The organism is Bacillus sp. GW823-FHT06B01 (genome assembly GCF_058952315.1).
Genome location: NZ_JBXAHR010000003.1, coordinates 778,325 through 893,667, shown reverse-complemented (window position 1 = coordinate 893,667; position 115,343 = coordinate 778,325). Strand labels below are relative to the sequence as shown.

Sequence of the window (115,343 nt, the reverse complement as noted above, 5' to 3'; positions counted from 1 at the left end):
AAGTCGCTACTGAGCTTAGTCTCTCTCATAACACAGCATCAGAACACGTAAAGCGCCTTATTCAAAAAGGATTTATCATGAAAGAAAGAAACAAACAAGATGAAAGGGTCGTAAACCTTACTTTAACGAAAGAAGGCATTGAAGGATTAGAAAAGCATACTTTACTAGATAAAGAAAAGATAAAAATATTAGAATCACAGTTATCAAAAGAAGAACAACAATTAATTGAAAAAGCCTTTTCGTTATTAGCGAAGGAGGCAAAATATGCATTTCCTCGTTAAAGTAATCGTTTCTGCACTTATTATTGGCGTTATTACTGAAGTCGCTAAACATTATAGTACGATAGGCGGCTTTATTGCTGCCCTTCCTCTCGTTAGTTTACTGAGCCTATTTTGGATTTCTTTAGAAGGCGGGAACAAACAAGAATTAAGTCAATTTGCTATAGGCGTATTATATGGATTTCCTGCATCCGCACTACTACTATTTATCGTCTATATTGGTCTAAAAAACTCATTTTCACTTAGTACATCTGTCCTGTTTGGTATAGGTGTTTGGTGTATCGTTTTTGCTTGTCAAAAATTATTTCAAGCTTAGTTAGGAGGGTTTATTATTTATAAATTTGTAGAGGTATTGGAGCAAACTATAGAAGTATATACAAAAGGAAGTAGTAAACAAACGGTAGTTATTCAGACCGGAATGAGTTGCTCATTTTATGATTGGCTCCCTATTATAGAAAAACTTTCACAATATTTTACAGTCATTTCATACCATCGCCCAGGTTACGGAAAAAGTGAACTAGGAAATTATTCGCGTACTACAAGACAAGCGACAAACGAACTTCATATGTTACTACATGAACTTGCTATTCACGAGCCTATCATTTTAATCGGTCATTCCTATGGAGGCTTATGTGCACAACATTTTGCTATGTTACATGAAGATAAGCTGCAAGCACTTATTTTAGTTGATTCTACTTCTATGAACTTACACCGATTAGATGAACTGCATTTACCAATTTCTGATCAAACGGATTCGGATGATATGTGGCTTCAAAAATATATTACATACTCCAAAATGGATATAGACATGCTTAATAATGAACTAAAACCTATACTCGTTGATCAATCAAGACAGTACATTGAATTTTCTACCTCCCCTCTATTATATAAAGCGACAGCTTCTGAACTATGTGAGTGGAAAAATTGTGCCCGCTCAATAAAAGAGCTACATAAAACATTAAAAACACCTTTAATCGTTATCGGTAGAGACCCTCAATATTCTATTACTCAGTTGACTGAGGATGGCATGCCAAAAGAGGAAGCAACACAACTAGAAACAATGTGGCAAGAACTGATTCATGAACAATTACAACTCTCAATAAATAGCCAATATATACTTGCCGAACATGCTGGTCACGGAATTGAAAATACTCGACCAGATATTATTATTGAAGCAATTCACTCCTTGCAAATAAAAAAAGGAAGCAACTAACGCTGCTTCCTTACTTATCTATTCATAATCTTCTTCATCATCGATTTCTTCATAATACGAATTCCCATTACTTACATATATAGGGCCATTCGCAACGTCAATACGTAATACCCATGCCCATGGCACAGCTAAACGCTTATGTATTGCTCGCCAAAAGCTCATTGATTTTCTCTCGTACTCCTGGAACTCCTGAAGTAACTCTTTGTAGGAGGAACCGTCTAACTGAATATTTGCTTCTAACAAACGAGAATGGGCATAGTACTGCAGCTCTAGTTCAGCAGCAATTTCCATTTCTTCTTCCGTTGCCATACCAATAATTGTTCCATCTGCTGGTGCAATTTCATATACGTTGTGAACTTCAATAAGCCCTTCTTTCTCTTTCTCAAACATGTAAACAGCCTCCTTTAACACATAATTTTTATGTTACAAAGTCATACTTCTACAATAACTTCTCCCTTTCCTCTTTTTTTGATAAACTTTTACAAATTATTTATCTGATAATCTGTAGACTGTATTCTTTCAGCAGAACTAAAACAATTATTATCAAAAGTTAATTTATACACGTCAGGCATATGAAGGGTTTTCCAAAACTGAAAATCATATTTCGAGTCAAAATAATTCATTAGTAACACCATAATATTTCCATGAGTACCTATTACAATATTCTTATTTTCATATTTTTTTAATATATTTTGCATACATATTACAGCACGCCTTTGCGCTACATCATTCGATTCTCCGCCTTCGTGTGCAAAATCCCAATCTTCCCACACTTTTTGGACCGCATCATTAAAATCTGTTACTGGCTCTTTACTTAATAACCTTTCTCGTAAATCTTCTTCTATTTGTATCGATACATTATATGTATTTGCAATTCCTTGTACCGTTTGAATCGCTCTTTTATACGGACTAGAAATCACAACATCAATATGCTTATCTTTTAATAAGCGTGTTACATTCTCTACATCTAAGTGCCCTTTTTCAGATAAGGGACGTACCCTTTCGTCTTTTGTATATATAGAGTGAGCATGGCGAACAAAATATATTGTCGTCATTCATTCCCCCTTTTCTGTTTCTATCCAAATTCAATACATTACCATCAAATCCCTTTACCTTTATAATAAGTGCTGTCAAATTTGAATGTTGATTTTCATATTAATAAAAGGGAAACACCTCTATGGTATTTCCCTCATTTAAAATAGATTACATTCAATTAAATACTTTATCAATTTTATTTCTGTCGTATTCTAATATCCAATCATTATATGTATGATAAATATCTCTAATTGTATTAGGAGAGGTAGCTAATACATCACAACCCCTATCATCATAAACGTGAAATATAGTATTCTTGTTAATATTTATGAAATACACCCTATGAAAAATACGCGGTTTTATTCCCATATCTTGATTACAAATTGCTTTTAGCATAGGAATGTATTTCAAGTCTGAAACTTTACATTTCAAAGTATATCTATGAGTTTTATATACCCCGTCTCCATCGTCTTCTGGAAAAATATAAGGGATTGTATTTTTCTGTAACTTAAACAAAACGGACTTCTCTTTTACATACTTAGAAAAGATATTCAATTTGTGTTTGAAAATTTCACCGTCTGCATAGTCATTTACATCCACTACGATATAAATATCATCTTCTGTTGCATGTAAAGACTGAAATAAAGTAATCGCTCTATTATAAACGCCTTCTAAATATGGGCAGTTTTCATAAATGTTATTGCAATCATAGTTCACACCTAATCTAAAGCGAATACCAATATCCCCATTATAAAATAGAGGTGGTCTAAGTTCTAAATTTGGAAACGTTTCAAGCATATACTCATTCAACCTCATCTCAACACCTACCTTTAATAGCACCTTGTTTACATAATAAAATTATTCTATTATAATTTATTTTTGAATTCCTCACTTGTTATAATGTCTCGAATAAAATAATCTACATTATTTCTCAGCTTTTGATATGCAACTTGATCTTCTATATCGTTAAACATAATGACAACTTCTACTTTATTCCCTTTCTTATTTGTAGTATACAAGCTTTTTGTCAATACGAATGCGGTAGAACCACCTTTTTGACCAGCATATTCGAACTTACTATTTTTAACTGTTCCTTTGAAAATGTTCTCGATTTCTTCTTGCATTGATTTTGGAAAATAATTTCTACTATTTATTTTTTCCATTATACTCATATAATCTTTAGCGTTTGCACTCACTAATCGATCTGACCAAATTCGCTGAAATTCCATATCTACCTTTAATGGAATATCCCGTTTTTTCCATTCTTCTTCATCTTTCATCCATTCATGAATTTGTAATACATGTTTATTATACTCATCCTTTGACATGTTACGTATCATTTCTAATGATCGATTTTCTGGCTCATGAATCTCTTTTTCTACATACCCTCTCATATATAGTGAAGCAGTATACGAAGAGAATTTGTCATGACTAGTAAGCTCTAATTCTTTTATACTTTCATTTACCCTTTCTATTCCAAGCTTATCTAACAAATATGTTGTATTTGCATTAGAACTATAATGAATCATCCCTTTAGCGACTTCTTCTAAAGCGATCTGTCCATTTTTCACTAACTCTCTCGCTTTGGCATCTTCTAACCAGTCAGGATGCGCTCCACCATCAGTGTTTTTAACGTAATATTTTTCTAACTCCTGCAATGAAATTTGTTCATCCCGACTTATTTTTCCTTCTGACACTTGCTTAGCAAATTCAACTGCTATTACAATTTTGGCCATACTCGCTAATGGCAATTTTACATCTTCATTTATAGATGTTACTACTTCCCCATTTTTTCTAATTAGTAATGAACATGTTTTATCACCTTTATGCTCTTTTATGTACTGTAATACGTAATTAGGATCTTCTTTTGACAAATAGTACTTCATAATAAAAAAGAAAGCTATAGCGGCTACTATAATAATTCCTGCAACAATTCCTATAATCTTTAATATGTTCACAATATGCCCCCCTTTACTAAGTTCCCTACTATATAATTATAACGAATCTAATTACAAAATTATACAAAATAGAGTAACTCTTCCTAAAAAAAGAAAGAGTTACTCTATTTCACATGATGTTATTTGTCCATTTAACGTAACAACTATATTTGAGTCGTCACTTTCTTTAATGCTATTTAGTCGATTTGAGTTAGGAGGACCAATTACAACTGACTCCTTAATTGGCGAAAGATCCTTTCCCAATTTTTCTGCACTTACACCGTATGCAGATTGAAATACTTCTGGCGGTGTTAATCTAAGTATGTCTGATCCTTCTGCTGTTTCAAACTGATCGTTATTGAAGAACAAATGTAATTGTACTTCTTCTGTTATCGCTGTAATCCAATGCCACCATCCCATTGGAATAAAGACGGTTTGCCCCGCTTTTACATGATAATTTTGCAATTGATTCGTTTCCGGATTTAAGATAGATGTAATTGCTTCTCCTGATACAACAACATCTAATTCCCACGCATTCGGATGCCAATGTGGTTCCCGCATGTGCCCTTTTGTCATAAATAAATCGACAAACGCTTCACCGATCATTGCTGGTAACTGCGTTGACGTAATTTCATAGGCAACGTTTTTCTCATCTCTTTTAAAAAAGATGTTTTTTCTCGAATCAAAGAAAAGGTTTGGAGTTCCTGAACTTTTCTTTAAATTTTTATTATCTGGAACATAACCTGAACTACTCATTTTATCCCTCTTTTCCACTCCGAACATTTCCATCTTCACACTGTATCGTATGGAAAAAATGTATGAATGTGCCTAATCATTCACATAACAAAAAAACATGCCTTCATGATGAGAGCATGTTTTGTGATATTATTCACATTGTTTAGTTAAAAAATAAACTTTTTACTTACCATGATGTAACATTAAATCACTAAGTTCTTCTTCAATGTGATTTAATTTCGCAACGCCTTCTTTCCATTTATGAATATAACGTGAAACCCCAACAAAAAACAAAACAATAATTGTGGAAAGAATAATACCATATACGATTGCTACAGTACTCATAGTTACACTTCCTTATAATTAGTAATGTGGTTATTAGTTATATTTTTATTATAAACCTTTTTCTTTTAAAATACTTCGATTTCAACTTTTTGTAACAAAATTGACTTTTCTAATATTTCGTTCGTAAAAATGGCATATTTTTCACAAATTATACAAAACTTCACCATATGTACTATTACCATATGAGTTATATTATTTAATAGGAAAAAGGGGATGATATACTATGACGACTTGGTTTATTGTTATGTTAGTTGTATTTGGGGCATTTAAAATTATCGTTTCTAGCCTTCCCAACTCTGTTATTGAATCCATTATTAGTAAGTACGAAACACATCCACAACTTGAAGAAGAGAATTCGACTGTTACAATCAATGGAAATAACTTAGAAGGCGAACAAAAATCCAAAATTATTCATGATTTTAACGAAGGTTTATTTTTAGATCGCTATTATGCACCACCTCACAATGAGGGCACGCCTTTAATTATCAATGCAAAACGTGGTAAAAAAGATTTTACATTTTATATTTATAGTCATGAAGAGCATGTTGATGTTGTAAAGCAACATAAAAAGAAAGTAGTTGCTTATAGTTTACGCTCTAAAAACCTTCAAAATAATGATATGTTCGTGTCAGCTGATTTAGCTTAATACCCATATATAAAAGGAATCCATGACATATGGATTCCTTTTTACTATTCACTGAAAAATAAGTTCTGTCTTCAAACTATCTTTCGGTAACAACCATCCTTTTTGTTCTAAACTCTTCATTAATAATTCTCTTTGTTTTGTTGCAATACTTTCCTCTTTTGTTTTAAACGATACTTCTATTACGAAATCATCTTCTATTTTCCCTGTATTACTTAGTGGCCAAACTTCAATATTCGTTTTAATATTTTCAAATTCAGCTGCATACCTTTTCATTAATACAGGGCCATAAATACGAGAATTTTTGAGCATTTCTTCTCCCCAATTCGTATACAACCATTTGTTCATTTTCCCTGGCAACTTTTCTATTAACATGTTTTGAGCAGCTCGTTCGTTTGGTAAATCAAGTACGCCATACCCTTTTGCGCTGTAACTTTTCTTATTTGAAATACTTAACGTTTTTTTCTCAAATCCCCAATCTATTTCTGCCTCATAGTTATCAGTTTTACTATCAAATCCATCCTTTTTAGCCACTTCTAGTGCATCTTGAATTACACCATTTTGAATCGGATATCTTTTTTTATATGTTAGCTCAAAATCTTTACTAAATTCTTTCTTTCGAATTCTCGCAAACCACCCTTCATTACTTAAATTTTTATTTGCCGTATCTAAAAATTGCACTTGTATTCTTTCATAATTTGTACCAGCCTGAAAATATTCTAATATCTCTTGGTTCATTTCTTTGTTGTAACCTAATACTTGTTCGGGCTTTAATAATAACTTCACTTCAAAACTAGGTGTCATCGGACTAGCAGCAAACCCTTCCTGAACGTTATAAAGGAAACAACAAAAGAAAATGCTTACGAATACAAATGCTTTTTTCATATACCTATCCCCTTTACATTTTAAATGACTTCTATACGTTCCATAGTTAGTGAATACACATTTTCATATCCTGCTATGCTAAGCTTTTTCTGTAATCGATCCGTATCCTCTTTCAAAGCGTGTACTAACACCGTATGTTCTGGTAATAATATATTTAACATCTCTTTCACATCTCTTATACTTTGGTGAACTTTATATGGAACTCGCTTCACCCTACATTCTTTACCTACAGGTTCTTTCAAAACTTTGTCTGCAAAACTCCCTTTAGCAATATGTCCAGTAAATATAATGGAATTTCGTTCTTCATATCGCAGTTGTTCATAATATAACTGCGCTCGTTTCGTTTGCATATTCGCATCACTCATTACAACTATTCCATAACTATTTTGCGTATCGATGTCATGATCCATAACGATTACGTTTCTTTTTAAACTCTCCATAAGCCCTTCAAGTTCTTCATTATTTTTGATCCAATCTTTATATACGAACATCTGTTGGAATCCATCCAAAATTTCTTGATCTACTATAATGGGAAGTTCTTTATATTTTTCATATAAATACAATACGATATCTTGCGCCCTACCAAGCGGTGGCAATGGTAGTAATGCTATTCCTTTATTTTGTGCAACTCGTTCAATTTCTGCACACAGTTCGTTTACTCTTTCATGTTGCGAAACATCCTCAGTATGATAAGCGGCATCTACGATTGCAACTTTTATATCGTCGCACAATTTCTCAGGTAAATTGGCTCGGAGTATGTTAGACTCTGCTGAATAGTCGCCAGAATAAAATACATATGTATGACTCATATCCACTAAAAACCAAACAGCCCCTAATACATGTCCACTATACCCCCATTGAAACCGTAATGTAGGAGTAATCTGTACCCATTCATTCGGATTACTAATTTCATCAATATATACATAATTTAAATCTTTAACATTTTGGTCGTTATAAGGCACATTCCATCCTTGCGTTAAATTATAGTTTCTCCATTTTTCATAATAAGCGGGAAGTTGCTCCTTCGTATAACGAGTCGTCCAAATTTTTTTCTTATATCCATACTTCGCTAATAAAGGTAAGCCCATCGTATGATCTTCATGAATATGTGATAAAAATACTGCATCTAAAAACGGTACAACTTCCCTCTCTATTTTTGGATAACTATCCTCATATGATCGATTAATACCACAATCAAATACTATTTTCGTCTCTTTATTTTTTACGAAGTAGCAAGAACGACCGTATTCTCCCGCTCCTCCCCATACTTCTATCCTCATCATGCTACCCCTTTTCGTTTTTGCTCCATATGTTGCAGAAGTAATAAACATATTGTTGTAAGTCCAACTGAAACGACAGCCATTGCCATGCCAATAGATACTTCTCCTTGTTCAAATTGAGCAAAAATAAATGTTGCTGAAGTTTCTACTGATGGAGGCAGTACGAGAAGGGATGCTACTAACTCTCTTATCGAGATTGTAAATGTCATCGCCCACCCAGCAAGAATGCCCGGTATAATAAGAGGTAATATTATTTTTCTAAAAATATAAATATAATTTCCAGAAAAAATACTTCCTGCCTGTACTAGAGAATCATCAATTTGCCCGAGCGATGCTTTTACATACTGCACCGTATAAGGTAAAAAAAGAACAACGTACGTCAAGATAACCATGACTGGTGTATTGTAAATTGACATGGGCATATAGGGTGAATTCCAAAATAAAATCAGCCCTACAACCATCACGATTCCTGGTACCATATTCGGTAACATACCGCACATATCAAGCCATTTTTCAGAGAACTTTTTCCCCTTTCGGATCATAAGCGCCAAAAAGACCCCAATCATTACAGCAATAATCGCTGTTATAAGTGAAAAGAGAAAACTGTTCCATAAAGCTTCTAATCCTGGAGAGCCAATTGTAAACAATGCTTCATAATGGCTTGTTGTAAAGTTATTTAACTGCAAACCGCCGCCTCTTAATTTTGATAATGAAGCAATCAGTATAGAAAAGTATGGGATTCCAATTGATACGATTAATAAACCAATTACATACCCCCATGCCACAACGCGCGCAAATATAGACAAAGTATACCTTTTAGATTTCACACCTTTTCCACTAACCATTGCATATGAATACTTTCGATTTAATACATTTTGCATATACCAAATGAGCATACACGCACTAAGTAATAAAGAAGATAATGCTGTTGCACTACTAAAATCAATCGGCCAACTCGAAATAAATTTATGAATCTCTGATGTTAACACATGAAATCCTATTCTTCTTCCGAATGTAGCTGGTGTTCCAAATTCAGCAATCGTCTTTACGAAAATGAGTAAAGCACCCATTACATAACTTGATACTAATAACGGCAATATTATTTTTCGTAAACGATAGAAAAATCCTCCACCATGAACTGCTGCCGCTTCTTCTTTACTACTTCCAATTTGAAGTAACGTGTTTTTCAACATGAAGTAAAGAAATGGGAATAAATGCAGACTCATAATTAAAACCATACCTCCTAGACTAAAAAACGAAGATGAAATCGTCTTTAGCATCGGGAAAAACTGTTCGAAATAGCCGTTCGGTTGCATGAACAAAATCCAGCCCATCGATCCAATATATGGCGGTGTCATAAATGGAATCATAAAAATAATATCTAACTTACTATACTTTCCAACATCTGTTTTGCTCATAATAAATGCTAATGGAAATGCAAATATGGTTGCTCCTATTACTACGAGTACACCTAGGAGCATTGAGTTTAGAAAAATCCCAGCTAATCCACCACTCTGCATCACTTCAAAAGGCTTTAAAAAATTCCAACTACTATTTTCATATACGCTAGAAAATAAAATGAGAAAAAGCGGAATGACGATTAACATCGCCACAAGTAATAACGCTACCGTCATTCCAACTTGTCTTACTGATATAAATCGATTTACCATGTAATCACCATCTTATTGAAATACTTTCTTAAATTGTTTTCCTATTTCATCTTGTTCTTTCTCAACTGTTTTCCAATCAATATTTAATACCGGAATCTCTTCTACATTCGGTCTATTTTCTGCTTTTATATCTGTTCTGCCTGGTAATAAATACGCTTTAGCAACTTGTTTTTGCACATCATCTGATAATAAATAATCAATAAACTCTTTTGCACCTTCTACATGTTTACTATCCTTCATAATACCTGCTGCACGCGGGCTAATAACTGTTCCGCTTTTTGGATACACAATATCAACCGGTTCACCCTTTGCTTTTGCGCTGTACGTCATATAATCAACACCCGCAATTACCATGTCTTTCGCACCTGTTACTACTGGATCTAACGCTTCTTGGTTTGCACCTGCTACTGTTACTTCATTTTTCTTAAGCTGTTCAAATAAATTCCATCCATCTTTCCCATTCTTTTTCACATACCCTGTTACAAAGTCTAATGCTGAGCCTGATAGTGCTGGATCTGGAAGATTCACTTTTCCTTTCCATTCCGCTTTTGTTATATCGCTCCAATCTTCAGGCGCTGTCTTCACATTTTTTGTGTTATACACAATTCCTAATGCTGAAGCACTATATCCAAAATAATGTCCTTTATCATCCGACCATTCAGAACGAAGCTTATCAGCTTGTTTCGCTTCTTTATAAGCTAACGTTTGCCCATCCTTTTTTAATCCTTCCATCGCTGGTAAAGATGCAAGTACGACTACGTCAACGACTGGATTTTTCTTTTCAGCTTCCATTCTCGCTAAAATCTTACCTGTTGTTCCTTGAAACATTTCTACTTTTATACCTGTTTTCTTTTCAAAGTCCTTTTGTATTTTTTCTGCTAATCCTTTTGGCCCCGCACTATATACAACAATTTTCTTTTCATTCGCATTTTTATTTTTGGCATCTGCACTACCTGTCTTTGAACTACACCCTGTTACTACAGCAGAAAATAATAACGTACATACAAATAAAGACTTAAGCGAACTGAATTTCTTCATACGATTCTCCCCCTATATGATGAATATATTTTTTTGGCACATATAACGATACTGGTTTACCGATGCTTAATTTACTATTGTGATAAGCTGTCCATATTCCAAGTGCACCCATGTTTACTTTCATTTCATACCGTTCTCCTACATATGTAACGTGCTGAATTTCACCTGTATACATTTCACACACTTCATTTTTCGTCCAGCTCACATGCTCTGGACGAATCATTTGTTTACCCTCTACAAGCCAATTTGCCTTACCAACAAATTTTGCAACAAATTCATGAGATGGCTTCACATAAATATCTTCTGGTGTTCCTTTTTGTAATACTTCTCCTTGTTTCATAACAATAATTTGATCTGACATTGACATCGCTTCTGTTTGATCGTGAGTAACATACAATGCCGTTAAACCGATCGAATGAACGATATCCATAAGCTCTAATCGCATTTCTTCTCTCAAGATTGCATCGAGTGCACTCAGCGGTTCATCAAACAAAATAAAATGCGGTTTTGTTACAATTGCTCTCGCAAATGCGACACGTTGCTGCTGTCCGCCAGAGAGTTCATGTGGATATCTTTTCTCCATCCCTTGCAGGCGAACTCGCTTTATTGCATCTTCTACTTTTTCCCGTAATTGATTCGTTTGCTTTGTAGCCCTTAAACCAAATGCAACATTTTCAAATACATTCATGTGTGGCCATAAAGCGAAATCTTGAAATACCATACCGATATTACGTTCATGAGGAGATGTTTTTATTTTTTTCGCACTAGAATACATGCACGTATCTCCGAAATATATTTCTCCTTTATCTGGTTCTTCAAGTCCTGCAATCATTCTAAGTAAAGTCGTTTTCCCGCATCCCGAAGGTCCTAAAAGTGTGGTAAATTCACCTTGTTTCATGACAATTTGTAACGGCTTTAACGCCTGCGTTTTTCCAAAATTCTTTTCTAATCCACTAATTTTAATGTCCATCGTTTCACCTCTCTCCCCTCACTCTTAACCTGCTTTCATTCTATATGGAAGATTTATACTGAATGTTAATGTACTGTAAAGATTAAATTAAAAAACTTCTAATAAACTATTTATTTCTATAGATTTTTTCTATAGTTAGAAGAAAAAGGGGCAAATTGCCATGAATCTCTTAAAATTAGAAATTGTAGTGCTTATTAAGAAATATAAAAAGCTTACGATTGTTGCAGAAAAACTTGGTGTGAAACAACCTACTATTACATTCCATATAAAAAGCTTAGAAGAGGAACTCGGTGTGTCTTTATTTGAATTACGTTCTGGAAGATATTTCTTAACAGAAGCTGGTGAGGCATTGCATCATTATGCTTGTAAAATAGATGCACTTATGAAAGAAGCTAGGCGGGTCACGCAAGAGTTTAAAGATTTTCATAAAGGCGCTATAACAATTGGCGCTAGTTATGTACCAGCGACTTATCTTTTACCAGAAATTATTCACCAATTTCAATGTGAATTTCCAAATATAAAAATAACACTTATGGTAAAAACAGCTCCTGAAATTCGAACAATGCTACAAAATCATGAAATTGATCTCGGGGTAATTTCTGCGGCACCGTTTGATGAATCACTTTTAAAACAGACGATTGTAATGCCTGATACACTTGTTCTTGTTTTCTCCAAAGAACATCCTTTTTCAAAAAAAGAAAATGTATTATTACAAGACATTGAAAAGGAACGTATATTATTGCATCGTAATCCATCTACAACGAGAGATTTACTTACAAAATGGATGTTAGCTCATAACATTACATTCCAATCCGAAATTGAATTAGATTCATTAGAAACGATGAAACAAATTTTAAAATACGGTAATGGTGTCGCTTTTATTTCTAAACTCGCTATTGAACAAGAAGTACAACGAAATGAACTATGCTACATACCTATCCCTGAATTTGAATTTCAGCGTAACATTTATACAATTCATCATGAGGACAGATGGAATTCTAAAATTATTTCTTTTTTACTACATAGCATCACTTCTTATGCAGAAAAAAGTTAAAAGGCTGTCGTTATACACGACAGCCTTTTAAACTACAACTCTATTTATTTTTCTTCGCTTCAATTCTTGCTTGTGCCTCTTCAGCCTTATCTAATGCTTCTGAAAATTTTTTCTCTTTTTCTTTCACGTCATCTATGCTATCGACAGCTTTGATAAGTTTATCAATTCCTTCTTCTTCTACTTTTCTACACTTTGCCACTCTTTCATTTACTTTTTTTTCCACATCTTTTGCTTTTTGAAGCATATTCTCTGCATTTGATGTTACAGCTGTTTCAAGTGCATCGTCCTTTTTCATTTGTAACACTACATTTGCAATATCTTTCGCTTCTAAATACTTACCGTCTTTTAATGCTGTTGCCCCGTGATCCATTCTCTCAGCAACTTCTTTATATGATTTCGCTTCATTTCCTGATTTCTCTTTTTCTGCTTTTCCAAACCACATCGTTGCATCACTATATTTTTCATCTTTCAATGATTGCATACCTGTTTCAATATATGTGTCATAGTTGCTACATCCAGCCATCACGACTAATAGAAAAAGCATAACAAAACTTAATTTTTTCATGATGTTTTCTCCTTTTCTTTGCTTGCTCACTATACTGTAACATACATGAAAAAGAGTTTCAAAAACTAAAATACTAATTTGGTCATTTTTATAATGATAAGTCGAATTTTTATTATTTTCTTATTTTTAAGCCGACACGTCCACTTGTTTTTTCGCCATATGTTGCTTTACTCCAACTAATACAACTAACAATAACCCTCCGCCTAATGTCATCATAACAATGCTAGTTGGCAACATATCTAATAATAATCCATATACAATCATACCGAGCGGTGCAATTGCAGTAGCAATTGTTTCAAGTAGGCCAAACACACGCCCTAAGTAGCTCGGATCTGTCGTCTTTTGCATATGTACTTGCATCGGAATATTTACAATCATAATTGATATACCCGTTAACATCATAAAAGCAATATAGTAAATAAAACTTGCCACTTTTGGAATCGTAACTAACAACGGGAAGACTGTACATAAACTCAAACCAGCAAACAAAAACAGTCCCGTATAAATAGAACGAAACGGATTATTCACTTCTTTACGCACTGATAAAGCAATCGCCCCCATTAACATCCCGACTGCTAACATTCCCTCTACAGTACCGAGTTGCTTTGAAGATAAATGCAATGTATGGACGATAATGTATGGAAGTGCAACGGTTAGCCCACAAGCAAAAAAGTTTACCCACAATGCTATTTTCATTAAGCTATATATTTCATGCTGTCGTTTTACATATGAAAAACCTTCTTTTATACTCGTCAAGAAATGCTCTTTACTCTCAGCCACTTCTTTTTTATATAAATCAAACACAATAAATAATTGCAAAATAACTGCTAAAAAGAATGTAATGCTATTTAACAAAAAGAACGACTTAATTGAAAAGAAACCAAATACAACTCCACCAATAATCGGCCCTAAAATATTTGATAAAGAAGCTGCCGTTTGATTTAAAGCACTCGCTTTTTGAATACGCCCCTCATCCACTAAACTCGGAATAGACGACGTTAATGCAACAGAATAAAAACTTGCACAAATTGATAATAATGCTGCTGAAATATAAATAAAAAGAAGTGATGGTCCAAATATAGTAGCAAGAATAAACATAATAAGCATCGTTAAACTACTTAATAAATCTGTACCAATGACAAGCCATTTTCGATTGACACGGTCAGCTACAGCACCTGCAATTGGACCACAGATCATCCTTGGAAGTGATCCGCAAACGAGCGTAATGGCAAACCCCATTCCTGAACCAGTTGTCTTTAGTACGTATAACCCCATTGCAAACGTATAAATACCCGCCCCTAACAAAGACGTCATCTTTCCAATCATCATTAAAATGATATTTCTCGTTGCAATCTTCATTCTTGAATCAGCTTGACCTATACTTACATCTTCCATTATGACACTCTCCCCTTAAAAGTTAAATTGTGTTAAACTTATTATATAATCAACTTTCCAATTATTACAACAAAAAGTTTAATTGTATTTAACTTTTTTGATTATAAAGGAGCTACAATATGGCAACTCTCGGAGAAAAAATTAAGGCATTACGAAAAGAAAAAAAGCTTACTCAAACAGCACTGGCAGGTTCCGAATTGACAAAAAGCATGCTTAGTCAAATTGAAAATGGAAAAGCTACACCTTCTATGAAAACATTACAATATATTGCAGAAAAACTTGAATGTGAAACGAGTTTTTTATTAGAAGAAGATGATGTAGAAATTGTAGCACTCATTCAAAAAATGGAGCCATTAATAAAAGCAAATAAATGCGATGAAGTATATGAGACTTTACTACCTATCGTTCAAAAAGAACTACCTCTTACTTTAAATACAGCACGTTTATATAAACAGTTCATAACTGGAGCGGCTATTATGAACGATTATAATATCGAATATTACGTTGAAAAAGCTGTTTCTATATTTGAAAAATATACTTTGTATCGCGAAAGTACTGAAACGAAACTACTGTTTTACTATATGCTCTACAAACGGAAAAAATATAAAGAATGTTTACAGTTGATTACCAGAATTCGCGATGAATATAAAACGAAGAATTTAGAAATGGATCTTATTACACATATACAATTATATTTAAAAGAAGCAATTATTTTACTCGCATATGGTAATTATGAAAAATGTGAAAAAGTCATTTTAGATGCACTTGCATTTTCAAAAAAACATCAAGTGTATTATAAAACAGATGAATTTTACCGTATTTTATCTTATCAAAAAATCATTACAACTGATAAAGAAAGATATTTATATTACATAAAAAAATCTGAGCAATTTGCCATTTTTACAGAAGATACTTTATCTGTTGCAAATATAGATATATTAAAAGCTTATTACTACAATACCGTTACGAATGAATATACAATTGCATTAGCACATTTAGAACAATTCCGAGAAAAACTAAAAGATGTACCAATTTTTCAAGACGATGGACTGTATTATCTTGAAAAAGGAAAATCTCTGTATGGTTTAAAACATTACAAGGAAGCTTTAGAAGTATTAGATCGTGCTATCATACCGGATTATATGAGTCATCCACTTGATCAATCGTGGTTATTAACAGCTGGATCTTATCGTGCCCTTTGCTATATAGAACTTCAAGATAAAAAATCTGCCTTGAAAGAAGCAAAAGAAGCAGTTCAAGCGATAAATAGCTATCCTGATTCCATCTTCTCTTCATTTATTAAAGAAACATTACAAATAATACAAAAACTTTAAGAATGTCTCTAAATGGTATATTATTCCTCTTTTTTAGCAAAGATAATAATGATGGGAGGAATATAAATGAATATTCAACGTGCAAAAGAGCTTTCTGTGTCAGCGGAGCAAGCTAATGTTAGTTTTCAAGGCATGCCTGTTACGATTCAACACGTCGACGAAAGCAACGAAACCGCCCGCATATATGAAGTAAAAAATCCAGGACGCGAATTAACGGTTCCAGTTAATAGCTTAGAGGAAATATAAAAAATGCCACTTCGATTTTGAAGTGGCATTTTCTTTTATTATATATTGCATCACTAGTTTTTCGTTTTTAATAAACCGTACAACCCTATACAAATTACAATGAGACCTACTATGCCAAAAAACAGTTTTTCAAATAAATCTCTTGTTTCATGACTCCTCACATCTGCTATACTTTTGTTTTGTCTTTCAATTTCATTTTGCTCTGCTTCTACTCGCTCTCCATACACTAACAAACGATATTTGCTTGATGTATATGGTTCACACGTAAGTAATGTAACTTTATCTTTTCCTTTTATTACATTTAATTTATCAACTTGATTAGGATTAATAATCTCACGGCCAACTACTTTATACTCTTGCTGCTTTCCAAATACCTTTACATAGAATAAGTCTCCATCAGTTAACCAATCAAGATGGCGAAACATCTTTGCCCCATGATAACCTCGATGCCCTGCTAAAACAGCATGTGTATCTTTCCCACCAATTGGTAATGAAGTCCCTTCGATTTGCCCTATCCCTTTACTTAAGTTTTCTTGACTCGCCCCTAAGTAAATTGGCAACTCCTCATTTATTTTTGGAATAGAAACTGTACCAAATATCTCATCTTTATTTATAAAATTTAACGATTCCTTATTTACTTCAGCATCCTGAACAAATGGATCATTTATTTTGAAAGCAACTCTTCCTAACAAACTATTATATGTTTCCATCTTCTGAAATTTCTCATTAACATCTTCTACTTTTAAATTATCAACCACTTTTTCGTAACGGATTACTCTCGTTTTATATACAGAATTGTTTATAAAATTAGCAACCAATGGATATAGAAATAGAGATAAACCTGCAAGGAACAATACTAAACTTATGAATCCTCTTCTCACACACTCACCACACAATACATACTATTTTCGTTTTTTTAAATAGATTGTTAGAAGGACAATGCAAATAATACCAATAGGAAAAACGATCATCCAATCTTCTAAAATGAAAGGTTTTGTAATCATTTCTTTTTCTTCAGCATCATATGGAACACGGTGTCCTCTCACTAGTAACCTATGCGTGTTCACTCCATAAGGGGTACACGTAATTAATGTTGCGTAATCTTGTCCTTGTACAACTAATAAATCTTCTGTCTCATTTGGTAACACAACTTTTATTTGATCTACCTGATAGGCAAGCACTTTATCTAATGTATGAATATAAAATATATCTTTCTTTTCAATTTTGTCTAAATGAGTAAACATTAGCGCTGAAGGTAAACCGCGATGTCCCGTTAAAACTGTATGCGTATTTTCTCCCCCTATTGGTAATGAGGTTTCATTCAACTGACCAATCCCACGGCTTAACACTTCTTCTGTTGTCCCTTGATAAATTGGAAGGTTTACATCAATTTTTGGGATTTCAATATACCCCATAACATCACCAACATTTAACATATCCACAGTAGAACTTTTACGTTCACCATCCTTTTCCCGAAAAGGATCTGAAAATGTTTGCGTCGTATTTTGTACCTTCTTATTATACTCTCGTGCTTCCGTTTCTTTACGATCAATCTCTTCCTGCTCCAGCCCCTTTATCGCTTCATCATACGTACTTACTTCTGAATAATGTGTTCTTGTTGCAAACCAATTGCTTACAGTTGGATAGAGAAATATACTTAATCCTAGTAAAAAAATACTTCCAAAAATTATATTTCGTTTCATAATAGCCTCTTTCACTACGGATAAAATGTGGAAAAGAGGAAAGCAATATGCCTTTCCTCTTTTCTAGACTCAATTATTATAAACATATAAATTAAGAATTTTTTACAGGTTTTTTTCTAAAGAAAATAAATGTTGCTACCGCCATTAGTATAAGGCCCACTACTGTGAAGAGAATTGTACCCATACCACCTGTTGCTGGAATAATCCAACCGCTCTTATTATTCTCAACTTGTAGCTCTATTTTTTGGTGTTTTTCATCAATTGTAATATCAATCGGATCTCTTAACTTTTGATAGTGTTCGACTGCACCGTCTTTATCTTTATACTTTGGTGCTTCCGTCTCAACAATTTGATATTCACCGTACGGTATTTCATTCCATGTAATAATACCATTTGCATCTGTTATATCATTCATTTCTTTCCCATTAACTTTTATAACATTACCTTTTTTATCTTGTAATTGGAACTTCGCACCTTCTAATTTAAGCGTCTTATCCTTACCATCAACTTTTTCAATTTTAATATTTCCCGTTGTCGGTGTGACCACCACTTCATTAGATGGCTTTCCATCTTTTTCTGATGAAACATCATCTTTGTTTACAAAATCAAGTACTGCTTTGTTTGGAATTTTCACTCCAGATTCAACATCACTTTTAATTTTTGCAGTAATTTGTAAATGAAGCTCTTTTCCATTTATTTTTGAAAAATCTTCAATCGTAGCGGTTACTTTTTGGCCTTCTACAACTACTTTTACACTATCATCTTCAACTTTCTTTCCATCAACCATAACAATTGGTAGGCCTTTTATTTCCAAGCGATCATCTAAAATATCTGTTACAACATATTTTTTATATGATTGAATATCTTCAGGAAGTAGTGTTTTAATATCATACGTATAATCTGTCTCTTTATTAATTCCAGCTACTTTTGAACCGTTATTTATACTTTTAGTAATGGTAGGTTCTTTATAGTTCTTTATATCATCCAGCTTAACTACTTCACCAGATTCCTTAATAGAGAAAGGACGCTCCTCTTTACTAGTTAAATAACCTGTTGGAGCCTTATGCTCAATAAAATAATAATAATCCCCATATTCTAGCGAATCTACACGAACTTTACCATCTTCACCTGTTACTAATGAACTCGGTGTCTTAACTTGTGTACTTGTTCCATCTTTATTTTTTTTAAACAAATGGAACTCTGCATCTTTTAATACTTTACCGGCTTCACCTTTTTTTACGAATTCTACTGAACCACGTTTTGTTTCATTTTTAGGGTAAATATGAACATCGTAATTTAAATCTTTACCGTCTGCACTCGTCATTGGAATATCGACAATAAAAGTAGTCTTATCCAACGCAATATGTTTTGGACCTTCAATTGCTTTTACTTCATAACGTCCTAGCGGAAGATCTGTAAAAACAGCTTCCCCTTTTGCGTTTGTTACCTTTGTTATTGCAGCGTCTTTTACTGGTTTTGCATCTTCTTTTATAACAGTTCCATCATTTGAAATTTTTTCAAATGACTCAATTCGTTTAATTTCAAAAGTTACACCTTCTAAAGGCTTTACATCCTCTGGAACAACTTGTCCTTCTTTCCCATTACCTTCTGTATTAGTTTTAGAATCTTTACTTTGTTCAAATTTGTGAATCGTTAAAGTACCTGTACTCCTAGATTCCGCACTAACAATTATGTTAGATAACGTTGAAAAAGCTAACATACAGATTAAAAATAAACTAAAAATCTTTTTCATTGTCGTCCACTCCCTATCATTTTCATTACTTTTGTTATTTCTATCTCTCATTGTTTCTCTTTCTAACAAAGAGGAACAATGTAACCAACATCAATATTCCACCAATTGCATAATAAATAATTGTCCCTATTCCACCAGTCTCTGGAATAACAAATTCACTCTTCTTATTTACTACTCTTATTTTTTGTGAATCCATTCCAGACTTCACTTCTATTTCTACTGGCTCTCTCATCAACATATATCCTTTTGGTGCCTGTACTTCTTTTAATGTATATTTCCCAATTATTAATGGAGTTGAAGTTGCTAAACCATTTTTATCAGTTGTTAATGTACATACTGTATTTCCATCTTTACTTATTACTTCAAATACTGCGCCTTCTAATTTGAGATTTTCATCGTTCGCATCTACTTTTTCAACCTCAAACTTCCCTAATGTTGGTGGTACTACGAATACTTCATTTGACACAATTTTTTCCTGATCAAACAGTAATTCCGCTTTATTTGGAATACCATCATCCACATTGTATTTCGTTAGCATATCTACATTTACATTATCGTTTAGTCTTGACTTAATATGCATCGTATACGATTGATTCGCAAGATAAGTATAATTTCCGTCCTGCTTCGGTAACTCAATACTTACTTTCTTTAATTGTTCATCAATTTGCGGTATAACTTCTACTTCTTCTCCATCGCTGTTTACAAGTTTCACTTGTAAGATGGTTAAAATATCCTCTAAGTCATCCTGCAATACTACTTTTTCAAGGTTCATAACATCATTACCAAAATTATAGTTTACATGCCATGTAAACTCTTCATCTATACTTTGTAATGTCGCTTTTTCCACTTCTTTTTCATCTGCATCCGAAACCTTCTTTCTTACCGTAGGCTCCCTTGCTTCCACATTCGTTTTTACATTCGGTTTTTGTGGTGGTAAATCTTCATTATCTGGTGTTTTTCCCTCAACAACCGCTATGTTCTCAATTTCTTTCGTTTGTAATGCGTCTTGTGTAACTTTCACTTTAAAAGTTACCGTTCTTTCTTCTGTATCAAGTACGTCACCAAAGTTTACTTTGATCGTGTTATCCTCATAAGATCCTTCATCTTCGTCAACTGCATCTGTCAATAAATTCCCATTTAACTTCATGCTACCAGCTATATACTCTATACCTCCAGGAAGCTTATCCGTTAGACGCATATCTTTAATAAGCCCATTTTCTACCTTATTTCGAAGTTTAATTTGATACTCTAATTCATCATTGACATGGAATTTTTCTTGCTTAATACCAATAATCTCTTTCTTCGATTCTAGTTGACCAGACAACGAGTCAACTGGTGTTTCAACTTCTGGCTTTTCCTTATCTTTCGAACTATCAGTCTCAACTATTGCTATATTTTTTATTTTCTTATTTGCCATCTCCGGCTTTACAACAACTTCAAACGTAATTGCTTTCTCTTCCTCACCTTTAAGGTCGCCGAGATGAGCATAAATCGTTCCATCTTTTATATGTGCATGATCTTCATCTTCAACATCCGTTTGTTCCTTCCCGTTTATCTTCAACGTATTTGGAACATATCCTACTCCTTCAGGGAGTTTATCCGTAATTTTAACAGATTTTAAGAGAGAATCTGGCACACTATTTTTAGTATGAATTGTATACTCTAATTTGTCGCCAACTTTCAGCGTACCACCGTTTATATCTTTAGCTAGTTTAGTAGCTACTAACTTCCCAGGTTTCTCTTCTCGTTCGGGTAATACTTTAACTACTACTTTATTAGAATCATTAGCTTCAACCTGACTTCCTGTTAACTCATCAATCCCTTGAACCACAGCGATATTGGGAATTTCTGTTTCTACCTTGTCTCCCTTTAATTTCGCTTTAAATTCAATGGTTGTCTCAGGTGTTTTATCCGTATAGATTCCACCTTTTGTAGCATTTGCTCCTTCACCTATTCTTATTGTTAACTTTCTTGTCTTTCCATCATAGTCAACCTGTTCTGTTTGATTTCCAGTATTCGGACCAGAAATGATTTTCACCGAATTTGGTACAAATTCTAAACGAGAATCTAAAACATCTTCAATTTTTGTATCAACAGAACTCGAATTCGGTTCAATGTTTTTCACCTGTAAACGATATGTAACTTCATCACCTGGATCGTACTTTTCTTTTGCATCTATTACCTCCTTATCAATTACAAGTTCTGGTGCCGTTGCATTTACTGCAAAGGCTAATGTGTTTAATACGTAGTCATCACCAGATGTCGCAGCTTTTAAACGTATTTCCTTTTGCTCTGGTTTAATATATCCTGCTGGTAACTTAATTAAATCTGCATCAATCCCTAAATTATTTTTATAATCGGGATTAAAAGTACCTGGATACTTATCTCTCATATGTTCCTCATATTCAGAAATAGTGGAATTAAATATATTACCTGTTGGATTCAGCTTATCAGTAACTTCCTTCCAGGTATTATCTGTATGAACAAAAAGTTTATCACCTTGCCAATATCTATCACCTTGGACAGCGAAAACAGAAACTTTTGGATCTAAATCTCCAGTTTTTGAAGCAAGAAAGTTTTTCACTGTGAATTCTTTTTCACCTGATCCAGTAGCTCTTTTCAATCCACCATCATAAACAGTAAATGCTTTTCTTGTTTTTGACTTATCTTTCGTGATAACTAGCATGTACCAACCAGCAAAAGAATAATATCCATAATTATAGGCAAGTTTTGTATTTGGATAAGGAATATTTGCTAAAGTATAGCTTCCTCCTTTTGAATTAGAGGACTGTAAAAGCTTTGTAACATCTGCATAGTTAGAATAATAAGTACCATCAATACCAAAACCATAAAGTAAACCACTTCCGTAATACGTATTACTTGGTTTTACTTGAAAGCTCTTGCCTACCGGAGTAGTAAACTTAATTGGTGATACATACTGTTGTTGCGTTAATTCATAACGTGTTGAACTCCAATATAATCCAGCCCATTCAATTTCAGCATCTTCTGGAACGGGAATATATGCCATAGATGAATTTGTAGTTGTTGGATCATCATCTATATCAATAAGTTCACGGGTATAGCCATTCGGTGCTGTAGACACAATATTCGTTATATCTGAATACAATGCAGTTTTCTTCTGAGCTTCAGTAGCTTTAATACCTAAATTCACATTACCGGTCGAATACATCTCACCTTTATGAATAGATTGATAGGTTGGTTTATTAAAACCTTCTTCATCTGTAACTGCTGCCGTTGCCGTATCAATTGGACTTAAAAATTGCAATTGAGATAATAGCAAGAATAAACTCATAACAACTACAAATACGTTTAATACTTTTTCATTTTCTTTGATCCTACTGTGCAAAGAGGTCACCTCCTTCAATGAATTTTACTAACATATTATATACATATACTTTATATGTATTATTCTAATATAAATCATAAGATTTGTTAACAAAATATGTGAATTATTACTATTTTATACATTTTAATATAGAGATTTTAAGATTGACAATAGTGTCTAATAATAATTAAACTTTGCATATAAATAATATAGAAACTTCTTACTTTAAACCTATTTTATGGTATTCTATATAATGATAATTACAAAATCTTTATAAACAAATATAAAAAGTTTTATATTTCCATACCCTATTAATAAAGGAGGCTTTTGATGAACCTTTCTATATACGAAGGTTTAGGCATTATTTTTCTCTTAATAATTATTATTTACGCTCTCGCCCATAAATATTTATGGTCAAAAAAATTACTTATTATTCTATTTCTCGTTAGTAATGCCATTTATCTTATTTGGCGAGCTTTTTATTCGTTACCAACTATTAATCTTATAAGTATTATCGCGGGTATTATATTGTTAGTTACAGAGTGGGCTGGTTATTTACAATCTATCGTTTTCAGCATCATTTCATGGAAGCCGTATAAACGGAAAGAAGTCCCTTTATCTACTTTCGAAACATTACCTACCGTTGACATTTTTATCGCAACTTACAATGAGCCACTCGATTTATTAAAACGAACTGTCGCTGGTTGTACAATGATTACTTATCCGAAAGAGTTGCTCAATATTTACATTTGTGATGATGGTCGACGGGAAAGTGTTAAAAATCTTGCTAGTGAGTTTTCTGTTCACTATATTACTCGTACTGAAAACAATCATGCAAAAGCAGGAAACTTAAATCATGCCATGACCCATTCGACAGGTGATTTTATCGTTACAATGGATGCTGATATGATCCCAAGAGCCAACTTTTTAGAGCGAACGATTGGTTATTTTTCTAAAAATAATGTTGTATTTGTTCAAGCACCACAAGTGTTTTATAATGCTGATCCATTCCAATATAATTTGTTTTTTGAAGATAATATTGCCAATGAACAAGATTTCTTTATGCGTCAATTAGAGGAAGGAAAAGATCGATTTAACGCTACGATGTATGTTGGTAGTAACGCTCTATTTCGCCGTACTGCTCTTGAAGAAATTGGAGGATTTGCAACTGGCGTTATTACCGAAGATATGGCAACTGGTATGCTACTACAAGCGAACAAATGGGAAACTGTATTTGTCAATGAAACACTCGCTGTTGGATTATCCCCAGAAACGTTTAGCGATTTATTAAAACAACGTGATCGCTGGTGTCGAGGGAATATTCAAGTCGTAAAAAAATGGAATCCTTTCACTTTAAAAGGATTATCTTTTATGCAGCGTCTTTTATATGCAGATGGAATTCATTATTGGTTTTTCGGCGTTTATAAAATGATATTTTTACTAGCACCACTATTATTTTTAGTATTCAATATTTATAGTTTAGAAATTAATTTTATGCAATTATTTATGTTTTGGGCTCCTGCCTTTTTAACGTCACAGCTTATTTTCAAAGCTGTTTCGAATAAAAAACGAACGACTACGTGGAGTCACGTATACGAAGTAGCTATGGCACCTTATATGGGATTTGCTATTTTATCTGAAACGTTCTTACGGAAAAAGTTTCAATTTCATGTAACGAGAAAAGGCGTCCAAAATAACACGAGGCATTTTTTATGGATTGCAAGTGTCCCTCATCTCGTGCTACTAATATTAACAATTATTGCACTGATTCGGGCAATACTTATGCTTCTATCCCCTGAACAATATCATATTGAAAGAGAAAGCTTATATATTAATATTTTCTGGGTACTTTACAACGGAATAGCTATTATCACTTCCTTATTTATAGCATTTGAAAGACCGCGTTTCCGAAACTCTGAACGTTTCGTAGTAAATTTACCAGGTACTTTACAAACCGAAGATATGACGATTTCTTGCCACGTCCTTGATATTAGTGAAACTGGTGCACGTTTTGAAGTAGATTCATCCATTCCATTTGAAACTTTATCAAGTCTATCTTCCTATACATTATCTTTTGGACAGGTAGAAAAGATTCATAGTACAAAAAAATGGATCCGAAGACAAGCAAATTCAGTACAAATTGGTGTATCGTTTCATGATGTATCCCATGAGCAATATTGTAAACTCATTCTTCATCTATTTAGTAAACCTGTTAATGACCGGGTGGAAAAGGTATACGATAAAGCATTTCTTACACTAGCAATTGCATCGTTCATAAAAAACACAAAGAAATCACCAAGACAATTTCGCAGGCAACATATACGTGAACAACTGATGTCTCCTGGAACATTGCATATGAATGGGATGCCGATTGAAGCGACCATTATCGACTATAGTACAGGTGGGTGTCAAATACAAACGAACACCCCACTCGCGATTGACCAAATTATACAGATAACAATGAATGAGCGTAATATTCAAAAGAAAAAAGCCAAAGTATGTTGGATTCAAAAAAAAGGTCGTAAAATATATGCTGGATTAAAATTTACAGCGTAAAAAAGAAAAGAAGCCCCTTGCTTCTTTTCTTTTTATTTCGTGCTAAAATTCAAACTATGAAATAATTTTCAAGGGGGAATTTGAATGAAGAACACATCGCAAAAAACAAGTCATTATTATGCAGTTATATTCACTTCTAATTTATCGAATGATACAACAGATTATAGTGCCGCCTCTGACAAAATGGAGGAACTTGCAAAGCAGCAACCTGGATTTCTAGGTGTAGAAAGTGCACGAGATCATTCGGGACTCGGAATCACAATTTCTTATTGGGAATCACTTGAGGCAATTGAAAATTGGAAACAGAACGCCTTACATAAAAAAGCGAAAAAAAGAGGCCGTGAGCAATGGTATGAAAACTTCCACCTGCGTATCTGCCTTGTAGAAAAAGAATTTAAGTTTCGTAGAGGTACTTTATAACGATGAAGAAAAAATTAGCTCTCATTGCTGTTCATGAAATATATGGTGTGAACGACCATATGCATCACGTTATCCATCACTTTACTTCATCTCATATAGATGTATTCTGTCCTAATCTGCTACAATCACAACATGCATTTACTTATAGTGATGAAGAAAAAGCATATCATTTTTTTATGAATCATATTGGATTTGAAGATGGAAAAAAGCAAATTGAAGAATTCATTACTCATCTTTCTAGTAATTACACACATATTGGGCTTATCGGCTTTAGTGTTGGTGCTACCATCTCATGGCTATGTAGTAACAATCCGAAAATAGATTTTATTATTGGATGTTACGGTTCCCGTATACGTGACTATATTCATATGAAACCAACATGTGCTACCTTACTTATTTTCCCTGAAAAAGAAGTTAGTTTTTCAGTATCCTCTTTAATTCAAACATTGCAGCAACAAAAAAATCCTTTACTAGAAATACAACAACTACACGGTGAACATGGTTTTCTAAATCCGTACACTGAAAAATATAGCGAGAACTCTACAAAGCAGGCATACCATTTAATAGATTCGTTTCTTGTAAAGTGACACTTTAATCAGTAGGGGACTCTTTATCCCCCACTAATTATTAGCCCTCACCAATCGGGCTTTTACGGGCAGTTGATCCCCCACCTAACCTCTTTTCTTAAGCTGAATTTTGAGGTGGGATCTTACTGCCCATTAATGCGGGGTAAAAACACTCTTATAAAGGAGGCTCAAATGACGCTTACATTACTCTTACTTATTTTCATATTCATTGCCTTTTTCTCAGCGCTAACTATTATTTTTGTAAACGTAAAAAAGGGGGAGTTTTCCAAACGCCCCTACTTACAATCTATTATTGTTTACAAATTGGATCTTATATTTAACATCTTTTTATGGTTTACTTCCCGAGGTAGTTAGCGAGTTCATATTCTTACCCATTTGGTTTTCCCTTTGTATTTTAGGATGTATCGTTTTCTGGCGCGAATGGAGAAACAATCGTGTGTTCTCAATATGTATTGGTTTTCTTTCCTTTATTAGTTTTCTATTTGGTTTATTGTTATTAGTTCTTTCGAGGATGTAATAGAAAAAGGAAGAAAAGCCAACTTTCAACTTTTCTTCCTTCTATGTTTACCTTTAGCTTTCACTGTCACTGATTCACAAGGTGTATAATATATTTGAGGTGTCGCCTTATCAACAAACATCATAAACGTGACGAAGCCGATAATAAATAAAATAAACAACGTTAACAAAATTGCTCCTATCGTTAAAAGTATCATAACACCACCCCCTATATCTTTCATGTTATTACACCTTTCGCTATTATATGAGCGTAATCCTTTTTAGAAAAAGAAACGTAACAAAATAATCACAATCACTCCCGTTAATACTGTACCTAATAAACTACGAGTATATATCGCTACAAGAAATGTTGGGATTGCTGCGACAAGGTAATCCCACTGCATCGTCTCATGCATAAATAATACTTGGGCTAAAAGTGCTGCTAATATCGCAATTGGTATGTAATTTAACCATTTTAAACCCCAGTCTGGAATTTGTAGTTTGCTAAATACGAGTAGAGGTAAAATACGTGGCACGAGTGTGACTGCTCCTGCTGCTAGTAAAAGTAATAGTACGTCCAATCTCATTTCCATTTTTCAATCACAACTCCAATCGTCGCAGCTAGTAATGTTGCGATAATAACCGCTATACTATCTGGCATAAATAAGTGTGAAACGTATGCGATCATAATCGCTACAATTGCAACAGTAAGATGAATTGCTAGTTTCGGTTTACTACTTATGAGCTGAAGAACAAATAATCCGATAAACATTGCTGGTAATGCATAATCCATGCCGTACGTATGCGGATCTGGTATCCACTCGCCAAACAGCCCGCCAATAATAGTAGCAAGAATCCAATTTAAATATGCTGTTACATTTAACCCCATCATCCACCTGTCGCCTACATATCCTTTTTGCGCTGCATGCTGCACTGCAACGCCGAACGTTTCATCTGTAATTTGAGAACCGATAAATACGTTTTTTAATAGCGGAAGTTTCGTAAAGTATGGTGCAAGGGCAGCACTCATTAGAAGGTGGCGTAAATTAACAAAAAAGACGGTGAAAATGATTGCTGAAGCAGGAGCACCGGCTGCATACATACCGGCTAATATAAATTGGGCAGAACCTGCATAAATTAAAGTGGACATAAATGCAATTTCAATGATGGAGAAACCTGCTGTTTTTGCAATTACACCAGCTGCTATACCGATACTTAAATAACCAAATACAGTTGGTAAACAATCTTTTACTCCTTGCTGAAATGTATCATCGCTCTGCAAAGCTACATGGGCCTGAGCTTTACTCATTCGTATCATCCTCCATTCCTTCTATCGTTCGTTTTCCTGTTACGACATGAACTAAATCTATATTTTCACGCCATAACGTATCTAACTTATCAGCTCCAAATTCCTTTGTGATTTCCTCAATCATAATATCGTGCCGCACATACTCTGTAGCAACGAGAACTAAAGCTGGGTCATACGTTGTAACGGCCCATGAAGTACTATCATTTGAGAAATTCGCAATTAATACTTCCTCTCCATCACGAGCAATAACAGTTAAATGACCACCCATTCTCTTTTCAACAACGTGGGGTGTCATATAATTATGGTGAAACGTCGCGCCTATTTTTTTATTAGGAGCGCCAAATAAGATTGAAAATATATGTACACCTTCCTCTTCCTTTTGACGAATATATGGCTCAATTTCATGCACTTGATCTTCCCAAACAGAAATCCATAGCTCTTCCTTCGCCCTATTAATTATATTGCATATTTCTTTTACAACACGATCATTTGAGCGAATATGCGAAATTACATCTATTTGTCGCTCTTGTTCTAAACAATTTAATTTCCGGTCTAAAAATTCAAAGGACTTTTCAAAATCTTTTCGCATTCGATCCATTAGCTCCGTAGCTGGTATTGGTACATATTTCACTGGTTCAGTAGGAACGATATGCACTGCTCCTTTATCCATCAATTTACCGAGCACTTCATAAATCATCGAACGAGGTACTCCTGTCTGTTTACTCACTTCATACCCAGTTACTGGGGAATGTTTTAATAGTCCAATATACGCTTTACATTCGTACTGGGAAAAACCTAACTTTTGTAATTCCTTTATTATTTCATCCATCGGCAATCCCTCACATTCTATATAACTCTCATCTCAAAACGATGCATGTATATTAGTAGTTATTAGTATACCTACTAATATAAAAAAATAGACCCGTAAAGTCAATTGATAATTCTGAAATTTAATCCAAAAATAAAAAGCCTTTCATAAGAAGGCTTTTTCTACATACTATTTCACTTATTTTAGTTGCAACATATTTGATAGATTCTCCTCCAAATGCTCCCGTAAAGTAGAACCTGTATACTCTTCCCTAAATACACCAGCTTTCACGAATAGAGGAATAACTTCACTAAAGAATAGATTTAGTGACTTTGGAGGTCCTCCTGGAATGGCGATAAATCCATCTAACGCTCCAGCCTCAAACCTATCCATAATTTGTTTCGCAACGTCATGCGGTGTACCAACCGCAACCCAATGAGCCGATCCAACAACTTCTGGGCGTTCTAGTATTTGTTCAACAGTTGGTTCATTTTTAATAATGAAGTTCCGTAATAATTCGGCATGAGTTTTACTGCGAACAGTTTGATCACGGCTTGGCAGCATCTCTTCCGTAACCTTACTTTCTAGCGGAATCCCTCTAACGTCTAATCCGAGAACCATTTCGAGTAACGCATATCTCTTCTCTTTTGTGAGATGTTGATGTGCTTGCCTATGCATGTCTAACGCTTCTTCATATGTATCACCTATAAAGAAATATAATCCAGGTAATACACGTATATCATCTTGCTTTCGGCCATGCTGCTTTGCTCTTCTTCTTAAATCTTGACGCAGTTCCATTCCTGACTCTACATCTGGCGTTGCAGCAAAAATTGCATCCGCAACAGAAGCAGCAAAATTCCGTCCTGACTCTGAAGCACCAGCTTGAAATAATGGCATTTCCCCTGAAATGTGCTGCGGAATATTAAGTGGACCTTTCACCTTAAAGTATTCACCATTATGCTCAATAGGCTTTACCATCTTTCTAATCACATCAGAGTTATCTACTTTCAATACTTCATTAGGATGACTCCCCCAAAGTTTTCTTACTAACGCTGTACATTCTGCCGCTTTCGCGTATCGTTCCTCAGATGATGGCATCTCTGTCTCACCAAAATTTTCTGCACCGTCAATGGATGTGACAATATTCCACCCTACTCGGCCGTTACTAATCCAGTGTAAAGATTGTAATTGCCTCGCTAATATATATGGTGGATAAAACGAAGTTGACGCAGTCGTAACGACTCCAATTTTTTCTGTTGCATAAGCAATAGCCGTAAACAGTAACGTCGGATCTAAAATGACATTTCCCTTATTACGAGCAATTAAATCTGGATGCGCCACTAAATAATCTGCTTTAAAAACAAAATCTAACTTCAATTTTTCTGCTCGTTTCGCTAACTCTACTTGTTCATCAATTCCTGAATCAAATATACTATCTTCTTCTTTCTTTCTAGAAATTAAACATAATCCAATACAAAGTTGTTTTTTTGTAGACATACACACCATCCCCTTGTTTTTAATTTACCTAGTTAAGCAATGTTACTGTCATTATGAAATTCCATTCTTATGAAAATAGATAAAATGATATTGATAATCATTATCATTTTATGACGTAATTGTAATAAAAGCAATAATAAAAAAAGACTTCCACTAACGGAAGTCTCCTATCTTAATATTTCATTTGCTTCTTTTTCATAAATTTTATCAAATGAAGTCATAATGCGTTGTGACGCTGAAATCATTTTTTGATCTGTCATAAGATCAGCCATCTCTTTCGTCATATCTACATTTGAATTTTCTAGCATATGGTTTTTTACTAATCCTGTTCCATTCGGTAAATCAGCAATGTTCCCTTCTGCTAGTGCAAAGCTTTTGTTCTCTCTTTGTACGAGACGGGCATTCGTTTCTGTGTCTACTGTCTTCGTTTGCAAGCGGGCAATATTATTTTGTGTCACTTCATCATATAATGTACCATCTGCTTGTACAGCGACCTTTGCTCCTTCTGGAATACGAATACGTTCATTATTCTCTCCCATAACATAAGCACCAGATGATGTTTGCAGATAACGATCACTATTTACTGTAAAACTACCATCTCTCGTTAAAAACGTTTCATCATTTTTAGATGTCACGAAAAATGATGATATGCCGGCCGCACCGTCATCTAAAAAGAAATCCGTAGCACTATTTGTCATTTGTATATTTCCTTGTACTAAGTTCACATGCGTTGCGGCTGGTACTACAGCGTAATCAGTCGAACCAATATTTGTCACAGCTCCATCTCCGCGGCGATATGTGTCTTGTACATCAAATACTTTAGAAGTCATATTTTCTGCTTTAAATCCTGTCGTTTGAGCATTTGCAACGTTATTCGAATGAACATTAATGCGCTGCATATAATTCATCATACCCATAGAACCTATATAAAGACCGTTCATATTCGTTTGAATAAGGCGGTTGCCTTATCCTTCACCTCTTTTCTATGATGTTTGCAACATTTGTTTCGCTAAATGTTCAGCTGTAGCGATATGTATATGTTGCTTCACGTCTTGTCCGTCTGTCATTAATACAATTGGAGCCGATGATACTGCTGGAATTTTCAATAATTCACCACTACTTGCTGTTTCATCAAATTTCGTAAATACGATACCATCAATATGAATATCTTTAAAATTCGTAATGATTTCAATCATGTCTTTACTTTTCATCGAAGCTGATAACGTTAAACAAATATAATCTGGCTCTACTTGTCCCATCGTTTCAATCATTTCTTCTACTGTTTCTGACGCACGATAATTTTTTCCGGCGGTATCAATTAAAATATAATCGACGCGCGCTTCTTCTTTAAAATACGTAAGTGCTCTTGTCATTGCAGCCTCATCACGTACAGCGATTACTTCAAATCCAATTGTCTTTACGTAATCTTGCAGTTGCTGTACTGTCCCGATGCGTGAATGGTCTGTCGTAATAAAACCGACCGTTTTTTTCTTACCGTGAAACTGCCATGCCATTTTCGCAAGTGTCGTCGTTTTTCCAACTCCAGTTGGACCGATTAATGCAATTGTTTGCACTTCTTTTTCAAAAACGTTTTCCGTATTGAAATGGGATCTCATATCTTCCAATATATAGCCGATCACTTCTTCTTCTGTAATCATCGTCGCATTCTCAAACTTCACTTTTAACTTTTCAGCATATGCATGAATGAAATATTGTTCTACATCGTTTTGCTCTAGCATGCGAATTACCTTTTGAATAATAAACGGTACAGATTCTTGCTTTTCTTTCTTTACAACCACTTCTTCTTTCTTGACCGGAACAACTTTTTTCACAGCTTTTTGCTTTTTCGTTACTTTCGTTTCTTCCGTCTGTTTCACAACGACGATACCTTTTTCAAACAGCTTTAATAGTTTCTCTTTCTTTCTTGTCCATTCTTCACTATTTCCTGTTTGCATCGCCGCATATGACATAGAAGTCGTCACGTTTTCTAAATTGTGCAGTACCGATTGAATTCCGTTCGCCTTTACAATTTGTTCTGAAGAATCATTTACAACATCCATTAGTTGTTCATGAAATTGAGCTGTGCCTTCACTCACTTCTTCCTGTTTATCCTCTGGAAAAGCAACTAACATTTCATAATTCTTTTTCCAAAAAAACGGGATATTTCGTTTTACACTTTCATCGACAACGTAATAATAATCTGTACCATATTGGTCAAATAACTTTCGATACAATTCATTTTTCGAAGCTGCTTTTATTCGCATTAACGCTTCTTTCTTTTCTGTACTTTCCATTACTTCACCCCCTACTATTCAATATAGGCAATTTGATCTACAACAATTTCCGGTGCTAATTCGCTAATACAAAGTACTTGCGCTTCTACTTGATAACGCTCAAGAAGTCTTACAATCGCAAATCTGAAATCTTTTCTACGCGTTAATAATACTGGTTCTCTTCCCATTAAACGAGCTTGTTTAAAGACACGCTGTACTTGTTCAACAACACGTGTTTCTAAATCTAAATCCCAGTTTAATAAGTAACCTTGGTATGAATTATTTACAACATCCGCATCTAACTCGATTGAATCTGAGAAGAGCGCCGCATAAATTTTACCGTCAGGATTTTTTGCATTTTCACAAATCACTTTTGAAATACATTCACGGACGAATGACGTTACACCGTCTACATGATTTTGATAAATTTCTTTTCCGTCAATAATACCTTCGATAATAGTTGGTAAATCACGAATAGAAATACCCTCTTTTAGCAATTGTTTAATAACATTTTGAACGAGTGATAAGTCGATTTCTTTCTTCTTAATCTCTTCTAATAAAACACCGTTATCATTTTCAAGCGAGTTAATTAAGTCTTTTACATGTTGACGCTGAATTAACTCATGAAGATTACGTCTAACGATAACATCTAAATGTGTAATTAATATGCTAAGTGGCTCTAATACTTGATAGCCTTTCATTTGTGCATCTTGTACCATATGCTCTAAAATCCAATATCCATCTTCACCGAAAATTGGATCTTTCGCTGGTTCTGCATCTAAATCGGCCATTACATTCGGTGTTTTCAATGCTAATAAATAACCTGATTTTAAAACACCTTCAGCTGCCTTCGCACCTTTAATACGAATAATGTAACGTCCGCGTGGTCTAAAACTCGTATTATCTTTAAAGTTAATGCCAGGAACGTTAATACCAAGGTCGGTAATAATCGACTTCCTCATAAGAACAACTTTATCACGAGCTGTTTCCCCGTTAATTTTCTGCTTTACAAGTGCTGCTAAATCTAAACCGAGTTCTACTATAATTGGATATTTATCTGTAAATACTCCGAATGAATCTTCCACTTGTTGCAGTTGCTCATCTTCGCCTTGAATCATTTCTAATTCTTTTTGAAGCTCATCTTCTTTTTCTTTCTTTATTCGGTTTTTATTACGAATTCCTAATAAAATAATTGTTCCACCAACAAGAGCAAACGGTAGAAATGGTAGCGGAGTGAAAATACCCATCGCAATAAATAAACCACCAAGCGCATATACAACAACTTCATGTGCTAATAACTCTTTAAAGATACCTTCTGTTACTGTATCCGCTGAACCATCAAATACACGTGTTACGATAATACCTGTTGAAATCGCAAGCATTAACGAACCGATTTGGTTTACGATTCCGTCACCGACAGTTAGCTGTGTATAGTGAATAGCTGCATCAGCAAAACTCATCCCCTGCTGCATCATGCCGACAATTAAACCGAAAATAATGTTTACGAATAAAATGACAATCCCGAAAATAACGTCCCCTTTAATGAACTTTCCGGCACCATCCATCGCTCCGTAAAACTCTGTTTCCATATTTAATTTTTTTCGTTTTGCCTGTGCATCTTTTTCAGTAATAATACGCTGATTTAAATCAGCATCGATCGACATTTGTTTCCCGGGTAAAGAATCAAGTGTAAAACGAGCTGCAACTTCAGCTGTACGAGATGCACCGTTTGCAACGATAAACTGGAATATAATTAATACTATAAAAATAACGATACCAATTAATAAGTTCCCGCCAATTACAAACTGACCGAACTCTTCAATAACATGCCCCGCATTTCCGTCTGTCAAAATCGCTCGCGTCGTCGATACGTTAATCGATACGCGGAAAATCCCGATTAATAACAGCATCGTCGGAAATGACTTTAATTCATCCCACTCGTTAATACTTGTTGCTCGCATATAAATAAGCACTGACATACTTAGTAAAAAAACGATAACGATATCAAGTATAAATGGTGGAAGTGGAATTAAGAGCGCCACTACGAATGACGCTGCTAAAAAGATAGAAAAATAGGTTCTTGCAGAATCTATCTTAAACACAAGAGATCTCCTCCAACCGCGCTATTATACTTCAAGTTCATTCGTTTGAATTAAATAGCGCATAACTTCAATTACAGCTACGTATAAATCTTCTGGAATCGTCTCATCTTCCTCGACTTGATAATATAAAGAACGAGCAAGTGGACGGTTTTCCACCATTGGTATTTCTTGTTCGCGGGCGAGCGTTCGTATATATAATGCGAGCTCATCTTCCCCTTTTGCAACGACAATTGGCGCCGAATCAACCTGTTTATTGTACCGAAGTACGACTGAAATATGAGTCGGATTGTTTACAATAAACGTTGCACCATCCATCTTCTTCGCAATTGTCCCTTGCAAGATGGCATGCATAAAGTTTTTTCGCTTTCCCTTTACTTGCGGGTCCCCTTCATTATCTTTATGCTCTCGTTTTACTTCTTCTTTTTTCATCTTAATATCTTGTTCGTACTCCCATTTTTGATAAATAAAATCAATAATAGAAAGAACGATTAATATAATTAAAATAGCTAAAAAGATAAATTTAATTTGCCTAATAATTTCAGTAAGTGACGCAGTCCAGTTAAATCCAATCATACTAACGATTTTCTCTAAATTCTTTTTAAAGAGAACGTAAGCGACGTAACCGATTAATCCCATATAAAATAGTGATTTCAATATATCTACTAAACTTTTACGACTAAACAATCTCGTAAAATAGTTTTTTGGGTTAATACGTGACGCTTTCGGCTTAATGACTTTAGAAGAAAATAAGAAACCGACTTGAATCATATAATTAAATAAATGAAAAGCGTATACGAGTATTAATATCGGGGCTGATACTTTTAGTAATAAAATACCCATTAAATAAAAATACTCGGTCGAATCTGTATTTTTTCCAATTTGATCAAACAACACTGCTACAGAGTTTGCAATCTCAAACCCTAACCAATCTCCGAAAAAGTAAACGACAACTGCTAATACAAGTATGGAAAACAAATTATTTAAATCTTTACTCCGGGCAATATTCCCTTCTTCACGCGATTTCTTACGCTTCTGCGGGGTGGCCTTTTCTGTTTTATTATCCTTTGCCATGCGCGTCCCCCTACTTCGTTAAGAAAAAATTAAATAGTTTCGTATATTCCTCAAGCAATACATCCGTCATATTTTTAAACACATAACCGAGCATCGGTACACTCATCGCAATAAACAAAATACCACATGTGATTTTAATGACGTACGCATTCATAAAAACGTTTAATTGCGGAGCGTTTTTTGCGATTAAAATTAAAACAAAGTTAATGATGAACAAACTTCCCATAAGCGGAAGAGCAATTTCAACCGCTGATGTAATCGCAAATAATAACGTTGCGAGTAGACTATCTAGGAAACTAGTCGTCAGCAATTTTGAAATCGCCTCTGTATATTGAAACGACTTTAAAATCGTGGCAACGAAATAATTAATGCCGCCAAGTGAAATAAAAATAATGAGAAAAAATATATCAAAAATGGTTGATAGTAAAGTAGACTGTGAGCCTGCATTTACATCAAACAAACTTGCCTGTGATAAACCGATATCAAAGTCTAAAATATGCCCTGCCATTTTTGGAATGTTCCACAGCATTTCTACAATTTTTGAAAGCGATAATCCAATTACAATTTGCGTACCTGCATAAGCTGCAACGTCCCAAGTTGTCTTTATGTGAGAGACATCAACTTGATCGGCCACTGTAATCGAAAGAGCAAGTCCAACTGTAACCTTTGCCATCGCTGGAATGGATCGACCTGAGAAAAACGGTAAAAAATATAAAAATGAAGTAATGCGGCAAAACGCAAAAAACGTCGCCGCCCATAATTCCATATTCATTTCAGTTCACCTATCTTAGTACGAACGCAATAGCGATGGGATTTTATCAAATAAATCTAAAATAAGCGTCGTTAACTCTTGAAACATCCACGGACCTAAAATGATAATAACGAGTACAATACTTGCCATTTTCGGTAAAAACGTCAGCGTTTGCTCTTGAATTTGCATCATCGCCATAATGACAGCGATGATAATAACGACAATCATACTTACGCCGGCAACCGGCATTAAAATCATAACCCCTTTGTAAAAAAAGGTTTGAAAAATATCTATAATTGGTGACGTATTCATTTATATGACTCCTATCACATAGCATCAAACGCTTCAGGCGACTGTTTTAAACATAATGTCGACGATTTTTGTATATCCACCTAAATATACGAAAACGAGTATTTTAAATGGTAAACTTAAAATCATCGGCGGTACCATCATCATCCCGAGGTACATTAAAAGTGTACTAATAATCAAATCTATAAATACAAACGCTAAATAAATGAACATCCCCGTTAATAATCCTTTTTGAATTTGCGTTAACGTAAAGGATGGTACGAGCGTAAATAAGGAAAGATCTTTCAAATCTTTCGGCAACTCTTCTCCGCGCACTTTCAGCATCATTTTTAAATCATGCTTATACGTATGCTTTGACATATACTCTTTCATAATCGGAGCTGTCGTCTCCGCAGCTTGACTTACCGTTATCTTCTCTTTCGTCATCGGATCCCACACATCGCTCTTTAGCTGCCCAAGTACAGGCTGCATCGTAAAGAGTGATAAAAACAATGCAAGTCCAACAAGTACTTGGTTCGGTGGTAAATTCATTACCCCAAGTCCTTGACGTGTAATCCCAAGAACGATCATAAAATAAGTAAAATGTGTAAATAATAGAACGATAGAAGAAGATAATGATAAAAGGGTAACGAGCGCAAATAGTTGTACACTTGAATTACTCGTAAACTCTTTTCCATTTTCGAAATTAATAAAACCGTTCGGGGCCGCATACGCTGGATTTACAAAAACAATTGAAAAAACGATAGAAAATACGAAAATAACGGCTAATAATGATAACTGTTTCTTTATTCTCATGATGGATCCTCTACTTTTTTCGTTTCACTCTTCACCGCGTCTTCTAGCGCTTGTTGAAACTGATTTCCTGTTCCTGTTAATTGCACAGATTGTACACCGTTATTACTAATAACAGTGAACACTTGCTTGCCATCAACTTCAAATAAAAAGGCGCTCGTTTGATGATTTAAATAAACGCCGTCCTTCACTTGAATATGGCCATTTTCACCTTGTTTAAAAAACTGCTGCTTGCGCGTCTTTTTCGTCATATAGTATGCACCGTAGCCGAGCGCACCAAACAGTAAAACGACTTGAAATAAGGTCGTCATATACGACATATGACTCCTCCTCTACTCTTTATCTTGCATCTGACTTTGCGCTTTCATAAGCGCAGCTTGCTTCTTGTCAGCTTCAATTTCAGAAATGATAATACCGAACTTCTCGTCCATTACGATCGCTTCCCCAATGCCAACTTTCATATTACTTAAATACACATCTACTTTATGTCCTAAGTTTTTCTCTACTTCCAGAACATCGCCCACTTTTAACTCTTTCACATCACCGAGCGTAATAGATGACTTCCCAAGCTTTACACCAAGTTCAATCGAAATATCCGAAACAGTATCAATATGTGCTTTACCCGCTTCATTTCGCTTTCCTGCAAATTCTTCTAATCCCATTAATGACACAGGAGATACTTCATGCTTCATATGGATCCTCCTACTCTACAAAACTTTTAAATAAGAGCGCCTTACGCGTTCCATCTTTTCCAATAAAACAATTAAATTTATGCTTTCCATCTACATAACCAAGCAATTCATCCGAAACTTTCGTATGAAGCGGAATAATATCTCCCTCTTCAATTTGCTCAATCTCACCCATTGTCATCTTCTGTTTACCAATCGCAACGTGAACAGGTTTAAACACTTGATTTACTTTCACTTCTACTTCAGACGTATACTTTTTACGCTTATCCGAAGAATGTTCGACAATATTTTCAGACGTTAACTTATCCATAATTTCTTCAACAGATAAGAACGGAATACCGATACGAACTGTCGTATTCCAAAAATCAGTTTTCATATTTACGTTCAGTAATGAAATGATATCACTCGCTGTCGTAATTTTAAGTGCATTCGGATCTGTCTCTGTCGTTACAAATTTCGGTTTAATCTCTACAACACTTTCAAATGATTGCTCTAAATTTTTGCATAGAAGCGCAAAAATATTATCAAGCGTTAAAAACTCGAACGCCGTCAGTGGTCTACGCATCGTAAAGTTACGCTTACTATCTCCGCCGAGCCAGCACTCATGAATGTAAATAACAAATGCTAAATCAATCTCAACAACAATTTCTCCAAGCTCTGGAAGTCCGAGGTCAATGACGCAATATAAATAGTAATCTTTCGGCATTTTCTCCACATACTCACTCGTAAATGGAACTTGCTCCACTGTCGAAGGCTCTAAGTCAATTGGAATACGCATACGCGCTGACAACGTCTGTGACGTCTGTTTACCAAACGTAGAAGCAATCGCTTGCAAACTACGTAAATGCTCAACACCGAACTTCTCCGGTCTATTAAAATCATACTCTTGAAATTTATCTTGCTTCCCTGCTTCTTGTGCGAAAGCTGGCATTTCCTCGCCTTCATTTACCGCCTTCAGCAGGGCATCAATTTGCTCTTGGCTTAATTTATCGCCACTCATGAAAATCCCCTTCCCTACCTTTTCAATTCAACGATTTCAACGTACATCTTTCCATTCTTCGTCAAAATCTTTCCGGTTCCAATCTCTTCATTCTCAAGCATAAGACGCACCGTATTTTTCGTTGAATTTTCAAGACGATACAATGTACCTTTCGTAATATGAAGCAGATCTTCAATTTTCTTTTTCGTATTTCCGATTTCAAAATAAATTGTTAACGGAATATCATCTTGTAATTTCAAACTAGCCAACTCCCATATCATGTTCACGAAAATTTCATGTTCTCTCTATATAATGAAATCTCTTATTTTGAAACGTCGATATTTAATATTTTTTTAATATATCCTTGCGTTTCTTTAAATGGAGGTACGCCTCCGTACTTTCTCACATTACCAGGACCAGCATTATAAGATGCAAGCGCTAATACTAAGTCGCCATTATTTTTCTTTAAATAACCGCTTAACTCTTTCACGCCGCCTTCAATACTTTCAGCTGGTGAAAATGGATTTTTTATACCCATCTCTTTCACATTCGCCGGCATCAGCTGCATAAGCCCCATCGCTCCTGCGTGCGACACCGTTTTCGGATTAAAATTAGACTCTACTTCAATCATTTTTTGAATTAACGTTTTCGGAATTCCGTATGTACGACTTACTTTATCAATAATATCCTCATACTTCCCTTCATTTGAAGAACGTATTTTTTGAATATTATACTTCTTCGTTAATCCCCACGTATCAACAGCCTCATTTTTCGTTTCCGGGAAACGTCGTTCAAACTCTTTTTGCGCGACTTGCACGTCATCGACTTTCTTCGTTTCAGGCTTTTCTTCTGGCTTACTTACTTCCTCTACTTTATGAATAGACTCTGCTTGTTTATTCACAACTGCTTCTATTTTCGTAGATTGTACCGGCTGACTCATATCTTCTACTTTTGCCGGCTGCGTAGTAGCTTTCGTCTCCTTCGTAGGCTCACTCTGCAACTTTTCTTGAAAACGACTACTAACGAAAGCCTGCGGACTACTTAACTTTTGCTGAAACTGTCCTTTTTTATATGCAAGCACTTCTTTTACTATATTTCCAACTACCATAATATCACCTTTTCGGTAAACAAAGATAATCTAATATTAGAGTTTTTTCGTAAAGTTTGCAATAATCCTTTGCAATTATATTGTAATAAAAAAACGACTAAATTGTTAAACTGTTATTTTTTTATATTTATTAATTCAAATTTTCAGTTGACACCCATTATAGCAAGGCTTACAATAAATTCGAAATCGATTTTTTCGCATATTACCGTTTTTCAATTTGCAGAAAAGTCAATATAAAAAAATGGGGGTTCTTTTACATGAGAATTAATACAAACATTAATAGTTTACGTACGCAAGAATATATGCGTCAAAACCAAGCTAAAATGAGTAACGCTATGGATCGTTTATCAAGCGGTAAGCGTATTAACAACGCTTCTGACGATGCAGCAGGTCTTGCAATCGCAACTCGTATGCGTGCACGTGAAAGCGGTCTAAACGTAGCTTCAAACAACACACAAGACGGTATGTCATTAATCCGTACAGCTGATTCAGCATTAAACTCTGTATCTAACATCTTACTTCGTATGCGCGATCTTGCTAACCAATCATCTAATGGTACAAACACTGATAAAAACCAAGCAGCATTACAGAAGGAGTTTTCTGCCTTACAAGATCAAATTAAATACATTTCTGAGAATACTCAATTCAATGATCAATCACTACTAGATTCTACGGATCCTAATAGCCCTAAAGAAATTAGAATCCAAACTCTTGACTCTAACGAAAGAGACAAGCAAATTGTGATTAAATTAAATGGAGCTTCTCAAGAAGCATTAGGTATCAAGAATCTAACTATTGATGATTCTACTGTAAATATCCAAAAGCATGAAGATGTTAAAAATGTTGAGAACTTATTTAACGCTTTAAAAGGAAACTACACTAACCTTACAGGTGATGCTGCTCAACAAAAAACTATCGTAGATGCTGCTGAAGCTGCATATGACAAAATCAAGACAAAATTCACAAATGCAGGTGTAGATACAACGGCACTTGACAATGCTTTCACAGAATTTGCTACGCCACCTACTGGTAAAACAAAAGATGATGCTGTAAATTCTATGGTTTCAGAGTTTGGTAAAGCTCTTGAAAGTTTCAATAAAGCTCAAACAAAAGAAAACTCTTTAAATTCAATTGAAAAAATTGATAATGCTCTAAAAACAATTGCTGACAACCGTGCGACTCTAGGTGCTACATTAAACCGTCTTGACTTTAACGTAAACAACCTTAAGAGTCAATCTGCTAGCATGGCTTCAGCTGCTTCTCAAATCGAAGACGCTGACATGGCAAAAGAAATGTCTGAAATGACTAAGTTCAAAATCTTGAACGAAGCTGGAATCAGCATGCTTTCTCAAGCAAACCAAACTCCACAAATGGTTTCTAAATTATTACAATAATCCATTTGAATTAGTTTCATGAATAAACCTCTCTGTTTGCAGAGAGGTTTATTTTTTCTATATAGATAGATTAAAAACTATCTTTTTAGCCTGGAGAGAAGTCCCAGCCATATATAGAAGCGGTCAGTACCCATCTTGATCCCCTCTTATGTTAAAACACAAGCAGCAAATAAGCATAAGCCCTTTATCCTTCCATAACCGTTTATTAGATTTAGAGTTACCGACTATATCAATCTATAAGGAGTGTCTATTATGCGTATTGGTACGAATATTTTGAGTATGAATGCTAGGCAGTCGTTGTATGAGAATGAGAAGCGTATGAATGTGGCAATGGAGCATTTGGCGACTGGTAAGAAGTTAAATAACGCTTCTGATAATCCTGCGAATGTTGCAATTGTGACTCGTATGCATGCGAGAGCAAGTGGTATGCGCGTGGCGATTCGTAATAATGAAGATGCGCTATCGATGCTTCGTACTGCGGAAGCTGCACTTCAAACTGTAACGAATATTTTACAGCGTATGCGTGATTTAGCTGTTCAATCTGTAAGTGGTACAAATTCAAATAAAAACCGTGATTCACTAAATAAAGAGTTTCAATCTTTAACAGAACAAATTGGCTATATTGATGAAACGACTGAGTTTAATGATTTATCCGTATTTGATGGACAAAACCGTCCTGTTACGTTAGATGATATTGGTCATACAGTAAATGTAACGAAACATATCTCCCCTTCCCCTACACAACATGACATCAAGATTTCAACAGAACAAGAAGCAAGAGCTGCAATTCGTAAAATTGAAGAAGCTTTACAAAATGTATCACTTCATCGTGCTGATCTCGGTTCTATGATGAATCGTTTACAGTTTAATATTGAAAATTTAAATAGCCAAAGTATGGCCCTAACAGATGCTGCATCTCGAATTGAAGATGCGGATATGGCGCAGGAAATGAGCGATTTTTTAAAGTTTAAATTGTTAACTGAAGTTGCACTTAGTATGGTTTCACAAGCAAATCAAATACCGCAAATGGTTTCTAAGTTACTACAATCTTAAAAAATTATCTTTCTTCTTTGAAACGATTCCATACAAAACAAAAGGGAAATACATATAAACTATGTATCTCCCTTTTATTTTGTACCCAAATTTTATTACTGTGTTACAGTCATAACCTGTCCACTACGATCAACCATAATTTTCATTTTACCGTCTTGTGCGTTATATAACCCTAATTTATGCAAATCTTGTTTACATTCTTTTACGAAGAAAGGCAATGTGCGAATTTGATCGATATCAGAACTCGTAATGAAATGAATTAAATGATGCGTCATTTCTTTTATATCATGAACAAGTTCTTCCTTTTCTCGCTTTAGCTTTTCATTTTCAGCCCGTAATACATACAATTCGCCTTCGAGACCACGTGCGTTCTTTTCATCTTTTGAACGCTCTGCAGCCATGCTAGAAAGCTTATAGATTCCTTCCATGAACTGATGTAGTTCATGCTCTTTTCTTTCACTACACTGGCTAATTGTTTCAAAATTATCAACAATACCAGATATAACTGTTACAAGATTTTTTTCGGTCTCTGTATTTGGAACTTGATTAATTAATTCTTGTTTGTTTTCTTTTTTCATTTCAACAATTGGTTCTTTTACAGGCGTATATTTTCGCTTTCGTCCTGGTTTTTGTTTTTCAATATTTTCAAACGGTATTTCATGTTTTTTCAATTTGTAATACGTATTTTGTAATTGACTTTCTGTTTTCGGGAAAAGATTTAGTTCGTTTTTACTAACGTATTTTGAAATATTAATAATGTTTAAACCGTGACGTTGGCAAAATTGATACACTTCATACAGTAACTCTAGTTCAGACTTCAGCCATGTTATAGCTGATTTTTCATACGCTCGAATCCCGCCATTTTTTTCTACATCTATTTGAAATAATACCATTCTATTATGTAAATCAACTAGTTCTTCATACTTTACTTGGAATTGTTTTTCTATTTTTTTTAATTCCGCTTCTAGTTGCATATCGTTCATTTTATTATTTGACATGTTTTGTAAGAGACTTAATACATTGATTGCTGTGTGGTGATACATAATCTGTGCCACTCCCCCTCATCCTTTCACAATTCTCATCTGACTCCCATGTCTTCTCAGAAAATAGCAATTTTTACATATCCATATTATAACATTTCAAAATTGTCTGTCAAATAATAAACATACAAAAACGTATAGAAAGTATAGAAATAGAAAAAGATTTTTTCATTAATATGTATAATTGCATATTAACTACTTTTAATTATATTATATGGTATTTAGAATGTAATTTCACCGAAAAAATTTGCGTTATCACGAAAAATTACTAAAATCATCCAAAGATACATTTTTTATATTTTTAAATCAAAAATCTTCAAATAAAGATTTTTCATACATACAACCACAAACACTCCAAAAACGTTCCATCTTTCTACCTAGACAGCGTATAGAACAATAAAAAAGAACTAACCAATACTACACATGGCTAGTTCCCTTCTCTCCACTAAAAGAATAGAGTTATAAATAACATCTACAAAACTTCAGTTGAAATCTCACATCGTATGGGACCCTACTAAGCACTGACCGCTATCATACATGGCTAGTTTCCTATTCCAGAAAAAAGTAGAAAATTGTTCACCAGTTCTTCTAAAAAGCTCTCGGCGATCCACTTCTTCCATTCCCCTAAAACCTGCTCGACGTCTCTGGTCTGAACATGGCATGGGACTCTATTAGGCACTGACCGCCACCACATATGGCTAGATCCTCTATTCCAGCTAAAAAAAGCTTTTAAATCTCTTTTACAACACTAACTTATCTACTAAGCCGATTAACTCTTGAATATCTGGCTTACTTACTTGAGCATTTGCCCCCACAGCTTCGCCTTTATGGAATAATTCATTTGTAATTAAGGAAGAGAAAATAACGATTGGTAAACGATTCGTTACTTCACCATCTTTAATGACTTTCGTTAAATGGTGTCCATCCATTTTCGGCATTTCAATATCTGTAATTAGCAAGTGAATATGTTCAAACATTTTTTCTCCTTGCTCTTTCGCTAGCTTTTCAATTTGCGCTAACGCTTCTGCACCATTGCTGAAGAAGTTCATTTTCGTATAGCCAGCTGATGATAATGTTTCTTCTAATATTTGACGAAGCATTGCTGAATCTTCTGCAATATAAATCACTTTTTCAGCTCGATCTGTTTTCTGTTCTAACCCTGCAAGTGATTTATTGTCATAACCAGTACCGCTAATTTCGCATACAATTTTTTCATAATCTAATAGCAAAATGATTTGTCCATCTAGCTTTACAATACCAGATGTCGTTTCTTCTAATCCCATAGATAATGAAGCTGGTTCATCAATTTGTTCCCACGAAATACGTTGAATACGATGCACTTCATCAACGCGGAAAATAACCTTCATTTGGTTTAATTCAGAGATAATAAATTTCGTTTGATCAAGTGGCTTTGTTGATTTTAAATTAAGAGCCGTTGCTAAGTTAATAACAGGTAAAATTTCACCACGTACTTGAACAACACCTTCAACTGCATGATGAGATTCTGGCACAGTTGTAACAGGGAATGGATTAATGATTTCACGTACTTTCATTACATTAATACTAAATAGGTTTTCACCAACAGTATATGTAACAATCTCTAATTCATTTGTTCCGCTTTCTAATAAAATACTTTGTGCTTGTGACATAAAGGTGTCGCTCCCCTTTCATTATTTCCGTATATCTAATTATTAAGCTTTATTAAAACGAAAAAGTCAACTACCTATATGAAAAATATAGATAGTCGAATAATTCATTTCTTTATTTATAAAGGCGGTTACTCTTGTATAAACGAAGCAAGTGCCTCTAATAACACTTCTTGGGCTCCTACAATTTCTGTCGGCATTGCTTCCCATTTTTTCGAAAGCTCCGTTTCTACTCTTATCCTTAACTCTGCATTCATTTCTGCTAGCACATATTCTTTCGTTGCTATATCAACATCCAGCAGCGCAAGTGCATATAGTTCCGGATCATTTATTTTTTCAAATAATCGTTTTAATACTGCCGGTGCGATATGTTTTAATTTTTCAATATGAATCTCTTTATCTGAAAATAGCAACTCATATTGAATAAACGTAACATTTTCTTTAATCACTTTAAAATAGCAATTATTTTTTTTATCATTTACAAAATAACCGTTCGGATCAGCAATAATACTCTCTACTTTACGAATTAAATCTGGCAAACTACTCGCCGACATGACAGTCCGCTGCTCAACCTCACTCGGCGAAATGAATGTAACGCGATACTTATTCTGCGCCATCCTCCTCACCTCTCCTTTTATAAAAATCTATCGGCACAAACGATCCAAAAGGCACTGTTCTGCCATAAAACGATTAACCATCCCAGTAACCTTTCATAGATCTATTTTTGCCACTACACTTCGCTTACATCTTCCCAAACTAACCTAGTAACTCTACATATTTCCGGTCTTAAACACCAGTCGAGCATCTATTAGGCACTAACCGCCACCACACACCGCCAGGCCCTCTCTCAAAACCTAAAAAAGTGCTTTAAGATCTTTTAAAATCTTTTAAGACCTGTTCAGTAACTCGATGTTATTGAACCAAAACGCTATTTGCTGATCCGCAATATCCGGCAACGTAACAAAAAACTCACGGCATTTCATCTCATCTTTAAACAGTTGATACTTCCAAACGCTATCGCTACCAACACTTACGAAATAAAATTCGTGAATACGGCCAATGATTGCTTGTTTTTCACCAAATGAGTACGGAGGTACTTGCTTAATTTCAAATTGATCTGGTAAATATACATGCTCTTCTCGTTCCATTTTTAACACTTGCTCGGCAAGTTCACGTTTATTTTCGAAAAAAGGCAATTGTAAAATTCGTTCTTGTCTTGTCATACGAATAAAAAATCCTTCCTACTACATTACAATTTTTCTTTATTATATATTATCGAATTAAGTTTACAACTTCATTTAATACTTCATCTGATACTTTAATTACTTTCGCATTTCCTTGGAATCCGCGTTGGTATAACATTAAGTCAACGAATTCTACAGATAAATCTACGTTTGCACCTTCTTGTGCACCACCACGTACTTTACCTGCGCCGTTTTGACCAGATGCACCAAGTGCTAAAATACCCGTTGTATTCGTCGCTGTATAGTTACCATTACCTGTTTTCATTAGTCCACCTTCGTTCGGGAACATCGCAACAGCTAATTGACCAGCTGACTTCATACTTCCATCAGAGTATTTTACCATTACGTATCCTCCGTCAGCAATAAAGCAATCTTTAACGGTTGCTGCTGCTCTACCGTCTACATCTGTTACTGATAATGTTTTATCCGTCGGATGATTTGTTAAATTACTAAAATCTAAATTTATCGTTCCGCCGTTAAACGGGATATTTGCTCCTTGTTGTACCGGATCTGGATTTCCAACATTATTAAATTTCAAAGTACCTGTTGACCCTGCTCCTGTAACCTCTTCAAACTTTGGATCTTTTGCCGAGTCATTACGTCTTTGAACTTTATATGTATACTCGTGTTCACTCGTTTTCGTAAATTCTACACGCATCGTCCATGTATTACCGGCATCATCATAAAATGGTAAATCTTGCGTAATTTTACTTTCATTCACCGGGATATTCCCTTTAATTGTACCCTTCGTTGTTTGAATACCACCAATTGCAGTTCCCATCGGGATTTGTAATGGTCCTGGAATACCAGATAAATCAACTTCACCTGTTGCTGCATTTGCAGGGTATGCAAATACGTATTGACCTTCTGTGTTCGTAATATAGTAATTTGAAGATATTCCAAACGTACCTTTACGAGTAAATTCCATATTTCCGCCTGCTGAATCACCTACTACGAAGAAACCATTACCTTCCATTGCCGCTTGTGTTTTACCACCAGTTAACGTAATTGTTCCGTCGCTATAGTCTGTAACTGTACCGCTCATTTTCACACCGTTACCGATACTTTTCGGATTCGTTCCAGCGTATTTATTGTCACCTTTTGAACCAATTGAGTTGTTATATAGTAAATCATCAAACATAGCTTTTTGTTTTTTATACCCTACTGTTTGTGCATTCGCAATATTATTTGAAGTTACACTTAATGCATTTTGTGTTGCATTCATTCCTGTAATACTTGTATATAACGCTTTAATCATAACGTATGGACACTCCTTATGAATTTGTAGTTTTTACTTCTTCTGTTACTTTTTTCTCGTCTTTCTTCGCATCTTCTGGATTTGTTTCTCCAATTGGTTTATCGGACACTCTCTCAACGAAACGAAGGGACACAACTTTATTATCAATAACGAGCTGTACCTCATTATTTTCTGCGAGGCGAACTGTCTCTACTTGACCAGTGACTTTTTTACCATCACCATCAACACCTCTTACATACTTCCCTAAAAACTTCATTCCACCATCAAGCGCTGTCGAATACATTGTCGTTTTTAAAGAGTCTACTGCTTTTGTCATATTCTGTACTTGTTCCATAAGAGATAATTGCGCTGTTTGGTTCATCATTTGATTCATATCCATCGCATTAAATGGATCTTGATGTTGGAAACTCGCTAAAAACAATTTTAGGAAATCATCTTTCCCCATTACACCAGGCGTCTTTTGTTCTCCTGCTGCTACTCCATTCGTTTGCCCTACTGCCGGTTGTGCACCGTTAACAGATGCGTTCCTATTCTGCGCTCCTGCTTGCAATGGAATATGATTTGTACTCGTTGTATTTAATCCAACTGTTGGCACGCTTTATTCCTCCAATAATCCCGCAAATTCTTCTGATTCTCGTTTCTCATGTTTCGTATTTGCTAATTGTTGTTTTTGCCTTTGCTCTTGTTCTCGCTGCTCTTTACGATTTTCATCTTTATCTGAATAGCTAATTTGAATATTGATTTCTTTTTCTTTTAACTTCAATCTCAATTCATCAAAAATGATTTCCACACGTTTTTTCGCATCGTGTTTTTCCATTTCCACATGAACATCAATTTGATCTCCATGTTTTTTCATAAACACTGTTAATGTACCAAGTTTTTCTGGATTTAACTGAAATAAAACACGTTCTTGTTTCACTACAAACTTTTGCAGTGCTTCTACTTGCGCTTCCATTTTCTTTCCTAAGTCAGGCAATGAAACTTTCTCAGCGCCACTATTTGATTTCCCTATAGGATCAGTACTCGCCGCTTTATTTAATAACTCCGCACCCGCAGAATTCGAATCGTTTAATACATCACCTTCTAGCAACTCTATCTTTACATCATCGCTCTCAGCTTTCGGAAGATCTACATCTTTAGAATCTTCTTGTTTCTTTGCAATATTACAAGTCTCTGTTTCTACGACTTTCAATACTTGCATCGTTTGCTCTGGCATCTTCACTTTATCTAATGCCATTTGCATTGTATCTTCTAAACATATAGCATTTTTGATATTCATATTGGAAAGAAGTTCTTGTAATTGTTGTAATTCACCTGCGGGTAATTCGTTAAGTTTTATATTTCCATATTCTTTATATAGCTCTTGTATTTTTTGTATGTATTGATATAACAATTCTGGCTGCACACGTAATTGCTCAATTGCAACCATTTGCTCAGATACAGCTAATAACAACTGTTCTGTCTCTTTTTTTTCTTCTTTCTTTACATTAGGCTCTTCTTTCGTTGCCGATTTTTTAGAAAGAATGTTTTCTTTTCTATCTTCTGGTGCATCTTCTCGCTTTGTTTTCTCCGTTTTCGGCTGTTGTTTATTTTCCATCCTCATCGCACGATCGAATGAAGAAGCTTCACTTTTGGATTGTACTTCTAGCCCTTTTTCTTTTTGCGGAGGTAAACTTTGTTGCACCGGTAATACAGACTGTATCACTACATTCACCTCATCCATTCATACACATTTTCAAATCAAGAAGCATTTTTTCTTCCTGCTTTTCTCTTACTTTTGCAAGCTTTCTACAATCTTCTTGATACATCTCATCAATGACACGTTCTTTTTCTTTTACTTGCTCTAAAAGGCTTTCATTTTTTTGAATAAAACCTTCTGTTTTTTTAATTTTCCGATTCCATTCTTCTATTCTTTCAGGTGAAAACGTATGTGAGGAAAGCATACCAGCCATAATACGTTGCCCAGTTTGTACGACTTTACTACGCGATTTCACAACATATAAATCATATTCTTTTTTTCGTTCTATTTTTCTTTTTTCAGCTGTTAATTCATACACTTCTTTCAAAATCTGTTCTTTTTCTTGATTTATTTGCAATTTTATCGTGTCGTACTGCTGCTTATCCACCTGTTTTCATAGCCCCTTCCTATTATAACGCTCTCTTTTTCTATTATATAGTTTTTTTACAAAAAAATCTGTGAAATATTAAAAAACAAAAAAATAAGACCTGCAGGGCGCGAGGTCTTATACAATATGGTGCACTGCTTGAACGATATCATCAAATTGGAAACGATCTGATCGACCTTGTTTTAAAAATGAATTTATACCTTCTACTTTATTTTTGCATTCAAAAACATAAGCATTTTCTTCATTTTCTTGAATCGTTCCTAATTTGAAATATAATTCGTTTTCTTTATAAATAGATAAAATTTTTCTCATTTCATTTGCAAGTTGCCAATGGGTTGGCGAAACGATTTCTTCCATAATCCTACTTACTGAATCTAACACCGAAATAGCAGGATAATGACTGAGCGTTGCAAGCTCACGTTTTAATACAATATGTCCATCTAAAATACCACGTGCTAAATCTGGTACAGGACCGTTTAAATCGTCTCCATCAACGAGTACAGTGTAAATACCTGTTATAGATCCCTTTTGCGTTTTTCCGGATCGCTCTAACAGCTTTTTCATATAACTTTCCATTAAGAGTGTTTTACCACCAATCGGTAACTCTTTAACGGCAATATCAACACTTCTACGTGCATCAGCAAAACGAGTAACAGAGTCCATCATAAGTAATACGTTATTGCCTTGGTCTCGGAAGTATTCAGCGATAGATGTTGCAAGCTTAGCTGCGCGAAGTTGCATAAGGTGACTTTCATCTGACGTCGCTACGACAACGACGCTTTTCTTCATGCCTTCCTCGCCTAATTCTTTTCGAATAAAGTCTTTTACTTCCCGGCCACGTTCTCCTACTAAACTAATAACGTTTATATCAGCTTTTGCATTTTTGGCAATCATTCCGAGTAAAGTAGATTTACCAACACCTGATCCAGCGAAAATACCAATCTTTTGACCGATACCAATTGTTAGCATAGAATCAATGGATTTAATTCCCGTTTCAAATACATCAGTAATCTCTTCCCGTTCAAATGCATGAATAGGCGGAGCATCTAACTTTATTTTTTGCAATGGAATGTTTTCAGCGTTTTCATTTAGCACTTCGCCATTTGCACTTAACACTTTTCCGAGTAAATGATTACCACGAGGAATAACAATATCTTCAGCAATTAATGTAACGGAATCTCCGTAACATACTTTTTCTGTCTGTTCAAATGGGAGTAACATATTGTTTTCTTTTTCAATCGCAATTACTTCACATAAAACGCTATGTTCTCCAACGAGACAAACATCACCTATTTTCGCCTTTGGCCCTTTCGCTACGAAAAACTGCTCTTGTACACTATGAACTTTACCGACTTTCGTAAAAAACGGCGTTTCAATAAACGTATTCCATTTTTGGTTTTCATTCATTAACAGTCGATTCATACATTTTGCTCCTCAAATAACTGCTCTTCTTCCCATTTCTGGCGAAGTTTCGCGAATATAGGTGCAAATTTAAATTCAAAGAACTCTTTCTCTTCTTCCAGAACAAATTCACCGAACTGTAAGGAGAAATCGTATTTCCATTCTACTAATTGTAGTAACCAATACTCTTTCGTATTTTCCTTCTCTTCTTGAATACGTTCAAATGTTTCAGGATGTACGGTAATGACTAATTTTTCAAACGAAGTAGGCAATGTTTGAACGATACCAGTTAAAATAGGTAGCACATCAAGCAATCGCGCATCAACTGCTTGATTCACAATTTTTTCTGCTAGTTGAAAAGATTGATCCCATAACAATTCCGTCCATTCGTATGCTGTTTCTTGTTGTTCTTTTTGAAACTGCATTTGTGCCGATTCTATCTCTTTCATTTGCTGCTGAACATGCTTTTGAAATTGTTCTTGATCATGTAATAATTGCTGACGCTCTCGTTCTAACATTTGCTGTTCTTGCCTTAGTTGATTCAGTTCAACATGTAATGATTGTTGCTGTGCAAGAAGCTCTTCATGGTCCACTTGTATTTCTTCTTCTACGTGAACTGGTATTGGTTTTGGAAATTGTAATTCATACGTTTCTTCAGAAAAAGAAACAGAATTCTTCGGAATTCTGTTTTTAAATAAGGACATCATCTTCACCTCTTTGAACGATAATTCTTCCTTCTTTCTCTAGCTTTTTCACCGTACCTGTGATTGTTTGCTGTGCTTTCTCAGCATCCGTCATCTTAAGTGGCCCTAAGCCATCTAATTCTTCCAGAATCATCTCTTTACGGTTTGAAGACATACATGTAAATAATTTCTCTTTAATTTCTTCTTTTGCAATTTTAAGCGCTTTTGCAATGACACCGTTATCTGTAATTTCCTCTAGTACACGGCGAAGCGCAAGATCTTCAAGACCAAGTAAGTCTTCAAAGACAAACATATTTTCTTTAATTTTCTCAGATAATGCATAATCAACTTCATCCAGCTTTTGAAAGACTGTTTTTTCAACGCCTCGTGAAACATTATTTAAAATGTTCACAATTGTTTTCAAGCCATCTGTTTTATTAATTGCACTAAATGCCATATTATTTAATTTCGCTTTTAATAACTCACCAATTTGATTAATGAGTTCACCGTCAACTTGTTCTAGTTTCGCAATACCCATTACCGTTTCTACTCGCTTATGATCTGGCAATCTCTCAATTAACTGAGAAGCAAGCTGCGGTTTAATGTAAGAAGCGATAATTGCAATTGTTTGTGGCGATTCATCATTAAGCACTGTAAGAAGTGGCTCTAAATCTGTAAGTGAATTTAAGAATTCAAATGGATTATCTTTGTTATACCAAAGGTCTTCCAATAATTTTTCCAGATCCTCTTCTGGCATATTTTTAAATATGCGACGAATGTACTCTTTATCTGGAGTGACTAAGTTCAATTCTTTTACATTAAGTTCATATAAGAACTCCCCTAGTACATTCTCTAACGTTTCTGGTTTATATACACGAAACTTCGCGATTTCACGCAGTAACACTTCTTTTTCCTCAGCCGTCATATATTCAATGACTTTCGCTGCCACCTCTTCATTTAATGTACGAATGAGGATGGCAGCTTTTTCTTTGGAGGAGATTTCATCTAACATCGTTGTTCCTCCCTTACTGTCCGTTTAACCATTTTTTAATTACTTTTGCAGTACCTTCTACATGTTCTTTCGTAGCATCCTGCACTTGTTCATCTAACGTTGGTTCTTTCGGTTCTTCTGGTTCAGGTTTTGGCTCTGGTACTATTTTCTCTTCAGGAATTTCCATAATACTTTCACTACTTGCAGCAACTTCCTCTTCTGCTAAGTATTCTTCATATTCCTCTTCTTCTTTCTTTCTCTTACGTCGTGCTAAGAAGAACCATATTAGCAAGGCAAGCGCTAATAAGCCACCTGTAATTCCACCGATTAACCACCAATTCATACCACTTTCTTCTGGCTCTTTCGGCTTCTCTTCTTTCGGTTGATCAAACTGAACAGTTACAACATTAACTTGACCATTTGTAAAGTTGCCATTTGGATCAGCTTGAAGTCCAGCTGCTGTACCAATTGCTTCTTTGAAAGTTGTCATATCAATTCTTCGTTTTACTAACGTATCATTATCTACCCATACAACAACATTTGTTTTCGTTAATTCTGGATGTTTCTTAATCGTTTCAACTGTTTTATCTATTTCATAGTTTTCAATTTTGTTACCATTTTTATTATCGTAGACAATTTTTCCATTTTGATTATTGTTCGTACCGTAGTTTGGCACTTCGCCGTTTGCTGTAATACCAGCACCTTGCTTCGTATCTGCTCCTTCTTGCGCAGTAGAGCTTTCTTCTTGCTCTTGTTTACTACGAAGTACACCTTTATCACCATACTTTTCTGACTGACGTGTGACTTCGTCGTAGTTTACAGATACTTTCGTATTCACTTTATATTCATTCGGCTTAAACATCGTCATTAATGTTGCATCGATATCTTGCTTTAATTTACCTTCAATTTGATGTTGCATCTCTACTTCTTTCTCATATGAAGAGGAACTACTAGAATGTGCTTCATCTGCTCCTTTTGAGATAACACCTTTTTTGCTATCAATAACACTTACTTCTTCTGCTTTTACACCAGGAACTGCTGCACTAATCATTTGCTGTATACCCGCAACTTGATCAGCTGTTAATAGTTGACCACGTTTCACGCCAACCGTAATCGCTGCTGTTCCTTTTGCTTTCTCTTCATCAAAAATCGTCTCTTTTTCAGGTAATGTAATTTGAACATTTGCCGTTTCTATTGCAGCAAAGTTTCTTACAATATCTTGCTCTAGTTGCTTTTTCGTACCGACAATTTGCTTCATTTTTTTATCTTGCTCACTTGAACCGAGCGAGCTTTCTAATAAAATTTCCTCACCGCTTTTTGAATTAAACGGTAAGCCCATTCCATTCATTTCTTTTCGAACCCATGGAGCATCATTCTTTTGCACACGAATCGAACCATCGGCTGCTAATTGGTAATCGACACCTAGCTTCGATAATTCTGCTGTAATCTCTTGCTTGTCTGCATCATTTAAATTTTGATATACAACAACATATTTATCTGGCAAGGTGAAGTATAAAAGTGCTCCTGTTACAATTGCTAAAAGCGCAGCACCAATGACTAACTTATGCCACGTTTTTAACGATTGGAAAACATTTTTTAACTTTTCCATTTAAACACACCCGTCCATTTTCCTAAATTTGCATATTAATTAGTGACTTATAATTTTCAATAAGATTATCACGTACAAGAGCAGCCGTTTTCATTTGAGACTCAGCTTTCTTTTGCTGAATTAAAACGTCATGTGTTTCTCCTACCCCTTTTGTTAGTAAATCATATACCGCTGTTTGCGCATTGTTTTGTGTTTGATTCATATCTTCCAATAAATCGATAAACTTCTTCCCCTCGACTACAGGTGTTTCTGAAGTTTTCGGTGCACCAATTGACTGAATCGCACCAAATGGCTGTGTATTTAACATTGGTTGGATTTTCATCTTCCCATATTCCCCCTTTATCCTCGGCCGATTTCTAAATCTTTATCAAGCATTTTTTTATTCGCATTTAATACACTTGTATTTGCTTCGTACATTTTTTGAGCAACCATTACATTCGTCATTTCAGCAGTCACATCCACATTCGGATAACGTACATATCCCTCTTCATTAGCATGTGGATGCGTCGGATCATACACTAAGTTTTCAGTTTTGTCCGCTTCAATACTTTTTATTTTCACCCCGTTAGTAGGTATACTGTCTAACATATTGGCAAAACTATTATTTGATTCAAGTACTACACTACGGCGCTCATACAAATCTGCCCCCGGAGCTGCCGTTGTATTTGCATTTACAATATTATTTGAAGTAACTTCCATCCACTTTCTCGCTGTCGTCAGCCCTGATCCACTTGCATTAATTGCCTGAAACATCGTTGTCTCTCCTTCTACTATTAACGTCCACGCGCTGCTTGGTTAATTGCGTATTGTGTATTAATCGCATTAATGGAAACACCATATAATTGGTTTGTTTTCATTAAATCTAGCATTTCTGTCGTTACATCCACACTATTTCCATCTTTATTCGTTTGCATTGATTTCGTTTGAATCTTTGCATAAGTATTTTTCGTATTTACTGTCGGTAAGTGCATTTCATTCGTTTGATATAAATCTGGATTGCTTTTTAAATCTGCAGCATTACTCTTATATAATGCACTACTCTTATTCATTTGCTCAGCAAATGTAACGTCTTGTGCTTTATAGCCAGGTGTATTCGCATTTGCAATATTACTAGAAACCGTATTTCGTTTCGTCACTAAATAATTCATATAATGGCTTACATCACTCACTAAATCTGGCATACTCCACACCCTTCCTTTTTAACTTACCATTTTGAACATAATGATCCACTGATGGAAGTTTCACTTCATTACTTAATTTCCTATATGTATTTATTAAAATATTAACTATTATGTACCCTTACATATTTTATTCCATTTTTACATTGTTGTCTTTAGAAAAATACAAAAATATAAAAAGAATATAAAAAAACTGTATAAGCGTAGTAATCTATATAACATTTCAATATATTTACGACTAGCTGAATCTTATTTTTATATTATTTAGATTACTCCTGTTTTTTTACAGCCATAAAATGAAACCTCAACCAGCGGAATTCTTTATTTACATGAAGGAATGGACCCCCTTTTTTAAAAAGAGGAATCCGTTCCCACACATTATTATTAATATTTACCGTAAAATGAATTTGCTTTCATTCGCCCATCATTTGTCATAATCATTTCTTCCAAAATCTTTTGCTTATCTCGAATATGCTGTGCTGCCTTAATAATGAATGGGCTTACTTCTGCCGCAACTCTCGCACGCGTTTCTTCATCCAATGTCATCATCCAGCGATTTAACATCGTACTCTTCTCAGCAAACTCTCCATCTGACACTTGCAATTCACCGATTTCATTAAAACAGCCGACAAATGCTCGATAAATATCATTGTTCATTTTCAAGCGCTCCGCGATAACCGTCTATTAAATCTTGTAACACTTTCACAATCGCATCAATATCTTTCGCTTCACGTGTTACTTTCATCATTTGAATTTGAACGCTAATCCAATCGTATAAACCATAAAGACTATCATATAAATCTTTCGTAATCTCAGGGTTTAATTGAAGCTTTAATTCTTCAAAAATACGTTCCAATTTTTCAAGAAGTGCATCCCCTTCTTGTAGTTTAAAAGTATGTAAAAGCTCTTCTAAATTACGAAACTCTACAATGCATTTTTCATAAATAAAAATTGTATTTTTAATCGGATTACTCGTCATAATATCATTTTGCATATAACGTTGCCATGCTTGCATACGATCACTTCCTCAACTTTCATTAATCATCACTTTTTTGTTTTGTCATTGCTTTAATTGTTTTTAGTTGGCTATCTAGCGCCGCTAATGTACTTTCTAGCTTTTGATACTTTTTCACGATTTCATCTTGCTTTTGTAAATTTTGTGACTCGATGTCTTTTATCTTCTTATCTAAATCACTTACACGTGAATCAATGTTTTTCACACGTTCTCCAACTATACCTTTATCACCGAATAATTTATCAAGTGGTTCTTCCATCATTTTTCCTAAACCGTTAGAACTAAAGAAAAATTGCTTCGCTGCATCTGGCTTCTCTTTTAACGCTTTCGTTAATGCTTCTTCATTAACTTCCATCGTTCCATCTTGTTTTAATTGAATACCAAATGAGAATAAGTAATTACCATCTTGAGAAAATGTTACGACGTTATTCATCGCTTGGCGTACACTTTGCATAATAGTTTGCCCTTGGAAAGCTCCGCCTTTTCCAGCAAAGATATCTATTGTAGAAACAGCTTTATTATAATCCGCAACCATCTTTTTAATAACATTTGATGCATCTGTTACGTTCGAGTCACTTACTGTAAACTTCAGTTCTATCCCTTTTGCTTTCGCCTCTGTTGTCTTTGGATCAACCTCTGTCTTTTCACCATCTGTTTTTTCTTCTACTTTTTCCTCAGTTACTTTTAATAATTCGATTTTCACACCAGGAAGAGCTTCAATTGTATTAGTAGAACTTTTACCTGCTATACCATTAATCGTATATTCAGCATTTTGCGCACTATTGATTTCATGAAGCGCTACGCCGTCATCATTAGCTAAACCTATTTTTTGAAACAATGAAGATTTGTTCCCCTCAAAATTGATTACTCCATCTTCGCCTTCTTTTTTTGAGGTCATGAAAATTTTATTCCCCAGTGTATATGCTGATACGCCGTAATCTCCATCATTAATTTTATTAATTAAATCTTTATATGTCATATCAGATGTTACTTTTAGTTCTTTACCACCTAGTTTTAATGTTTCATCACTATTAATCTTGGCATCTATATTTTCAATTTGGTCAGAAGCTATTTGATGACGCTGCGCAAGCTGTGTAATCGTCATATTAAAAGTTCCAGCAATCGCACCGCCATCAGCTTTCACATTAATATAACCGTCTTGTGATGTTGTTACCTTTTTCTCATTTCCTTTAAAAGCCGCTAAATTTTTAAATGTTTGCGTGAAAGAACTAAATTCTGATTTTAAACTTGTATATAAAAGTTTATCTTGTGAAAGGCTATTCTTTTCATTTGTATACGGCGTTTTTCTCATATCCAGCGCATTCATTTCTAATTCAACGAAATTAGAAGTATCGATCATGTTATTTCCGAGGTTCCAAATCTGTTGTCTACCGCCAATACCCGTTAACGTTCCTGCCATATTTCTCACTCCTTATTTTTTTACATGTAGTCTAAAATACTCGTTTTGCTCATCGTGCTAACTGCTTTAAGCGTCGCTTCATACGTCGCATTAATATACGCCAAGTCAGAAATTGCTACTGCTAAATCAACATCTTCAATTTCTTTACGATTTTCTTGAAGGGCTAGATTTTGCTCGCTTAAAATTGTCTTAAACGTATCTACAGTGTTCATCGTTGCTCCTACTTCTGTTGTACGATTAATAACACTATCCAAGTTTTTCTTATTTTCCGCTAATAACGGTTGTAACGCTTTTTGATCACCGTTTTGCATCGCGTCTTTCATCTTTACTAACGTTTGAATAACAGGAGTTAGTAAGTCCTCACCTTTACGAAACGCTTTAATTTCATAACCATCATTTAGCTTCCACATTACATCTTTTTCGCCGCCTTGGTATGTCCCATCATCCGCAAATGGAGGCTTCTCTGCACTATCTCCGCCAAACAGATAGCGACCTTGCTCTTTCGTATTCGCTAAATATACAACTTGTTTTAAAATTTGATCGATTTCGGCACCGATTGCCTTTAATTCTTTTTCACCATTCGGTCCATTTAATGCTTGCACCGTTAATTGATCCGTTCTCGTTAAAGATTTCACAATACCTGACAATGTATTTTCTGTCTGACTTAGTACATTTTTAGAATCCGCTATATCTTTTTGCATTTGTTCAATATTCGCCAACGAATGTTGAATCGCGAATGATTTACTTGCTGCAAGTGGGTCTTCACTCATAAGAAGATTTTTCTTGCCTGAAGTTACTTGATTTCGATGATATTGCTGTTGCACATTCAAATCCATCAACTGATTCTTTGCCCAATTTGCATTTTGAAATGTAGATACTCTCATTTCTATCTCCTCCTTACTTATTTTCAATCAATTACTATTCCCTATCGGATAATCGAAAACAGACTATCAAACACTTCATTCATCGTAGTAATAGCTTTAGAGTTTGCTACGAAGTATTTTTGGAAGGCCATTAAATTTACCATTTCCTCTTCCATATTCACGCCTTCGACACTCATCTTTTCTTGCTGAATACCTTCTAATAAATCTCCATGAATTTTTTGATAACCATTCACTTCACTTTTATCAGATGCTACCTTAACTATGAATTGGTCTAATGCTTTTTTATATGAAAGACCTTCTTTATAATTGTCATCTGTAATTCCTGCCAGTTTATTTGCAGTTTCAGCAGATATTTTCATTTTCGAAAAATCATTCGCGAATTCTGGATTTAACTTCAACTCTTTCGCATAATCTCCAACGAAGAAATCTTTTCCCATCACTGTATTTACTTGTTTTTTCACTGAACTCATTAAGTCTTCAAGATTTTTTTTATAACTAGCAATCTGCCCTTTCGTATCGACCGCTGATTTTATTGCACCACTAGTTAAAGGGATTTCCGAACCGTATATTTCAACTGACATTGGCTCTTTCGTTTTATTTAATTGGAGCGGATATGTATCTTGTCCATTTACTGTTAAAACACCATTCATTCTAACACTTGCGATATTAGGATTCATAGATTCATAAGATACTTCTATATTGGCGTACTTTGACATTTCTGTAACGATGCGGTCACGTTCGTCTAAAAGTTGATTCGGTACTTGTGTACCAGCCTGCCCAATTTTTGTATTCGCTTCTGCTAAACTAGCAGCAAGACGATTAAATTCATTAACATGTGCTTCAATATCTTCTGTCGTCTGCGCTTCTACTGAATCTAAATTTTTCGCAAGTTTATTTACCTGACTTGTAAACTTCCCAGTTTCAGAAATTAGCGTATCGTAATAGTTTGATTGATCCGGATTTTTTGCAACTTCTCGAAAAGCATTAAAAAATCCATCCATTAAACTAGATATTGAATTTTTCCCTGTCGTTCCTACCATAGACTCTACTCGTGATAAAACAGAATTCTTATAATTATAGTAAGCGAGCTGAGATAATTGGTCGTTAAACTGTTTCGTCTTTACTTCATCTGTAATACGATCAACACCTAACGTTTGTACACCGTATCCTATTCTTTGTTCCGGCGTATGCCCATTACTTGCTCCAACAGAACCGAAATTCACCGCTTGACGTACATATCCAGGTGTATGAATGTTAGACAAGTTTTGTTTCGTCGTTTGTAATCCCATTTGTGCCGCTAGCATGCCCGATAGCGGGGTATTATAATCAGATAATCTCATAATGCTTCACTTCCCCTTTACAATAGTTCGTTCATAAAGATTTGCGAATTATTGTTTCGTTCTAAGTTATATTCAGAAACGGAATCCACAATACTTTCTGTAGTTTTTAATAGTACGTTTAAGTAATATTGATTTTTCAAAAGAATCATTTTTACATTCTCTTCTAATTCAGTTAAGTTTTTTTGTAATTTTTCTATTTTTTCAATTTCTTCGTGAGAAAAATACGAAAATAACGCACTTACGCGAAATGATTCCACTCCCTGTTCTTTACAAAACTGAACAACCATTTCTTCAAATGAATTTGATAACTTTTTTAAACCATCAATATACTGCAATTGCTCTATTTGCAGTTTTTGAACCGCATTTACATTTTTATGTTTTAAATTCTCATATATTTGTTCTCCAAGCGCTTGAATATTTTCATATGCTTTTTGAATAATAACGAGCTTTTCATATAATTGTATGTACATATAGCTTCCTTCCCTTTTACAAGACTAAATTTACAATTAAACCGTGGATTTCTCCAATTTGATTTAACATTTCTAAATGTCCTGTTTTCGTATTAATTAAGTTCATAACATCTTCTAACTCATTTAATCCCATTTCCGCCTGTTTCACAATCGTCATTTTCTGTGAATATCCATAACGTGGATGACGAGACATGACATCTTTATATTGCAATACATTGTCAACGTAAAAATTCAAAAATGATTTTACTGTATTTTTGTATTCCATTACGTTATCAAGTGTTAATTCCATTTCAATTTTCTCTTTAATTTCTCCAATGTTATCGACAAATGCTTCCATTTGTTCTAGCAATTTATCTTTTTTCGGATCTGCATGCAAATTATCCGAAAATGCAAGTCCTGTCCTGACATTTGCTTCTTTCGGCATTTGAGTAGCAGGCGGTATATGCGATAAAATTGGATTATGCGAGATAGAACGCAGCATATATATCACCTTTTTATTTTTTTATTTCTTCCTAAAGTTAATCGTAAAATCTAGTTATTTATAATTATACTCTGAACACTAATATTTTGCAGTTATTTTTTATAGAAGATATGTTACAATTTAGCATGAGGTGGCACAATTCTATGAATATTTTTCTTTGTGGTTCAAATCAATTAACAGCATTAGATCAAGAAGAAATTAAAAAATTTTTAACTGACTATGCTCACAAACATAAAATTTACATATTATGTTATAAATCTATTGAAAATGAGGTACTTCGTTTTTTCGTCGAAAACGAAAGACTCGCTCAAAATTTATGCCTTTACACGCTACAACCGTTTCAAGCAGTAACAGATGAATTTCAAGAAATCGTTGATTATTTAAAAACACACGGAGCCGAGTATGTTGCTTTTGATCATCCTTCCGACTCTATTTACCGATCAGATTATATGTTTTTTGTTAAACAAATTATTGAAGATACCGATTTAGTTCTCTGTTTTTATAACGGAGACAAGCATACATCTGTCATTCCCGTTGATATTGCAAAAGAAGCTGGGATTGATGCTGTCATTTATGATTTACCAGGTTTACATGAAAAACAGATGAAAAAAAACTTTGAACAAAAAATTCGTATGATGTAAAGGGGGAGGCACAATATCGTTATTGTGCCTATTATAAATATGATAATTGAACAAGATTATGATCATTTTATCGCGAGTTTTAAACAACAATTCAATATGGATATCGCTTCGTATAAACAAGATAGAATGCGCCGTAGAATCGATGCTTTCATTTCAAGAAAAGGCTTTGAAAACTACACTAATTTCTTAAGTACTTTACGTGTCGATCAAAGCTTATTTTTAAGTTTTATTGACTATATTACAATTAACGTTTCAGAGTTTTTTAGAAATAAAGAACGTTGGCAAACACTAGAAACGAAAGCACTACCAAAATTACTCGAACAAAATAACGGAAAATTAAAAGTATGGAGTGCCGCTTGCGCTGCCGGTGAAGAACCATATACACTCTCTTTGATTTTATCGAAGCATCTAGCTCCATTTCGTTTTGAAATACAAGCAACAGATCTTGATTTTCACATTTTAGAAACTGCAAAACGCGGTCAATATACAGAACGTTCTTTAAAAGAATTACCTATCGATTTGAAAGAGCGTCATTTCACAAAAGAAAATGATATATATTCATTACATCAAAATATTAAGCAAAACGTCACGTTCAAACAACACGACCTGTTAATGCAGTCGTTCGATACAAATTACGATTTAATCATTTGTCGCAACGTAATGATATACTTTACTGAAGAAGCAAGGGTAAAACTTTATGAAAAGTTTAGTCGTTCTTTACGAAAAGGCGGTGTGCTATTTGTTGGTAGCACAGAACAAATTTTAACACCTGAACGTTATAATCTTCAGAGATTTGATACATTCTTCTACGAAAAAATATAAAAGAGGTCGTCACAATGTAAAGTGACGACCTTTTTATATAACTCGAATTAAAATAATACAAACAACCCATATAAAGAGAAAAAGAAACGTCATTGACCATTTATGTTCTTGCATCGTTTGTTTCAACGCCTGTGATAATTGTGTCATATTCATTTCTGCAAGTGCTCTCCATACACTTACATCCCGCTCTTTAGCTGTGCGATCTGTAATGCTAATTAAAATGGTTTCATTAGATAATTTCGTTATATACGCAGTAATAACCGTTACCATTAAATTTATATTTCCTTCTGATGGATCACTCTCCACGCTAGAAAGGAGTGCACTTACATCTAGCAACGGAATATGTACCTTTCTGCCAAATGATAGTTGTACTTCAGCGAAATCATACGTTCCATCTAACAAAGGAAGTTCTTTTATATGCGCCTGTTTTACAAGCCCTTGCAAGCTTCTCATTATTTGTTCATATACTTTTTCGGTTTGCTTTCCTTCTCCAGATAGCGTGTGTAACTTTTTAAAAAGTTGTAACACTGTATCCATCTCTTTAGAAAGCATTTCTTTCACAATCTTTCCATCACCTAAACTAGCAAGTAAAATTCCGATTTCATTATTTTTCATAATGATTTTGGAATGCCCAGTAAACACTAGGTTACTACGTTTTCGTTCTTTCTGAATCTCATGTTCTGAAATAGCTGCAGGCTGTTTTAATGGTTGTAGCGTCTTATTTTCAATTGTCGTACGTTTAATTTCCATTTAAGCGCCTCCATTACGATGAAATAATTAGCCCCATTCTTTATTACTCTTTAAAACTAAAAACAATACGAATAAACCCGACATAATAGCAAACACATTAGAAGCTTGTACTCCTTGTTCGCTACTGTCTTCTTTTTTCTTTTGCGGTTCTTCTATTGGTTCTTTCTTTTTCGAAACGACTCCATTGTCATTTCTACTTTTATTCTCTTTTTGAGCCTTTCCATCACTTACTTCCTTATGATTTTCCAACGGCTCTTTTATAAAGTAAGTAATTTCTTCTTTCTCTTTCAGCGGCTCTTTTATAAAATCGTTTATTTTCTCTTCTTGCTTCGGAATTTGAACAACTGGCGGTTTTTCTTCCAGAAGTGGAATCTCTACTTTCGATTCTTCCTGCTTCTCAGTTTCTTTCTTATCTTCTAATTTATCTTCATTCTCTCGTTCTTCTATCTTTTTATCATCTTCTGGTTTTTGCTCCAAAATAGAAACGATATACTCACTTTCCTCAACCAGTTTATTGCCGGCCGCATCCACTATCTCTACAAGTATTTCGTACGTCCCGATTGGCAACGCATCCGTTATTTCAAATACTTTTTGCCAATCCATGTCGCGCTTATTGTAATCTAACAAAAATGTAATCTCTTTATTTTCTTTCCCTTTTAATGTAACACGAACTTCTTTCACAACTGATTCTCCGTCTGTCGCCTTCACTCGCACACGTATAGAATCGCCTTGTTTCCGTTCAATTAGCTTCTCTTTCGCCTCGTCAACAGTAACTTTATGCAACTTCGGCAGTTCTTTATCTATTGTTGGCGTGTCATTATTTATACGAATAAATGGGACTTTCACTTCATTTTCTATAAGCTCTTCTTTCTCAGTTTCTTTAGAACTTTGAATGAGCTGAAGATTCCAATCACCTTGCAAATCAAAAGTTTCGACCTTGTAGTTAGCAATCCATCGCTTCGTTTCCTCTTCATACTTAAACGATAGCATTCTTTCTTGTTCATACTGATCGCCGTTTTTTGGCAAGCGCAAAATACCTTTTATACTTTGAACATTTTGCTCTTTCGGCTCTACAATAACTCGCACTTCTTCGCCAACTTTTAATTCTGGCTTATTTACTGTAATAACCCCTTGATCCGTCTCTATCTTTTTTTCGACCTCTTGTTCATTTACTACTTCTTGTTGTTCCTCTTTACCTTGATTCACTTCCACTTGCTCTGGCTGCTCTTGAACTTCTTTGTTTTCTTCTTGTACATTCATTTCATTTAGTTTTTGATCTGGTTCAATTTGTTCTTCCGCCTGACTTTGCAGAGGGAAGAACAGACACACATTTATGAATAACCAGCTCATTAGAAAAAACTTTACGTTTTTCATCTACTAGCTCAAACTCCTATTTCAACGACTTATAGCGATTTCGTCACTTTTACTCCGAAAAATCCATCTACATTTACAAGTTCACCATACGCCACCAATACATCATTTACATAAATACGAATTGGCTCGTCAATATCCTCATCTAGTACAACCGCTTCATTCTCTTGTAAACTTAAAATATCTTGAATTGTTTTCACTGTGCTTCCAAATACAAATTTCACATTCATTTCTACATTTTGTAAGATGGATGTGTCCATGTATACTGGTTCCATTTGTTTTACTTCTTTAAATTCAATAGGTTGCACAACAGGTTCTACAATTTTTTCTTCTTCAATTTCTTCCGTAACAATCTCTTCTTCCTCTTCCATCATTGGATATAGAAGTCTTCTTACCATTTCTTTCGCTTCTGAAATCGGTAAAATTTGATACATTTTCGATTGAAGCAGGTCGCCAATTTCAAGGTTGAACGTAATTTGGACGAGTTCGTCCACTTTCATTGACTCTCCCAAATATTCCATTTCTTCTTTTAACGTTACGAATTTAACATTTGGTGGTGTCATGTCCATTTTTTCTTGAAACATTTCTGACATCGCCGTTGCAGCATGCCCCATCATTTGGTTCATGATCTCTTTAATACCGCTCAGTTCTAATTCACTAAGTTCTTTCTCTGGATCAACTTCCCCTGTTCCCATCATCATTAAATCTACCATTGTTAAAGCGACATCTTTCGTAAATACGAATACATTCTCATTCTTTAGTCCTTCAACAAAATCAACATTTAAAATAACAAACGGGACTGGTACTCCGTCATAATGACGAACATTGATTGATTCTACATTGGGCGTACTAATTGTAACTGGCTGATTTAAAAGTGTTGACAATACTGTTGAAGCGGAGCCAATTGAAATATTTGCAATTTCACCAAGGACATCTTTCTCTTCTTGTGTTAAATGCTCTTTTTCAACTTGTTCTTCTACAATCTCAGTTTCCACTACTTCTGCTGGCTCATCTTTTTCTTCTACTCCACCAGATAATTGCATTAATTTATTTACCATTCGTTTCGCATGTTCAACTGAAACAATTTGCACAAGTTTAGAGTTTACAAGATTATCTATCTTTAAATCAAACGATACTTTAACAATCGTTTGATTACCATCAATCTCAGAAATTTTCTCCATTTCTTCTGATAACTTTACAACTTTAATTGTCGGCGGAGACATATCTACTGTATCTTGAAAGAATTCTGACATAGATGTAGCTGCGAACCCCATCATTTGATTCATCGCTTCTTGTACAGCACTTAGCTCTAATTCACCAAGTTCTTTTCCGTCTTCCACTTCACCTGTTCCCATCATCATTAAATCAGCAATGGATAATGCAACATCTTGCTTAAGGACAAGAAGGTTTTCCATATCTAATCCTTTTGTAAAATGAATGTTTAATACAACGTGTGGAACTTCGACGTCGCTTGAATCATATAAATCTACCAATTCTATGCGAGGAGCAGTAATACTTACTTGCCTATTTAAGATTGTTGATAATACAGTCGAAGCTGAACCAAATGATATATTTGCAATTTCGCCAAGAATATCGCATTCTTGAGGCGTTAAATGCTCATTTTCTTTTTCTAGCACAATTGTGCTCGTATCCCCTTTTGTGTGTTGCTCAGGCATTTTCTCTGCCTCCTCATTTCTGTTTTTCTATCAAATGCTATAAACTCTCATTTTATTTTAACAAACTTATTATATAAAACGTTAATATGTATTTGTTCCCATTTTTAGATTAGTAACGATTAACCAAAAAGCTCCCCAATTGTATACAAGTGGGGAGCTTTCCTTCATTCCTATTATAAACCTTCTGGGTTTAAAATGAGGACCACTCGTCCATCACCGAGAATTGTCGCACCAGAGAAATAATTAGAACTCTCTGCAAAGAAGTCACCTAATGACTTTAGGACTATTTCTCTTTGACCGATAATTGTGTTTACAATAAGTCCATAGCTGCGATGTGTATTACGAACAATTAACACAGGAACCATTTGACCATCATATGACGCAAACGCCTCATCTACTGTTTTTTCACCAAATACAGTACTTAAATGCTTCACTTCAATAATTTGATTACGGTAATTTAACACATCTTTTCCTTGTAAGGATTGGATGTCTTCTCTCTTAATCCGAATTGCTTCAACAATATTACCAAGAGGGAAAGCATAACGTTTATCATTCGTTTGAACAAGCATAGATTGAATAATGGACAACGTTAATGGCAGTTCAATTCTAAATGTACTACCTTTTCCTTCTTCAGAATCAATAATTAAATGTCCACCTAAACTATGGATCGTATGTTTCACTACATCTAATCCAACGCCACGCCCAGAAAGGTCTGATACAACTTCAGCTGTACTAAATCCTGGTTGGAAGATCAAATCAAATACTTCACGATCCGTTAATTTATTTGCCTCAGATTCTGTTACAACACCATTTTTAATCGCTTTTTCTAATACTTTCCCTTTATGAATTCCATTTCCATCATCCGTAATTTGAATTACGACATGATTTCCACTATGGAACGCTTCTAATTTAATCGTACCTGTCTCATTTTTACCCGCATCACGACGTTGTTCAACAGTCTCAACACCGTGATCAATTGCATTACGAATTAAATGAACGAGTGGATCACCGATTTCATCAATAACAATTTTATCAACTTCTGTGTCTTCACCTGTAATTTGTAAATCAATTTTCTTCCCTAAATCTTTCGCTAACATACGTACCATACGCGGGAAACGATTAAAGACTGTTTCAATCGGCACCATACGCATATTTAGTAGTACATTTTGAATATCTTTTGAAATATCGCCTAATCGATTTAAATGCTCAATTAATTCCTTGTTTTGAATTGCTTGTGCCAATTCATCTATACGACCACGCTCAATTACACTTTCTTCAAACATGTTCATTAATCTTTCAATTTTTTCTAATTGAACGCGTATGGAACGATTTTCCACTTTACCATTTTTCGTTTTTGTAGCGCTTTTAGCAGGTGTAGCATTAGCTGATTGCTTCGATACTTCTTTAGTTGATTCCACATGCGTAGCCTCTTGTAAATCTTCCTGCATAGCTTCTTGTGTACCCAATTCTTTCGAGACTACTTCTTTTAATGTATGTCCTTGCTTCACTTCTACTCTCTCAATTTCAGAAACATGAAGCACTACTTGTTTTAATTCTTCTTCACTTTGATCAGTATCCATAAATACTGTGAACTCAAACCCGAAAGCATCCGCTTCAATTTCTTCAATACTTGGAACTGTTTTTTGTACATTACCTACATTTTGCAGTGCTTCAATACACATAATTGCACGTACTGCTTTTAAAATAGCATGTTGCTCAACAGTTATATGCACTTCATGCGAAACTGCATTATCATTATTTATAAGTTCTTGCTCAATATATTCCGCAGGAGTTTCTACATTGCCATTCAATAATGCTTCTAATTTCTGCTTAGTTGTAATTACATCAATATTGCCCATTCCGCCTTGTTGCACATCTGCAACCATCTTCTCTAAATTATCAATGCACTCAAAAATCACATCAATAATCTCTGCATTTACAACTATATTCCCATGACGAATTTCATCTAAAACGTTTTCCATTTTATGCGTTAAATCCGCCATTTCCGTAAATTCCATACTCGCTGACATACCTTTAAATGTATGGGCTGAACGGAATATTTCTCCCACAACATCCATATCAGTGGGATTTTGTTCTAAAGTTAGCACATTTTCATTTAGCGATTGTAAATGTTCTTCTGATTCTTCAAAAAATATATTTAATAGATCTGTTTGCATTTTCATCCCCTACCTGTCTAACAAACATTTCATTTATGTATAACAATTTAGTGTTTTATAGCAAGAAAAAAGGGGGCCACACGCATATCCGCTACCAATGTTTAGATTCCTTGTGGCACCCCTTCTATATTAGCTGTTTGCTACTTTTGTTAAAGCTTCAATTACTCGATCCGCTTGGAACGGCTTTACAATAAAGTCTTTTGCTCCACCCTTAATTGCATCTAATACCATACCTTGTTGTCCCATTGCAGAACAAATAACAACTTTTGCACTTGAATCAATTTTAATAATTTCTTTTAACGCTTCAAGTCCGTCCATTTCTGGCATAGTAATATCTAATGTTACAATATCCGGTTGAAGTTCTTTAAACTTCTGAATTGCTTCTACTCCATTCTCTGCTTCACCAATAATTTCAAATTCAGAATTACTTTTTAATAAGTTTTTAATCATCGTTCGCATGAACATCGCATCGTCTACAACTAAAATTTTATGTGCCATTCTTTTTAATTCTCTCCTTCTATGTATAAATATATCTTAATATTTCACCTTATCATTCTCACTCATTATACAAAATAAAATGATAAAATTTAATATTTTTTTAAAAGAATTTTCGTATTTTCATTATTTTATTATTAAAATGATAATATACTATTCTTTTATGTAAATGACAACGCGACGGTTTTTCTCCCAATTTTGCGGTGAATCATTTGGTACAACTGGCTTTGTGTCTGCATATCCTACCGCAGCTAGCCTTTTATCATCCACATTATACACTTCAATTAAGTGGTGAATCATATTTGCTGCTCTTGCTGAAGACAGCTCCCAGTTAGAAGGGAATTTGTCATTATGAATAGGTCTACTATCTGTATGCCCTTCAACAACAATCGGATTTGGTACTGATTGGAAAAATCCAACTAATTGACTTATTATCTCTTTCGCTTCTGGTTTAACGTTCGCGTCACCCGTATCAAATATTAAATTATCTACTATAACGACGCTTACTCCCGTATCCTCTCGATATACATTCACTTGACTAATACCGTTATTATCTACATATGCTTTTAACTTTTTATATAATTCATCCATTCTTTTTTTCGAGACCATTTTTTCATCATTTTTTTCATGTGAAATATCTGGTATTGTATTTTCCATTACTTTTGCATCTACTTGCTCCACGTCACTAAACTTTTCAAGCATCTTTGACAATTTTACTGCATCCTGCTTTGATGTAGCAACTAGTAATACAAAGAAAGTTAATAATAACATCGTTAAATCTGTAAAAGTCGTCATCCAACGAGGCGATCCCTTTTGCGGTCGTTTCATCATCACCATACCACTCCTTGAAATATTAGGCTGCTCGTTTTACTTTTTTTATCTTTGTTTCGTATACATATGTATCGAGTTTCAACTTTAATTTAGAAGGAATTTGACCGCGATATAATTCTGAAATCGCTTCAATAACAAACTTCTTCTCTGTATATAAATCTTCAATACCACGATACACCTTTTCAGCAAGAGGGATTGCAATCATATTTGCAAGTACTGACCCATACAATGTCGTTAACATCGCAACTGCCATCCCTGTACCAATCTGCGATGTGTCTTGCAAGTTTTGAAGCATAATGATAAGACCGATTAAAGTTCCTATCATGCCCCAAGCTGGAGCGAAATCGCCAATTTTATCTAATAATGCTGCCCCTTTTCTTAACTCATACACTTCCGTTTCAACATCTTTCATTAACACTTCTTTTAATTCATCTTCATCGTAACCACTTAACATTAATCGAATTCCTTTTTGAATAAAAGGATTGTCTACTTGCTCTCCATCAACTTCTAAAGAAAGTAGGCCGTGTTTTTTAGACTTTTTCGAAAAATCGACAAACAAATCCGTTAACTGTTCTAAATCTTCTTCTTTTCTATGTAAAACAGTAAAAATACTTTTCGTATATTTTTTTATTTCTCCAAATCGATATGCCACAACAATTGTCGCAGTTGTTCCCCCTATTACAATTAAAATAGATGAAACATCTAAAAAGTTTTTAAAAGCTTTTACTCCGCCGCCGCCAATCATAATTGCTGCTATTACAATAGCAAAACCTACTATTATGCCCACTGGGCTAGAAATATCAAACTTCCTTTTTTTTCTTTCTGGTCTAGCAAACACTTGATTTTCATCTCCCATATTCCGGACCTTCCCTTTTCATTTTTATAAAACATTTTTTTATTTTAATAATGCGTTTTCACATATAATGTTTATTATACGCTTATCATCTATTTATCGCAATATACTCATAAAATTGACACATTTCATTTCCATATTAGAATTATAGTATGGAAATATGAGGAGGATCACGATGGAACATAACATTTTACAAGTCATTGCACTAGCAGAAAAATTAAAATACGAAATGCGACATAGCTGGCTTTCTAACGGGCGTCAAGAAAGTGTTGCTGAACATACGTGGCGCATGTCTCTAATGGCCATTTTAGTTGAGCCTTATTTAGATCAAAAAGTAAATATTGAAAAATTACTTAAAATGGTTATTATTCACGACCTAGTCGAGGCAGAAGCTGGTGATATTCCTGCTTTTGATACAATGAATAGTCATGAATTACAATTACAAAAACAAAAAAATGAGCAAGAAGCCATTTTAAATATTAAACGAACATTAAAAGGTTCTCTCGGTGAGGAATTATATGATTTATGGATGGAGTTTGAAGCGAAAGAAACGTACGAAGCAAAAGTTGCCAACGCACTTGATAAGCTTGAGGTGAAAATTCAGCATAACGAAGCTGATATTGATACGTGGCTACCAATTGAGCATAAAATGACATTCCAAGTGGCAAAGCATACAAACTTTGATTCTTTCCTATCTAAATTACAAAAAATGATTGAACAAGATGGCGAAAAGAAATTACTAGCTGCCGGCATTGACGTGGAAGCTTGCAAACGATAATGAAAAGACACTCAAATTGAGTGTCTTATTTCATTATCGTTGATACAGCCTGCTTGTAAATCAGTTGTTGTTTTCCATCAACTAACATTAAAACGGTAAATTTGTCTATCGCAACAATTTCTCCTACTATTCTAACGCCACTCTTTAAAAAAACTGTAACAATACCTTTTTCTTCTTTTATTTGTTTATATAACTCTTCTTGTAAATGTTCCAAATAATTTTCTCTCCTTTTCGCAAAATATCCTAATATAAAAAACTACAAATTATTTATGTACTTTATCTTTTACATTCATAAACTTATTAATAAGTATATCTAAATCTCGGCTAAATAACAAAACTTTATCATGATCCAATCCGTGTCTAGCAACAAGTTGGATTAGCTCTTTCTTTTTGTTTTCTATTTTATTGTGTAATTTTCCCATCTCCATCTCTTTACTAAAACTCCCTTTTCCCATAATATTACTTGTAAAATTATAGTACAAATCCTCTCATAAAAAAATATAAAAATGGTTTTTTTTACAATTTTTATATTTTTTTATGAACAAATCGCAAAATATATAACGATTTCTTCACATACCCCTAGCACAATATACAATTAAAATAACCATACAGGCGTTTGTCTAATTACAAAAGAGACTGGCTCCTTTTCCACACAAAAAACATACTGTATATAGTAGTCCATGAATTATATAGATTAACTTACTCAAAAGGAGGAAAACATATGAGCTATGGTGGAAGTTGCGCTGGTTTCGGCGGTGGATTTGCTTTGCTTATCGTACTATTCATCCTTCTAATCATCATCGGTTGTAGCTGCTGGGGTGGCGGCGGATACGGATACTAATATATCCTATCCTTAACAAATGAACGAAAAACTATACGAAAGCAGCTCATATTTGAGCTGTTTTTTCATACTTTCGTATGAAGTGATATCCCTCTATTTTGTGATTTCAACTAATAAAAAAAAGTTTACTATGAAATAAGAAATATTTTACTAAGGAGGATTACAATGATTAAAGGTCTTTACGAAGCACATTTACCTGTCAGTAACTTAGAGATATCAATATCTTTTTATGAATCACTTGGACTGAAATTATATAAAAGAGGAAATGATATTGCTTTCTTTTGGATTAAAGAAAATGAAAGTTGGCTTGGCCTTTGGGAAGGCACAGAATACAAAGTTAATTATCACCCTTCTTTACGACACATCGCCTTTCAAGTAAGCTTACATGATTTAGAAAATGCAATACACTGGCTAAACCAAAAAGGAATTTCAGCTAGAAAAGATTTTGGAATGGAACCAATTGAGCCGATTGTTTTTCCAGAATTAGCACATGCCGCCGTATACTTTAATGATCCTGACGGAAATAGTTTAGAATTGATCGCACAATTACCTGTTGGACTTCCTACAGCGGAGAAAGTGTATTTAAGCGAGTGGAAAAAACAAGTTCAAGCATCATCATTACATAAAGATTAAATTTTATGTCAGTTTCTTATTCCACACTTCTAAAAACAAATAAAAACTTCAATAAATTATTTTACGGGCAAACGTTAAGTGTACTTGGAGATTGGTTTCATACTGTAGCTTTAGTAACATTCGTCTATAGCATGACGGAATCTCCGTTTATGATCGCACTAACTTTTATAAGTAAAGGTTTACCTCAACTTCTACTTAGTCCTTTCTCCGCAAATTATTGGTAGCCTATTAGCTATATGCTGTATTTTTGTTAGTTTTATATGGCTTTACCTGTTTTATCGCGGGAAACTGAGTGAAGAATCTACTATCACTTAATAGCATGTTTATATACATGCTATTTTTCTTTATGTCGAAATATAAAGGAAAAAGGCGATTTATTTCCCTTACGTTCTAATTTTTTAGAATGTACAATAAATTTAGATTACAAGAAAGGAGATGTCATAATGTTTGACGATAGACTTACTATTTCAGCTGAGCAGCAGAAGCTCATTTCTAATGCAACTCGCATTCAAATTCTTCACCTTTTAAAAGACGAGGCACTCACTGCAAAACAAGTAGCTACTAAACTAAATAAATCTGCTGGTAGCGTACATTATCACGTTCAAATTTTATATGATGGAGGGTTACTTGAATTAGTAGACACGAAAGAAAAACGGGGAATTATTGAAAAATATTATAAAGCAAAAGCTGCTCATTTCTATATTGAAGAAAGCGGCACAGAAGGAACGAATACAGGTAGTCATATTGTATCTCATTTATTTTTAACTCCAGAGGAATTACAACAGCTTACTTGGGAAGTTACACAAGTTTTATTACGCTGGGAAAACAAAACCGCTCGTCAATCAAACTCCGAAGAGGAATACTCCATTTCCTGCAGGATTAAAAAACAATGAAAGAAAGGGCCATTTGTTCATGAAAAATAAATTATTATTATTGTCGGGAACAGGAATTTCTCGTTTAGGTGATTTTATGTATCTCATCGCCTTAAACATAATGGTGTTAAATAGCACAAACTCCCCTGCTGCTGTAGCAGGATTATGGATTGTAGGTCCAATTGCCACCGTTGTTACAAAAATATGGTCTGGTAGCATAGTAGATCGATTAAACAAACGGTCCATTATGCTCATCACAGATATAATTCGAGCAGCTCTCATTGGCTGTATTCCACTATTTGATTCTATTTGGGCCATTTATATTTTTATCTTTTTAACTCGCATTGCTACATCATTTTTCGATCCAGCATCATTTTCTTATAGAACAATGCTCATACGAGCTGAAGAACGCGCTCAATTCAACGCTTGGAATAGCTTATTTACAAACGGGGCTTTTATTATCGGTCCAGCTCTTGCTGGAATACTTCTCACCACGTACTCAGCATCCTTTGTGATTTACTGCAACTCACTTTCCTTTCTACTTTCTACCATTCTCATTTACTTCTTGCCAAACATTACACTACAAACAAAACAAAACGAAGAAGTTGCAAATACTTTCGTACAAACATTACGAAGTGATTGGAAACAAGTTTTTTCATTCGCTCGAACTGAAAGTTACATTATTCTCATATTCGTTTTATTTCAAGCTACTATGCTTGTCTCTATGGCACTCGATTCACAAGAGGTTGTTTTCACAAAACAAGTACTGTTTTTATCCAATATAGAATATAGCATGCTTGTTAGTATAACTGGTGCTGCTTACGTTTTCGGTTCATTTCTTGTTTCTCTCTTTGCTAAACGATTACAAATTCAACATTGTATCGGATTAGGTATGATTTTCACAGCAATAGGCTATGTAATTTTCGCCTTTTCAAATTCATTTATAGTTGCAGCGAGTGGTTTCATTTTACTTGGCATTTCTTCATCATTTGCTGGTACTGGCTTTATAACATTTTATCAAAATAACATCCCTGTACATATGATGGGACGTATTGATAGCGTATTTGATTCCATAAAAAATTTCATCCAAATCTTTTTCATTTTAGCAATTGGGGCATCCGCACAATTTCTTTCCGTTCAAATCACTGTAATAAGCAGCTCATTACTCATTCTTTTCCTTTCCTGTTTATTAGCAATCCGTGTAATGACGCCTTCACGAGAAAAATATTTTAAAGCTACAGGGTCATCATTGGAATATTAAATGCGAGAAAAAAGCGGCTATTTAGCCGCTTTTTTCCCGTTTTAAAGGACAGTAAGCCCCACTGATTAAAGTTTCACTTTATGTTAAAATATGTATTGGAACTAATTATATAGGAGGACTATTTTGGAGATTATATTCACTTTCATATGTATTATATTAGTAGCTTCTATTTTACAAACAAGTACAGGTTTTGGCTTTTCTATTATGGCAACACCTTTCTTACTCATGTTATTTCTACCACAAGAAGCTATACAAATAAATATCATTTTATCCTTAATTATTTCCATATCGCTCATTTGGAAAATAAAAACAGACATTGATTTTATTCTACTGAAAAGATTAATTTTCGGAAGTATAATTGGTGTTCCTTTTGGTATTATCATTTTCACTTCCATTAACATCAACACATTTAAATTAGCAATTAGCATCCTGCTCTTACTATTAACGTTGATGCTAATATGCAACGTTAAGATTCAATCAACAAAATCTAGAGATTTCATAGTTGGTGGATTATCTGGTCTATTAACGACAAGTATAGGTATGCCAGGACCTCCCCTGTTACTTTATTTTACAGGAACTGATACAAAAAAAGAGAAGTTACGAGCAACTACTTTAGCTTTTTATCTATTTATATATTTCATTAGTCTACTAACTCAAATACTCTTTACTGGGACAAACAAAACAATTTGGGAATCAAGTTTGTATGCTATTCCAATCGTATTTTTAGGTTTGTATATAGGTCAAATTATTTTCAAATGGCTTAATCAACGGATTTTTAAAATATTTACGTATATCCTTTTGAGTTGTACAGGTATGTATCTTCTTATTGAAAGTTTGCATTTATTATAGAAGGTGCTTTAGATAGTGCAATAATAGATAGGTTCAAACGAAATCATTACTGCATTTTCAAATACGACGGGGCATTCCATATCAAAACTCACATGACTTTATTACCAGTTTACAATTAGCAATAATCGTTCTTTCGTAAGACAAATATTATAAAATCGGATACTAAATAACACGATAAAAAGCGGCTATTTAGCCGCTTTTTACATTAAATATTTTATAAAGCAAAGACCTGCAGTTACTATCACGAATATATTAAAGAATATGGAAAACCCTTTTTCAAAATCTGTATACTTTTCTACTTTTACTCCACGTTTTTTTAACTCCATAACTATCATTGCAACTTCACGTGCATACTCAATACTTCCAAATTGTATATGAGTGTTATTATATTTAATCTCAAAGACATTTTTCATTTTTTTATGTTGTGAAATGGATTGTATATCTTCTATTGGTATGCTGTGTTCATTTGTTTTTTTAAAATAGCAATCTAATCCTTTCATAATCACTCTCTTATTTGTTAACACGATATAATAATAAAAAGTAGCTCCTACGTAATATATATTTGGTATGACTTTATTATTTGCCATATACCCTTCATCTACTAACAGTTCCTTCTCAATTTCTTCACCTGTTTGTAATTCGTTGCGAATGGATTCTTCTAGCATTTGTAACGTTAATTTTTTTAGTAATTCTCCATTTCTTACATAATACTTATCTATATTTATAGACTCATTTGCCTCTTTCTCTAAACGTGCAATTTCTTCCTCTGAATATTGGAGTTCATTTAACATAGATAATAATCTTTTATCCATATTACACACTCCCTTTCCACAGTTTTTGGAGTTTTTTCTTCCCACGGGAAATTCGATTGTATATATAATCCACCGTTACTTTTAATTCTTTCGCAATATCATCAATGGAATATCCATCAATATACCTTTTTAAAAAGATATATCGATCTTTCTTATTTAAATCTTGAACGATTTCCATAATTTCTTCTTCTTGTTCTATTCCATACCTATCATGGACACTTGTATCTATTTCTACGTCTTTATCAATTTTATTCTCTTTATATACTTTCTTTTTATATTCCAATGCCTTTAATTTAGTAATACCAATCATCCAAGATTTTAAGTTTCCCTTTTCTGTATCAAATTGGTCGATATGAAACCAAATGATAGTAAATACATCGTTATAACAATCATCCACATATTGTTTTTCAATAGGGGTACTTAATGATTTATGAATAATGTACAAAATTAATTTTCCATATTGATCAATCACTTCTTTCAAAGCGTCTTGATTATGTTTTTTCATAGCTATAATTAAATCCTCTTCAGAATTGAAAATCATAAGCATCTTCCTTCCCCAATTCTCCTTTAGCAGCTGCCTTTACTTACTATTGGTATTTTATTCTCATTTTCTATCACTTTTGTAAAAATTTCTTAATTTTTCTATGTATATCATAACAAATAAAATACCTAAGTTCAGAAAGGAGTATCTACATTCTGAACTTAGGTATTAACAATCAAACTATTCACTTATACTAACGTTTCATCACACAGCTCTGTTACATTTTTAAAGTATTGCAAGTTCTCCATCTCTTCAACTTCATTAAATAAATTGAGCTGTTTCATTATTTCAGCAGCAAATTCAACATATGCAGACCCTACGGCTGTTATTATTTTCCCATCAACGGTTACATCTTTATTTTGTTTATATTCCCATTCATGTAAATGCGCTAATTGTTTTTCATCTGGTGTTAATGATGTTGAGAATTTCTTCTTATTAAGTACTCCTGCTGCATGTAGTAATGATGTCCCTGCACAAATACCTGCTATCCATTTATTTTGCTTATGTAATTCGTTCACGACAGTTAACAATTGTTCATTTTCTAAATGGTCAAAAATATGTCCCCCTGGTACAATAAACACTTCATAGTCTGCCACCTCAATATGCTCGATAGAGACATGTGGTTGACACAAAAAACCACCTTCTCCTGTAACTGTTTTTCCGTCTATTGTTGCTGTTATTATTTCAAATTCCTTACTTATCAAAAATAAACTCGCTATATTCACTTCAAATTCCGCAAATCCATCAAATAAAAAGATTAAAGCTTTTTTCATATTATCTCCTCCCCCTATATTTATTCGCAAACAATCATCTTTCTCCTCTAAAAAAGGCAAACCCGCATCACAGGTTTGCCTTTTTATTCACTTCTTATTAAATCCTTTTTCACTTAAAAATTCTTTCATATGCATTCTTTTTTCTTTAGACATAAACGAACTCATTGATTCCGTCCATGTCAAGTTTTTCTTGTTTGATGATCTTTCTTTGTAATACGAACTCATCGTTTCATCGTATTCGTTTAGTAATTCATCATATTTCTTTTCATCATACCCATTTTCATGTAGAATTGCCGCTACTGGTAAACGTGGTTTCACTCCATGATTTTCATCTGGTACACCCACTGTCATTCCGAATATAGGATATACTTTATCTGGTAAATGAAGCAATTCACTTACTTCTCTCGGGTTATTACGAATACCACCAATATAACAAATACCGTACCCTAACGATTCTGCTGCTAACGCTAAGTTTTGCGCGAACAGTGAAGCATCTACCGTCGCAACGATAAAGTCTTCTACTCCTTCATGCTTTATTTCTGTACCATGTTTTTCACATGCCATTTCAAGTCGTTTTAAATCTGCACAACAAACAAAGAATGCTGCACAGTCCTTCACGTGACGATTTCCCGATAACTCTGCTAGTTTAACCTTTAAGTCTTGATCGGTTACATATATAACAGAATACGCCTGTACAAAATGCGAGGAAGCGGCATGCTGCGCAGCTTGCACCATTCTTTCTACTACATCTTTCGGAATTGATTCTTCTTTATATTTACGAACTGAAACGTGTTGCTCCATTTTATGCATGATCTCATTCATGAAAAACACTCCTTTTTTCTCTTCCTAATGAAAAATTAACATATCTTTTCCAATATTCACAACTTATAAGCACAAAAAGAGCAATTCTTTTTGAATTGCTCTTTTTAAAACGTCTATCAATACGGTGCATGAAATTATATCGACGATTATTTAAATATATCAGCGATTTTTCAGATATATCGACGATTCGACAAGGGATATCGACTTACCGACAAATAACGACAAATTCACTCCGAATTATTCCTTATCTTATTACGCTGTTTTCAAAACTTTAACACCTTTTACGATATTCCAAATGAAGTAATAAACCCCTACAAGAATGAATACTGCATATGTGATCATAATCCCAATTCCAGCACCATCAGATTGATTGAAGCTTAAACCATATATGCCTGATACTGCTAATCCACCAAATAAAACCGCATACGGGAAAACATGTGACCAAAATGCTTTTTTCGCGTGATATTTCACTTCATCCTCCGCAATGAAGTACACGATAATTGGCAGTAAAAATGGTGCAAAAAAGATACTAAAGTAACATAGTGAAGATAATATATTATTTCCTTTCATCCGATTCACCTCTAAATAGTTTTTGTTATCTTCATTATGTCAGGAATGCATTCTAGAAACTATCGCTTTACCTTTCAGGAACATGACATTTTTGTAAGATTTTCCGCAAAACAATCCCGCCTGGACTTCCAGACGGGATTATTTTTCTCTATATTCGATTCATAAACCAATATTGCGTAATAGCAAAATACTCTCGTATATTCGATGGAATAACAATTCGCTTCGGCGTTTCGGCCGGAAGACCCTCTAATTGTAAACCTTGCTTTGCTGCTATTTTTTTCGCTCTAAACATATGGAAATCGTTTGTTACGATCATCCCTTTTTTCATATTGTCCGGAATTAAAGGTTTTGAGAATGTAATATTTTCATCTGTACTCGTTGACTTATCTTCCATTATTATGCGGTCTTCTGCAATTTTTAGTTTCATTAATCCATTTTTCATTGCTAATGCTTCTGAAATATCTTCTCCTTTTCCTTTCCCTCCAGACACGATAGCAATTGTTTTCTCATGTGATTGTAAATACTCAGCAGCTTTATCAATACGATATTGCAAGGAGTACGATGGTTTCGTCCCGTTTACTTTCGAGCCTAATACAATTATATAATCAGCATCATAGGCCGCATTCATTTGCCCATGCTTATAAATGTTATATTGTAAAAATCCCGCATAAACAGCGCAAACCATTATAATCCCTATCATATATTTAATTATTTTCTTCTTTTTCATATCCATATTCTCCTATGTTCTTTGCTTCTTTCATGATAATATCCATTTATTTGTTTGTATACAGACAAATTCCAATTCAGTCTAATTTATCCTCTGGAAAGTAATATTTATATTTCTTTCGGGAACAGTAAGTACAACTTTGCACGAAGGAGTGTCTCTATTGCTTCTCTTTTTATGTAACGTATCGTTCTTTTTCATCTTATTTTTACTATCACTTAAAATGCTCGGTAAATCAGCTTTAGCACAACTAACTCCTCATGATTTTGGTGCTATTATCTTTTTATCTTATTTAGCTTTTCAGGCCATACCAGTCTCTGGTGCTTTGCAAGCTTTTCTCGGTATGGTCGTTATTACATGTTTGCATTTGCTTCTTACAAAATTAAGCTTACTAAACAAACTAAATCGTTTTATTCTCGGGCACCCTATCATTTTAATTAAACATGGTGATATTATTTTTGAAAACTTACAAAAAAGTAGATATCCAATCGCTGAACTACTGTCTAACCTTCGCGTCGCAGGATATCCAAGTGTTCACGAAATTGAATATGCTATTTTAGAAGCGAACGGAGCCATTAGCATTTTACCAAAGCGTGAACTTGTACCATTAACTCCAAAAGACTTGAACATAGATGTTACGTATGCTGGATTACCAATTGCCCTTATCGTTGATTCGCAAATTCAATACGATAACTTAAAGTTAATTCATAAGGACGAAAAGTGGTTATATAAAGAATTAAAAGAAAAGGGCATCACTAATATTAAAAGCGTTGCTTTCGCGTCTGTTCAAGAAACAGATGGATCTTTTGCGATTAGTTTAAAAGAGTAAAAAAATCCCCTTACTTGCTCAAGGGGATTTTCTTCATTATATCGCTTCTTTCTTTCCTGTCATATTTAACGGAACAGGATGTTTCATACGATTCATCGTAAATACAATAATCGCTGTCAATACTTCAGCTACTGGCATAACGAGCCAAATTCCGTTTATCCCAAATAATTTTGGCATAATCCATAATAATGGAATAATAAATAGTAACCCTCGGCTCATTATAATCAGCACTGATTTTGTCGTTTGTCGCACGGATTGGAAGTACTCTCCATACACAATGTTATAGCCTAAAAATACATATTGGATAAAGAACAAGCTAATACCCGTTAATGTTAACTCCAATAACTCTGGAGATTGGACATCAAAGAGACCAATAATATATTTCCCGAAGAATAATCCGACAATTATTGCTACGCCCCCAAGTACTACCGCAATTTTTACAGCAAACTGCAATCCTTCACGTAATCTTTCTGCTAAATTTGCACCGTAATGGAAACTAGCGATTGGCTGTAACGCTGCTCCAACGCCGAAGAATAATAGTAATGTCATCGCATGAATACTATTCACCATCGCATAAGAAGCGACGCCTACTTCTCCTGCATATTGAACGAATGTAATATTAAAACCAATCGTAACAATCGCTACTGTACTTTCTGCTGTAAAGCTCGGGAAACCTATGATCATAATTTGTTTAACTGTATCCCATTCAAAATGGAATTTCGTCCATTTTAAAATACTACTTTTTCTAAAGAAGTGCGTTAATAATACAAGGAAACCAATCGCTGCTGAAAGAATAGTCGCTGAAGCCGCACCTGTTACGCCCCATCCAAAGATGAAAATAAAGATATAGTCAAACACTATATTTAATACAGCCGTTACAACTAGCCCTGCCATTGCTAAATTAGGATTTCCATCATTTCGTATAAATGTACTTAAAATATTTTCTAAAACGTATATCATTCCAAATGTTAATAACACGTGTAAATAGTCTAACGCATACGGTAAAATCACTTCGTTTGCACCGAATAAGTATGCTAAATCTTCTATTCTCCATAAGCAAATCGCTGCTAACACACCTACGATAATTACTGCTACCGTCATGGATTGAGTAAAAATAGATCTTGCCCTATCTAATTTATTTTCACCTAGTGCAATGGAATATAACGTTGCCCCGCCCATTCCAATCCATAATGAAATAGAGAAGAAAATTGAAAACGCTGGAATAGCCACGTTTACTCCTGCTAATCCGTTTGCCCCAACTCCCCTACTAATCATAACCGCATCAATCACAATATTAACTGACATTAACACCATTCCTAGAACGGCTGGTATTAAATAAGAAATAAATAAACTTTTTATCGGTTTTTCTCTTAACTTTTCTGTTGTTTCCATCATATAAATGCTCCTTTTTCAATGCTCTGTTCACAGTTTAAACCTTCAAGTTACTTGAAGGTCAATAGAGAATTAAAAAATAGGTAACTTAATTATCATGTTTGGAGCCAATTTGTAATGATACGCGTCCTACAACTTATTGCTTTGTTTTTTCATTATAGGAATTTGAATTTCTGTTACTTGCTCCTCTGGATTGTCTGTTACAGACCAATCAATTAATGCAATCTCAATCGCATCTCCACTTACTTCGTATCCTTCTTGATTAATATATTTCATTAACTTCTTATATGTTTCATCCGTTTCTTCATATGGTCCATGATGATATACACAGGCAAACATGCCTTCTTTAATTTCATCTGAACTATGTATTTGAAAAGGCATGTAATCCAAAAGAATAAAAACACTGCTATATGCTTGAAACTCATTTTGCATTAATCCTTTTTTCGCAACTGTTACACCGATATCTCCAGAAAATAAGCTATCATCCATTTGTTTCATATTTTTTTGCAACGAATGAATATAGTACTCAAACATATCATCCGTCGTATTCGGGGCAACCGCAATTGCTGTAATTTTTCGCTGCGGGATTTCTTTAATTACCATTTGTTCAGCTTTTGCTTTTGTCGCTTCCTTAATTAAATGAATTTTATGTTCCATTTTCGCCAAAGCATACTCAATTTCTCTTTGTTTTTTCAACATCATTTCTTGTTGTTTTTCCAGTAAATTGAGTGCGTATGCCGGATTTCTTTCATCAATATATTTCTTAATTTCCTTTAATGGAATATTTAATTGGCGTAAAAATTTAATCGTATCTAATAGTGAAAATTGATCGATCGTATAATAGCGATAATTTGTTTGCGGGTCCACAATGGACGGATGAAAAATCCCCTTTTCATCATAATAGCGTAAAGTAGATTCCGCTATATTTTGCATTTTTGCCATTTCTCCAATTGTAAAACGTTTATTTAATAACATATACCCTTCTCCAATTCATTAATAGCGTAGCCTTATTTCTTCTTATTATATAGTGATTCCGATACGATAAACTTAACTAAATCTATACAATTCAATCAAATTTACACAAGTTAGTGCTTCATCATGTTCTCGCAGCCCCAAAGGGACGAGGGGTATAACACTCCACACGAGGCAGTATCGTTACCTCCTATTATCAAGCATTTATTTTACCCATCTTGATAAATTTATCGCCGCATTTACATCCCTATCGTGATGGCTATTGCAGGAAACACAACACCACTCACGTATTTTTAAACTCCACTGTCCTTCTGATTGAACTGAATGGTCGTATTTTACGCCGCAACATGAGCAAATCTTGCTTGAAGCGAACCATTTATCAGCTTTTACATACGCAACGCCGTACTTCTCACACTTGTATGATAAACATTGAAAGAAGAAGTTTAATTTTTGAAATGAAAATGCTTTCGATAGTTTTTTGTTTTTTAACAGGTTTGAGATAGATAAGTCTTCCACAACAATCCTCATTGGTTTGGTTTTCACCAAGTTAGCTGTTGCTTGTTGGATATGGTTATTTCGGATATTCATAATTTTCCTAGATAACCGCAGGTGCTCACCTTTCGCTTTTTCATATCCGGCAGATTGAATTTTTACACCTTTTTTAAATCTCCTAGACATATCTCTTTGCGCTGACTTTTTCCTTTTCAAAAGTTTTTTAACCTTGGCATCTTTGTTTATATTTCGTTCTTTCATACCATTAGAAGCTACAAACAGCTCTTTTAATCCAACATCCACACCAATCGACTCGTTCGTTAGTTCTTGTAATTCAAAGTCTTCTTGGAACCCTACACTAATCCACCAGTGACGACCATCAAAGGTAACTCTTGGATTGGATGGTTTTTTGTTTCTTGGTAGTTGTTGGCTTGTTTTCACTTCTCCAATAGACTGAATATGAACTACTTTCTTTCCTATAATCAGCCTTTCATAATTGGCATAAAATCCTTGGATTACATCTTTTTTGGATTTATAAGAAGTGTGAGAACCATTTTTGTACTTTTCGAACGAATTTTTCCTCGCCTTGTCAAAATCTTTTGAAGCCTGTTTAGGAACCTGTGCATTGATGTCATGTAACCACTCATATCTCTTTCGCTTCTTGATCTTTGTAAATCGTTTCTGTAAATCTAACTGTGAAACAAATTTCCCAAATAGCTTATAGTATCTATCACTCATTCTTTTACAATAGTTATAAGCAAATCTTGCAGCACCAGCATGGTTTCTAAGCACTTTTTCTTGTTCAGGCGTTGGAATCAGTCTGGCCTTCTTCGCCAATATCATCAGAATGTAACTCCTTTAATGAAAGATTTGTTCTTCTGAATAGTAGCGTGTTCCACCAGCATTCTCCTGAGACTAATCGGATGCAAACCTGTTAATTCTGATACTTGACTAACTCGTGAAAATTTCATTATTATTCTCACCTCATTGAATCTAAAGTAGCACATACGTTCGACAAATTCAATGAAGTTTGATAGATTCAATAAAATTTATCTTGTTCAACTAAGGATGCAATTCCTTAGCCAGTTCTCTTATGAACTTCTCCTGTTTTCACATGAGCGCAGACTATATGTTTATCTACTTAGAGATAGAGGATTTTTCCACCACCATAGGCTTGTGATGTACTCTCGTCAGTTATACAAAATAGTCGTTGAACATTCATCTTATCAATATTAACTTAGATGATTCGATGCGGAAGACCCATTGTTCTAATGTTTAGGATTTAACCTTGCACGATCTGATTGATTTTTTCTGCTTCGGCGACATTCACGCTCGCTATTTCTAGCCACGTTGTAGTTCAATCAGCTTTAGGGATTGCCCGCCGTTAACCCTCACTACTAGCCAATCACTTAACTAGTACGGCTTACTGATATATTTAATTAACTTTCGTTATACTTGGTTAAATACATCGTAACAGTTAGTTACCCTCCATACCTAAATCGAATCCTATCATGAAAATCTGCTATTTTTTCATTGATTTTTCATACATTTTATTATATATTAATTACAGGTTCAAATTACGAGTTCAAAAGAACTTGTAATCAGACCTTTGTTTAATGGGTTTTACATATTTTCATTAGGCAAATTCCGAGAAATCGTATGATAAAAATAAAAATGATGAGGAGAGGATCCGATGGATTTCGAATTTTTCTTTCAAATTGCACTTATTTTATTAAGTACAAAGCTTGCTGGTGACCTTAGTGTTAGACTAGGTCAACCTTCTGTACTCGGTAAATTAATTGTCGGTATCGTTATCGGTCCAGCTATATTAGGTTGGATTGAAAATTCAGAGCTTCTAACACAATTAAGTAATGTCGGTGTTATTCTTTTAATGTTTATGGCAGGACTTGAAACAGACTTAGAGGAATTAAATGCAAATCGTAATTCTTCTTTAGCTGTTGCACTTGGAGGTATCATTCTACCATTCGTAGGTGGTTACGTTTCTGGTCTTGTTATGGGAATGGAACAAGGAAATGCTGTATTTTTAGGATTACTTCTATGTGCGACAAGTGTTAGTATTTCCGTACAAACACTTCGTGATTTAGGAAAGATGAAAACACGTGAAAGTACAACTATGCTTGGCGCAGCTGTATTTGATGACATTCTTGTTGTTATTTTATTAGCATTTGCAATGAGCTTCTTAGGTACAGACGATGTTAACTTAACAATGGTTATCTTGAAGAAAGTTGTATTCTTCGCTTCTATTATTTTAATCGGATGGAAAGGTGTTCCTGCGATTATGCGCTGGTTATCACCACTACGCGTATCTGAGTCTATCGTGAGCGCGGCTCTTATCATCTGTTTCTCATTCGCATATTTCGGCGAACTATTAGGAATTGCTGGTATTATCGGTGCTTTCGCCGCTGGTATCGCTATTTCTCAAACGAACTACAAACATGAAGTAGAAAAGAAAGTAGAACCAATCGCTTACGCTATGTTCGTTCCAGTGTTCTTCGTTAGTATCGGTATGAATATTACATTTGACGGTATTGGCAATCAAATTTGGTTCATCCTAGCATTAACAGTAATCGCTGTATTAACGAAACTAATTGGTTGTGGATTTGGTGCACGAATGACTGGATTTGATGCTAAGTCTTCTGCAATTATCGGTGCTGGAATGGTTTCTCGTGGTGAAGTTGCACTTATCATCGCAGGAACAGGACTTTCTTCAGGTCTACTAGCACAAGATTACTTTACAGCTATCGTTATTGTCGTTATTTTAACTACAATGATTACACCACCAATGTTAAAATACACTTTTGGTGCAAAAGATAAAGCAATGAAAGCAAGTAAATAAGTTTAATAAAAAAGGAGATTGCTATCTTATAAGATAGCAATCTCTTTTTCGTTTTATCTTTAAACAATTTTATTCGTTTTTAACCATTTTTCAAAAATAATTCGTGCTTCTTCATCATCAATATCATTACGAAATGAATACACCATAATGCCGTAATCATCTATATATTCACCTAGCTTCATTTTCTCCACTTTCTTATAAAAATTGTCTACCTCATAGTGCGGAATATAAGCGTCCCAAACTGGTTCATTTATTCTTTTGTACGCCGTCACTTCTAAATCGTATCCATCTTCATAATACCCGATGTGATAATGTTGACTAGGGTCATATTTCTTCATAAAAGTTCCCTCCCTTTGAAAATTTATCATATTTCACATAATAAACAAAAGCGAGCTGTATATTACAGCTCGCTCGATTCATTAAATACGTTCCATCGCCGTCTTCAACGTTCCAACAACAAAGGCAATTTCTTCACTTGAAATAACAAGTGGTGGTGCTAATGTTAAGACGTTATTATATCCTGCTGTTGTCATGCCGTTTCGTCCAATAATTAAACCTTTTTCTTTACAAGCATTTACAACACTTGCAATTTTGTCGTTATCAATTGGTTCTTTCGTCTCTTTATCATTTACTAGTTCGATTCCAACTAGTAGACCTTTCCCTCTAATATTCCCAACAAGTGGATGCTCTCCAATTTCTTCTTTTAATTGCTCTAATAAAAGCGAGCCCATTTGTGCAGATCGCTCAATTAAATTTTCATTTTCCATAATCTCTAAGTTTTTAAGCGCTAATGCACAAGCTGCAGGATTTCCACCAAATGTATTAATATGACGGAAGAATTCATATTCTCCCTTCCCTTTAAATGCTTCATATATTTCTTTTTTCACAGCTGTCGCTGATAACGGTAAATATGCGCTCGTAATCCCTTTTGCCATCGTAATAATATCTGGCTGAACGTCATAATTCATAAATCCAAATGCTTTTCCTGTACGTCCGAAACCGCAAATCACTTCATCACTAATGAGCAAGGCACCGTGTTTTTGACACGTTTCATGAACAGCTTTCATATAGTCTTGTGGCGGCATTAAAATGCCTCCGCCCGTAATAATTGGTTCCATAATAAAAGCTGCAATCGTTTCACTTAATTCCCATGTCATAACGCGATCTACTTCTTTTACACATTCTACATCATAAATGTTCTCTCTTTCTATTCCAGGCATACGATAACAATCTGGCGGCGTTACATGTAAAAATCCTGAAGCAAATGGCTCATATTGATATCTACGTTGTGCTTGTCCCGTCGCTGCCATCGTTGCCATTGTATTCCCATGATACCCGCGGTAACGTGACATAAATTTATAACGATGCGGTTCACCTTTTTGAGCATAGTATTGTCTTGCTATTTTAAAAGCTGTTTCGTTCGCTTCCGAGCCACTATTAGAGAAGAAAATAACATACTCTCCTCCAAGCCATTCATTTAATTTTTCTGCAAGCTTTATAGCCGGTTCATGCGATTGTGACATTGGAAAGTATGATAATGTTTGTAATTGCTTATAAGCCGCCTCTGCGAGCTCTTTTCTGCCATATCCACTATTCACACACCAAAGACCACTCATACCATCTAAATATCGTTTTCCTTGTATATCTTCAACCCAGCACCCTTCTGCTTTTGCCCCTACCATTGTACTATTTGGACTAAAGGGACGCATTCCGTGCCAAACATATTGCTCATCTTTTGCTAATAATTCATCAGTCTGTTTCGTTTTCATCATTTCTTCCACCTTCCATAACAACTTATTTTTCACAAAAGCTGCGCTGGTGCCATGATGATTTAATTTTCTCCCTGCTTATTTTCATTCCACAAAATTAAGACAAAATCCTACTTACAATACAGTAATATTTACAAGAAAAAAAGAGCTTTTCTTATATATCGAAAAGCCCTTCTCTTTTTAATGTGACGATGCATCACTAACACCATGACCTGTATTAGATTTCACAAGAATCTCATCAAATTTCGCAACATCTTCTTTCTTACTAGATAACACGGTTCCTAAATATGCTGCAAGGAATCCAAGCGGAATTGAAATAATTCCAGGTGTCGTATATGGGAATATCGCTTCCCCAACAAATATAGCTTTTCCAGCTACAGGGTTCCAAACATTTGGACTTAAGGCTACGAGAACAATTGCTGATACAAGACCAACGACCATACCCGAAATGGCACCTGTTGTATTGAAGCGCTTCCAATATATTGTGAATAATATAACTGGTAGATTTGCACTCGCTGCAACTGCAAATGCCAATGAAACTAAAAATGCCACGTTCAATGTTTGAGCAAATAACGCTAGTATAATGGATAATACCGCTACTCCAATAGACGCATAGCGAGCCATTGACACTTGCTCTTTTTCCGTTGATTTCCCCTTGCGAATAATTTCATTATAAAAATCATGTGCGAATGCTGATGCTGCTGTTAATACAAGTCCTGCCACTACAGCTAAAATAGTTGCAAAGGCAATTGCTGAAACGAAAGCAAATAAGAAATCTCCACCTAACGCTTTAGCTAATAGAGGTGCTGCCATATTACCAGCAGGGTTTGCTTTCATAATCGCCTCATTCCCTACAAATGCTGCTGCCCCAAATCCTAAGAAGATTGTCATAATATAAAATGCGCCAATTAACCACGTAGCGTACACAACAGATTGCCGTGCCGTTTTTGCATCACGTACTGTAAAAAAGCGAACAAGAATATGTGGTAATCCGGCAGTACCAAGAACTAGTCCTAAATTTAAAGACAGTGTATCAAGACCATCCTTATACTTTACCCCTGGATTTAAAAATGAATCTTTTAATGCCGTAGCTGTTTTCATTTGAGCGAACATTTCAGTCACACTAAAATTAAATTTTGAGAAAACGATAACAGAAATAATAAATGTACCAGCCATAAGTAATACAGCCTTAACAATTTGTACCCAGCTCGTCGCAGTCATTCCGCCAAAAATAACGTACACTGTCATTAATGTACCAACGATTAAAACGGATGTCGTATATTCGATCCCTAATAATAATTTAATAAGTGCACCAGCCCCAACTAATTGTGCAATCATATAAAAAATCGAAATCGTCATTGTATTAAGCGCTGCAACGCCGCGAACTTTTTTCGCATCAAAACGTGCCGCAATCATATCCGCTAACGTGTACTTCCCTAAATTTCTAAGCGGTTCTGCAACAAGGTATAGAACAACTAAATAAGCAACTAAAAAGCCGATACTATAAAAGAATCCATCAAATCCAGTTAATGCGATCGCTCCGGCTATACCAAGAAATGACGCAGCAGACATATAATCTCCCGCAATGGCCAGACCATTTTGCCAACCAGTTAATCCCCCTCCAGCTGTATAAAACTCACTCGCATTTTTCGTTTTCTTCGATGCAAAATAAGTTATGACGAGTGTACCAAGAACGATGATTAAAAATAATGCAAAAGCGGTTACATTCAAAGTTAGCCCCTCCCTTTTTGCATATCTTGTAGAATTTTTTGCGAGATTTTATCAAAGGATTCTGCTTTCTTGCTATAAATCATACATAATGACCACGTCATGATAAATTGCGCAAATGCAAACACCCATGCCCACGTAACATCCCCAAATGCTGGTGTATTGAGCACCTTTGAATACGATGTTAAAATAGGTAATGCAATAAAAAAGCTTAAAAAGAAAATACTCATCGGAACGATAAACTTCTTTTTCGTATTTAATAGCAATTGAAATTCTTCTGACTGAACAATCTCTGTATAATTCACTTCATTTTGTAACTTACGTGCTGATGTATCATCTCTTTTCATTCCCATTCCCCTCTCTTACCGAAAATACAATTCCCCCTTGTATACCTAAAGACTAAATTTTATAAATATTCAGAAACTTATTTCTATTTTAGACAATCCATACATTCCTGCAAAGATTTTTCGATAGACATTTTTCGCCAATTTCTCCTAAGTTTTTAATATACTTTTTCAACATAAAAATTACGCACTTCAATTCCTCACCAGTCAAGCTTTACAGGAAGTTATCTTCCATCTAACTTCCTCATATTTGCCGGATTGTGAGGCGGGAGTTTTACCACCCGGCAAATTTCCAAATAAAAAAAGTAGTGCTTATCGCACTACTTCTGTCTTTTTCTCTTTTTCTAAATTACGAGCTGTTTCACTTAATTCAACGTCTTTCCCATCTTTAAGTGTTCCAAATATGAAATCGAATACTGGATTTGAAACACCAAACCAAAACTTTTCATTTTTATAATGGTGTAATATGTGCTGTTTTTTTAGCCACCTTCCAAACTTAGTGAACGGACGAATCGGCTTATGTGCAATATAATGTTTCCATTCATAAACGAGAAGCATGATAATCATTCCAATTCCGAATGAAAGTGTAATAGTAGCACTTTTTGTTATACCATATGCTATAAGTAAATATATAGTAAAGCTAGGTATACTAAACCATACAGGCAAAAACAATAGTTTTAAATCATCTGGATATACATGATGATCATAATGTAATCTTCTTAACATTTTTAATAAAAATACGTTTTTAGGTGGCTTTAAATGGAATAAAAACCGATGTGTCATATATTCGTTAAGCGTATAAAAAACAATCCCAAACAAACACGCGAACATACCGATCCATGTAAAAAATTGCATTTTTAAAATAATGATGAAAATAAATAAAATACTATACATAATAACGATATCATGTTGTAAAAAGAACTCTTTCCCCACTCTCTTCATCTTCCTTCCCCCTTTTCCAAAAAAACAGCCGCAACATATCGTTACGACTATTTCTTCTATTTTTTATTTTATTCTATTCACTTTACAAATTTGCCTGCTGCTCTATTGTCGAGAAAAAATTGTTCGATCCAAATATATTTTGCTTTGGAATAATATGTTCCACCGCAAACACTGTTACTTCTCCTCTTTGTACCTCTCCAATAATGAGCCCAAATATTTCATGATTTAGCGCAAACGTTGGTTGCTTTGTTTGCAGTAATCTTGCTGCATTATGAAATACCGCTTCATATAGTGGATTCCTATCAGTAATTTCTTTTCGGATTTTGGGTGCTAACGTAATAATAATTTCTTTTCCGTCAATAGTGGTTCGATACATAAAAATCTCCCCTTCAATCTTATGTGAACAACTGTAAAGCTTTGTATGCAAAATGGATAGAATATCCTACTAAAATAATACCGGCTCCCGCTGTTATATAGCCAAGTGCTTTTTGCTTTAATAAAGTTCTGCCAAAATGGACAGAAAAAGCAATATTTAAATTCCATAAAATAATGCCAACGATAATACAAAGACTGTATAAAAAGGCTTCTTGTTTCGTTACCTTCGTAAGCAATGAGCTAAGTGTACTTCCGTATATACCAAACCAAAAAACAAGGTTTAATGGATTGGATATCGCAATTAAAAAACCTGCCATAAACGATTGTTTAAGGCCACCTACCTCTTCCTTTTTATATTCCATATTCGAGTGGGAAATTCCTTGTTTTACACTTTGAAATCCTAAATAAAATAATAAGAAAAACCCTGTGCAATACATAAAAGCTTGTACATATGTATACATAAACACAGAAGATAAACCGAAATAAATGAGAAGCATAAACAAAATATCTGCAGTCATTCCACCAATTCCAACAACCCATGCATGCCAAAAACCTCGTTCAATTCCTCGTTTTAACATTTCAATATTAATCGGACCTACTGGCGCAGCTAATGAAATACCTAATACAATTTGTTGTATAATCGCTCCAAACATCGCTCTATCCTTTCTACTTCCTTTACTATTAAGTAATGATGTAATGATTAAAAATAGACTAGCTTTCATCAAAATATTTACTACTAAAATACCCTTTTTTATCCAAAATATGCAAAAGAGCCATCTGGATGATGGCTCTTACTTTTCTAACTTATGAAGAAAAGGACATTTTCCTTTTATCGGCTCTACATCGTCTCCTATGAAGTATTGTTTCCATTCGCGATGATCTGGATCACCATAATGACTAATGTTAGGGTGTTTCGGCAGCTGATCCCACTTTTCAACTCGATCTCGGACCGTTTGCCTTGAATATGCTCCTTTAGGGCGATCCCCTTCTAATCCATCAAAGATGGTACGCGGTTGAAATCCAATAACGAGAGAATTTCCTAAATGCCTAGTTTTTCGTTGTTTATAAGCTGGCGCATTTCCAAATGCGAATATCGGTTCACCACCAAATGAAAATTCCCATAAGTAATGGTCTGGGTCTTCAGGAATTTGCTTCGGCCATGTTTGGTCATCGTTTTCATGTAAATATTGTAGTACTTTCCAAAAGTAATCACGATAATATTCCAGTGATTGTTCCTCACATTCCGGTTCCACAAAAAGAAAGAATCCTCTTCTTACAATTGGGCGCTCTTTCATTAACTCTAAAAAAGATAACATTGTATGTGGCAAATGACTCCAATCAGTATGAGAGAGAAATGAATAACGAAGTTCATTCTTTTTCAAAGCTGTTAAGCCGAAATAACATGGGAAAGTTGGTTCTAGCACGACACTCGAAAAATTTTGAAATTCTTTTGCAACCCAATTTGGTATGTCAGTTCTCGTTCTCATTCCTTCATTATCTAATAAATAAGACTCATTCATTCTTTCTTTCACCTCATTATGTATAGCATTCAATTAAGAATATTACATACTCGGCCTGTCCTATACCTATTTAAAAATTCGGCTGAAAAATTATTTAAAAATACAAAAAAATAAAATCGCTTACTTGACTAATTTCTACCAATTCGTGTATATTTAAATTAATCATTTAGCAGAATATTCAAGATTATAGCATTTTTAGTTTATATTATCTTTCAAATGAATTTCACTAAATGAAAAAAAGCAAATGTTTTTAGGAGGAATTGTAACATGCAAGGAAAAGTAAAATGGTTTAACAACGAAAAAGGTTTTGGATTTATCGAAATGGAAGGCGCTGACGATGTATTCGTACATTTCTCTGCTATTCAAGGTGACGGCTACAAAGCTTTAGAAGAAGGTCAAGAAGTATCTTTCGATATCACTGAAGGAAACCGCGGACCTCAAGCTGCTAACGTAGTAAAACTTTAATCCAACATATAACAGGAGGTTACCTTACTTGGTAACCTCCTTTGTTATTCCTTTGTATATTTCCGTTTTACAGAGCAAAAACTATGTGAAATGCGCAATATACAAAGGAGGAAGTAATAATGGGATCAGAAGTAAATGATTTTGAAGAAGTGAAATTCCGTGTAGAAACAGCACAAAAAATGGTAGGATCAGCGACAATTTCAATGGATCCAGATACATTAGAGCATGCGACTACTGCTGTAGAAGCCGCTCGCTCTCAGCTTGAAATTATGAAATCTGTTGCGACAGATTTAGATGAGCCATTTTTAATGAATGAGGAAAAGAAATTAAGTAAATGCGAGCATCAACTAAACGAAGCAAGACACTAAAAAACATCCAGAGAATTTTCTCTGGATGTTTTTTCATGATAACTGTTCCCCATACTTTTTCAATGTTTCTCCAACTGTACATTGCCTAATACAAAATGAATGAGCGTAATACTTACTATTTGTCTTTCGATTATGTTCTCGCAAGAAACATCCTTCACAATACGTTTCTAATAAGTCATTTACCTCTGTAATGAGTTGCTTTTTATCCACCTTTGCACCTCTCTATTCGGTTATTTCTTTATGACTATCAATGACTGTTCCTTCTAATGCTTGCGTAGCTAATTGATGCGCTTCTTTATTTTGTTTTCTAGATATCGGCTCACATACAAGTTTTAATTTCATTTGCTTCGCTTTTTGTTCAATTTGATCTAAGTAATGATTTAAATGCTCATCATAACAAGGCCATTCTCCAGCCAATTGCTGCAGTACAACTTGAGAATCGCCGCGAAGTGTAACTGCTTCATACTTAATTCCGAATTCCTCGAGTATATTCATGCCATATAGTAATGATGCATATTCCGCTTCATTATTATCATATATACCTTCTATATATGCGTTACGGCGAATTCGGTATTTTGTATTTCCTTTTTTATAGTATACACATATACCTACTCCAGCTTCTTTCGTCTGTACATCATAACCGCCATCAAAATAAACGAGGATTTCTTGGGGCTCTTCCTCCACTTGTTTACTCAGCTTTTTCATTTCCTTTAATGACCATTCTGCATCCATTTCATCATAAAATGATAGTTCTTTCACTCTTCCTGTTTTCTCGAAATCCTCTGCAAATTGCAATACATCTTCTATGTTCATATAATCTGTCGTTAATTCCGTCTGCAATCCGCTCTTTGTTTTATACAACCAATGAATTTTATATTTCATACTAGATTCCCCTTATATAAGACTTCTTATATGTAGTCAGCTAATGAAAGCCTCACTTTATTTTATTATATTGTATCAAGAGTCACAGCATTATATTCAATATGATTACATACAAAAAGAGCTATCCCTATAGGAATAGCTCTTTCATCTATTGCATAAATCTTTCAAATTGTACTCGTTTATTAATCCAGTACATTACAGGCATACCAATTGCCATGACAACAAATTCACCGACGGCACATGTTAACCAAGTCAACATAAATGGTAAATCAAATGCAAGATGAAGTTCAATTGCAATCATAAACATTGTAATTGTAAAAATAACTGTATTAAAAATCATACGAGCCCAAACACCTTTAATAAATCGCATAGAAATAATCGTTGCAACTAATGCAAGAATAGATTGCCCTACTCCAAATACTAAATCGTAAGCGATCATGGGTGAGAAAAAGAGATTTGTTAAAAATACACCTAATACAATTCCGTAAATTGCTTTCTTATTAAATACAACAAGATGATTAAACATCTCTGAAATACGAAACTGTACACTCGTAAAGCCAAATGGCTGAATAAGCATAGAAACAGCAATATATAATGCCGCTAAAATACCATTACCGACTAATGTTCTTATATTCATGACAAAATCTCCTTAGTTTTTTTACGTGGGATGGTTTCGAACCACGTTATTCGTTTTTTAAGCAACAAGAATATATTCTACGCAATACACACTCTCTCGTCAATAGATTCCTATCATTAACTACCTTTTTTCTTTTAGACAACGTATAATAAAACATATGAAAGTTTTAGGAGGTTTCACTTCATGACAGCAACAATTCAAAATGAAAAAGTGATCGTTTCCATTTCTGACAAAGGTGCAGAATTACAAAGCGTTCGCTTAAAAGAAGATAACACTGAATACTTATGGCAAGGCGATTCTACTTATTGGGGGCGCCGCTCACCAATTTTATTCCCAATTGTCGGCCGATTAGTAGATAATACATACTACGTAGATGGTAAACCATATTCTTTAACACAGCACGGCTTTGCTCGTGATCTTACATTCTCTGTACAAGAACAAAGTGAAACGAAAATCACTTATATTGTAACTAGTAATGAAGAAACATTAAAAAAATACCCATACGAATTCGAATTACTCGTTTCTTATGAGCTAGACGGACAAATCGTTCATGTAACATATGAAGTAAATAACCCTACTTCAAAAGAGATGTTCTTCTCAATCGGAGCACATCCTGGTTTCAACTTCCCCTTATTAGAGGGCGAATCATTTACAGATTATCATTTATCATTTAATGGTTCTGAACGCTTAGAAACAAGCGTATTAGAAGGACCTTACCTTTCAAGTAAAAAACAATTAATCGCTGAAAATACGAATGAATTACCACTTACATACGATTTATTCAAAAATGATGCGCTTATTTTTGAAAATATGAATACGGATGAAATCTCTATTCGTTCTCATAAACATAATAAATTTGTAAAAGTAGAATTTGACGGATTCCCATTTGTCGGCGTATGGACACCAGGCGAAAACGCACCTTTCTTATGTATTGAACCTTGGTACGGGATTGCTGATGAAGTAAATCCAGCAAAAGATTTCAAGGAAAAAAAAGGAATTCAATCTTTACAAGCGAATGAAACATTTACATGTCGTTATAGTATTACAATCGGCTAAGTTACTCTATCCCCTACTTCAAAGAAACATATAAGTAGGGGATCATCTTATAATTTGGAGGTTTCTCACTTTGATTGAAGTATATATTGATGGTGCATCAAAAGGAAATCCTGGTCCTTCTGGTGCTGGAGTGTTTATTAAAGGGGTGCAACCAGCTGTACAATTATCATTGCCCCTTGGGACAATGTCCAATCATGAAGCAGAATACCACGCTTTACTTGTAGCATTAAAATATTGCACGGAGCATAATTATAACATTGTCTCTTTTCGTACAGATTCGCAACTTGTCGAGCGAGCTGTCGAAAAAGAATACGCAAAAAATAAAATGTTTGCACCACTATTAGAAGAAGCATTACAGTACATAAAAAGTTTCGATCTCTTTTTTATTAAGTGGATTCCAAGTAGTCAAAATAAAGTTGCTGATGAATTAGCTAGAAAAGCTATCTTACAAAATTAACGGGGGTATGAGTGTGAAAAAAGATTGGGTTGCTCCTCTTGCTTTATTATTTGTCTCTTTTATTTGGGGAGCTACATTTGTTGTCGTTCAAAATGCTATGTCTTTCGTTGGTCCATTTACTTTTAATGGTATTCGCTTTTTATTCGCTGGAATTATTTTATTATTCGTTCAAATGATTTTCTCAAAAAAATCTTCAAAACAAGATATAAAACAGAGTAGTCTCGCTGGATTAATCGTTGGATTTTTTTTATGCGTTGGCTATGTATTACAAACATTCGGCTTACTTTATACAACTTCTTCAAAAGCTGGTTTCTTAACAGGTCTTAGTATCGTTATGGTACCCATTTTGTCTTTTATCTTTTTAAAACAAAAAGCTACCATTTTTATCGTAATGGGCATTGCTGTAGCAACAGCAGGTTTATACTTATTAACTGCTGGTGATTCTTTTCAATTAAATATTGGAGATATACTCGTTCTCGGTTGTGCAGTTGCTTTCGCTGCCCATATTCTTGTTAACGGCTTCTTCTCTAAGAAAATATCACCTTTATTATTAAGCACGTCGCAAGTATTAGCTGTCGGTATGTTTTCTTCTATTTGCGCCTTTTTGTTTGAAGATTGGGAAAAATTATTTTCAGTAGCACTATGGACGAATTCTTCCTTTTTATTCGCTCTATTTCTAACTTCCCTATTTGCGACATCCATTGCTTTTTTTATTCAAACATCAGCACAAAAACATACGTCTCCAACGAGAGTAGCAATTATTTTCGCAATGGAGCCTGTTTTTGCTGCATTAACAGGCGTTCTCGTTGCAAACGAACAACTTTCTATTTCTGCTATTATCGGATGCCTATGTATTTTCCTAGGCATGGTTTTTGTTGAATTACCTTCCAAAACAAAAAAAGAAGCGCAGGCTGCGTGAAGTTACGCTTGTAACTTCCGCATAAAAGCCTTAGCGCTTTTTTTATCGGTAATTTCTTCTTCTTTCAAACGTTCTAATAACGCAACAAAATAACTCCCATCAAACTGTAATTGATGTTTAATTGTCGCTTCTATTGCTGCATTCACAATTCCATCAGATGCACCAGTATATCCTTGTCCAAACATAATAAACCCTTGTGCTTCCTCTGATAGTTTAAATCCTTTCGTATGTAAGAATGAAAGATAATCTTCTACTGTTTGCATGATATTCCCACCTACTCAAAAATTCTCCATCTCCTATCATACATGTTTTTACACGCTATGAGAATGAAATTTCTTTGACAACTTTGTAAATCTATCGTCTACTGCATAGACAATAGAGGATTTCCTTGCAATATGAATGAATATGTATAGTGGAACTTATTTCATATTAAAGGGGAGACACGATGAAACAGGCACTATTAATTATCGATGCGCAGCAAGAATTAATGGATGGGAATGAACAAGAAAAAGAAGTTTTTCGCAAAAAAGAGTTATTATCTACACTAAATACAGCCGTACAAAAAGCAATACATGCAAATTCCCTTATTGTTTTCGTAAGAGATATCGATGTTGCTTCTGGTAGCGGAGAAGGATTTGAAGTACATAATGAAATTCAAGTACCTCAGTCTGCAATCCTTATTAATAAAGCAGCAACAAACGCATTCTATGGCACTTCTCTACTTGAACTTTTAAAAGAAGAAAAAATTAATCATATCGTTATCGGTGGATGTAAAACAGAACATTGCATCGACACCGCAGTTAGAACAGCTACTGTACAAGGATTTGATGTTACATTAATTAAAAACGGTCATTCCACAACTGATTCTGACGTATTGACTGCAGAACAAATTATCTCTCACCATAATAAAATTCTCCATGGTCATTATAATGTGGATCATTTTTCTATGGTGAGAGATATCGAGGAAGACCTCTTCCAACCAACTCACGACCAATATCGTGAGTAATAAAAAAGAATCCTTCTTTTAGAAGGATTCTTTTTTATCCAAAAATTTGCGCTGCAATACTGTATAGTTCCCCATTTCTTTTCAAAAATTGATCACTATTTCTCATCATAATTGGCGGTGTATTAACCTTTTGAAAACCAGTAATCTCTAATTCTTTCATGAAACCTTTCTTTCCTTCTGATACATCAATTCTTAATTTACCATGATGCTCTCTTGCTAAATCATGCACAATTCTCATTGCCATCGCATCATTTTTCGCAACGACTGGACCTATTATTTTATTTTCTGGTGTTTGTATACTTAAACCGTAACCTAATACATTTTGGTTGTTGTCCTTTACAACGATGCACTGTTCACTTTGTATAATTCTTTTCGTTAAAAATGCTTTTCTATTTGTTCCAAACGCATTTTCATCTAATTTTATTATTTTTTCTAAATCACACTCTTCATAATTCATCATATAATCTTCATTTCCTACACAATAATCATTCACATTGTACGAGTTACATATGTATTTAGAAACATAGCTTACTGCCCTAAATCCTAGTTTTTCATATAACGGCTTTCCTTCATCCGTAGCAATAAGCATAATTGGAGTTTGAGCCGATACGCTCTTAATGCATGAATTCGTTATCGCCTTTCCAATCCCATTCCCCTCATATTTCGGATGTACAATGACCATTCCGATAGACGCTAATTTCTCCCCATATAATATAATTGCCGCGCTAGCAATAAGTTCCTTTCTCTTATTCCACACACCGTATATAATACCTGAATCAAAAATAGTCTCAATTTCTTCTTTATTATAATCCCACCCAATATAAGAAGATAATGCTACAATATCGCCTATTTGTTCTTCCCTAAGACGCTCCACCTTAATTTCCAATTCAAGCATACTTCATCCCCTTATCTAGACATTTAAATCATTATTATTAAATCAACTTGTACATGTTTCACTTTATTTGTCACACACATATCCTATTTTGACCAAGACTATATTATAAATGAGGTGACAACATGCCCATTACGAATCGATTTTCTACCACCACTAACGGCGCACTCGCAATTACAGGTAATACTTTAGGCTTAAGTAAAATTAGTAATCAAAACCGTGCTGGTACAATCGGGGCAATTGGTGCATTCGTAACTACGAATACTGCTTTACAAGTAACGAGTTTTCCTGCTGGTACAACATTAAACTATACACAAAATAGTTCTACCGCTCTTTTAAATATCCCTGCTGGTAGTACTATTCTTTACGCAGAACTTGTTTGGGGTGGCAACTACTTATCTCGTGATCAAAACATTACGAGTGTATTAGGAAACCCCGTTTCTTTTACAACACCTGTGTCAACATACTCAATTACCCCTTCAACCGTTACAGCTTCTAATCAAACATTCGTTTCTGGATCTGTCACATTTGGATTTTATACACGTTCCGCAGATGTAACATCCCTCGTTCAAGCTGGAGGATCTGGCTCTTATACAACCGGCTCTGTCCCTGGACTTGTTGATCCTTTGGATGCTTCTAACGGAGCTATCAATTCTTCTGGATGGACGCTCATTGTCGCTTATCAAAACGGTTCCTTACCCGCAAGAAATTTAACAATTTACGTAGCTGGTAACCGCGTTTCTGTAGAAACTGGTAGTGCAGATGTATCTGTCTCAGGGTTTTTAACACCTGCCGGAGGACCTGTAAGCGGGAGATTATTTATAAGTTCTACTGAAGGGGATGCTGATTTAACTGGGGATCAAGCATTATTTGGACCAAATTTCAGTTCATTAAATGCATTATCCGGGCCAAATAATGCTGTAAATAATTTCTTCGGTTCTCAAGTTAATAATGCTGCCGGTAATTTAGATACAACTGGGACATTTGGAACACGAAATCAAAGTGCTTCTACAAGCACAAACATCTCTGCTGGGAGACAGGGCTGGGACATTACTTCTATTGATATTTCTCCTTATTTAACAAATTCTCAAGTGTCCGCCGCAATCCGTTTAACAACTAACGGAGACGCGTATATGTTGAATACAGTCGGTTTACAAATCAACATAAATTCTCCTAATATACAAGCAACGAAAAGCGTGAATAAAAGCGTCGCTGCAATTGGAGACGTTCTCACTTATACAGTTACTATCCCTAACACTGGACTTCTTCCTGCCAATAACGTTATTTTTACAGACATTCTCCCTAACGGTACTTCCTTTATACCTGGGACTGTAACGATAGATAATGTCCCGCAAACAAACGCAAATCCGGCTGCTGGTATATCTCTTGGAACCATTAATAATAACGCTTCTCGTACAGTAACTTTTCAAGCTACTGTCGTTTCTCTTCCAAGCCAAAACCCTATCTCTAACACTGCTAATATTACATTTCAATATACACCGATCGCCGGAGGAACAACTTTTAATGGTCTTGCAACAAGCAACTCTGCAGGAACACAAATTAACCTCGCAGATATTAATGGCACAAAATCAGTTAACAAAATATTTACCGATATTGGCGAAACGTTAACTTACAGTATTGCCTTAGCTAATGTAGGAAATATCGCTGCAACTAACGTCATATATACGGATCCGTTTCCTAGCGGGACTACTTTCATTCCGGGAAGTGTAACTGTTAACGGAGTTATTCAAGCTGGAGCGAATCCCGCTAATGGTATATCCATTGGAACTATTGCTGCTAATTCTACGACTACTGTTTTATTTCAAGTATTCGTTCCTTCTATTCCCCAAACAAATCCAATATTAAATAGTGGCACAACAACATATCAATACATTCCTGTACCAAATCAGCCAGCAGTAAGCGGGACTGATACGACAAATATTGTCTCCACTCAAGTGAATAATGCTACTGTAACAATGACGAAAGCAGTAGATAAAAATTTTGCAGATATTGGTGATACATTAACTTACACCGTTTCCTTTACAGGTACAGGTAATACGAATGCGAATAACGTTATTTTTACAGATATCATTCCTACTGGAACAACTTTTGTTCTCAACAGTTTAACAATAGATGGAACGACACAAGTTGGAGCAAATCCTGCTAACGGTGTAAATGTAGGATCCATCCCAACTGGCACAACAAAAAATGTTTCGTTTCAAGTAGTAGTAAACACAATACCCGCGTCAAGTGTCGTTTCTAATGGATCAAGCGCTTCTTATCAATATACCGTCAATCCTAGCCAATCACCCGTTACAAAAAATATCTCTTCTAATCTTGTTTCCACTCAAATTAACAACGCGAATTTAACATTAACAAAATCAACAAACAAACAATTTGCTACAATTGGCGAAACGATAAGTTATACAATCCTCATTACAAACAGTGGAAATACAGCCGCAACTAACGTGCAACTAACAGATCCACTTCCAAATGGAACGATATTGACTCCTGGTACTGTAACACTAAATGGAGTTTTGCAAAATGTAAATTCTCTCGTCGCTTTACCTATCGGAACAATTCCTGGCGGAGCTACTTTTACTCTTTCTTTCCAAGTAACAATTATTAATATTACCGCCCAAAATCCTATCATTAATAATGCTTTCGCTTCTTATCTATATACTGTTAATCCAAGTCTGCCACCAACTTCAAAAACAGCAAATTCTAATTCTGTTACATCAACAATTAGACTAGCAAACCTTCAAGCTACGAAGTCTGTAGATAAAACATTTGCGGAAGTTGGAGATGTATTAACTTATACCTTTGCTCTTACAAACGATGGAAATGTTGCGGCGAACAATGTAGTACTATCCGATTCAATTGCGAATGGTACTGCCTTTGTACCAAACAGTGTTACAATTAACAATGTTGCTCAGCCAGGTGTTACACCAGCTAGCATCAATATTGGTAGCATCAATGCAAATACTACAATTACAGCTTCATTCCAAGTATTAATAACTAGCATCCCAAATCCAAATCCTATTTCAAATAGCGCTTCTATTTCCTATAACTTTATCGTGGATCCAAACGCTTCACCTGTAAGTAAGAACACTACTTCAACCACTACATTTACTCAAGTAAACGATGCAAATGTCATTTCAGCAAAAACAGTGGATCGGGCATTTGCTACTGTTGGGGATGTATTAACTTATACTATTCTTTTAACGAATACAGGAAGTGTTACTGCTGATAGCCCTACTTTCGTTGATACGAATCCAGACGGTACTACCTTTATTCCAAACACTTTCCTTATTAATAGTGTACTCCAAAATAACGCTGATCCAAACGCCGGTGTTCCGTTACCTTCCATTCCTGCTAACGGTGAAATTACTGTTTCTTATCAAGTAACCGTCACTGCTTTACCTACACAAAATCCAACAACAAATTCATCTAGTACACAGTATAGCTTTATTCTAAATCCAGGCGATCCACCAACTATAGAAACCTCTTTAAGTAACACTGTAAGCACACAAATTAATTTAGCAAATGTAGTTATTGTCAAACAGGTAGATTTAACTATTGCTGATGTTGGGCAACCAATCACATATACAATTGCCTTAGCGAACCTTGGGAATACTCCAGCGAATAATGTAGTTGTTACCGACATACTCCCTCCTGGTACGACTCTTGTACCAAATAGTATTTTTATAGGCGGCGCTTTACAGCTAGGTGCTGATCCAAGTGTTGGTCTTCAAGTTGGAACAATTCCCACAGGTGGAATTACAACCATTGTTTTTCAAATTAGTGCAAATAGTTTACCTTCACCAAATCCAGTTCAAAATAGTGCTGCACTACAATATAGCTTTATCGCAGATCCAAATTTACCTGCTGTTGTTAGAAATGCCACTAGCAATATCGTAACGACACAAATTAACACCGCAAATCTTGTTGCTACGAAACTAACAAGTACAAATTTCGCTGATGTTGGCGATGTCATAACTTATGCAACAATTTTAACGAATAACGGCAATATCCCTGCCACTAATGTAACGTTTACAGATATCATTCCAGATGGTACCATCTTTCTTCCTAATACTGTAACGATTAACGGTGTCCCTATAGCAAATGCAAATCCTGCTAACGGCATTTTGATCGGTACGATTGTGGCAAATTCATCACGTACCGTTTCATTCCAAGTTTTTGTACCAACTATTCCTGCTGTAAATCCAATTACGAATCAATCAGGCACTACATTCCAATACACGTACGATCCATCCAAACCAGCCATCATGCAGATGGTTGCTTCTAACACTGTACAAACAGCTATTAATAACGCTACGATTACCTCTGCAAAATCTGCTGATAAACAGTTTGCGAACGTAAATGATATTATTACGTATACGACTACTTTAACAAATAATGGGAACACACTTGCATCAAGTATAGTATTTACAGATACCATTCCAAGCGGGACATCTTTTATTCCAAATAGCGTAACAGTAAATGGTACTACGCTCTCTAATGCAAATCCAGCAAATGGCATAGCAATTGATCCGATAAATCCTAATGCAAATACGACCATCTCGTTCCAAGTGCAAGTAAATTCCATTCCGAATCCGAACCCTATCCCGAACCAAAGTAACACAACGTACCAATATTTCGTAAATCCTAACTTACCTCCAACATCCTCCAATGCGTTAAGTAACGTAATAACAACTCAAATTAATAACGCTACAATCATCGCTACGAAATCAGTGAACACACCGACTGCTGCAATTGGAGATATCGTTACCTATACGATTGCAGTTACGAACACAGGAAATATTCCCGCTAGTGCAACTGTTTTAACGGATGGACTTGGCGCAGGGGCTTCATTTATCCAGAATTCTGTAACTATTAATAATGTTCCACAGCCAGGATTAGATCCATCACTTGGTATTCACTTAGCAGATATTCCTCCCGGAGATACTATATTCATTACTTTTCAAGCACAAATTTTAGCGATACCACCTAGTGGCACATTAACAAATAATGCTCTTGTAAATTATGAATATAACGTGAATCCAAACCAATCACCTGCTGTTGGTAGTACAATTACGAATACGACGGTTACTCCAATTATTGATGCTACTCTATCTATAAATAAAACTGTCAATTCAACATTCGCTACTATTGGAGATACACTCACTTTCACTTCTACCATTATTAATTCCGGGAACACTACCGCAAACAATGTTATTTTTACAGATTTAATTCCAGATGGTACGACGTTTATCCCAAATAGTTTTACAGTAAATGGAATAACTATTCCTAATACAAATCCACAAAACGGTATCAATATCGGGAACATAAATTCAAATGCATCAGTTATACTCAGCTTTCAAGTAAACATTAAAACAATCCCAAATCCTAATCCAATTCCTAACAAATCATCGCTTCAATATAGCTTTATTGTTGATATAAATGAACCGCCTGTTTCACGGACCGTTCAATCCAATAAAACTTTTACACAAGTAAATACAGCCTCCGTAATCGCAACAAAAACTGCAAGCAGTGCATTTGCTGCTGTCGGAGATACAATTACGTATACAACTACTCTCACTAATAGCGGAAATACTACCGCAAACACACCTGTTTTTATCGATATATTACCACCTGAACTTTCATTCGTTCCTGATAGCTTACAAATTAATACCATCCCACAACTTGGATTTAGACCAGATAGCGGGATTTCTTTAGACCCCATTCCAGTTGGAGGAACAACAACAATTAGCTTCCAAGCTATCGTTGGCTCAATACCAGCTACAAATCCTACGTTGAATCAATCCAGTACGACATATTCTATCATTGTGGATCCTACCCAGCCGCCAGTGACAGAAACAGCTACAAGTAATCCAACTTTAGTGCAAATTAACGAAGCAATTATTCAAGCAACAAAAAGTGTCGATCGTATATTTTCTGACATCGCACCCGGAAATTCATTTTTAACTTATACAGTTTTATTGGATAATATAGGAAACACAACTGCTACTAATATCACTTTTACAGATCCGATTCCAAATAATACAGTATTTATAGAAGATAGCGTTCGAGTAGGTGGGGTTTTATTACCTGGAGTAAATCCGGCGAACGGGATACCAATTGGGGATATTATTGCAGGAGATTTTATAAACGTCACCTTTCGTGTGCAAGTAGTTAGCATCCCAAATCCTATTTTTACAATCGGACCTGGGGGACCAAACTCACCCGTTGTAAACGGAGCTTCTATTAATTATCAATTTATGACAGGGCCTAATTTACCACTCGTTTCACGAAGTACAACATCTAATCCGGTTTCAACACAAATAAATTCCGGAGAAATTTTGGCAATTAAATCTGTAGATAAAACTTTTGCAAAGATCGGGGATACACTTTCCTATACAATTTCATTAAGCAACCCTGGAAATGTCACTTCACAAAATATACTTTTCACGGATATTTTGCCTGATGGAACGACATTTATATCTGGTACTCTTGTAAATGATTCTGGTGCTCAGCAAATTGGAAACCCCGCTAACGGAATTCAAGTTGGAAATATAAATCCTGGCAGTACGATTGCTATTACGATAAACGTACTTGTAACAAACATTCCAAGTATAAATCCAATTTCAAATTTTAGTTCTGTACAGTATTCACATGTGGTCGATCCTAGCCAACCTGCCGTATCACAAACGAATATATCTAATACTGTTTCGACAACTATTAATAGTGCTATATTAACTACTACAAAAAGTGCTGATAAATCCATTCTTTCTGTCGGAGATACGATTACGTATACAACTACTATTACAAATACAGGAAATACTGCAGCAACGAATATTACTTTCACAAGCGCTATTCCAGCCAACACTACATTTATACCAAATTCGGTCACAATCAATGGTATGCAGCAACTTGGTGCACGGCCAGCACTTGGACTCAATATACCCAATATCGCTCCTGGCGAAACAGTAACCGTTACTTTCCAAGTAACTGTTATTTCTATTCCCCCTTCAAGTTCAATTATGGATAACGATACAATTTTATACTCTTATACCGTTGATCCAAGCGCAGCTCCTGTTACTACTTCTACTTCAACGAACAGCGTTACAAACCCTGTACTAGATGCTATGATAACGATGATTAAATCAGTTGATCAAACACTTGTAACACTAGGTGATACTATTACCTATACGACACTTTTAACGAATAGTGGGAATACAAATGCTACGAATATTACGTTCACTGACCTTATTCCAGACGGTACAACGTTCGTTTTGGATAGTGTTACAATAAATGGTATCACACAAATTGGTCTTAATCCTAATACAGGTATTACAATTGGATCAATTGCTCCTAACAGCTCAATAGCAATAGCATTTCAAGTTACCGCTACTTCTACTCCTGTTCAAAATCCTATTGCCAATTCGGCTAGTGCTTCTTACACATTTATCACTGACCCTAATGCCCCTATTGTTTCAAGGAATGTTACTTCAAACACAGTGTTCACTACAATTAACACAGCTATCATTCTTTCATTAAAACAAGTCGATAAATCCTTTAGTCGTATTGGAGACACACTCACCTATACTGTTACTTTAACAAACAATGGAAACTCATCTGCACAAAATGTTATTTTCTCAGATACAATGCCGAGCGGAACTACATTTATTGCAAACTCATTTTCTATTAACGGGGTTTCTCAAAGTGGTGCGGACCCATCGAACGGAGTAAATATTGGGCCTATAACAGCTGGGTCTACAGTAACTGTTTCATTCCAAGTAAACGTGGCGTCATTACCAACCGAGAACCAAATTGTAAATTTCTCATCAACATCGTATCAATTAGTCTCACCGCCTGATCCAGAAACTTCAATTAGTAATCCCGTTTCAACGCAAATTAAAGAAGCTATATTATCCATGACGAAAAATGAAAGTGTCTCCTTTGCAGATATCGGGCAAACTGCTTTTTATACTACGTCTATTTCGAATATAGGAAATACGGATGCCACTAATATTGTATTTACAGATGCATTACCAAGTGGACTCACATTTGTTCCTAACACATTAACAGTCGATGGCGTTTTACAACCAAATGCGAATCCAAATACAGGTGTAGTACTTGCAACACTTCCACCAAATGAAATATATAGTATCGTATTTCAAGTTACGGTTAACAGCATCCCACCTATTAATCCTGCACCAAATACAGCAGCAACGACGTATGAGTTTACTGTTGATCCAGGGAATCCGCCAGTATCGAGTGCAGCTACCTCCAACACGACACTTCTTCAAATAAACAACGCAAATATTATTAGCACAAAAACAGCAGATCTTACTTTTGCGGATGTTGGTAATACAATAACATTTACACTTAACCTTCCTAATACTGGGAATGTAGCTGCAACTGATGTTACCGTTATCGATATACTTGATAGCAATTTAAGTTTCGTTCCAAACAGTTTCACAGTTAATGGGCAAACCATTCCAAACGCTGATTTATCTACTGGTGTAAATATCGGTTCAATTAATGGTGGAAATACATCAATTGTCACATTCCAAGCCATCGTTTCAACCCTCCCAATCAACAATCCTATTTCTAATTCGGCTCTTACCACTTACCGTTATATTGTTGATTCAGATCAGCCGTTCATTTCGACTTCCAATCAATCTAATACAACGACAACACAAGTTAATAGCGCTATCCTTACTGCACAAAAAAATTCAAATGTGGAAACAGTAGATATTGGGCAAGATATTGTCTACTCAGTTACGATTACAAATAGCGGCAATGTTAGTGCGACGAATGTTATTTTTACCGACCTAATTCCAGACGGAACTTCCTTTGAACCGAATAGTTTTACACTTAACGGAACTACCATCCCAAATACAGACATAATGACAGGCGTTCCAATTGGAGATATCGCACCAAACCAGTTTGTCATCGTAGCATTTCATATTAATGCCAATGAAATTCCACCTATAAATCCAATTACCAATCAAGCTAGCATTAGCTTCCAGCATATCGTTAATCCAGCTAATCCTCCCGTTTCAAAAAATATTACTTCTACTACTGTTTCCACAAAAATCGAAAGTGCAATTTTAAACACAATTAAAATTGCCGATAAAGCTTTTACAACGATTGGTGATACGATTACGTATACAACTACGATTACGAATACAGGAAATATTCCGGCTAATAACGTTATTTTCTCAGACCCGATACCATCGTGGACACAATTTGTGGCGGGATCAGTTATTGTTGATGGCACTCCATTACCATCTGCTTCTATCATTGATGGTGTTGGCATAAATACGATCACTCCAAATCAAACTGTAACAATCGTATTCCAAGTTCAAATTGTAAGCAACCCAACAACGTTCACACCTGAACTCCAAAACTTAGGATTTGTAAACTTCCAATATAACGTAGGAAATGCATTACAGGCTCAGCCTGGCAATGTGGAAACGAACGTCTTCGTTACTTCTATTAATTCAACAATACTTTCAGCCGTAAAAACTGCTAATACAGCCTTTGCAAACATCGGCGACACGATCACTTATACAGTTTTAATTCAAAATGGTGGCAATACAAACGCTACGAATGTAAATTTCTCAGATCCGATTCCAGCAGGAACAACTTTTGTTGAAAATAGTTTTACTGTAAATGGAAGTACCATTCCAGGTGCAAATCCAAATAACGGAGTGAATATCGGAACCGTTAACGCGGGTAGTTCCTTAACTGCTACTTTCCAAGTCATAGTTACATCTACTCCACCTTCGAATCCAATTACAAACGTTGCATCTATTCAATACGAATTTATAGTTGATCCGGCCTCTCCTCCTGTTACCGGCACAATAAATTCTAATAGTGCTTCCACACAAATTAATAACGCGACTGTTACAACTGTTTTAGAAGCAAATCGTACAATCGTATCTACCTTAGATATAATTACGTATACAGCAACATTAACGAATACTGGAAACTTCCCTGCAAATTCTGTATTACTCATTAACGGAGTTCCTGAAGGGGCATTATTTGTTCCAAATAGTGTCACGCTTAACGGGATTTCACTTCCAGATGCAAGTCCAACTCTCGGTATTCCAGTTGGTATTATCGCACCAGGTGATTCTGCTACTATTACGTTCCAATTTCTTGCAAGTTCTATTCCACCACAAGGAGCGATTATAAATCAAGCACTTACAAGTTACACTTATATCGTCGACCCAAGTCAACCTCCAGTTACAGCAACATCTTCATCTAATACGGTAAATACAGCTGTCGTTGATGCATCGCTATCTGTAATTAAAAATACAGATTCTCTCGTACAATCTACTGACGGTACAATCACTTACACGGTAGTCGTTCAAAATAACGGAAATACAACTGCAAATACAGTTACTTTAACAGATTTGGTCCCAGAAGGAACTGCATTTATTCCAAATAGCGTAACCATAAATGGCGTTTCAGCTCCGGGTGCTGATCCAAACGTAGGAATCTCCTTAAACGCCATTGCACCTTCAGAAATCGTCACCGTCACATTCCAAGTTATCGTTCAATCCATTCCAAGCGTGAATCCAATTTCTAATATAGCCCGTATTGACTATACTTTTATCGCCGATCCAACTGCTCCTATCATCTCTCGAACAATTACGTCTAATCCAGCTTTCACACAAATTTCGGATGCGAATGTTCTTTCTTTAAAAGCTGTCAATGCACAACAAGCAACAACCGGTGACATTTTGACCTATACGATAACGCTAGAAAATACCGGAAATATTCCAGCTACTAATCTCATATTTTCAGATACGATTCTAGAAGGGACTACATTCGTAGAAAATAGTTTTACACTTAACGGAACAGCTATACTTGGTGCAAATCCAAATGCAGGTGTTACTTTGCCTAACCTAGTAGCAAACGCTACTCACCTTATTTCGTTCCAAATTCTTATTAACGATTCATTCTCGCAACAATCGATTACAAATCAATCTAATACAACATATACAATTCAACCAGACCCAGGACAACCGCCTATTACCGAAACATCTACAAGTAATATTGTCATTACAAATTTCGTGCAAGCACAATTGACAGTTACAAAAACGTCCAATCCAATAACTGTAGATATTGGCGGAACTATACTTTATATTTCTGAAGTGAAAAATATCGGCAACGTTGACGCAATAAATATTATTTTTACAGATTCTATTCCAGCTGGGACTACATTCGTTCCCGACAGTGTCACAATTAACGGTGTACTTCAGTCAGGTGTAAATCCAGAAAACGGAATACCAATTGGAACGATTACACCAAACAGTTCCAAAACAATACTATTTCAAGTACAAACAAATAATCCACCAACTGCAACCGAAATTGTAAATCAATCATCTGTAAATTACCAATATGTAAGTATTCCTACAGCTCCACCAGTGAATCGCTCTGCAAATTCTAATATCGTTACAACATCACTTCAAAATGCAAATATTATTTCTGTTAAACAGGCGGATGTTACTTTCGTAGCCATCGGGCAAAATATTACCTACACAAATACAATACAAAATATAGGAACTGTTCCAGCTAACAATACGGTGTTCATTGACAACTTTCCAGAAGGTACTATATTCATTGAAGATAGCTTATCAATAAATAATGTGATTCAGCCTGGTGCAAATCCTCAAAATGGAATAACTCTCGGCACGATACAACAAAATGAAACAGTCACTATTTCATTTCAAGTACAACTTACAAATATACCAGAGGGCAACACTGTCATTAACATTTCAGACACCTCGTATGAATACCAAATTGACCCTAGTTCTCCGATTGTTCAGCGTAGATCATTATCAAATGCAGTAAATACTGAAGTGCGGACGGCAAATGTTAGTGCAATTAAATCTGCTAACAGATCTATTACACGTATCGGTCAAATCATCACATATACAGTCGCAGTTACAAACGCTGGTACAGTACCTATTACAAATACTATCCTAATTGACGCAATTGCTGCTGGCACTGCATTCGTTCCAAATAGCATCCTTGTAGACGGCATACCAAGACCTAACGAAAATCCAATTATCGGTATCAATCTTGGTATTATCCTTCCAAATAATACGATTATTGTTACGTTCCAAGTAAATGTAGTCTCTATACCTGCACAAAATACTATTAATAATATCGCTGTTATACACTATGAATATAAACCGGAACAAAGCGCACCACCAATTTCAGAAACAACCTCTTCCAATACTACAAATATACAATTTATTGATGTGATTCTTATCGCTACAAAATCTGCTAATAAAGTATTAGCTAATATTGATGACACCATTGAATATACAGTATTCATTCAAAATAACGGATCTACTACAACTAACTCCATCTTTTTTACAGATACTATAGAAGATGGAACAGTATTTATTCCGGGAAGTGTAACAGTTAACAACACTGTACTTCCTGCAGCAGATCCGAATATCGGCTTTTTCATTCCTAATATTGCGTCAGGGCAAGCGACTACAATAACGTTACAAGTTTCCGTTACGAATTTGCCAGCTTTAAATCCAACGCCTAATACTGCAAACATCGTCTACGACTTTATTTTCAATCCTGACTTTGCACCAATTCAAAAATCTACTACTTCCAATACTACTTTCGTCCAAATTAATGATGCTGATATCGTTTCACTGAAAACTGTTGATTTAACTTCTGTAACGATTGGTGACATTTTAACTTATACAACAACTTTAACGAATATAGGAAATGCAGATGCTACTACTGTTGTATTTACAGACAATATACCTGACGGAACAACCTTTATAGAAGGTAGCGTTTTAGTAAATAATATTCCTCAGCTTAACGCGAATCCAAGTACTGGTATACTTGTAGGAACGATTGCTCCTAACGTTTCTATCCCAGTCACATTTTCCGTTACTGTGGTAGCTCTTCCAGCTAGTGGTCGTATTCAAAATCAATCAACTTCTCGTTATACAATTAATAGCGAAGAACAAATATCGACTAGTAATATTACTATCACTGAAGTTATTTCTGCTCATGTAATTGCAACAAAAACAACACCTATCCAATACGCTGACCTACAAACGATTATCCCTTACACAATTTCCATCACGAACAATGGGAATATACAAGTTGAAAACATTATCGTTACAGATATTATTCCGGCGAATACGAGCTTTATAGATAATAGTGTTATTGTGAATGGAAACGCCCGTCCAAGTGACAATCCACTTAACGGGATACGAATTGATAACATTCCGCCTAATACGACAGCAACTGTTCTATTCCAAGTACGGGTTACTTCGATTCCGCAAACAAATCCAATCTCTAACACGAGTACAATCGAATACCAATACACCATACCAAACCAGCCGCCTATTACCGAAACTATCATTTCATCAGCTGCCGTAACAGAAATTCATCACGCAAATTTAAATAGTAATAAAGCTGTTGACCTTGCATTTGCAACAGTCGGTGACACGTTAACTTATACGATTACACTCAATCAAACTGGTAATGTTGCAGCGAATAATGTAACCATTCAAGATATGATTCCTCAAGGTACTACATTTATAGAAAATAGCGTCATTGTAAACGGAGAAGCCCTTCCGGAAGTTAATCCAGTAAGTGGTATACCAATTGATACTATAACTGTCGGCGGAAACGCTGTCGCTTCATTCCAAGTAACCGTGACTTCTATCCCAACACCAAATGAATTGACGAACCAAGCCATTACTACTTTTAACTATATAGTCAATCCAAATAATTTACCTGTTACAAACACGACTACAACAAATACCGTCACAACAACTGTCCAAAATGATAATGTCGTTGCCATAAAGTCTGTTAATGCTACGAATGCTTTACCTAGTCAAACTGTAACGTATACAATTACGATTACGAATAGTGGTAATGT

General features: G+C 34.9%; 116 protein-coding genes, 3 pseudogenes and 1 riboswitch (2 of these 120 running past the window's edge). Of the genes and pseudogenes, 31 read left to right on the top strand and 88 right to left on the bottom strand.

The features are described 5' to 3' along the window. The 3 genes in view from AC1Q8N_RS17880 to AC1Q8N_RS17870 are tightly spaced (at most 36 nt apart) and all read left to right on the top strand, a layout consistent with a single transcriptional unit that may run on beyond the window. Positions 1 to 281, top strand: partial view of a MarR family winged helix-turn-helix transcriptional regulator gene (locus AC1Q8N_RS17880; RefSeq protein ID WP_098080206.1) — the 3' portion only. 130 nt of this gene lie to the left of the window's left edge; only the last 281 of its 411 coding nucleotides appear in the window; its start codon lies off the left edge, out of view; the stop codon is at positions 279 to 281. Next, the gene (locus AC1Q8N_RS17875; protein WP_000545644.1) at positions 265 to 594 is read left to right on the top strand and encodes a DUF3147 family protein; all 330 of its coding nucleotides are present in this window, start codon (positions 265 to 267) and stop codon (positions 592 to 594) included. Before AC1Q8N_RS17880 ends, AC1Q8N_RS17875 begins: the two co-directional genes overlap by 17 nt. A gap of 36 nt (positions 595 to 630) precedes the next feature. Beyond that, positions 631 to 1,491 carry an alpha/beta hydrolase gene (locus tag AC1Q8N_RS17870; RefSeq protein ID WP_141520073.1) on the top strand — a complete coding sequence of 287 codons (861 nt, stop codon included), beginning with the start codon at positions 631 to 633 and terminating at the stop codon, positions 1,489 to 1,491. 18 nt (positions 1,492 to 1,509) lie between these two features. On the opposite strand, the gene AC1Q8N_RS17865 is transcribed toward AC1Q8N_RS17870, so the two are convergent. The 7 genes from AC1Q8N_RS17865 to AC1Q8N_RS17835 form a co-directional block, all read right to left on the bottom strand. Then, the gene (locus AC1Q8N_RS17865; protein ID WP_000461767.1) at positions 1,510 to 1,881 is read right to left on the bottom strand and encodes a hypothetical protein; all 372 of its coding nucleotides are present in this window, start codon (positions 1,879 to 1,881) and stop codon (positions 1,510 to 1,512) included. Between the two features lie 89 nt (positions 1,882 to 1,970). Beyond that, positions 1,971 to 2,546: a histidine phosphatase family protein gene (locus AC1Q8N_RS17860; protein ID WP_098068123.1), complete on the bottom strand. Its 576-nt coding sequence runs from the start codon at positions 2,544 to 2,546 to the stop codon at positions 1,971 to 1,973. 154 nt (positions 2,547 to 2,700) lie between these two features. Then, positions 2,701 to 3,342: a DUF3885 domain-containing protein gene (locus tag AC1Q8N_RS17855; protein WP_098080204.1), complete on the bottom strand. Its 642-nt coding sequence runs from the start codon at positions 3,340 to 3,342 to the stop codon at positions 2,701 to 2,703. A gap of 50 nt (positions 3,343 to 3,392) precedes the next feature. Beyond that, entirely contained in the window at positions 3,393 to 4,484 is a 1,092-nt protein-coding gene (locus tag AC1Q8N_RS17850; protein WP_098080203.1) for a serine hydrolase, read from the bottom strand. A 99-nt stretch (positions 4,485 to 4,583) separates the two neighbouring features. Further along, on the bottom strand, positions 4,584 to 5,219 hold the full coding sequence (locus tag AC1Q8N_RS17845; RefSeq protein ID WP_098080202.1) for a cupin domain-containing protein: 636 nt from the start codon (positions 5,217 to 5,219) through the stop codon (positions 4,584 to 4,586). 162 nt (positions 5,220 to 5,381) lie between these two features. Then, a complete protein-coding gene (locus tag AC1Q8N_RS17840) occupies positions 5,382 to 5,543 on the bottom strand; it encodes a hypothetical protein (RefSeq protein ID WP_000108701.1) in 162 nt (53 codons plus the stop codon). Between the two features lie 65 nt (positions 5,544 to 5,608). Continuing rightward, the gene (locus AC1Q8N_RS17835) at positions 5,609 to 5,725 is read right to left on the bottom strand and encodes a hypothetical protein (RefSeq protein ID WP_002011946.1); all 117 of its coding nucleotides are present in this window, start codon (positions 5,723 to 5,725) and stop codon (positions 5,609 to 5,611) included. Positions 5,726 to 5,766: 41 nt separating this feature from the next. Here AC1Q8N_RS17835 and AC1Q8N_RS17830 point away from each other — a divergent pair, with 41 nt between their 5' ends. Further along, positions 5,767 to 6,189, top strand: a complete 423-nt coding sequence (locus AC1Q8N_RS17830; protein ID WP_075310251.1) for a YfmQ family protein — start codon at positions 5,767 to 5,769, stop codon at positions 6,187 to 6,189. A 48-nt stretch (positions 6,190 to 6,237) separates the two neighbouring features. On the opposite strand, the gene AC1Q8N_RS17825 is transcribed toward AC1Q8N_RS17830, so the two are convergent. Genes AC1Q8N_RS17825 through AC1Q8N_RS17805 form a run of 5 tightly spaced genes read right to left on the bottom strand, consistent with a single transcriptional unit; the run spans position 6,238 to position 12,029 of the window. After that, positions 6,238 to 7,071, bottom strand: coding sequence for a hypothetical protein (locus AC1Q8N_RS17825; RefSeq protein WP_098080201.1), 834 nt, complete (start codon positions 7,069 to 7,071; stop codon positions 6,238 to 6,240). Between the two features lie 20 nt (positions 7,072 to 7,091). After that, positions 7,092 to 8,354 (bottom strand): MBL fold metallo-hydrolase, encoded by a 1,263-nt coding sequence (locus AC1Q8N_RS17820; RefSeq protein ID WP_141520072.1) that lies wholly within the window; start codon positions 8,352 to 8,354, stop codon positions 7,092 to 7,094. Then, positions 8,351 to 10,021 (bottom strand): ABC transporter permease, encoded by a 1,671-nt coding sequence (locus AC1Q8N_RS17815; RefSeq protein WP_493521302.1) that lies wholly within the window; start codon positions 10,019 to 10,021, stop codon positions 8,351 to 8,353. Before AC1Q8N_RS17815 ends, AC1Q8N_RS17820 begins: the two co-directional genes overlap by 4 nt. Before the next feature lie 12 nt (positions 10,022 to 10,033). Then, a complete protein-coding gene (locus tag AC1Q8N_RS17810; RefSeq protein ID WP_098642857.1) occupies positions 10,034 to 11,059 on the bottom strand; it encodes an ABC transporter substrate-binding protein in 1,026 nt (341 codons plus the stop codon). Continuing rightward, positions 11,037 to 12,029, bottom strand: a complete 993-nt coding sequence (locus tag AC1Q8N_RS17805) for an ABC transporter ATP-binding protein (protein WP_000351823.1) — start codon at positions 12,027 to 12,029, stop codon at positions 11,037 to 11,039. The genes AC1Q8N_RS17810 and AC1Q8N_RS17805 overlap by 23 nt, the downstream gene beginning before the upstream one ends. Positions 12,030 to 12,189: 160 nt before the next feature. On the opposite strand from AC1Q8N_RS17805, the gene AC1Q8N_RS17800 reads away from it, so the two are divergent. Beyond that, positions 12,190 to 13,083, top strand: a complete 894-nt coding sequence (locus AC1Q8N_RS17800) for a LysR family transcriptional regulator (RefSeq protein ID WP_098080195.1) — start codon at positions 12,190 to 12,192, stop codon at positions 13,081 to 13,083. A gap of 40 nt (positions 13,084 to 13,123) precedes the next feature. Here AC1Q8N_RS17800 and AC1Q8N_RS17795 read toward each other — a convergent pair whose 3' ends face one another. Further along, positions 13,124 to 13,648 carry a hypothetical protein gene (locus tag AC1Q8N_RS17795; protein WP_493521301.1) on the bottom strand — a complete coding sequence of 175 codons (525 nt, stop codon included), beginning with the start codon at positions 13,646 to 13,648 and terminating at the stop codon, positions 13,124 to 13,126. Positions 13,649 to 13,774: 126 nt separating this feature from the next. Then, positions 13,775 to 15,043, bottom strand: coding sequence for an MFS transporter (locus AC1Q8N_RS17790; RefSeq protein WP_087983178.1), 1,269 nt, complete (start codon positions 15,041 to 15,043; stop codon positions 13,775 to 13,777). A gap of 119 nt (positions 15,044 to 15,162) precedes the next feature. Between AC1Q8N_RS17790 and AC1Q8N_RS17785 the strand changes: the two genes are divergently transcribed. Next, positions 15,163 to 16,377, top strand: a complete 1,215-nt coding sequence (locus AC1Q8N_RS17785; RefSeq protein ID WP_098080190.1) for a helix-turn-helix domain-containing protein — start codon at positions 15,163 to 15,165, stop codon at positions 16,375 to 16,377. A gap of 66 nt (positions 16,378 to 16,443) precedes the next feature. Further along, positions 16,444 to 16,623 carry an H-type small acid-soluble spore protein gene (locus tag AC1Q8N_RS17780; protein WP_001025744.1) on the top strand — a complete coding sequence of 60 codons (180 nt, stop codon included), beginning with the start codon at positions 16,444 to 16,446 and terminating at the stop codon, positions 16,621 to 16,623. A gap of 53 nt (positions 16,624 to 16,676) precedes the next feature. Here AC1Q8N_RS17780 and AC1Q8N_RS17775 read toward each other — a convergent pair whose 3' ends face one another. The 4 genes from AC1Q8N_RS17775 to AC1Q8N_RS17760 form a co-directional block, all read right to left on the bottom strand. Then, complete coding sequence (locus AC1Q8N_RS17775) at positions 16,677 to 17,504, bottom strand: class C sortase (RefSeq protein ID WP_493521300.1); 828 nt, start codon at positions 17,502 to 17,504, stop codon at positions 16,677 to 16,679. A gap of 21 nt (positions 17,505 to 17,525) precedes the next feature. Then, positions 17,526 to 18,326 (bottom strand): class C sortase, encoded by an 801-nt coding sequence (locus tag AC1Q8N_RS17770; RefSeq protein WP_048543371.1) that lies wholly within the window; start codon positions 18,324 to 18,326, stop codon positions 17,526 to 17,528. A gap of 91 nt (positions 18,327 to 18,417) precedes the next feature. Further along, positions 18,418 to 20,079, bottom strand: a complete 1,662-nt coding sequence (locus AC1Q8N_RS17765; protein WP_098068159.1) for a SpaH/EbpB family LPXTG-anchored major pilin — start codon at positions 20,077 to 20,079, stop codon at positions 18,418 to 18,420. Positions 20,080 to 20,119: 40 nt separating this feature from the next. Continuing rightward, complete coding sequence (locus AC1Q8N_RS17760) at positions 20,120 to 23,446, bottom strand: isopeptide-forming domain-containing fimbrial protein (protein ID WP_493521299.1); 3,327 nt, start codon at positions 23,444 to 23,446, stop codon at positions 20,120 to 20,122. A gap of 309 nt (positions 23,447 to 23,755) precedes the next feature. Between AC1Q8N_RS17760 and AC1Q8N_RS17755 the strand changes: the two genes are divergently transcribed. From AC1Q8N_RS17755 to AC1Q8N_RS17740, 4 genes and pseudogenes are all read left to right on the top strand, one after another. Further along, complete coding sequence (locus AC1Q8N_RS17755; RefSeq protein WP_098191547.1) at positions 23,756 to 25,981, top strand: glycosyltransferase; 2,226 nt, start codon at positions 23,756 to 23,758, stop codon at positions 25,979 to 25,981. Positions 25,982 to 26,065: 84 nt separating this feature from the next. Further along, positions 26,066 to 26,401 (top strand): antibiotic biosynthesis monooxygenase family protein, encoded by a 336-nt coding sequence (locus tag AC1Q8N_RS17750; RefSeq protein WP_048543374.1) that lies wholly within the window; start codon positions 26,066 to 26,068, stop codon positions 26,399 to 26,401. Positions 26,402 to 26,403: 2 nt separating this feature from the next. Then, complete coding sequence (locus tag AC1Q8N_RS17745) at positions 26,404 to 26,988, top strand: dienelactone hydrolase family protein (RefSeq protein ID WP_048543375.1); 585 nt, start codon at positions 26,404 to 26,406, stop codon at positions 26,986 to 26,988. Positions 26,989 to 27,159: 171 nt separating this feature from the next. After that, positions 27,160 to 27,505 (top strand): annotated as a pseudogene (locus tag AC1Q8N_RS17740) (hypothetical protein). A 25-nt stretch (positions 27,506 to 27,530) separates the two neighbouring features. Here AC1Q8N_RS17740 and AC1Q8N_RS17735 read toward each other — a convergent pair. The 17 genes from AC1Q8N_RS17735 to AC1Q8N_RS17655 form a co-directional block, all read right to left on the bottom strand. Next, positions 27,531 to 27,701, bottom strand: coding sequence for a DUF3951 domain-containing protein (locus AC1Q8N_RS17735; RefSeq protein WP_000602248.1), 171 nt, complete (start codon positions 27,699 to 27,701; stop codon positions 27,531 to 27,533). Positions 27,702 to 27,764: 63 nt separating this feature from the next. Beyond that, complete coding sequence (locus tag AC1Q8N_RS17730) at positions 27,765 to 28,076, bottom strand: AzlD domain-containing protein (protein ID WP_048543377.1); 312 nt, start codon at positions 28,074 to 28,076, stop codon at positions 27,765 to 27,767. Further along, positions 28,067 to 28,792, bottom strand: coding sequence for an AzlC family ABC transporter permease (locus AC1Q8N_RS17725; protein WP_075310279.1), 726 nt, complete (start codon positions 28,790 to 28,792; stop codon positions 28,067 to 28,069). Before AC1Q8N_RS17725 ends, AC1Q8N_RS17730 begins: the two co-directional genes overlap by 10 nt. After that, positions 28,785 to 29,621, bottom strand: coding sequence for a TrmB family transcriptional regulator (locus tag AC1Q8N_RS17720; RefSeq protein ID WP_098191546.1), 837 nt, complete (start codon positions 29,619 to 29,621; stop codon positions 28,785 to 28,787). Before AC1Q8N_RS17720 ends, AC1Q8N_RS17725 begins: the two co-directional genes overlap by 8 nt. A 177-nt stretch (positions 29,622 to 29,798) precedes the next feature. Continuing rightward, the gene (locus tag AC1Q8N_RS17715) at positions 29,799 to 31,097 is read right to left on the bottom strand and encodes an NtaA/DmoA family FMN-dependent monooxygenase (protein ID WP_098191545.1); all 1,299 of its coding nucleotides are present in this window, start codon (positions 31,095 to 31,097) and stop codon (positions 29,799 to 29,801) included. Between the two features lie 167 nt (positions 31,098 to 31,264). Beyond that, positions 31,265 to 32,038: a flagellar basal-body rod protein FlgG gene (locus AC1Q8N_RS17710; RefSeq protein ID WP_098191544.1), complete on the bottom strand. Its 774-nt coding sequence runs from the start codon at positions 32,036 to 32,038 to the stop codon at positions 31,265 to 31,267. 42 nt (positions 32,039 to 32,080) lie between these two features. Beyond that, on the bottom strand, positions 32,081 to 33,391 hold the full coding sequence (gene flhF / locus AC1Q8N_RS17705; RefSeq protein WP_098078434.1) for a flagellar biosynthesis GTPase FlhF: 1,311 nt from the start codon (positions 33,389 to 33,391) through the stop codon (positions 32,081 to 32,083). Positions 33,392 to 33,405: 14 nt separating this feature from the next. Beyond that, the gene (flhA, locus tag AC1Q8N_RS17700; protein WP_062822490.1) at positions 33,406 to 35,472 is read right to left on the bottom strand and encodes a flagellar biosynthesis protein FlhA; all 2,067 of its coding nucleotides are present in this window, start codon (positions 35,470 to 35,472) and stop codon (positions 33,406 to 33,408) included. A 24-nt stretch (positions 35,473 to 35,496) separates the two neighbouring features. Continuing rightward, on the bottom strand, positions 35,497 to 36,543 hold the full coding sequence (gene flhB, locus AC1Q8N_RS17695) for a flagellar type III secretion system protein FlhB (RefSeq protein ID WP_048543383.1): 1,047 nt from the start codon (positions 36,541 to 36,543) through the stop codon (positions 35,497 to 35,499). 10 nt (positions 36,544 to 36,553) lie between these two features. Continuing rightward, positions 36,554 to 37,315, bottom strand: coding sequence for a flagellar biosynthetic protein FliR (locus AC1Q8N_RS17690; protein WP_001055716.1), 762 nt, complete (start codon positions 37,313 to 37,315; stop codon positions 36,554 to 36,556). A 15-nt stretch (positions 37,316 to 37,330) separates the two neighbouring features. After that, entirely contained in the window at positions 37,331 to 37,606 is a 276-nt protein-coding gene (locus AC1Q8N_RS17685; protein WP_001098085.1) for a flagellar biosynthetic protein FliQ, read from the bottom strand. A 33-nt stretch (positions 37,607 to 37,639) separates the two neighbouring features. After that, positions 37,640 to 38,398, bottom strand: a complete 759-nt coding sequence (locus tag AC1Q8N_RS17680; RefSeq protein WP_001220587.1) for a flagellar type III secretion system pore protein FliP — start codon at positions 38,396 to 38,398, stop codon at positions 37,640 to 37,642. Then, positions 38,395 to 38,715, bottom strand: coding sequence for a hypothetical protein (locus AC1Q8N_RS17675; RefSeq protein ID WP_000121176.1), 321 nt, complete (start codon positions 38,713 to 38,715; stop codon positions 38,395 to 38,397). The genes AC1Q8N_RS17680 and AC1Q8N_RS17675 overlap by 4 nt, the downstream gene beginning before the upstream one ends. Positions 38,716 to 38,727: 12 nt before the next feature. Then, positions 38,728 to 39,087 (bottom strand): flagellar motor switch protein FliN, encoded by a 360-nt coding sequence (gene fliN / locus AC1Q8N_RS17670; protein ID WP_048543384.1) that lies wholly within the window; start codon positions 39,085 to 39,087, stop codon positions 38,728 to 38,730. 10 nt (positions 39,088 to 39,097) lie between these two features. After that, entirely contained in the window at positions 39,098 to 40,084 is a 987-nt protein-coding gene (gene fliM, locus AC1Q8N_RS17665; RefSeq protein ID WP_048543385.1) for a flagellar motor switch protein FliM, read from the bottom strand. A gap of 14 nt (positions 40,085 to 40,098) precedes the next feature. After that, entirely contained in the window at positions 40,099 to 40,323 is a 225-nt protein-coding gene (locus AC1Q8N_RS17660; RefSeq protein WP_000775712.1) for a flagellar motor switch protein FliN, read from the bottom strand. A gap of 62 nt (positions 40,324 to 40,385) precedes the next feature. Beyond that, on the bottom strand, positions 40,386 to 41,171 hold the full coding sequence (locus AC1Q8N_RS17655; RefSeq protein ID WP_098078437.1) for a lytic transglycosylase domain-containing protein: 786 nt from the start codon (positions 41,169 to 41,171) through the stop codon (positions 40,386 to 40,388). A gap of 257 nt (positions 41,172 to 41,428) precedes the next feature. Here AC1Q8N_RS17655 and AC1Q8N_RS17650 point away from each other — a divergent pair, with 257 nt between their 5' ends. Together AC1Q8N_RS17650 and AC1Q8N_RS17645 are read left to right on the top strand one after the other, a co-directional pair. Next, complete coding sequence (locus AC1Q8N_RS17650) at positions 41,429 to 42,565, top strand: flagellin N-terminal helical domain-containing protein (protein WP_098078439.1); 1,137 nt, start codon at positions 41,429 to 41,431, stop codon at positions 42,563 to 42,565. Positions 42,566 to 42,817: 252 nt separating this feature from the next. Then, positions 42,818 to 43,618 (top strand): flagellin N-terminal helical domain-containing protein, encoded by an 801-nt coding sequence (locus AC1Q8N_RS17645; protein ID WP_493521298.1) that lies wholly within the window; start codon positions 42,818 to 42,820, stop codon positions 43,616 to 43,618. A 95-nt stretch (positions 43,619 to 43,713) separates the two neighbouring features. Here the strand turns inward: AC1Q8N_RS17645 and AC1Q8N_RS17640 are convergent, their stop codons facing one another. The 22 genes and pseudogenes from AC1Q8N_RS17640 to AC1Q8N_RS17535 all read right to left on the bottom strand — a co-directional run bounded on the left by AC1Q8N_RS17640 (position 43,714) and on the right by AC1Q8N_RS17535 (position 62,404). Beyond that, positions 43,714 to 44,661 (bottom strand): DNA-binding domain-containing protein, encoded by a 948-nt coding sequence (locus tag AC1Q8N_RS17640; RefSeq protein ID WP_493521317.1) that lies wholly within the window; start codon positions 44,659 to 44,661, stop codon positions 43,714 to 43,716. 737 nt (positions 44,662 to 45,398) lie between these two features. Then, positions 45,399 to 46,307 carry a chemotaxis protein gene (locus AC1Q8N_RS17635; RefSeq protein WP_061673242.1) on the bottom strand — a complete coding sequence of 303 codons (909 nt, stop codon included), beginning with the start codon at positions 46,305 to 46,307 and terminating at the stop codon, positions 45,399 to 45,401. 128 nt (positions 46,308 to 46,435) lie between these two features. Further along, positions 46,436 to 46,921, bottom strand: a complete 486-nt coding sequence (locus AC1Q8N_RS17630) for a hypothetical protein (RefSeq protein WP_061673243.1) — start codon at positions 46,919 to 46,921, stop codon at positions 46,436 to 46,438. A gap of 270 nt (positions 46,922 to 47,191) precedes the next feature. Beyond that, complete coding sequence (locus tag AC1Q8N_RS17625) at positions 47,192 to 47,527, bottom strand: DUF3964 family protein (RefSeq protein ID WP_097857349.1); 336 nt, start codon at positions 47,525 to 47,527, stop codon at positions 47,192 to 47,194. A 49-nt stretch (positions 47,528 to 47,576) separates the two neighbouring features. Next, positions 47,577 to 48,806 carry a flagellar hook protein FlgE gene (locus tag AC1Q8N_RS17620; protein ID WP_048543393.1) on the bottom strand — a complete coding sequence of 410 codons (1,230 nt, stop codon included), beginning with the start codon at positions 48,804 to 48,806 and terminating at the stop codon, positions 47,577 to 47,579. Between the two features lie 16 nt (positions 48,807 to 48,822). Further along, positions 48,823 to 49,401 carry a flagellar hook assembly protein FlgD gene (locus tag AC1Q8N_RS17615; protein WP_001143472.1) on the bottom strand — a complete coding sequence of 193 codons (579 nt, stop codon included), beginning with the start codon at positions 49,399 to 49,401 and terminating at the stop codon, positions 48,823 to 48,825. A gap of 3 nt (positions 49,402 to 49,404) precedes the next feature. After that, positions 49,405 to 50,511, bottom strand: coding sequence for a flagellar hook-length control protein FliK (locus AC1Q8N_RS17610; protein ID WP_493521297.1), 1,107 nt, complete (start codon positions 50,509 to 50,511; stop codon positions 49,405 to 49,407). A gap of 10 nt (positions 50,512 to 50,521) precedes the next feature. Continuing rightward, positions 50,522 to 50,932, bottom strand: coding sequence for a hypothetical protein (locus tag AC1Q8N_RS17605; RefSeq protein WP_064469668.1), 411 nt, complete (start codon positions 50,930 to 50,932; stop codon positions 50,522 to 50,524). A 117-nt stretch (positions 50,933 to 51,049) separates the two neighbouring features. After that, entirely contained in the window at positions 51,050 to 52,354 is a 1,305-nt protein-coding gene (gene fliI, locus AC1Q8N_RS17600; protein WP_048543396.1) for a flagellar protein export ATPase FliI, read from the bottom strand. Further along, a complete protein-coding gene (locus AC1Q8N_RS17595) occupies positions 52,351 to 53,037 on the bottom strand; it encodes a FliH/SctL family protein (protein ID WP_064469669.1) in 687 nt (228 codons plus the stop codon). The genes fliI and AC1Q8N_RS17595 overlap by 4 nt, the downstream gene beginning before the upstream one ends. Beyond that, positions 53,024 to 54,028, bottom strand: coding sequence for a flagellar motor switch protein FliG (locus AC1Q8N_RS17590; RefSeq protein ID WP_048543398.1), 1,005 nt, complete (start codon positions 54,026 to 54,028; stop codon positions 53,024 to 53,026). The genes AC1Q8N_RS17595 and AC1Q8N_RS17590 overlap by 14 nt, the downstream gene beginning before the upstream one ends. A 13-nt stretch (positions 54,029 to 54,041) precedes the next feature. Continuing rightward, positions 54,042 to 55,616: a flagellar basal-body MS-ring/collar protein FliF gene (fliF, locus tag AC1Q8N_RS17585; protein WP_061673248.1), complete on the bottom strand. Its 1,575-nt coding sequence runs from the start codon at positions 55,614 to 55,616 to the stop codon at positions 54,042 to 54,044. Between the two features lie 22 nt (positions 55,617 to 55,638). After that, on the bottom strand, positions 55,639 to 55,938 hold the full coding sequence (gene fliE, locus AC1Q8N_RS17580; RefSeq protein WP_000701677.1) for a flagellar hook-basal body complex protein FliE: 300 nt from the start codon (positions 55,936 to 55,938) through the stop codon (positions 55,639 to 55,641). 17 nt (positions 55,939 to 55,955) lie between these two features. Continuing rightward, positions 55,956 to 56,369, bottom strand: coding sequence for a flagellar basal body rod protein FlgC (gene flgC / locus AC1Q8N_RS17575; RefSeq protein ID WP_061673249.1), 414 nt, complete (start codon positions 56,367 to 56,369; stop codon positions 55,956 to 55,958). Between the two features lie 20 nt (positions 56,370 to 56,389). Further along, positions 56,390 to 56,861, bottom strand: a pseudogene (gene flgB, locus AC1Q8N_RS17570) (flagellar basal body rod protein FlgB). 317 nt (positions 56,862 to 57,178) lie between these two features. After that, positions 57,179 to 57,451, bottom strand: a complete 273-nt coding sequence (locus AC1Q8N_RS17565; protein ID WP_048543403.1) for a hypothetical protein — start codon at positions 57,449 to 57,451, stop codon at positions 57,179 to 57,181. Beyond that, entirely contained in the window at positions 57,441 to 57,809 is a 369-nt protein-coding gene (locus tag AC1Q8N_RS17560; protein ID WP_048543404.1) for a flagellar export chaperone FliS, read from the bottom strand. The genes AC1Q8N_RS17565 and AC1Q8N_RS17560 overlap by 11 nt, the downstream gene beginning before the upstream one ends. 22 nt (positions 57,810 to 57,831) lie before the next feature. Continuing rightward, the gene (locus AC1Q8N_RS17555; protein ID WP_048543405.1) at positions 57,832 to 59,229 is read right to left on the bottom strand and encodes a flagellar hook-associated protein 2; all 1,398 of its coding nucleotides are present in this window, start codon (positions 59,227 to 59,229) and stop codon (positions 57,832 to 57,834) included. A gap of 20 nt (positions 59,230 to 59,249) precedes the next feature. Continuing rightward, a complete protein-coding gene (locus AC1Q8N_RS17550; protein ID WP_001266398.1) occupies positions 59,250 to 60,113 on the bottom strand; it encodes a flagellar hook-associated protein 3 in 864 nt (287 codons plus the stop codon). Positions 60,114 to 60,154: 41 nt separating this feature from the next. Next, positions 60,155 to 61,453: a flagellar hook-associated protein FlgK gene (gene flgK / locus AC1Q8N_RS17545; RefSeq protein ID WP_064469671.1), complete on the bottom strand. Its 1,299-nt coding sequence runs from the start codon at positions 61,451 to 61,453 to the stop codon at positions 60,155 to 60,157. A 17-nt stretch (positions 61,454 to 61,470) separates the two neighbouring features. Next, positions 61,471 to 61,923 carry a hypothetical protein gene (locus tag AC1Q8N_RS17540; protein ID WP_000275870.1) on the bottom strand — a complete coding sequence of 151 codons (453 nt, stop codon included), beginning with the start codon at positions 61,921 to 61,923 and terminating at the stop codon, positions 61,471 to 61,473. Between the two features lie 16 nt (positions 61,924 to 61,939). After that, positions 61,940 to 62,404, bottom strand: a complete 465-nt coding sequence (locus AC1Q8N_RS17535; RefSeq protein ID WP_000946323.1) for a YaaR family protein — start codon at positions 62,402 to 62,404, stop codon at positions 61,940 to 61,942. 143 nt (positions 62,405 to 62,547) lie between these two features. Between AC1Q8N_RS17535 and AC1Q8N_RS17530 the strand changes: the two genes are divergently transcribed. Then, a complete protein-coding gene (locus tag AC1Q8N_RS17530; RefSeq protein ID WP_001020104.1) occupies positions 62,548 to 63,045 on the top strand; it encodes a hypothetical protein in 498 nt (165 codons plus the stop codon). A 39-nt stretch (positions 63,046 to 63,084) separates the two neighbouring features. Further along, positions 63,085 to 63,867 carry a protein-glutamate O-methyltransferase CheR gene (gene cheR, locus AC1Q8N_RS17525; protein ID WP_048543407.1) on the top strand — a complete coding sequence of 261 codons (783 nt, stop codon included), beginning with the start codon at positions 63,085 to 63,087 and terminating at the stop codon, positions 63,865 to 63,867. Positions 63,868 to 63,900: 33 nt separating this feature from the next. Here the strand turns inward: cheR and AC1Q8N_RS17520 are convergent, their stop codons facing one another. The 7 genes from AC1Q8N_RS17520 to AC1Q8N_RS17490 all read right to left on the bottom strand — a co-directional run bounded on the left by AC1Q8N_RS17520 (position 63,901) and on the right by AC1Q8N_RS17490 (position 72,023). Next, positions 63,901 to 64,617, bottom strand: coding sequence for a hypothetical protein (locus AC1Q8N_RS17520; protein ID WP_064469674.1), 717 nt, complete (start codon positions 64,615 to 64,617; stop codon positions 63,901 to 63,903). A gap of 27 nt (positions 64,618 to 64,644) precedes the next feature. Beyond that, on the bottom strand, positions 64,645 to 65,991 hold the full coding sequence (locus AC1Q8N_RS17515) for a transglycosylase (protein WP_098068099.1): 1,347 nt from the start codon (positions 65,989 to 65,991) through the stop codon (positions 64,645 to 64,647). A gap of 29 nt (positions 65,992 to 66,020) precedes the next feature. Further along, positions 66,021 to 67,664 carry a flagellar motor switch protein gene (locus tag AC1Q8N_RS17510; protein ID WP_001115029.1) on the bottom strand — a complete coding sequence of 548 codons (1,644 nt, stop codon included), beginning with the start codon at positions 67,662 to 67,664 and terminating at the stop codon, positions 66,021 to 66,023. Between the two features lie 173 nt (positions 67,665 to 67,837). Next, positions 67,838 to 69,841 carry a chemotaxis protein CheA gene (locus tag AC1Q8N_RS17505; RefSeq protein ID WP_098078453.1) on the bottom strand — a complete coding sequence of 668 codons (2,004 nt, stop codon included), beginning with the start codon at positions 69,839 to 69,841 and terminating at the stop codon, positions 67,838 to 67,840. A 129-nt stretch (positions 69,842 to 69,970) separates the two neighbouring features. Continuing rightward, positions 69,971 to 70,339 (bottom strand): response regulator, encoded by a 369-nt coding sequence (locus AC1Q8N_RS17500; RefSeq protein WP_000940570.1) that lies wholly within the window; start codon positions 70,337 to 70,339, stop codon positions 69,971 to 69,973. Positions 70,340 to 70,489: 150 nt separating this feature from the next. Then, positions 70,490 to 71,167 (bottom strand): OmpA family protein, encoded by a 678-nt coding sequence (locus AC1Q8N_RS17495; RefSeq protein WP_000977943.1) that lies wholly within the window; start codon positions 71,165 to 71,167, stop codon positions 70,490 to 70,492. A gap of 22 nt (positions 71,168 to 71,189) precedes the next feature. Further along, positions 71,190 to 72,023, bottom strand: a complete 834-nt coding sequence (locus AC1Q8N_RS17490) for a flagellar motor protein MotP (RefSeq protein ID WP_000502146.1) — start codon at positions 72,021 to 72,023, stop codon at positions 71,190 to 71,192. 172 nt (positions 72,024 to 72,195) lie between these two features. Here AC1Q8N_RS17490 and AC1Q8N_RS17485 point away from each other — a divergent pair, with 172 nt between their 5' ends. Then, positions 72,196 to 72,798 (top strand): HD domain-containing protein, encoded by a 603-nt coding sequence (locus AC1Q8N_RS17485; RefSeq protein WP_000400774.1) that lies wholly within the window; start codon positions 72,196 to 72,198, stop codon positions 72,796 to 72,798. A gap of 25 nt (positions 72,799 to 72,823) precedes the next feature. Here the strand turns inward: AC1Q8N_RS17485 and hfq are convergent, their stop codons facing one another. Together hfq and AC1Q8N_RS17475 are read right to left on the bottom strand one after the other, a co-directional pair. Further along, positions 72,824 to 73,012 carry an RNA chaperone Hfq gene (gene hfq, locus AC1Q8N_RS17480; RefSeq protein WP_000400662.1) on the bottom strand — a complete coding sequence of 63 codons (189 nt, stop codon included), beginning with the start codon at positions 73,010 to 73,012 and terminating at the stop codon, positions 72,824 to 72,826. 49 nt (positions 73,013 to 73,061) lie between these two features. Next, complete coding sequence (locus tag AC1Q8N_RS17475) at positions 73,062 to 73,280, bottom strand: aspartyl-phosphate phosphatase Spo0E family protein (protein WP_002096752.1); 219 nt, start codon at positions 73,278 to 73,280, stop codon at positions 73,062 to 73,064. A 239-nt stretch (positions 73,281 to 73,519) separates the two neighbouring features. On the opposite strand from AC1Q8N_RS17475, the gene AC1Q8N_RS17470 reads away from it, so the two are divergent. The 6 genes and pseudogenes from AC1Q8N_RS17470 to AC1Q8N_RS17445 all read left to right on the top strand — a co-directional run bounded on the left by AC1Q8N_RS17470 (position 73,520) and on the right by AC1Q8N_RS17445 (position 77,254). After that, the gene (locus AC1Q8N_RS17470) at positions 73,520 to 73,639 is read left to right on the top strand and encodes a YjcZ family sporulation protein (RefSeq protein ID WP_000120179.1); all 120 of its coding nucleotides are present in this window, start codon (positions 73,520 to 73,522) and stop codon (positions 73,637 to 73,639) included. Between the two features lie 165 nt (positions 73,640 to 73,804). Continuing rightward, positions 73,805 to 74,272, top strand: a complete 468-nt coding sequence (locus AC1Q8N_RS17465; RefSeq protein ID WP_098078456.1) for a VOC family protein — start codon at positions 73,805 to 73,807, stop codon at positions 74,270 to 74,272. Positions 74,273 to 74,277: 5 nt separating this feature from the next. Beyond that, positions 74,278 to 74,478: pseudogene (locus tag AC1Q8N_RS17460) on the top strand (MFS transporter); the annotation flags it as partial. 237 nt (positions 74,479 to 74,715) lie between these two features. Further along, positions 74,716 to 75,165, top strand: coding sequence for an ArsR/SmtB family transcription factor (locus AC1Q8N_RS17455; RefSeq protein WP_098078459.1), 450 nt, complete (start codon positions 74,716 to 74,718; stop codon positions 75,163 to 75,165). Positions 75,166 to 75,184: 19 nt separating this feature from the next. Next, on the top strand, positions 75,185 to 76,405 hold the full coding sequence (locus AC1Q8N_RS17450) for an MFS transporter (RefSeq protein ID WP_098078462.1): 1,221 nt from the start codon (positions 75,185 to 75,187) through the stop codon (positions 76,403 to 76,405). A gap of 123 nt (positions 76,406 to 76,528) precedes the next feature. Beyond that, positions 76,529 to 77,254, top strand: a complete 726-nt coding sequence (locus tag AC1Q8N_RS17445; protein WP_098078464.1) for a sulfite exporter TauE/SafE family protein — start codon at positions 76,529 to 76,531, stop codon at positions 77,252 to 77,254. A gap of 200 nt (positions 77,255 to 77,454) precedes the next feature. Here AC1Q8N_RS17445 and AC1Q8N_RS17440 read toward each other — a convergent pair whose 3' ends face one another. The 6 genes from AC1Q8N_RS17440 to AC1Q8N_RS17415 all read right to left on the bottom strand — a co-directional run bounded on the left by AC1Q8N_RS17440 (position 77,455) and on the right by AC1Q8N_RS17415 (position 81,499). Continuing rightward, a complete protein-coding gene (locus tag AC1Q8N_RS17440) occupies positions 77,455 to 78,066 on the bottom strand; it encodes a PH domain-containing protein (RefSeq protein WP_098068095.1) in 612 nt (203 codons plus the stop codon). A 1-nt stretch (position 78,067) separates the two neighbouring features. Then, positions 78,068 to 78,613, bottom strand: a complete 546-nt coding sequence (locus AC1Q8N_RS17435) for a sigma-70 family RNA polymerase sigma factor (protein ID WP_141559042.1) — start codon at positions 78,611 to 78,613, stop codon at positions 78,068 to 78,070. A 182-nt stretch (positions 78,614 to 78,795) separates the two neighbouring features. Then, positions 78,796 to 79,380, bottom strand: a complete 585-nt coding sequence (locus AC1Q8N_RS17430) for a type 1 glutamine amidotransferase family protein (RefSeq protein ID WP_098078467.1) — start codon at positions 79,378 to 79,380, stop codon at positions 78,796 to 78,798. Between the two features lie 87 nt (positions 79,381 to 79,467). Then, on the bottom strand, positions 79,468 to 80,202 hold the full coding sequence (gene nfsA / locus AC1Q8N_RS17425; RefSeq protein ID WP_098078470.1) for an oxygen-insensitive NADPH nitroreductase: 735 nt from the start codon (positions 80,200 to 80,202) through the stop codon (positions 79,468 to 79,470). 252 nt (positions 80,203 to 80,454) lie between these two features. Continuing rightward, positions 80,455 to 80,772 carry a magnetosome magnetite crystal formation protein family gene (locus AC1Q8N_RS17420; protein WP_061673263.1) on the bottom strand — a complete coding sequence of 106 codons (318 nt, stop codon included), beginning with the start codon at positions 80,770 to 80,772 and terminating at the stop codon, positions 80,455 to 80,457. Positions 80,773 to 80,920: 148 nt separating this feature from the next. Next, the gene (locus AC1Q8N_RS17415; RefSeq protein ID WP_048543419.1) at positions 80,921 to 81,499 is read right to left on the bottom strand and encodes a YdcF family protein; all 579 of its coding nucleotides are present in this window, start codon (positions 81,497 to 81,499) and stop codon (positions 80,921 to 80,923) included. A gap of 160 nt (positions 81,500 to 81,659) precedes the next feature. Between AC1Q8N_RS17415 and AC1Q8N_RS17410 the strand changes: the two genes are divergently transcribed. After that, on the top strand, positions 81,660 to 82,325 hold the full coding sequence (locus AC1Q8N_RS17410; RefSeq protein ID WP_000923941.1) for a DUF421 domain-containing protein: 666 nt from the start codon (positions 81,660 to 81,662) through the stop codon (positions 82,323 to 82,325). 36 nt (positions 82,326 to 82,361) lie between these two features. On the opposite strand, the gene AC1Q8N_RS17405 is transcribed toward AC1Q8N_RS17410, so the two are convergent. From AC1Q8N_RS17405 to AC1Q8N_RS17395, 3 genes are all read right to left on the bottom strand, one after another. Beyond that, entirely contained in the window at positions 82,362 to 83,717 is a 1,356-nt protein-coding gene (locus AC1Q8N_RS17405) for an MATE family efflux transporter (protein WP_097918050.1), read from the bottom strand. 129 nt (positions 83,718 to 83,846) lie between these two features. Then, positions 83,847 to 84,692, bottom strand: coding sequence for a MerR family transcriptional regulator (locus AC1Q8N_RS17400; RefSeq protein WP_061673264.1), 846 nt, complete (start codon positions 84,690 to 84,692; stop codon positions 83,847 to 83,849). Between the two features lie 201 nt (positions 84,693 to 84,893). Beyond that, positions 84,894 to 86,024: an RNA-guided endonuclease InsQ/TnpB family protein gene (locus AC1Q8N_RS17395; protein ID WP_493521296.1), complete on the bottom strand. Its 1,131-nt coding sequence runs from the start codon at positions 86,022 to 86,024 to the stop codon at positions 84,894 to 84,896. Positions 86,025 to 86,874: 850 nt separating this feature from the next. Between AC1Q8N_RS17395 and AC1Q8N_RS17390 the strand changes: the two genes are divergently transcribed. Continuing rightward, positions 86,875 to 88,038, top strand: a complete 1,164-nt coding sequence (locus tag AC1Q8N_RS17390) for a cation:proton antiporter (protein ID WP_048543422.1) — start codon at positions 86,875 to 86,877, stop codon at positions 88,036 to 88,038. A gap of 59 nt (positions 88,039 to 88,097) precedes the next feature. On the opposite strand, the gene AC1Q8N_RS17385 is transcribed toward AC1Q8N_RS17390, so the two are convergent. The 8 genes from AC1Q8N_RS17385 to AC1Q8N_RS17350 all read right to left on the bottom strand — a co-directional run bounded on the left by AC1Q8N_RS17385 (position 88,098) and on the right by AC1Q8N_RS17350 (position 94,716). Then, positions 88,098 to 88,406 (bottom strand): DUF3986 family protein, encoded by a 309-nt coding sequence (locus AC1Q8N_RS17385; protein ID WP_223265741.1) that lies wholly within the window; start codon positions 88,404 to 88,406, stop codon positions 88,098 to 88,100. A 51-nt stretch (positions 88,407 to 88,457) separates the two neighbouring features. Next, complete coding sequence (locus AC1Q8N_RS17380; RefSeq protein WP_062822007.1) at positions 88,458 to 89,807, bottom strand: aspartate aminotransferase family protein; 1,350 nt, start codon at positions 89,805 to 89,807, stop codon at positions 88,458 to 88,460. A gap of 180 nt (positions 89,808 to 89,987) precedes the next feature. Continuing rightward, on the bottom strand, positions 89,988 to 91,538 hold the full coding sequence (locus AC1Q8N_RS17375) for a solute symporter family protein (protein ID WP_493521295.1): 1,551 nt from the start codon (positions 91,536 to 91,538) through the stop codon (positions 89,988 to 89,990). Positions 91,539 to 91,540: 2 nt separating this feature from the next. Then, entirely contained in the window at positions 91,541 to 91,882 is a 342-nt protein-coding gene (locus tag AC1Q8N_RS17370; RefSeq protein ID WP_000817357.1) for a DUF485 domain-containing protein, read from the bottom strand. A 309-nt stretch (positions 91,883 to 92,191) separates the two neighbouring features. Continuing rightward, a complete protein-coding gene (locus tag AC1Q8N_RS17365; protein ID WP_000832138.1) occupies positions 92,192 to 92,821 on the bottom strand; it encodes a sterol desaturase family protein in 630 nt (209 codons plus the stop codon). 82 nt (positions 92,822 to 92,903) lie between these two features. Beyond that, the gene (locus AC1Q8N_RS17360) at positions 92,904 to 93,197 is read right to left on the bottom strand and encodes a hypothetical protein (RefSeq protein ID WP_000286360.1); all 294 of its coding nucleotides are present in this window, start codon (positions 93,195 to 93,197) and stop codon (positions 92,904 to 92,906) included. 19 nt (positions 93,198 to 93,216) lie between these two features. Next, entirely contained in the window at positions 93,217 to 93,849 is a 633-nt protein-coding gene (locus AC1Q8N_RS17355; protein ID WP_000466560.1) for a LysE family transporter, read from the bottom strand. Positions 93,850 to 93,987: 138 nt separating this feature from the next. Further along, entirely contained in the window at positions 93,988 to 94,716 is a 729-nt protein-coding gene (locus AC1Q8N_RS17350; RefSeq protein WP_048543442.1) for a YqcI/YcgG family protein, read from the bottom strand. A 267-nt stretch (positions 94,717 to 94,983) separates the two neighbouring features. Here AC1Q8N_RS17350 and cspB point away from each other — a divergent pair, with 267 nt between their 5' ends. After that, the gene (gene cspB / locus AC1Q8N_RS17345; protein WP_001161731.1) at positions 94,984 to 95,181 is read left to right on the top strand and encodes a cold shock-like protein CspB; all 198 of its coding nucleotides are present in this window, start codon (positions 94,984 to 94,986) and stop codon (positions 95,179 to 95,181) included. Between the two features lie 119 nt (positions 95,182 to 95,300). Further along, positions 95,301 to 95,549, top strand: coding sequence for a DUF2564 family protein (locus AC1Q8N_RS17340; RefSeq protein ID WP_000534395.1), 249 nt, complete (start codon positions 95,301 to 95,303; stop codon positions 95,547 to 95,549). A 33-nt stretch (positions 95,550 to 95,582) separates the two neighbouring features. On the opposite strand, the gene AC1Q8N_RS17335 is transcribed toward AC1Q8N_RS17340, so the two are convergent. The 3 genes from AC1Q8N_RS17335 to AC1Q8N_RS17325 all read right to left on the bottom strand — a co-directional run bounded on the left by AC1Q8N_RS17335 (position 95,583) and on the right by AC1Q8N_RS17325 (position 97,068). Then, positions 95,583 to 95,759 carry a zinc-finger domain-containing protein gene (locus tag AC1Q8N_RS17335; protein WP_000358801.1) on the bottom strand — a complete coding sequence of 59 codons (177 nt, stop codon included), beginning with the start codon at positions 95,757 to 95,759 and terminating at the stop codon, positions 95,583 to 95,585. A gap of 12 nt (positions 95,760 to 95,771) precedes the next feature. After that, the gene (locus tag AC1Q8N_RS17330; protein WP_048543444.1) at positions 95,772 to 96,431 is read right to left on the bottom strand and encodes a ribonuclease H family protein; all 660 of its coding nucleotides are present in this window, start codon (positions 96,429 to 96,431) and stop codon (positions 95,772 to 95,774) included. Positions 96,432 to 96,579: 148 nt separating this feature from the next. Next, entirely contained in the window at positions 96,580 to 97,068 is a 489-nt protein-coding gene (locus tag AC1Q8N_RS17325; RefSeq protein WP_048543446.1) for a QueT transporter family protein, read from the bottom strand. A gap of 6 nt (positions 97,069 to 97,074) precedes the next feature. Next, positions 97,075 to 97,119, bottom strand: a riboswitch (PreQ1 riboswitch). A 132-nt stretch (positions 97,120 to 97,251) separates the two neighbouring features. On the opposite strand from AC1Q8N_RS17325, the gene AC1Q8N_RS17320 reads away from it, so the two are divergent. The 3 genes from AC1Q8N_RS17320 to AC1Q8N_RS17310 all read left to right on the top strand — a co-directional run bounded on the left by AC1Q8N_RS17320 (position 97,252) and on the right by AC1Q8N_RS17310 (position 99,500). Continuing rightward, positions 97,252 to 98,124, top strand: a complete 873-nt coding sequence (locus AC1Q8N_RS17320) for an aldose 1-epimerase family protein (RefSeq protein ID WP_048543448.1) — start codon at positions 97,252 to 97,254, stop codon at positions 98,122 to 98,124. Positions 98,125 to 98,194: 70 nt separating this feature from the next. Beyond that, positions 98,195 to 98,581, top strand: coding sequence for a reverse transcriptase-like protein (locus AC1Q8N_RS17315; RefSeq protein ID WP_048543450.1), 387 nt, complete (start codon positions 98,195 to 98,197; stop codon positions 98,579 to 98,581). Positions 98,582 to 98,594: 13 nt separating this feature from the next. After that, the gene (locus tag AC1Q8N_RS17310) at positions 98,595 to 99,500 is read left to right on the top strand and encodes a DMT family transporter (protein ID WP_048543452.1); all 906 of its coding nucleotides are present in this window, start codon (positions 98,595 to 98,597) and stop codon (positions 99,498 to 99,500) included. A gap of 2 nt (positions 99,501 to 99,502) precedes the next feature. Here AC1Q8N_RS17310 and AC1Q8N_RS17305 read toward each other — a convergent pair whose 3' ends face one another. After that, positions 99,503 to 99,763: a DUF6123 family protein gene (locus tag AC1Q8N_RS17305; RefSeq protein WP_001195212.1), complete on the bottom strand. Its 261-nt coding sequence runs from the start codon at positions 99,761 to 99,763 to the stop codon at positions 99,503 to 99,505. A gap of 182 nt (positions 99,764 to 99,945) precedes the next feature. Between AC1Q8N_RS17305 and AC1Q8N_RS17300 the strand changes: the two genes are divergently transcribed. Continuing rightward, positions 99,946 to 100,506, top strand: a complete 561-nt coding sequence (locus AC1Q8N_RS17300; protein ID WP_048543454.1) for a cysteine hydrolase family protein — start codon at positions 99,946 to 99,948, stop codon at positions 100,504 to 100,506. A 34-nt stretch (positions 100,507 to 100,540) separates the two neighbouring features. Here the strand turns inward: AC1Q8N_RS17300 and AC1Q8N_RS17295 are convergent, their stop codons facing one another. After that, a complete protein-coding gene (locus tag AC1Q8N_RS17295) occupies positions 100,541 to 101,401 on the bottom strand; it encodes a GNAT family N-acetyltransferase (protein WP_048543458.1) in 861 nt (286 codons plus the stop codon). Positions 101,402 to 101,523: 122 nt separating this feature from the next. On the opposite strand from AC1Q8N_RS17295, the gene AC1Q8N_RS17290 reads away from it, so the two are divergent. Next, a protein-coding gene (locus tag AC1Q8N_RS17290; protein WP_493521294.1) for a DUF7507 domain-containing protein crosses the window boundary here: on the top strand, positions 101,524 to 115,343 show its 5' portion. The gene runs 1,213 nt beyond the window's last position; the window shows 13,820 of its 15,033 coding nt (coding positions 1–13,820); its start codon is at positions 101,524 to 101,526; its stop codon lies off the right edge, out of view.

Coding starts and splice junctions, on each gene's coding strand:
- AC1Q8N_RS17875 (WP_000545644.1), top strand. CDS start 265: ATGCATTTCCTCGTTAAAGTAATCGTTTCTGCACTTATTATTGGCGTT.
- AC1Q8N_RS17865 (WP_000461767.1), bottom strand. CDS start 1,881: ATGTTTGAGAAAGAGAAAGAAGGGCTTATTGAAGTTCACAACGTATAT.
- AC1Q8N_RS17860 (WP_098068123.1), bottom strand. CDS start 2,546: ATGACGACAATATATTTTGTTCGCCATGCTCACTCTATATATACAAAA.
- AC1Q8N_RS17855 (WP_098080204.1), bottom strand. CDS start 3,342: ATGAGGTTGAATGAGTATATGCTTGAAACGTTTCCAAATTTAGAACTT.
- AC1Q8N_RS17845 (WP_098080202.1), bottom strand. CDS start 5,219: ATGAGTAGTTCAGGTTATGTTCCAGATAATAAAAATTTAAAGAAAAGT.
- AC1Q8N_RS17840 (WP_000108701.1), bottom strand. CDS start 5,543: ATGAGTACTGTAGCAATCGTATATGGTATTATTCTTTCCACAATTATT.
- AC1Q8N_RS17835 (WP_002011946.1), bottom strand. CDS start 5,725: ATGGTAATAGTACATATGGTGAAGTTTTGTATAATTTGTGAAAAATAT.
- AC1Q8N_RS17830 (WP_075310251.1), top strand. CDS start 5,767: ATGACGACTTGGTTTATTGTTATGTTAGTTGTATTTGGGGCATTTAAA.
- AC1Q8N_RS17825 (WP_098080201.1), bottom strand. CDS start 7,071: ATGAAAAAAGCATTTGTATTCGTAAGCATTTTCTTTTGTTGTTTCCTT.
- AC1Q8N_RS17820 (WP_141520072.1), bottom strand. CDS start 8,354: ATGATGAGGATAGAAGTATGGGGAGGAGCGGGAGAATACGGTCGTTCT.
- AC1Q8N_RS17815 (WP_493521302.1), bottom strand. CDS start 10,021: ATGGTAAATCGATTTATATCAGTAAGACAAGTTGGAATGACGGTAGCG.
- AC1Q8N_RS17810 (WP_098642857.1), bottom strand. CDS start 11,059: ATGAAGAAATTCAGTTCGCTTAAGTCTTTATTTGTATGTACGTTATTA.
- AC1Q8N_RS17805 (WP_000351823.1), bottom strand. CDS start 12,029: ATGGACATTAAAATTAGTGGATTAGAAAAGAATTTTGGAAAAACGCAG.
- AC1Q8N_RS17800 (WP_098080195.1), top strand. CDS start 12,190: ATGAATCTCTTAAAATTAGAAATTGTAGTGCTTATTAAGAAATATAAA.
- AC1Q8N_RS17795 (WP_493521301.1), bottom strand. CDS start 13,648: ATGAAAAAATTAAGTTTTGTTATGCTTTTTCTATTAGTCGTGATGGCT.
- AC1Q8N_RS17790 (WP_087983178.1), bottom strand. CDS start 15,043: ATGGAAGATGTAAGTATAGGTCAAGCTGATTCAAGAATGAAGATTGCA.
- AC1Q8N_RS17785 (WP_098080190.1), top strand. CDS start 15,163: ATGGCAACTCTCGGAGAAAAAATTAAGGCATTACGAAAAGAAAAAAAG.
- AC1Q8N_RS17780 (WP_001025744.1), top strand. CDS start 16,444: ATGAATATTCAACGTGCAAAAGAGCTTTCTGTGTCAGCGGAGCAAGCT.
- AC1Q8N_RS17770 (WP_048543371.1), bottom strand. CDS start 18,326: ATGAAACGAAATATAATTTTTGGAAGTATTTTTTTACTAGGATTAAGT.
- AC1Q8N_RS17765 (WP_098068159.1), bottom strand. CDS start 20,079: ATGAAAAAGATTTTTAGTTTATTTTTAATCTGTATGTTAGCTTTTTCA.
- AC1Q8N_RS17755 (WP_098191547.1), top strand. CDS start 23,756: ATGAACCTTTCTATATACGAAGGTTTAGGCATTATTTTTCTCTTAATA.
- AC1Q8N_RS17750 (WP_048543374.1), top strand. CDS start 26,066: ATGAAGAACACATCGCAAAAAACAAGTCATTATTATGCAGTTATATTC.
- AC1Q8N_RS17745 (WP_048543375.1), top strand. CDS start 26,404: ATGAAGAAAAAATTAGCTCTCATTGCTGTTCATGAAATATATGGTGTG.
- AC1Q8N_RS17735 (WP_000602248.1), bottom strand. CDS start 27,701: ATGATACTTTTAACGATAGGAGCAATTTTGTTAACGTTGTTTATTTTA.
- AC1Q8N_RS17730 (WP_048543377.1), bottom strand. CDS start 28,076: ATGGAAATGAGATTGGACGTACTATTACTTTTACTAGCAGCAGGAGCA.
- AC1Q8N_RS17725 (WP_075310279.1), bottom strand. CDS start 28,792: ATGAGTAAAGCTCAGGCCCATGTAGCTTTGCAGAGCGATGATACATTT.
- AC1Q8N_RS17720 (WP_098191546.1), bottom strand. CDS start 29,621: ATGGATGAAATAATAAAGGAATTACAAAAGTTAGGTTTTTCCCAGTAC.
- AC1Q8N_RS17715 (WP_098191545.1), bottom strand. CDS start 31,097: ATGTCTACAAAAAAACAACTTTGTATTGGATTATGTTTAATTTCTAGA.
- AC1Q8N_RS17710 (WP_098191544.1), bottom strand. CDS start 32,038: ATGAACGGTCTTTATATAGGTTCTATGGGTATGATGAATTATATGCAG.
- flhF (WP_098078434.1), bottom strand. CDS start 33,391: ATGGAAAGTACAGAAAAGAAAGAAGCGTTAATGCGAATAAAAGCAGCT.
- flhB (WP_048543383.1), bottom strand. CDS start 36,543: ATGGCAAAGGATAATAAAACAGAAAAGGCCACCCCGCAGAAGCGTAAG.
- AC1Q8N_RS17690 (WP_001055716.1), bottom strand. CDS start 37,315: ATGAATATGGAATTATGGGCGGCGACGTTTTTTGCGTTTTGCCGCATT.
- AC1Q8N_RS17685 (WP_001098085.1), bottom strand. CDS start 37,606: ATGAATACGTCACCAATTATAGATATTTTTCAAACCTTTTTTTACAAA.
- AC1Q8N_RS17680 (WP_001220587.1), bottom strand. CDS start 38,398: ATGAGAATAAAGAAACAGTTATCATTATTAGCCGTTATTTTCGTATTT.
- AC1Q8N_RS17675 (WP_000121176.1), bottom strand. CDS start 38,715: ATGTCGTATATGACGACCTTATTTCAAGTCGTTTTACTGTTTGGTGCG.
- fliN (WP_048543384.1), bottom strand. CDS start 39,087: ATGAAGCATGAAGTATCTCCTGTGTCATTAATGGGATTAGAAGAATTT.
- fliM (WP_048543385.1), bottom strand. CDS start 40,084: ATGAGTGGCGATAAATTAAGCCAAGAGCAAATTGATGCCCTGCTGAAG.
- AC1Q8N_RS17655 (WP_098078437.1), bottom strand. CDS start 41,171: ATGGTAGTTGGAAATATAGTAAAAGAAGTGCTTGCATATAAAAAAGGA.
- AC1Q8N_RS17650 (WP_098078439.1), top strand. CDS start 41,429: ATGAGAATTAATACAAACATTAATAGTTTACGTACGCAAGAATATATG.
- AC1Q8N_RS17645 (WP_493521298.1), top strand. CDS start 42,818: ATGCGTATTGGTACGAATATTTTGAGTATGAATGCTAGGCAGTCGTTG.
- AC1Q8N_RS17640 (WP_493521317.1), bottom strand. CDS start 44,661: ATGTATCACCACACAGCAATCAATGTATTAAGTCTCTTACAAAACATG.
- AC1Q8N_RS17635 (WP_061673242.1), bottom strand. CDS start 46,307: ATGTCACAAGCACAAAGTATTTTATTAGAAAGCGGAACAAATGAATTA.
- AC1Q8N_RS17630 (WP_061673243.1), bottom strand. CDS start 46,921: ATGGCGCAGAATAAGTATCGCGTTACATTCATTTCGCCGAGTGAGGTT.
- AC1Q8N_RS17625 (WP_097857349.1), bottom strand. CDS start 47,527: ATGACAAGACAAGAACGAATTTTACAATTGCCTTTTTTCGAAAATAAA.
- AC1Q8N_RS17620 (WP_048543393.1), bottom strand. CDS start 48,806: ATGATTAAAGCGTTATATACAAGTATTACAGGAATGAATGCAACACAA.
- fliI (WP_048543396.1), bottom strand. CDS start 52,354: ATGAATCGACTGTTAATGAATGAAAACCAAAAATGGAATACGTTTATT.
- AC1Q8N_RS17595 (WP_064469669.1), bottom strand. CDS start 53,037: ATGTCCTTATTTAAAAACAGAATTCCGAAGAATTCTGTTTCTTTTTCT.
- AC1Q8N_RS17590 (WP_048543398.1), bottom strand. CDS start 54,028: ATGTTAGATGAAATCTCCTCCAAAGAAAAAGCTGCCATCCTCATTCGT.
- fliF (WP_061673248.1), bottom strand. CDS start 55,616: ATGGAAAAGTTAAAAAATGTTTTCCAATCGTTAAAAACGTGGCATAAG.
- fliE (WP_000701677.1), bottom strand. CDS start 55,938: ATGAAAATCCAACCAATGTTAAATACACAGCCATTTGGTGCGATTCAG.
- flgC (WP_061673249.1), bottom strand. CDS start 56,369: ATGTTTCAGGCAATTAATGCAAGTGGATCAGGGCTGACGACAGCGAGA.
- AC1Q8N_RS17565 (WP_048543403.1), bottom strand. CDS start 57,451: ATGAACAATGATATTTATCGAGCATTTGTCGGCTGTTTTAATGAAATC.
- AC1Q8N_RS17560 (WP_048543404.1), bottom strand. CDS start 57,809: ATGCAAGCATGGCAACGTTATATGCAAAATGATATTATGACGAGTAAT.
- AC1Q8N_RS17555 (WP_048543405.1), bottom strand. CDS start 59,229: ATGGCAGGAACGTTAACGGGTATTGGCGGTAGACAACAGATTTGGAAC.
- AC1Q8N_RS17550 (WP_001266398.1), bottom strand. CDS start 60,113: ATGAGAGTATCTACATTTCAAAATGCAAATTGGGCAAAGAATCAGTTG.
- flgK (WP_064469671.1), bottom strand. CDS start 61,453: ATGAGATTATCTGATTATAATACCCCGCTATCGGGCATGCTAGCGGCA.
- AC1Q8N_RS17540 (WP_000275870.1), bottom strand. CDS start 61,923: ATGTACATACAATTATATGAAAAGCTCGTTATTATTCAAAAAGCATAT.
- AC1Q8N_RS17535 (WP_000946323.1), bottom strand. CDS start 62,404: ATGCTGCGTTCTATCTCGCATAATCCAATTTTATCGCATATACCGCCT.
- AC1Q8N_RS17530 (WP_001020104.1), top strand. CDS start 62,548: ATGAATATTTTTCTTTGTGGTTCAAATCAATTAACAGCATTAGATCAA.
- cheR (WP_048543407.1), top strand. CDS start 63,085: ATGATAATTGAACAAGATTATGATCATTTTATCGCGAGTTTTAAACAA.
- AC1Q8N_RS17520 (WP_064469674.1), bottom strand. CDS start 64,617: ATGGAAATTAAACGTACGACAATTGAAAATAAGACGCTACAACCATTA.
- AC1Q8N_RS17515 (WP_098068099.1), bottom strand. CDS start 65,991: ATGAAAAACGTAAAGTTTTTTCTAATGAGCTGGTTATTCATAAATGTG.
- AC1Q8N_RS17510 (WP_001115029.1), bottom strand. CDS start 67,664: ATGCCTGAGCAACACACAAAAGGGGATACGAGCACAATTGTGCTAGAA.
- AC1Q8N_RS17505 (WP_098078453.1), bottom strand. CDS start 69,841: ATGCAAACAGATCTATTAAATATATTTTTTGAAGAATCAGAAGAACAT.
- AC1Q8N_RS17500 (WP_000940570.1), bottom strand. CDS start 70,339: ATGGCACATAAAATTTTAGTTGTAGACGATGCGATGTTCATGCGAACG.
- AC1Q8N_RS17495 (WP_000977943.1), bottom strand. CDS start 71,167: ATGATGAAACGACCGCAAAAGGGATCGCCTCGTTGGATGACGACTTTT.
- AC1Q8N_RS17490 (WP_000502146.1), bottom strand. CDS start 72,023: ATGGGAGATGAAAATCAAGTGTTTGCTAGACCAGAAAGAAAAAAAAGG.
- AC1Q8N_RS17485 (WP_000400774.1), top strand. CDS start 72,196: ATGGAACATAACATTTTACAAGTCATTGCACTAGCAGAAAAATTAAAA.
- AC1Q8N_RS17470 (WP_000120179.1), top strand. CDS start 73,520: ATGAGCTATGGTGGAAGTTGCGCTGGTTTCGGCGGTGGATTTGCTTTG.
- AC1Q8N_RS17465 (WP_098078456.1), top strand. CDS start 73,805: ATGATTAAAGGTCTTTACGAAGCACATTTACCTGTCAGTAACTTAGAG.
- AC1Q8N_RS17455 (WP_098078459.1), top strand. CDS start 74,716: ATGTTTGACGATAGACTTACTATTTCAGCTGAGCAGCAGAAGCTCATT.
- AC1Q8N_RS17450 (WP_098078462.1), top strand. CDS start 75,185: ATGAAAAATAAATTATTATTATTGTCGGGAACAGGAATTTCTCGTTTA.
- AC1Q8N_RS17440 (WP_098068095.1), bottom strand. CDS start 78,066: ATGGATAAAAGATTATTATCTATGTTAAATGAACTCCAATATTCAGAG.
- AC1Q8N_RS17435 (WP_141559042.1), bottom strand. CDS start 78,613: ATGCTTATGATTTTCAATTCTGAAGAGGATTTAATTATAGCTATGAAA.
- AC1Q8N_RS17430 (WP_098078467.1), bottom strand. CDS start 79,380: ATGAAAAAAGCTTTAATCTTTTTATTTGATGGATTTGCGGAATTTGAA.
- nfsA (WP_098078470.1), bottom strand. CDS start 80,202: ATGAATGAGATCATGCATAAAATGGAGCAACACGTTTCAGTTCGTAAA.
- AC1Q8N_RS17420 (WP_061673263.1), bottom strand. CDS start 80,772: ATGAAAGGAAATAATATATTATCTTCACTATGTTACTTTAGTATCTTT.
- AC1Q8N_RS17415 (WP_048543419.1), bottom strand. CDS start 81,499: ATGAAAAAGAAGAAAATAATTAAATATATGATAGGGATTATAATGGTT.
- AC1Q8N_RS17405 (WP_097918050.1), bottom strand. CDS start 83,717: ATGGAAACAACAGAAAAGTTAAGAGAAAAACCGATAAAAAGTTTATTT.
- AC1Q8N_RS17400 (WP_061673264.1), bottom strand. CDS start 84,692: ATGTTATTAAATAAACGTTTTACAATTGGAGAAATGGCAAAAATGCAA.
- AC1Q8N_RS17395 (WP_493521296.1), bottom strand. CDS start 86,024: ATGATATTGGCGAAGAAGGCCAGACTGATTCCAACGCCTGAACAAGAA.
- AC1Q8N_RS17390 (WP_048543422.1), top strand. CDS start 86,875: ATGGATTTCGAATTTTTCTTTCAAATTGCACTTATTTTATTAAGTACA.
- AC1Q8N_RS17385 (WP_223265741.1), bottom strand. CDS start 88,406: ATGATAAATTTTCAAAGGGAGGGAACTTTTATGAAGAAATATGACCCT.
- AC1Q8N_RS17380 (WP_062822007.1), bottom strand. CDS start 89,807: ATGAAAACGAAACAGACTGATGAATTATTAGCAAAAGATGAGCAATAT.
- AC1Q8N_RS17370 (WP_000817357.1), bottom strand. CDS start 91,882: ATGAAAAGAGATGATACATCAGCACGTAAGTTACAAAATGAAGTGAAT.
- AC1Q8N_RS17365 (WP_000832138.1), bottom strand. CDS start 92,821: ATGAAGAGAGTGGGGAAAGAGTTCTTTTTACAACATGATATCGTTATT.
- AC1Q8N_RS17360 (WP_000286360.1), bottom strand. CDS start 93,197: ATGTATCGAACCACTATTGACGGAAAAGAAATTATTATTACGTTAGCA.
- AC1Q8N_RS17355 (WP_000466560.1), bottom strand. CDS start 93,849: ATGTTTGGAGCGATTATACAACAAATTGTATTAGGTATTTCATTAGCT.
- AC1Q8N_RS17350 (WP_048543442.1), bottom strand. CDS start 94,716: ATGAATGAGTCTTATTTATTAGATAATGAAGGAATGAGAACGAGAACT.
- cspB (WP_001161731.1), top strand. CDS start 94,984: ATGCAAGGAAAAGTAAAATGGTTTAACAACGAAAAAGGTTTTGGATTT.
- AC1Q8N_RS17340 (WP_000534395.1), top strand. CDS start 95,301: ATGGGATCAGAAGTAAATGATTTTGAAGAAGTGAAATTCCGTGTAGAA.
- AC1Q8N_RS17330 (WP_048543444.1), bottom strand. CDS start 96,431: ATGAAATATAAAATTCATTGGTTGTATAAAACAAAGAGCGGATTGCAG.
- AC1Q8N_RS17325 (WP_048543446.1), bottom strand. CDS start 97,068: ATGAATATAAGAACATTAGTCGGTAATGGTATTTTAGCGGCATTATAT.
- AC1Q8N_RS17320 (WP_048543448.1), top strand. CDS start 97,252: ATGACAGCAACAATTCAAAATGAAAAAGTGATCGTTTCCATTTCTGAC.
- AC1Q8N_RS17305 (WP_001195212.1), bottom strand. CDS start 99,763: ATGCAAACAGTAGAAGATTATCTTTCATTCTTACATACGAAAGGATTT.
- AC1Q8N_RS17300 (WP_048543454.1), top strand. CDS start 99,946: ATGAAACAGGCACTATTAATTATCGATGCGCAGCAAGAATTAATGGAT.
- AC1Q8N_RS17295 (WP_048543458.1), bottom strand. CDS start 101,401: ATGCTTGAATTGGAAATTAAGGTGGAGCGTCTTAGGGAAGAACAAATA.